This window comes from Lacinutrix cladophorae, from assembly GCF_053604645.1.
The window spans coordinates 1-115,343 of sequence record NZ_JBSHNR010000086.1 but is presented as its reverse complement, the minus strand read 5'-3'; the positions used below and the strand labels follow the sequence as shown (position 1 = coordinate 115,343).

The following is a 115,343-nucleotide window of genomic DNA, read 5'->3' as shown; positions in this document are numbered from 1 at the left end:
GAGCTGCAGTAGGAGAAGCTGTTTTAGGTAAAAAAGTTGGAAATAAAGCCATGCTTTATGGCGCTATTGCTGGAACCATTCCCGATTTAGATGTGTTTGCTTCCTTTTTTACAGATACCGTTTCTGCACTTTCCATACATAGAGGGTTTACCCATTCGATTGTATTCTCTATATTCTTTGCTCCTGTTTTTGGATGGTTGGTATCTCGCTACGAAAAATTTAAAGATTTTAAAAGTTGGTCCTGGTTATTCTTTTGGGCATTTGTAACACATCCAATTTTAGATGCACACACTACTTGGGGAACGCAATTGTTCTGGCCTATGGATATGCGATTAGCTTTTAAAACCATATTCGTTATAGATCCTCTTTATACTTTACCGTTTTTGTTTTTTTTAATATTAGCAATGCGACAAAAACGAACATCCAACAAACGTCGTTTGTATAATAACTTTGGATTGCTATTGAGTTCTTTCTATTTACTACTCACTTTTCTTTTTAAAGGCATCGCATTTAAACAATTTGAAAAAGCTTTACAAAACCAACATGTCGAATATTTACAATTGGACACTAGACCTTCTCCTTTAAACACCATTCTTTGGAGTGCTAATGTAGAAATTGAAGATGCTTATTTATTAGGAAATTATTCGTTTTTTGATAGTCAACCTATTTCTTTTGAAACCTATCCGAAGCGTCATTATTTGTTAGGTAATTTAATTAAAAACGAAAAGGTACAACGTATGATTGCAATTTCTGAAGGTTGGTATACTATATCTGAAAAAGAAGGTGTTCTTTATTTTAATGATTTACGTTTCGGATTGTTAAGCTTAAAACCAAAAGCAGATAATTTTGTATTTCAATACAAGATAGAGGTGGATACTATAGAAAATGTAAAATTTATTGAAATGCCCAAAAACAATAGAGATGGTAAACGATTACTAGCAGATTTATGGACGCGTTTAAAAGGGAATTAAAAAATGAAAAAGCATTTATAATTTCTTACAAATGCTTTTTACTAACCAACCAAAAAAAAACTGATAACCACATCAGTTAACTCTATTTACTGTTTATAAGTTGCATGACATTGCACACAATAGTTTAATGTATTTGAAAGTGCATTAAGAGAATGCTCCTTATTTCTTTTTTTAAAAATTTCGCTCATTTTATCTGCACTTTTATGAAATTCTAGTCCCATATTTTCAAACCCTTTATCACCAAAAGAAGCACACATTAACTTCATTTCTGTAGTAGACCCTAATTTAGTATATGCTACTTTAGAAGCTTCATCATACTTTTCTTGAGAAAGAAGTAAAGTAATTTGTTGCACAGCTTCTAAATGACTTCTCATATTAGAAAGTTGATGGTTTTTCTGCATTGGATTTAATTTTAGAGAAATACGACCATCATCGATACTCATTGGCTCGAATACTGTTTTTTCTTTTGTTTTATGGGCTTCCTTTTTTTGTTCATTTTGACAGGAAAAAAATCCTGAAAAAATAAAACAAATAATTACATGTACTATACTTTTCATTTTTTATATTTTGCTTTGTCTTGTTCCTCCATGACCTCCAGCAACTACTAGCATAATTTTTATGCTTAAGTATATAAACTTAAAAAACTGCAGGATAGGATTCATCATTTTAAATCTTTGATATTTTGATATTCTTTGTGTCATGATTTTGTCTTTTAAAAAATTTCTTATTCCGGAATTAACCACCAAAAAGGTTTCATTTTAGCTTTATAAATAAAAGCATAATGCAAGGCTAATTTTAACCAATGGCCTGCTAAGCCTATTTCTCCAAAGGTTTTACCTAATTGTCTTCCTTGTGTTTTAGGATATTTTTCATAATCTGGAACTATTGGATATGTAGTAATACTAACACCACTTCCCTTAGTCATTCCGTAACCAGCTGAAGCAATACAAGCTGCCCCCATATTTCCTAAACTTCCTTTATGTTCAAGCGATTGTTTACCATTTTTAATAGAATCTATAATATTATCTGCTACCAATTTTGCGGTAATACCAGAAGGCATTCCTGTTCGTGGTGGTGCAGGTGCAATTACAGTTCCATTTTTACTCGTTCTAGGTTTAGAAATAGCATGTGGAGGAGCAAATGCTATTCCTGGTGCAAATATGTTTTTATAACTAGGATTTTGATAGGTTTCTGGCCAATCTTTAACCGACCATTCTTCATAAGGTTTTGGAGTATAATCTGCATCTACTAACATAAAACCTTTAAAAAGTTTTTCTGTAATATCCTTTTCGTTTTTATCATAAGCTTTAAACCCATGCCCTGAAAACGAGGGGATTAACATGGCAAAATCATAAGATTCTGATTTGTGTTCACCATCTAAGTTTTCATAATACGCAACCCCTTCTTCAATTTTATTAACACCTGCGCCAAGTATCCATTTAATATCTCTATCCTCAAAAATCATTTCGACCATTTCATGCGATTTCATGGTCATGCTTCCATAACTTAATAGCATACCATCCATACCGAAATCACCTAATTGGTATTCATTAGAAATCCATGTAACTTCTGCCATATCACGCACATTATGGTTGCGTAATTCTTGTTCTACATTTAAAATATACTCAAAAGCAGCACCTTGACAGGTAGATTTTGCGTGACCTGTACCAATTAAAATTTTGGCTTTTTTACCCGCTTTCATTTGCTGAATTACTTCATTTAAACCTTCCCAAGCATGGTCTGCATGTGTATATGTACAAACAGAATAGGTCTTGTTTTTACCAGGAATTAAACCTTCAGTTGCTTCAAAATTCAATTTTGGCCCTGTAGCATTAATTAAATAATCATAAGTCACTTTTTCCTGTTCTCCCTTATTTTCTCCAACAACATATTCTGCTAAAACATAAGGTTTTTTTTCAGTCTTATCTCCTTCTGGGTAAAACGAAATTGCTTTAGCTTGTTTATAACCAATACCTTTCTTTTTATACAAAGGCGCTAATGGAAACAAGATTTTTTCTGATTTCATTCTTCCAATTCCAACCCAAATATTAGAAGGGACCCACTGGTAATTACTGTTAGGAGACACTACAACTACTTCGTGTTTTTTCGGCAATTTTCTGCGTAAATGTGATGCAGCTACGTGACCTGAAATTCCAGCTCCTAGAATTACAATTTTAGACATTTTATATGATTTAATTTTTGATTTACAATTATAAATTAAGATTCTATTCAACTTATACTATTTATAAGTTCATGTGCATTACACTTCTTAACTACACTATAAAGGTTGCGTTTTTAAATAAGCTACACAGTAACTTTTGTTACACAAAAAAAGCAGCTAATTAGCTGCTTTTTTGTTCATTTTATTATCTAAGTACGTAATAAACAAGAGACCTAAAATACCCCCTAAAATGGAGACCAAACAGTTTATAAAAAAAGGAAAACTATGAAATGTTTCATTATGCATAATGGACCAAGGATCAAAACCTAATCGACCAAAAGATTTAATAAAAAAGATACTTCCAAAAACACCAACTAATGTATTTCCTGTAAAACCAAAAGAATATTGTTTTTTAAAGTAAGCAAATGTATTTGCAGCTAGGATTCCTATAAAAATACTAATTAATGAGATTAATGTTCCTGTCATAACGATACTGTTTTATTAATGTTCGCCATAGCCAACATCATCCATTTTACCTTTAAAAACACGATATTGAATAACCATATAAATAGCGACTAAAACTACTGCTATTGCAAACCAATACACACCAACAGACAAACCATATTCATGGGCTGCTACATTATATAAAGTTAAATCTGGATTTATTGAATTTGTAGAAGGTAGTACTTTTGGGAAAATGGAAGCTACTGTTGACGCTAATCCTCCTGCTAAAAATAAAGAAGAAAATAAAAATCCTTTACCATGTTTTTGGAAAGATTTCACTTTAAACAACCCAAATAATCCTATAAAAGTGATTATTGGAAAAATCCATAACCAAGGTTTATCTAAAAAATTATGAAAAGGTTTAGGTTCTATAACATGCCAAACTAGAAGTGAAATAACGACTAAAGCAAACAATACAAAATTAAGGTTAAAAACGACGCGTTTTAATTTTTCATTTAAATCGGAATTCGTTTTAAAAATAATCCAATTGGCACCATGAATGGTTAAAGCTACTACTCCAACAACACCTAATAAAACGGTAAACCAATCTAGTATTCCTAATTGCTCTGCTTGTGGACTAAACGTTGGATTCCAAAGTGGCAAAAAGAAATAATGTGCTTCGTGCGTTGAAACCCCATCTACAACACCTCCCAAATTAACTCCACGTACAACATTACCTAAAGCGACACCAAAAAAGAGTGCTAATAATAAACTGGATATTCCAAAAGCTTTATCCCAAATAGTTTCCCACATTTTATTGTGAATCTGTCCTCTTAACTCTAAACCAATTGCTCTAAAAATAAGTAACCATAAAATCATCATTAAGGGCAAATAAAAACCGCTAAAAGAAGAAGCATATAAAGTTGGAAAAGCAAAAAACAACACTCCACCAGAAGCAATTAACCAAACTTCGTTTGCATCCCAGAAAGGGCCAATAGCATTAGTAATTGCTTTTTTATCTTTTTCTTTTTTAGCAAAGAATAAATGAATAATTCCTGCTCCAAAATCATAACCGTCTAAAATTACATAAACAGCTAACATTGTCATTAAAACGATATACCAAAATAATTCCATAATTAGTGTTGATTAAGTTGTGGTCCTTTATTTATAATTTTTCCTGCTAGCATTAAAAACAATAAGCCTAGTAGTAGGTATAGACCAATAAAACCAAGTAAAGTAAATAAGGTGTTCCCGGAAGAAACCGTTGGAGATGCACCATCTGCAGTACGTAATAAATTGTAAACTAACCATGGTTGTCTACCTAATTCTGCAGTATACCAACCAGTCGTATTAGCAATATATGGAAATGGAAGCATAAATAATAAGGACCATAAAATCCATTTTGTTTGGTATAGTTTTTTACGAAATAACTGCACAGATGCTAGTAACATTAAACCAATAAATATAGTACCTAAACCAACCATAATATGATACGAATAATACAAGCCTGGAACATTAGTAGGATGTACACTTTCATCAAATTCGCTTAAACCTTTAATTTGAGCATCCCATTCTTGATAGGTTAAAAAGCTTAAGATATTTGGAACTGCTATTTTATTATCTAGTTTTTTTTCTAACATATTAGGTTGCCCAATAAGAACAATTTCTGAACCACCATCTTCGGTTTCAAAAATCCCTTCCATTGCTGCAAACGTTGCTGGTTGATGTTTTACTACATTTTTTGCTACTAAATCTCCTGTTGGAAAAGCCACTAACAAACTAGAAATCAAACCGAATACAACGCCAGTTTTTACAAACAGTTTTCCAAACTCATGATGCTTATTGTTTAACAAATAGAAAGCTCCTATTGCAGCAACAACGAAAGAAGAAGTTACTAAAGATGCAGCTTGATTGTGTAAATAAGAAGGTAATAACCAAGGATTAGAAAACAAAGCACCAAAATTATTTAAAACGAATTTTCCATTTTCTAAAATCTCATAACCTACGGGATATTGCATCCAAGAGTGTGTTGCAATAATTAAATAACCACTTGCCCAAGAGCCTAAAAAAACGAGGAAACCAGTAAGAAAATGAAGTTTATGACCTAAAAGCTTTTCTCCGAATAAAAAGAGCCCTAAAAAGGACGATTCTAAAAAGAAAGAAAACATGCCTTCCATGGCTAAGGTTTGTCCTATAATACCCCCTGTAAGTTCTGAAAATTTTGCCCAATTAGTACCAAATTGAAACTCCATAGGAATACCTGTTACAACTCCCATGGCAAAATTAAGGGCGAAAATTTTCATCCAAAATTTCGCAGCATCGTTATATTTTTCCATTTTAGAGTAGAGAAATTTCCCTTTAAAATAGACTATCAATAACGATAAACCCATAGTTAATTGTGGAAATAAATAATGGAATGTGATAGTAAATGCAAATTGCATTCTATCGTAAAAGAGCATATCTTCCATAATAAAAGACTTTTTAAACAATAAATTTATTCTGTAAAGATATTTTAAATACTTTTTAAACTATGTAACATATGTAACTAAAGATTCTATAAATTATGAAAATCTGCATTTTACATTATGAGTGTGGTTTTAACATCATCTTAACGCAGTTTAGTAACATTAGTTACACTTGATACCTTTATTTTATTTTATCATTGTACATATTTTGAAAATAAAAACTTACATATCGGCAATTTTAATGATCATCTTTTTGGTAAAACTAGGAGCCATAGATGCTAACGGATTACATTTTCTTTTTTAATTGAATTTATTTTACTTTTTTAAGATTGAATCTAATACTAAATCCTTGTCTAATTTCTTCGTACAGAAGAACCAATCTTTACAATCTAAATCTTCAGTAGAACTCATACGTTCTTCGGCTACACCGCAAGATCCAGCAGGAGAAACAATAACATCATCTCCAGGATTCCAATCTGCAGGAGTTGCGACGTTAAATTTATCGGATGTTTGCATAGCAATTAAAGCTCTATACAATTCATCAAAATTACGACCTAAACTTAATGGATAATAAATAATTGCTCGAACGGTTTCATTTGGATCTACAAAAAAGACAGCTCTTACCGCTTGAGTTTTACTTTCTCCTGGTTGAATCATTCCGTATTTTTTAGCAACTTCCATAGAAATATCTTCAATCAATGGAAATTTAACTTCAATGTCTTTCATGCCATTAAATTCGATTTTATCTTTAATAGTTCTTAACCAAGCAATGTGGCTGTATAAACCATCAATAGACAAACCTATTAGGCTGCAATTTGCTTTTTCAAACTTTTCTTCTAAATGCGCAAATGTCATAAACTCGGAAGTACAAACAGGTGTAAAATCTGCTGGGTGGCTAAATAATATAGACCATTTCCCTTTATAATCGGAAGGATAATTAATATCTCCTTGTGTGGTAACCGCTGTAAATTGAGGTGCTTTATCTCCAATTCTTGGCATTGCAAATGTTTCTTGTTGTGTTGTTTCTAATGTAGTCATAATATATAGATTTTTAATTTATCAATATTGTAAAATTACTTTAGAAGCGCTTTTTTGTATGTAACAATTGTCACTTAAATCATATTAAAAGCTTATAGTATCATAAGGGTAAACGATATTGGACAAAAAAGTCTTAATTAATACTAAACATGATAAAAATCATCTTTGTTCAAAATGGTTAACCTTATTTTTGTAGCAATGAAAATATGCACATATATATTTACTTTTTTATTAACCACACTACTTCTATTTAATAGCACCAGAGTGTCATTAACCTATATATACTATAATATGGATACTGTTGGTTTTATTGAAGTTTTTTGTGTGAATAAAGACAAGCCAGAATTAGTATGTAATGGAAAATGTCATTTAAAAAAGGTTGCAAAATCACAAAACAAAGAACAAAAAACACCAGAAAGTATTATTGATTTTAAACAGCTTCTATTGTATACAAATACTTTAGAGACTATGGTGTTTTCTAAAAAACAACATGTAAAGAAAAAGCAGATAAACACCTATCAAAACCTATATTCTTTTAAAAATATAAGCGATTGTTTTCATCCTCCAAGAGTATAATTTTATTAACAAACTAGTATTATTTCATACTACAAACAATTAATAAATAATAAAATTACTACATATGAAAACATTATATGGTGTGTTATTGTGCACACTAATTACAGCTCTGTCTTATGGTCAAGAACAAAATGAATTAAAAAAAGACAGCACCCAACAAAAAATCACGATTTTAGATGAAATAATTGTAACAGGAAATTTAAAAAAAGATCCTGTTTTGACTGTTGTTTCTAATAATTACGAGAAAGACATTGTGCAACCTAAAAATGTTGCCGATTTGTTTAATAACATCAATGGATTTTCGGTAATAAAAAGAGGGAATTATGCTATAGACCCTTCTTTTAGAGCTTCACAATACGAACAATTAAACATTCAATATGATGGAGGGACAAAAGCTATGCATGCTTGCCCAAATCGAATGGATCCAATAACCACACATATAATACCCGAAGAAATTTCTAAAATTGAAATAATTAAAGGTCCGTATACTGTACGTTATGGAGCTACTTTTGGAGGTATCATCAATTTGGTAACACAAAAACCAGATTATGAAGATTATGGGTTACATGGAAAAGTTTCTGCTGGTTATGAAAGTAACGGAAACAATTTAGTAAACTTAGCGCAACTACAGTATATTCAAGAAAAATATGATATAGTTGCTAATGCTGGTTACCGAGATTTTGGTAATTATGAGGATGGAGATGGTACTGAAATACCTTCTTCTTTTAGAAGTACCGATTACGGAATTAAAATTGGATATAATTTTACAGATGACCAACGTTTACAAGCACATTGGCGACAATCTTTTGGACGAGATGTATTACATGCTGCTTTACCAATGGATACAGAATATGATGATAGCAGTATATTATCTTTAGATTATAAATTAGAAAATATAAGCGATAAGGCTAAATCATTAACAGCAAAAGCGTATTATAGTTATGTTGATCATTTAATGACTAATAACAATAGACCTTCATTTATGATGATGGAAGCTGCATCTGCTGTAGATGCTACAACTATTGGAGGAAAACTTGAACTAAACTGGAAACCATTAGAGAAACTAAATATTTTTTCTGGTGTAGATGCCATGCATATAGCTAGAGATGGAGGAAGAACTCGATTAGTAAAAGTAATGAATGGTACCATGTTACCTACACCAATAACTTTTAATGACAAAGTTTGGCAAGATTCTTACATTACAGATTTAGGTGTTTTTACGGAAGCTAAGTACAATATTCATCCTAAAACCATATTTACAGCAGGAATTCGCTATGACCATGTAACATCAAACATACAAGATCCAGAAGTAGATTTTGAAGCTATGTATGATTTAGAAAAACGTACAGAACATAATATAAGTGGTACTGTTTCTATTAAAAGTAAAGTGTCTAGTAACTTTACATTAGAAACTGCTTATGGTCGTGGTGTACGCTCTGCTAATATGATTGAGCGTTTTATAAATCACTTTACTGTAGGGCAAGATCCTTATGAATATATAGGAAACCCTAATTTAAAAGCAGAAGTAAACAATCAATTTGAAATAGGGTTTAAGGGAAAAGAAGCTTTAAAAAATGGCTTTAATAGATTTTCTTATGAAACGTCATTTTATTATTCCTATTTTGAAAACTATATTGTTGGAATCATTGATCCATCCATTTCAAGGAAATTTAATCCAACAGTAGAACCTACAAGCGTTAAAGTATTTCAAAATATAGATGAAGCGTATAAAACTGGTTTTGAAATAATGGCACAAGTAGATTTTTTAAAAGATTATTATTTCAAAACAGATTTTGCTTATGTGTATTCTAAAAACAAAGATTTAGCAGAGTCTTTACCTTTAACACCTCCTTTTACCACTAGATTATTTTTAGGATTTCAAAAAGAAAAAGTATGGGCAAATGTACAATACAATGTTGTTTCTAAGCAGGAAAACATTTCTGTAAGTTATGGAGAAACGGAAACAGAGGGTTACCAAACTGTAGATATTCGTTTCGGTATAAAACCAATAAAGAATATTACTTTAGGTGCAGCAATACTTAATGCATTAGATGAAGATTTCAATAGTCATTTAAACTTTTCGTTTACCAACCAAGCGGACTTTGGGTACAAACCAATTACAGAACCAGGGAGAAACTTTTCTGCCTTTTTACAGTATAAGTTTTAAAATATTAGAACAAAAAAAAAGGAGAACAATAAAAATTGTTCTCCTTTTTTTTATACCATAAATTATTTTTTAAAAATCATCTTTCCTTTGGTTCTTCTCCTTTATTTCTATCATTACTAGACATAGATTTCACTAAAAAAAACACAAGAGCTGCACAAACGAAAGCGAAAACAGCTATCATTATTACTCCGTTATTCCAGTTAGATAATGCAATACTTTGAGATATCATAATTTTTATTTTTAAGCTTTATATATTAATGTAAAATTACAATGGAAGAAGAAAAATAAATATGACAAATATCATAAAACAAAAAAAGCATCTTAAAAAATAAGATGCTTTGCTATTAATCAATCATATATCGTTTTATAAAAACTAATATTATACAAACTTATAGTAATCTATCGATTCTATTTGCAACTTTTGTTACACTTCTTTTCCTTTCATCATTTTATTCCAATATAAATAAGGCAATCCGTATTTTTTAAGCATCCACAATCTCCAATGTTCTTTTTCACTATTAAAAACCAGCATTTGTTTTAATTTTGGATCTGGAATAAAATTGTTATCGTAATCAAATTCTGCCAAAATCATTTTACCATATCCAGTAACTAAAGGACATGACGAATAACCATTATAAGATTTAGTTCCTTTTTTATTATGTGCTATTAATTGTAATATATTATCGGAAACAACAGGTACTTGTTTACGTATAGCTGCTCCTGTTTTTGCAGTTGGTAAAGCTGCAACATCGCCTAAACCAAAAATATTTGCATGTTTATTGTGTTGTAGTGTTTGTTTATCAACATTTAACCAACCAGCGTCATTAACTAAAGTAGAATTTTTAACAAAATCTGGAGCCCGTTGTGGTGGAGCAAGATGTAGCATATCAAAAGGCATTTCAATAATAGACTCGCCAGACATGATTTCTCTTAACGCATTATCTTCATTAATAACACATTTATTTTCACCTGTACCAACTCCCTTAAATGTTACCATTTGGTTTTCACCATCAATTTTAATTGGTGCGTAAAAGGGTTTAAAATGAATACCATATTTGCTAATAACTTGCATTAAACTTTCTCTAATTTCTTTTACTCCAAAAATAACCGAACCTGGAGTTGCAAAAACAACATTAGATTTGTTTTTAAGTCCATTTTTATTGATATAATCTGCTGCTAAATACGCTATTTTTTGAGGAGCTCCACCACATTTAATTGGTGTCGTTGGTTGTGTAAAAACAGCATTACCGCCTTTAAAATTTTTTAGAACTTCCCAAGTATGTTTTGGATCTGTATAATTGCTACAAACTACTCCTTTCCCTAAAGACTCTGTTAGCCCTTCAATTAAAGACGTATCCATAACTAAACCAGGAGAAACGATAAGATAGTCATAAGTAATATCACCATTTTCTTTTGTTGAAACCGAATTCCCTTCAGGATTAAAACCAGTAGCATAATCTTTAATCCAATCTACACCTTTTGGCATCACAGAAGCCATGCTGTGTTTGGTTTTATCAAAATCAAAAGTTCCACCTCCAACAAGTGTCCAAGCGGGTTGATAATAATGCCAATCTGCTGGCTCAATTAATCCAATGTCTAAATATTTATCTTTGGAAAGTAAATTAGCAGAAATCATAATTCCTCCTGTACCTCCACCAATGACTAAGATTTGATAGTGAGATTTCATTAAAAAAGTTTTAAGTTAGATTTTATTTGTATAAAAATAGTAGTCTAACTTATAATTTCATGTAACTAATGTTACATAAAGCGACATTTAATAAGAAATAATAAGTTTTACAGCGTAAAAATTATCACTTTCGCAAAATAAGTGCTAAAAAAATTACTTTTTAATTTTACAGGTATTTATACCCAATAATGTATATAAAGGGCAAAAACTAATTAAACTTGTAAGCACAAATATTACAGCTAATGCTAAAAGTATATAAGCTAGTGTGCCGACTAATAGTCCTTGCCAAAATAATACTGCAATAGTTATTGCTATTATTATTCTTATACCACGATCTAAACCATTCATATTTACTTTCATAATATATCTTTTTTAATTATTACTTTATTAAAAATCTTATAAGCAGATTTAGTTATTATGTTAAAAATTAAAAAATTGTTTTATTTATTTTTTAGTTACCATTATAAAAAACAACTCTTTCCCTTGTCTTTCTTTGATAGAATTATGTGCTTCTTCCATTATTTTAATTTCAAAGTACGGTTTAAAATACTCTAAATATTCAGCTTTATAACCTCCAAAAGGTGGATGTGTTTGGTTTAAAAGTGTATTAAAAAGCAAACCAACTAATTTACCATTTGTATTTGTAATTTCTGAAGCTTTTACAGCATAAGCTGGTCGCAAATCAGGTGTTATTGCACAGAAAAAGGTTTGTTCAATAATAAGATCGAAAGCCATATCGATATCAAAAAAGTCTTCTTGAATGAGATGAGAAGTTGGAAATGAAGGTACTCTGGTTTTAATATTTTGTAAAGCCGTTTTTGATAGATCTACAACATAAACATTTTCAAAACCTTTATTATGAAGATATTCAGCTTCATAACTATTTCCACCTCCTGGAATTAAAATTTTGAGGTTTTTATTTGTTAATTGGTCAATATAGGTTTTCAGTGGTGTTGAAATTTCGCCTAAATCCCAACCTGTTTTCTTTGTTTTATATCTATCCTCCCAAAACTCTTGGTTTAAATCCATTAATTGGAAGTATTGATAATATTAATGATGTCGTTTTTTTGAAGCACACCAGACTGCCTCCACACTTGTTTTCCGTTTTTAAAAAGCAACATTGTTGGTACTCCTCTAACTTGGTATTTTGCTGCTAAAGGTTGGTTTTTATCTACATCAATTTTTATAATGGTTACACCATCACCTAATGTATCTTTTACTTCTTTTAAAATAGGGCCTAAAGTTTTACATGGTCCACACCAAGTAGCAAAAAAGTCAACTAAAACTGGTGTTTCTTTATTTATTAATTCTGAAAATTTGCTCATACCTAACTTAAATTATTTATCGAAAGTAATACTCCAAATACCTCTAACTTGATTAATATTATAGCCTGTAGCTTTATCTTGAGGATATAAACTAGTAAGCTTACTTAAAGTTGGCTTATGTATATCTTGATTTGGTTTGCCGTGGCACTGTAAACACATTGCATTCGTTGTAATTGGGTAATATACATGTACTTTATTTTCTAACTGATCGACAATTGGCTTTGGCTCAATACTATTTTTAATATCCTTTTTAAAAGAATTAATATACACTAATTCTTTATCATTTGCTTGATTGTTTTGGTTTCTAGGTTTATCGGAAACACGTTTAATAGTAGCATTGTGCACAACAGACATACTATCGGTTAAAGGGTAAGCTTTTTCATTACAAAATGCTAAAGCTTCTAAAGTTCCTTTTTTTTGAATGGTTCCCATTAAATTTTTGCCTAAAACAGCTTTTGTTGTTAGTGCATATTTTAAACCACGTTCGTCATATGGCAAGTCTTTTAAGTTTGTTTCTGCTTGCTGTTTCTGCTGTGCTTGACCATTCCCTTTATACTTTCCTTTACCTTGACCATTATGTTTTCCTTTACCCAATCCCATTTCTTCATTATAATGTTTTTCAAACCATTTCGGTTGGGCAATATCAAAATCATACATATAATCAGCAATTTGCGTTATGGTTTCTTCAGGAAAAGGCTGTTTTGGCATTACTCCAAATCGTTTAACAGCACCATACATTTTGGCATCCTCTGCATTAGGGTTTTTAATCCAAGTTTGCATTTGTGTTATAAACTGTTCTTTAGTTATATTGTCTTTAATATAATGTTTTTTAATAGCAATCATTGGAGGGCCAATTCGGTCTTCCTGACTAGCTGTAGGACTATGACAAGTATAGCAATTGGTTTCCATTAGTTTTTTTCCTGGATGTTTTTTTGCTTGCATTTGCTTTTCAAAAGCTGAAAATTCTTTCTTATTGGAGTTATTACAACTCCATATAAAAATGGAAAATATAGATAGTATTATTAAATTTTTCATGTTTAATTTATTTTGAAAGTTTACCCGTAGCACAACTAACAAAAGATTTTGCTTTTGAAGTTAAAGAATTTGCATCCTCAATAGTTGGATAACCTAAAGTCTTTAATTTATCTCTAACTAGAAGTGCATCTGCTTCATTTATATGATTAAAAGTCACTTTACTATCTTCAACATCAACATTAATATCATTTATATTTTCAATTTCGGATAATTTTGTTGTGATGGTATGTGCACAACCGCCACATTTTAAATTTTGTACTATTATTGTAGTCTTCATTTTTTATATTTTTTTGAAAAGTATTTGCTTAAAAATTACAGGAATTACAAGAGTTTTACAAGTTTAGTTTCAAAACATTTTTTGCCTGCAAACTAAATCTATTCCTTTAGGTTTTTAAATGTTGTTATATTATTTGTAGTTTAAAATTCCTCCTTTTAAATCATAAATTTCTGTAAAGCCCATTGCTTCTAACTTTTTTGAAGTTTGCCTACTTCTACTTCCGCTTCTGCAATAGACATAAACAGCTTCGTTTTTATTTAGTTTATTGAATTCTATATTAAATTTTCCAGAGTAAAAATCAATATTTTTTGCTCCATTGATATGTCCCGATTTAAATTCTCCTGGAGTTCTAACATCAATTAATTGTACTACTTTGTTTTCTGTTTGGGCTTTAAATTCTTCTGAAGACAACACTTTAATAGTACTGTTTTTAGAAGTGTTAGAACCGAATAATGCTGTAAAAAAAGACATGATAATTATGTATTTCATATTTAAAATTATATCTAATAAAATTAATCAATAAATCACCAAATATTGGTAACTTTTGTTACATAAAAAAAGCATGTATACAAAAATGCAATACACGCTTTTATTAACTAAAAAAACTATTTTTTTACTTTAATGTTGAAGGACAAACATAGTCTGTTCTTGGTACAGAAGTATTTTTAATTGCTCCATAACCACCAGCAATATCAATAAAATTGTGTATTCCTCTACTTTTTAAAATAGAAGCTGCTATTACAGATCTGTAACCACCAGCACAATGTATATAGAATGGTTTATCTTCTGGAAACTCGCTTAAATGACTATTAATAGTATCTAATGCAGTATGTTTTGCTCCGTCGATATGCTCTGATAGAAATTCGCCATCTTTTCTAACATCAAAAACAACATCTTTATTATCTTCAAATCTATTAGCAAACTCTTCTGCATTAATAGATGTTAAGGTATCATAATCCATTCCTGCTTGTTTCCAAGCTTCAAAACTACCCTCTAAATACCCTATTACATTATCAAAACCAACACGAGAAAGTCTTGTTATAACTTCTTCTTCCCTTCCTTTTGGTGCAATCAATAAAATTGGTAAACTAACATCTGCTATTAATGCTCCAACCCAAGGAGCAAAACCACCATCAATTCCTATAAAAATAGAACGAGGAATATGCCCTTTAATAAAATCTGTTTGATGACGTACATCTAAAACAATAGCTTCCGTTTCATTTGCAGCTACTTCAAAAGCTTTTGGGGTTAAAGGTTTTTGTGATTTTGTCATGACTTTATCAAAGCTTTCATAACCTTGAATATTCATCATTACATTTTGTGGAAAGTATGCTGGAGGTGCTGTTAAACCATCTAATAATTCATCTATAAATTCTTCTTTAGTCATATCTGCACGTAATGCATAATTAACCTTTTTCTGATTTCCTAAAGTATCTGTGGTCTCTTTACTCATATTTTTACCACATGCAGAACCAGCGCCATGATTTGGATACACAATTAAATCATCACTTAGTGGCATAATTTTATTGCGAAGTGAATCATATAAATAACCAGCTAATTTTTCTTGTGTTAGATCTGAAGCAATTTTTTGCGCTAAATCTGGTCTACCAACATCACCAATAAATAAAGTGTCTCCAGTAACGATACCATGTTCATTACCATTTTCATCTATTAAAAGGTAGGTGGTACTTTCCATAGTATGCCCTGGTGTATGAATTACTTTTATTTTGTAATCACCAATTTCAAATATTTGACCATCTGTTGCAATTAATGCTTCGTAAGAAGGTTTTGCTGTTGGACCAAATACAATTTGTGCTCCAGACTTTTCTTTTAAATCTAAATGGCCAGAGACAAAATCTGCATGAAAATGCGTTTCAAAAATGTATTTTATTTTAGCATCATCTAGTTTTGCTCTATTGATATAAGGTTGTACTTCTCTTAATGGATCTATAATTGCTGCTTCGCCATTACTTTCTATATAATAAGCTGCATGCGCTAGGCATCCTGTATAAATTTGTTCTACCTTCATTTTTTTATTATTTAATTTTATATGAAATGTCTTTACTATGAAGATTAGACATTTTATAACTTTTAATTATTCAAATTTACTAATGTTTTTAAATTTTTAATGCAACAGTTACCTAATTAAAAAATCAATTCTTTTAAAGTAATATAGATAGACATTGCTAATACAAACCAGCCAAATCCTTTTTTTAACTTTTTACTGGATATATATTTAGAAAAATAGCCTCCTACTAAAATCCCTATAATTGTTAATGCAGAAAAAGTTAATAAAAAGAACCAATCTATTTCTAATACTTGTACATCTCCAGAGAAACCTATTAATGAGTTTATAGCTACTATTATTAAAGAAGTACCTACTGCTTTCTTCATCTCTAACCCAGCCCAAAGCACTAATGCTGGTACATATAAAAAACCACCTCCTGCTCCAATAAGACCTGTTATCACACCAATTACAACACCTTGAATAAATGTTTTATAATAGGCTTGCGTTTCCTTATTTTTTTCGTTTTTAGGTTTTGACTTTATCATAGAAAAAGCTGCCAATAACATGATTATTGCAAAAAATATCATGATTGCCATTCCTTTAGTTAGAGAGAAATCTCCAATAGTAAAAATAGTTTCAGGAATTGCTGGCACTAAAAATCTTCTAGATAAATAAACAGCCAAAAATGAAGGGAAACAAAATGCTAATCCTGTTTTAAAATCTACTAACCCTTTTTGATGCTTTTGAATTACTCCAACCAAAGATGAAGAACCAACTACAAATAACGAATAAGCGGTAGCAATTACAGGATTGTATCCTAAAAAGTAAACCAATAATGGTACTGTAAGAATAGACCCTCCTCCTCCAATTAAACCTAATATAGCCCCAATTAAAAAAGCACTTAAGTACGTAATAATTTGTTGTATATCCATATTACTACAAAGATAATTCTTCTTAATTAGTAGTTTGTAACTTAAGTTACAAATCTAAAATTTTAATACTATTTCTGTGAAGTTCTATTTTTCCTGAATTCTCTAAAGTTTTTAGTAATCTTGAAATCACTACTCTTGAAGTATGCAAATCTCTTGCTATTTCTTGATGTGTTACATGAATTACTTCATTATGATTAACCATTGCTTTATCCTTTAAATATTTAAATAAACGCTCATCCATTTTAAAAAAAGCAATGGTATCTATAGCTTCTAGCAACTCCGTCATTCTGTTATGATAACTTTGCAATACAAATTGTTGCCAGGTTTTGTATTTACCTAGCCATTCTTCCATTTTTGCAATAGGTACCATTATTAATTTAGTATCGGTTTCTGCAATTGCTCTAATTTCACTTTTAGAATTCCCTAAACAACAGGATAAGGTCATTGCACAAGTATCTCCTTGTTCTATAAAATATAAAAGGAGTTCATCGCTATCTTTATCTTCTCGCAAAATTTTAATTGCACCACTTATTAAAAGCGGCATCGATTTAATATAATCCCCTATTTCTATAAGTTTAAATCCTTCTGGAATATCTTTATAAGTACCTACATTATTAATTTCTTGAAGTAATTCTTTTTCAAACAAATACCCATAATGTTGCTGTAATTCTTCTAACATAATATAATTTTTACCTAGACAAAGTTATATAAATAACTGTATTGCAAATTATTATTTCGGTTTTATTAAAATGTAATTTGATAAAAGACTAAAAAACATGTTATTATGTCGCTTATATTTGCCTTTTATCGATTTAAGAAATAAAATAAAATGTATACTGAAGAAACATTCAAATTAATTTTATAAAATTGCATTATGATGAATAATTACTCCATTGATTGCACCCTCTTAATTGATGATGATAAAGTTATCAACTTTTACAATGAAAAAATTGTAAACAGACATGAAGATTTCGGACAAGTAACTTCTGTAAATAGCGGCCAAAATGCATTAAATTATTTAAAAGATGCTAAAAATGGTTTAATTGCTAAGCCTGATTTAATTTTTTTAGATATTAATATGCCAGCAATGAATGGGTGGGAATTTCTAGAAGAGTTTAATAAATTAGATACGGACTTCACTAAGTCTATCAAGGTAATTCTATTAACAACTTCTAACAATCCTGATGATTTTGAACGTTCAAAAACTATTGAAATAATCTCAGACTTTATTAACAAGCCATTAACTGCAGATATTTTAGACCATGTAAAACAAAATCATTATGTGCTAACTTCTTGTAAAAAAACATAAAGGTTTTATTAACTTAGCAGAAATATTTGTAAAGCAATTCGGTTTACAAATCCGTAATTTTATTCCCTAATTTATTTTGCATGTTTATGCTGCATCATTACTCTACATACTTTAATAAAAAAAAAATATTTTTCTTTTTTATATTACCCCTTAGTTTTTCATTGTTTGCACAGAATAAAGCTAAATTAACAGGTACTATTTCAGACCAATTTGGAAGCCTTCCTGGAGCAAAAATTAGCATTGAAGGCACTAATATATCAACAACTAGTGATGTTAATGGAGATTATATTTTATTAATAGATGAAGGAGATTTCATTATAAATGTAGCCTTCATTATGTACAAAACGGCAACGAAATCGGTAAGTATTAAAGCAAATGAAGAAACACTATTAGATTTTAAATTAGAAACTGGTTTTTCTATAGAACAACCTGTTTCTTTAGGATCTAGGGCAAAACCAAGTTCCCTTTTAAAAAATACAGCACCAGTAGATATTATTTCTCCGCAAGATATTACGAATTCTCCACAAATTGAATTAAGCCATATATTACATTATTTAGTTCCTTCTTTTCACTCTACAAACCAGACGATATCCGATGGTACAGACCATATAGACCCAGCAACTTTAAGAGGCCTAGGACCAGATCAAATATTAGTTTTAGTAAATGGTAAACGGAGACATAATAGTTCGCTTTTAAATGTAAACGGAACAGTTGGAAAAGGTACCGTTGGAACAGATTTTAATGCAATACCTGTTGCATCTATAGAAAGAATAGAAATATTAAGAGATGGTGCTACCTCGCAATATGGATCGGATGCCATAGCTGGAGTTATTAATATAATACTAAAAAAACAAACACAATCCATTGAAGTGCAAGGTCGTGCAGAACAAACTACTGAAGGAGATGCATTCACCACTTATTTTTCTGCAAATTTTGGTTTTGAAATAGGCAAAAAAGGATTTGTAAACATTACTGGAGAGTACAGAAATAGAGAATCCTATAATAGAGCTGGCGATTATAATGGTTTGATATATTCTAATGATCCTGAAGAAGATGCAATTTTAGTTGCCGAAAATAATTTTTATGACCATAATGATTATGCAAATAAACGCGTAATGGAAATTGGTAATGCAGCAACTCAAAATCTTGCTTTATCGTTTAATGGAGAATTACCAATATCAAACAACTCCTTATTTTATTTTCATGGAGGACGTAATTACAGAGAAGGAAAATCAAAAGGATTTTATAGATTTCCTAAAGAGATTGATCGTGTAGTATTAGAATTATTTCCAAATGGCTTTTCACCAGAAATCTTAACCGATATTCAAGATGATGCTATCTCGTTAGGCTTTAAAGGAGAAAAAAACGATTGGAAATTAGATTTTAGTCACACCATTGGTATTAACACTCTAGACTATACAGTAAACAACTCTAATAATGCATCGTTAGGTATTACCTCGCCACGTACATTTTATTCGGGTGGTTTTTCCTATAAACAAAACACATCCAATTTAGATGTATCAAGAGTTTATGATTGGTTAGAAGGTGTAAACATTGCATTTGGTGCAGAATTACGTGTAGAAAACTATAACATTATCGCTGGCGAAGAGGCTTCATTTGCTGATGGAGAAAACACGTATATTGACGGTGAAGGTAACGAACAGCAAAGTATCGCTGGAGCGCAAGTTTTTCCTGGCATACAACCAGAAAATGAATTAAGTAGATTTAGAACCAATAGTTCGGGGTATGTAGACCTAGAAGTAAACACATCAAAAGAAACCTTATTAAAAGCTACTGCTAGATATGAATCTTACAATGATTTTGGTGCACAATTTATTTGGAAACTATCCGGTAGATATAAAATTAGTGAAGATTTAAACTTTAGATTAGGTTTCTCTACAGGATTTAGAGCTCCTTCCCTACATCAGGTATATTTTCAAAATATAAGTACTCAATTTATAAATGGAGACATAGTACAAGTTGGAACTTTTAATAATGAAAGCGCTGTTGCAAAAGAAGCTTTTCAAATTGAAAACTTAAAACCAGAGCTTTCCAACCACTTTAACGCAGGTTTTTCTGGAAAATTGGCGAAAAACTTATCCTTTACTGCAGATTATTACAATATAAAAATTAAAGATAGAATTGTACTTTCTGGACGTTTTGATGAAGGATACGAAGAAACCCTAGAACCATTTAACGTTGGTGCTGCTCAATTTTTTACTAACGCAATAGACACTAAAACCATTGGCTTAGATCTAGCTGTACATTATAAAAACAAAATAGGAAATGGCGAATTAAATGCATCATTAGCAGGAAACTTAAAACAAACTGAGGTAATTAGACTCAATAAAGTTTCCGATTTTTTAGAAGGTCAAGAAAGTACATTATTTAATAGGGAAGACATCGCAAGAGTGGAGTCGGCACAGCCTAATTATAAGATCAATTCCATAATATCGTATCATTTTGATAAATATAATATTCAATTAGGAAATACCTTTTTTGGAAAAGTGGAATATGTACATCCAGATGATGGGAATCAAGAAAGTTGGATGTTAAATGAGTTTTCTGGAGAAATAGAAAGTAGAGACCAAACGTTCTCTTCTAAATTAGTAACCGATTTAGCGTTTACCTATACTTTTGAAAAAATATGCAACATAACTCTTGGAGGAACTAACATCTTTAATGTCTATCCAGATAAACACGCACATTCTGCTAATACAGAAAATGGCAACTTTATTTATAGTAGAAGGGTGCAACAATTTGGTGTTAAAGGTTCGAATTATTACATTAGAGTTTTATTAAAATTATGATAATAAATACTCCTAAATTTAGTTTAAATTCTAAATCTATATTTGCCTTTTTACTAGTTTGCTTTCTTTTTCAAATTTCCGCACAATCTCAAGAGGCTAATAATGAAGAAATTAAACGACTACAACGTAGTATTTTTATATTTAATTTTACACAACAAGTAAGTTGGTCTAATCTAGAAGCGCTTAATCAATTTAATATTGGAGTTCTTGGTCCAGACAGAACGATTATTGACCTAAAATCTCTCGCCTTAAAAAGAAGAATCTTTAATAAACCCGTAAAAGTTGTTAATTTTAATACTGTAGAAGACATAAGAAATATTCAAGTTCTATATGTTAATAATATTTACAACTATGACATTAACCACGTTTTAAACAAAATTGCCTCCAAAAACATTTTACTTATTACTGAAGATTATAAGTACCACGTATCCATGATTAACATGGTTAATGCTGGTAATTCTTTTGAATATGAAATAAACGAAAACAGTCTAGAACAAGAAGGATTTATTTTAGCAGAAAGCCTAATTAATAATGCTATAACTTCTTCCGAAAAATGGAAAATATTATATCAAGATGTCAATAAAAATTTAAATAAAACTAAAGACACATCTGCATTACAAGAAGAAATCATTAAAAATAGTGAAAAGGAAATTCTAGATAAAGAAAATGTAATCGATACTATTTCTAGCAAATTAAGCGATCAGGAAAATTGGATAAATCAATTAAACAAAGACAATCAATTACAGAATAAAAAATTAGAAGATAAAGTTGCTATTGAAAATCAACTAGAGCAAATAATAAATTCACAATTAGACACATTAAAAGCTCAAACTGAAACAATAAGAAAAAGTAACGAAAAAATTAAAATTCAAAATGATTTTCTTGCTACGCAACTTCAAGATATCGAAAAAAAGAAAGCAGTATTAAAACAAAATAATAATCAAATAAGTAAACTAAAATTATTTAACTACTTATTAGTTGCACTAGTTTTATTAGCTCTTATTGCCTGTTACAGTATTTACAGAATGTACGTTACTAATAAAAAATTCTTAAAAAGTTTAAAACAAAAAAATGCTGTAATTTATAAACAAACGCAAGAATTAGCCTCACAAAATAAAGAGCTAGAACAGTTTGCTTACATTACCAGTCATGATCTTAAAGAACCATTAAATACCATATCTGGATTAATTGTTTTGCTTTTAGAAGAATATGAAGATAAATTAGATGAAGATGGAAAAATGAGCTTAAACTTTATTAATGAATCTAGTTTAAGAATGAAAACACTAATTGATTCGCTTTTAGAATATTCTAGGTTAGGAAAAACAAAAGCTTATAATACCATAAATACTACGCATTTAATTGAAGCTATAAAAACAGATTTAGGAAGTATGATATCTAAATCTAAGGCTATAATAACAACACAAAATCTACCAACTATTATTGGTTCTGATATCGAAATACGCCTATTATTTCAAAATTTAATAAGTAATGGTATTAAATTTATAGATCCTAACACTACTCCTAACATAACCATATCTTGCATTAAGACAGAAGAAGAAGATGTACAGGAATATTGGCAATTTGCAGTAACGGATAATGGTATTGGTATTCCAGAAAACTATCAAGATAGAATCTTTGCTATTTTTCAACGCTTACATAATCGAGAAAAATATGAAGGTACAGGAATTGGGTTAGCACATTGTAAAAAGATTGTAGAATCCCATGGCGGGAAGATTTGGCTTACCTCTAAAGAAGGAATAGGAACAACTTTCTATTTTACAATCCCTGCAGCAGTTTAATTACTTGTTTGCTGAAAACATTCCGAAAGCATCCTATATAAATCTGGATGTTTTTGTTTAAAAAGTTTTGGTCTTTCAAAAAAATACTCGGAAGCAACAGCAAAAAACTCAATTTCACTTGTTCCTCCATATTTTCTAATATCGGATGTATCTTTATTAATAGCTTCCATTTCTTTATGCATTAATGCTAACCAAGGCGCAATATATTCTTTACCAATAAAAAACGCAGGAATGCCATCCGTTTCCCCATCCATTTTATCTAATAAATGTACAAACTCGTGCACTGGTGTATTGTGTTTATCGGTTTTATTATTAAAAGCCAATCGAATTGCTTTTTTAGAAAGAATCATTTGGTTTTCAAAACGGCCGGTTCCGACCATACCAAGAATTCGTTTATTTTCATCTCGATCCGAAAACTGTAAATCTGCATTAAAACTATCTGGATAAACTAGGATTCCTGATAAGTTATTATAACTCCAATTAGAAAATCCAAATACAGGAATCACACCACTAGAAGCAATTAATATTCTATCTAATTCTTCTATCTCTGTTTGCACTCCTTCTATATGTATCTCACTTAAAAAAAGCATCATTCGTTTTCTAAAAACCGCCTGTTTAGTTTGGGATAACTTTTTATAAAACAGTACATTTTGCATTAAAATAGCATGCCAATGTTTTGGTACTTTTCCTACTTTTTTAGGTTTCATTACATAAAAGGCATAGCATACAAAAATTACAAATACTATAAAAAGAAGGGTGTAGATCATGTTATTAAATTGTATTTGCAAAATATTCTATTTAATACAGAGAAAAAAATATATTCTATAACTTATCTTCGTAAAAAAAAAAAGCAACAATGCCAAAAGCAATTTTATTTGATATGGATGGTGTAATTGTAGATACAGAACCATTACATCATAAAGCCTACCACAATATGTTTAAAGATTATAATCTAGAAGTTAACACTAGTTTATATGAAAGCTTTACAGGGCAATCTACAAAAAATGTATGTAAAAAACTGTGCACACATTTTAATTTAGCTACCAATGCAAATGAACTTGTGAAAAGAAAAAGACAGCATTTTAAAACACTTTTCTTTAATGATCCTAACTTAAAATTAATAGATGGTGTTCATGATATAATTAAAGATTATCATGCCAATAAATTAACCTTAGTTCTTGCTTCTTCTGCTTCTATGCTAACCATTAATAATGTATTTACAAAGTTTGACTTAGACCAATACTTCATTGCTAAATTAAGTGGTGCAGATTTAAAAGCATCTAAACCGCATCCTGAAATATTTATCAAAGCTGCAGAGGCTTCTGGTTTTAAAAGAGAAGAATGTATGGTGATTGAAGATTCAACAAACGGTATTAAAGCAGCTTTTGATGCTGGAATTTATTGTGTTGGTTACAATAGTCTACATTCTAAAAATCAAGATTATAGTTTGGCGAATAAAGTAATTAATGATTTTAATGAAATTCGTTTTGAAAAAATTAAAGGTCTATTTTAATTACTTTCCAATACAATATTTAACTATCCTTATATCTATTAGCGTTAAGCCGTTTGGGCAACAAATAGGATACAAAAAACACATAAAAAGAGTAAATAAAGAGTAAACATCAATAAATAAAGCAACAAATATAGCATAAAAAAAACCGCTCGATTAGAGCGGTTTCCAAATAAAAACACCAAGCATTAATTAGCTGTACCAGAGCCTAAATAAATACTGTTTGATACTTGACTACCATCAGCAGTAATAAACGCCATAAATAGCTCTACCGTATCACCTGCATAAGTTGTAGGGATTGAAACAATTTGAGAACCTACTGTTCTGTCTGCTCCATTAAGTAAAGAAATAGATTCCTTTTTTGATGGATTGTAAACCAATAACATTGCCTTGTCAGTAGCATTTGCGTTACCTTCAGCAGAGTTATCATCCCACCCAAAAGTTACTTCTCCAGCAGTTGCTAAATCAGTTGTCGGGTTTAACGCACCAGATAAACCTCCGCGACTTACTAAAGCGTTTGGATAGTCAACAACAAAGTTTGGTTCTGTACCTGTAATCGCATTATTCAACACATACGACATTGCAGCATTAAATTCTGTTTTCTTAACAGCTAATCCTTTATACCCTAACTTAATAAAAGGCTTTACAGCCTGTAAAAATTCTAAAGTGGCAGTAAACTTCGTTCTTTGGTTTACTTGACCAACAGTTCTTGGATTGGCTACACTTGAGGGTTTAATTCTAATGTAATCAATTCCTTTCCAGCTTCCACCGATAACGTTTCCAACCTTACCTGAAAGCCCTCCTAAAATACCTTGGGAAATTTTACCCATAACATAAATAATTTAAATGAAACTTGTTTTTCTTCGGACTTGGTACGGACTTAACACGAAGTTGTACCTTCCGATTGAATATATAGCAAATTTTATGCTATTCGTTAGATATGGATTTTGTTGCTTTAGATTGCTTCTTTTTGCATTTTAGAAAATAAACTTTGAATGTATGATACTTTCAAATCTGCCATTTTTGAAATGACTTTTTGAAGTTCGGCTTCTTTTTTACTAATTACTGACACAATATTAATATGCTTTTGCAATTGAAATTCATTATTTATTAATGATGTAAAACTATTTTTTAGAGTATTTCTGCAATCATCTATTGAAATAAACGGAATAACACTTCCTTTTAAATAGTAAGCGTAAAAACCGCCTATTTGTAACATCATAGATAAGTGAAAAAGTGTGTGTTTTACCTCTTCTGTTGTAGTAGTGACAACGAAACAGTTAGCACAGGATTTTAAGAGTGGTTTTCCGCTGTTTAGCCCTTTGTTTAGTATAAAAAAATGAGGGTTTGAGTAAGTTTTTCCTGCTCGATGTGTTTTCAGTTTAAAAGTTGACATAGCTATCCAATTTAAAATTGCTTCGCTACGCTTCGCGCCATTATTTTTTTTGAAAAGAAAAAAGATAGCCATAGTTGTTGTGGCGTGGGTAAGGCTGTCAAGGTTTTTGGATAAAAGTTTTTTGAGTTGAATGTCTAAATCAAAAGAAAAAGGGTCTTGAAAAAAGTTTTATTCAAAACCCGTAGGGCTTGACCTTTATAGCCTTGTGCGGTTGGCAGAGGTAGCCACATATATTTGCTACCTTTTTTTATTTTAATCCTATAAATGCAAATATTACTATTATTATCAATATAACTATTGTGAAAAATTTTGTAGAATAAGAATCGTCTCCTTCAGGATTTTCGATTTTATTACCGTTTTCATCTATATCGTGAGGAAAGAATAAATCAAATAATGATTCAATCAGTTTTTTCATACATTAAATATAACTTTTCTGGGGAATTAACACTTAAAAAAATAGGTTGCATTTTGTTATTGAGTGTTGGATGAAGCGTTTGTATGGGTAGCGTTTTAAATAGTTGTTTGATAAAACAGCATTTAAACAAGCTACTTATATAGGACTTTTAGACAATAGCTTATTGCTTTTTTGAGGCACGATAAAAAGTAATGTGCTATGGCGTAATACTACATATTATAAACCTATTTTTTTATAACCGCTGACTTGGGTGGTGGGGAAAAGTGGTCTTTAATATTTGTTAACGAAATGAAACAAACAAAGACTTGAGGTAAGGAATACTTGGACTTAACGATGGTTTTGTGCAGATGAATGAGATAACTTATATACTAACCTACTTTAAATTACTACTGATTCAATATAGTGCCAAATGTGGTTTTATATTCCAATGTGAGCGTTGGAATAGCGGATATTTTACATAATAGCAGTTATAGCGACGAAAATATAATAACACGCCGTAGGCAACCTCTGAAAGGATTTTTGCTCCTATAACTTCTATTATGTAACATAGCTTGGGATTGGTTTTGTGGCGGAATAGTTGTTTTGAACGTTGGCAATAGCTCTTTGCTTTTTTATTGTACCAATTTATTAAAATGGATACTTTTAAATAAAAAAAGAAATGTGCTATTATAGCGCTGGCTACAAGTATTATGACATAAAACCAATTATGTATTGGCGTGCGGAACAACACAAAAGACAGAGGATTTTGAGGTACGAAAAAACTGGGTTTTGGGTTGTGGGGAATAAAAAAAGAGCCTTCCGAAAAAGACTCTTTCATTTTTGTTTAATGGTCGTGATTTGAATGGTCATCACTTTTTGTTTCACCTGTTTGATTCATCATCATTTCGTGGTCGTATTTACAACAACCTGGTAAACCATCATATGCTTCTTCATCACCTGCTACTTTTTCGGTATCATATCCTGAAGCTGCGATTGCTTTATGGATTGCCATTGCATCGGTTTTTGTATCATCAAAAGACACGTCAATCTTCTTTTTATCGACATCCCAATTAGCACTTGCTACACCTTCAACACCGTTAGCTGCTTTTTCGATAGTGTTTTTACACATTCCGCAATTTCCTCTTACACCAAAAGACAGGTCTGTCATTGCCATATCTTTTGACATTTCGGTAGTTGTGGTTTCTGTTTCTTTTTTGGTATCGTTTTTACAACTTGTTAAACCTAATGCTGCTATTACAGCTACACTTAAAATTACTTTCTTCATTGTTTAAAATTTAATTGTTATTACTTGATTTATTATTCTATTACTTGTTTTACTTCACCACAGGTTAGCATTGCTTCGCCAAAGTATGGATTGATTACTTTTTCTTCTTTACTCAACCAATATGCACCATTATTGTTATCTGCCATTGGACAAAATTCCACATAGACCTTTTCATTGACACCAAACAATTGAACAGCATTGATTAGATGTGATGATAAATGTTTAAAATGGTCTCTTTGAGATTTTATATCGGACGTTTCAGAAATTGAAGTTGCAGAAGATTTTATTTCGCCTTCTAATGACATCCAATGGTTATGCGCTTTATTATCTGACAACAATTTCATATCTACTTTGTTCAATTTATTTAATAATGTTGTTGCGCTTATTGAAGTACTTTTTGAATCTTCTTTTACTAAAGCATCTTTTAAATTGATATACTCATTGAAAACAGCTTTTAACTGCTCTTGAAATTTCGCTGATACTTCCAAACGCTCATCCATATTAGTGTGGTCACTTTCTTTGTTAGATGCATTGTTATCCATACCTAAATGACCTTCGTGTCCAGTCATTACTTTGCCACCATCTTTATTCATCATAGACTTTTTTCCTTGTAATTGTGCAGCTGCATCAACCGTAAATGTACCGTTAGTTACTATTTCATTTCCAGCAAATAAACCTTCTACAACTTCATATTCATTACCAATTTGATTGCCTAATTTAATTTCACGCATTTCAAAAATAGGTTGGTCTGGATTTGTTTTAAGATACACCACAGAACGCTCACCTGTCCATAACACAGAAGATGCAGGAATTGTTAATACTTCGTCATTTTTAGCTGTACTGCCTTCAATATTTGCGGTTACAAACATTCCTGGTTTAAATACATCGTCCTTATTGCTTAAAACAACACGTAAGGTTACAGTTCTTGTTTTCGTGTTTAAAACTGGGTCAATGAAATCAACTTTACCTTTAAACTCTTTATTAGGATAAGCATTGGTTGTTATCATCACTTCCTGTCCTTTTTTAAAGCGGTCAATCTGATTTTCATACACATCAAAATTTCCCCAAACTGTGTTGAGATTGGCAATTTTCAATAAGGGTTGACCTTGTTTAATGTAATCGCCTTGCTCTACCAATTTTTCTGTAACAGTACCCGAAACGGTTGCATAAACAGGAAAGTTTTCTTTCACTTTTCCTGTTTCTTCAATCTGATTGATTTGATTTTCAGAGAGCTTCCATAATTTCAATTTATTACGGACTGCTTTGTATAAAGCAGGTTGTGATTCTTTTAAAGATGCTGCTGTAATTAATTCTTGTTGTGCTGCATAGAGTTCTGGTGAATAAATGGTTGCCAATAATTGACCTTTACGAACTTCTTCACCTGTAAAACTCACATTCAAACGTTCAATTCTTCCAGCGAAATAACTTACCTGTACCGCATTGGCTTCTTCGTTTTCAGCAATTTTACCAGATAATTTGATAGTATTTCCTTCAACATTGCCTTTACCAACAATAGATGTTTCAATATTAGCTAAAGCCATAGCATTTTCGGTCAATTTAAATTGGTCTGCTAACAAACCATCATTTCCATTTTCAGCAGGAATTAAATCCATACCACAAATAGGACAATCGCCTGATTCTGGTTGCATAATTTGTGGATGCATAGAACACGTCCATAGTTGATTGGTTTCTGAAATGGCATCGTGATTATGTTCTGTATCTTTTTTTGATGAACCACCAAAAAGCAACCAACCTAATAACACACCTACTACGAGTATGCCAATATATATGACTGTTTTATTATTTTTCATTCTCTAATCGTTTTATCATTGCTTTCATTTCTTCTATTTCTTTACGTTGTGCTTTTATAATGTCTTCTGCTAATTTCTTAACTTCTGGGTCTTGAATATCTGCTCTTTCACTTGTTAAAATAGCGATAGAATGATGTGGTATCATTGCTTTCATCCAAAGGACATCACCAATAATTGGTGCTTGTGTTCTTACCAACCCTAATGCACCTACAAACAGTATAAAACTACCTGCGAGTATGGCGATATTCTTCTTTTTATCATTATACATTTTTCGCATAAAAAACCACATTATTACTGCCATTGTCGAAATCCCTAAACACGTCATATAGAATCGTGTTAAACTAAACCATACGTGGTCTATGGAATAGGTGTTTAAATACATTGTGATGTACATTGCTACAAATGAGCAAGCCAACATTATAAAGAAGGTTTTGTAATTTCCTTTGTTTGAGTGTTCTTTTGAATTTTCCATATTTTTTGATTTTATAGTTAAACTTTTACTTACTTAATTTTAATATCCTGAATGCACCTTGTATCACCAATCCAAATACAATGATTCCTATAATTAAATCTGGAATACCAGAATGCAGCCAATTGACTAAAACGCCTGCTGTAATTACGCCAAGATTTATTACAATATCGTTAGAGGTGAAAATCATACTTGCACGCATATGTGCTTCTTGACTTTTAGATTTTTGTAAGAGGTACAAGCAAATGCCATTTGCAATCAAAGCAAATATTGAAACGATAATCATTGTTGAAAATACAGGTAAAGCTTCATAACCTAAAAATCTACGTATTACCTCAACGATTCCGATAATTGCAAGTGTTATCTGAAAATAGCCTGCATATTTTGCAATACGTTTCTTTTTTAAAACTGTACCACCAACCGCTATTAAACTCAATCCATAAACAAATGAATCTGCCAACATATCTAAACTATCAGCAACTAATCCCATTGATTTTGAAATAAGTCCTGTACTCATTTCAATAATAAAAAATGCAAAATTGATGATTAGAACTGTCCACAACAGTTTGGATTGACTCCTTGTAGATTCAGTAATAATTGTGTCGGTATCTTCTGAACTGATTAAACTTTCATTTAATTTTAATTCTTTTAAGGCATTACCAATTTCATTTACATTTGAATTATGATATAGTGTTAAGATTCTTTCTTCTAAATTAAAATCAAGTTGTTTGATACCATCTATATCAGAAAGTTTCATTTTGATTAGATTTTCTTCAGAAGGACAATCCATTTTTGATATTTTGAAAACTGTTTTCTGCATATAATTAAATGTTTTTTGTTCTTAATCGTAATGCGTTACCTATTACCGAAACAGAGCTAAAACTCATTGCTAAAGCTGCTATCATTGGCGAGAGTAGTATTCCGAAGAATGGAAACAACACACCTGCTGCAATAGGTACACCTAAAGTGTTGTAGATAAGTGCAAAAAATAGGTTTTGCTTAATGTTCTTCATTACAGCATTACTCAAATTTTTTGCTTTTACAATACCGTGTAAATCGCCTTTTACTAAAGTTATCATAGCACTTTCTATCGCTACATCTGTTCCTGTTCCCATTGCAATACCTACATCACTTTTTGCCAATGCTGGTGCATCATTAATTCCATCACCTGCCATAGCAACTACTTTTCCGTTTTTTTGTAATTTCTCTACTTCTTTGAGTTTGTCTTCTGGTAGCATACTGGCTTTAAAATCTGCAAGATTTAGTTCTGATGCTACTGCTTGTGCTGTATCGTGATTATCACCTGTTAGCATTATTACATCTATCCCTTTATCTTGAAGTGCTTTAATGGCTTTAGTACTTGTTTCTTTTATCTTATCGCCTATAACTACATACCCAACAACGGTTTCATCTATTGACAAATAAGAAACTGTTTTACCTTGTTTTTGGTAAGATTTAGCTTCGTCTTTCATTTTAGAAGTAATGTCCGCTTTAGCATATTCCATCATTTTAGGATTACCTAATGCTACATTTTTTCCATCAATTTTAGCTTCAACACCTTTTCCAGTAACAGCACTAAAATCTTCGGACTTTAAAATTTCTGCGTTGTGTTCTTTGCCATATTTAACTGTCGCTTCTGCTAAAGGATGTTCGCTATTGGTATTTAATGACACGATGTATTGTAGCACTTCTTTTTCGCTTAAAGCATCGTTAAAAGCACCAACGGTTTCAACTGTTGGCTTTCCTTCGGTAATTGTTCCTGTCTTGTCAACGATAAGCGTATTTACCTTATCCATTTTTTCAAGAGCTTCAGCATTTTTAATCAATACACCATTTTGAGCACCTTTACCCACACCAACCATTACAGACATTGGCGTTGCCAAACCTAAAGCACAAGGACACGCAATGATTAGTACTGCAATTGCATTCACAAACGCATACACATAAACTGGTTCTGGTCCCCAAATAGACCATACAATAAATGTGATAATAGAAATAAGAACTACAACTGGCACAAAATAGCCTGAAACTTTATCTGCTAAATTTTGAATAGGTGCACGACTTCTACTGGCATCATTAACCATATGAATGATTTGTGATAAAAGCGTGTCACTTCCTACTTTTTCAGCTTTCATTAAAAAGGATTGATTCCCATTAATGGTTCCGCTACTTACTTTATCATTTTCAGCTTTGTTTATAGGAATAGGTTCACCTGTAATCATAGATTCGTCAATGGTTGTTTCACCTTCGATTATCACACCATCAACAGGAATTTTATCGCCTGGTTTTACTTTGAGAATATCGTTGAGTTCTATCTCGTCAATGCTGACTTCAATTTCTTCACCATCTACTATTTTTATGGCTTTATTAGGTGCTAACTTTAATAACTCTTTTACTGCCGAATTGGTTTTACTATGCGCACGAGCTTCTAACAATTGACCTAAAAGCACCAATGTTAGAATTACCGTTGCTGCTTCAAAATAGACGTGAACTGCGCCTAATTCAGTTTTAAATTGTTCAGGAAATACATCTGGAAACAACATCCCAAATACACTAAATAACCAAGCCACACCTGCACCAATTCCAATGAGTGTAAACATATTGAGATTCCACGTTTTTATGCTTCTATAAGCACGCTCAAAGAACATCCACGTAGCGTAAAAGACAACTGGAATGGATAATGCAAATTGAATCCAGTTCCAATTTTTCTGTTCCATTATATCATACAATGGATTGTTATTAAGCATTTCGCTCATAGCAATTAAGAAAATGGGTAATGTGAATACAGATGCTATCCAAAATTTCTTTAATAGCTTCTTATATGTTTTTTCTTCTGCTGAACTATCTGCTTCCATTGGCACTAAATCCATCCCACAAATAGGACACGAACCTGCTTCGTCTTTGACAATTTCTGGATGCATAGGACACGTCCATTGTTCCTTTGAAGTTGCTGATAGATTTTGTTCTTCCACCAAATCCATTCCGCAAACAGGACAATCGCCTGGTTCATCATAAGTTTTATCGCCTTCGCAATGCATAGGACAATAAAATGTGCCTGTACCTTTTCCTTTGGGTTGCTCTTTCTTTTTATCATTTGAATGTTGATGCTGTTCACCTTGTTTATGAATACTGTATCTATCACCATCCTTTTTTAAGGCTTCTTGAAACTTTTCTATAGGAATATGCGATTCCATTTCGATGGTAGCTTCTGCCTTATCTAAATCGACTGTTGCTTTTAAAACACCTTCTATTTTAGAGAGCGTTTCTTCAACGTGACTGCGACAACCGTTGCAAGTCATTCCGTGTATGTGATATGTGTGTTTCATCTGTTGTTATTTATTTTTTAATGGTCAGATGTAATTCGCTTTTTAAAATCTTGAATAGTTTTATAATAATACATCCGCTCATTTCATTATTGCTGTGTTAAATAATTAATGATTGTACTTTGCACATAGTAGGTCTTCACAGATTCTATTTGGTTCATTTGAAACTTTAGCTGCAACTCTTGAATATCCAAAACATCATTAAAATCAATCGTTCCTGTTTCATAGCTTTTGATTAAAATGTCTTCTGCATCTTTGGCTTGCAGTAGGTTTTTGGTTTGGGTAGCATAACTTATTCTTGCAGAAATGCGTTCGTTATTCGCTTTGTCTAAAAGCGTTTCCAATGAATTTAAACGTTCCTGTTTTTGAGCAGTAATTTCCTGCTGTTGCAAATCATTTTGTTTGGTCTGGGATTTATATTTCTTATTGAAAATTGGGATAGATACCGAAACCATTGGCATTACAATATCCTTTCCGTTATCGCTGAAATCCATATTTGGTCTTTCAGCAACATTGATATAATCTAATCCAAAACCAATCATTGGACTGCTTTCTTTTTGATTTAATAATTCTGATTGCTCTATGGATTGATAGAGTTTATCATATTTTAGTAATTCAGGATGTAATGCTAAATTTTCAGAAGTAATATCAAAGTCTTCTGAAGGTATCATTAAACTATCTACCACATTCACGGTAACATCATTATCTCTATTCAATAGATTATTGAAGTTAGTTTGTTCTGCTAAAAATTGTTGTTGCAATACCTCTTGTAATTGTTGCATTTCGTTTTGACGCATTTGCAAGCGCAACACATCTACAGCTGATGCTTTACCAACCTCAACAGAAGTTAATGCCAACGTCTCATAAGTTTCTAATAGTTTAATGTTTTCAGTTAAGACCTCTTGCTTTGCTTTGTTGGCGTATAGATTATAATAGGATTGTGATACCGAAGCCATTAGTTTTCGCTTTGCGATAACAATGTCCTCGTATTTAGCATCCGCTAATGAACTCACATAATTTTCCCTCGATGTAATGGTTCCGAACCACGGTAACATTTGTTTAGCAGATACTTTAAAGCGTTGTGCACCTGTCCTGGTTTCTGGTTCACTTACAAAGTAACCAACACCAAATTCGGTATTAGGAATGGTATTGACTTCGTTTACTTTTTCAGAAGCTCTTTTGTATTGTAACTCAAACTTTTGAATCTCTGGGTTGTTCGCTACTGCTTCATTGATTAACGTTTCTAATTGCTGTGCATTTGCAATGAGACCCAAGAAACAAGTACCAAGAGCCAAGACGAATTTTATTTGTATTATTCTATGTTTCATTTTATAGTTCTTTTAAGTTGAACTTCCGCTTTCCAGCTATATAATACTGGAACAACAAATAAGGTTATTAAGGCTATAAGCATTCCACCAAAACTTGGTATTGCCATTGGTATCATTATATCGCTTCCTCGTCCTGTAGAGGTTAATACTGGTAATAATGCCAAAATTGTTGTAGCTGTAGTCATTAAACAGGGTCTGATACGTTTTTCTCCTGCTTCCACTATGGATGCTCTAATTTCCTTTTTATTCTCTGGTGTATTTCTATCGAATGTTTGGGTTAAGTAAGTTGCCATAACCACACCATCATCGGTTGCAATACCGAAGAGTGCAATAAACCCAACCCAAACTGCAACACTTAAATTGATTGGGTGCATTTGGAATAAATCGCGTAGGTTTTCACCAAAGAAATTGAAGTTTAAAAACCAACCTTGACCATAGAGCCAAATCATTATAAAACCACCTGCAAACGCTACTGCGATACCTGTGAATACCATTAGTGATGTCCCTACAGAACGGAATTGGAAATACAGAATTAAGAAAATGATGGCTAATGCTAACGGTACAACAACCGATAAGGTTTTTTCTGCGCGTAACTGATTTTCATACGTTCCTGTAAATGCATAGTTGATTCCTTTTGGAACTATTAATTCACCAGAATCTATCTTTTCTTGGATTAGTGCTTGTGCATTTTCTACGACATTGACTTCTGCAAAACCATCTAATTTATCAAACAAGACATAACCTACTAAAAAAGTATCTTCACTTTTAATGACTTGTGGACCTTGTTCGTATCTTATAGTTGCCAATTCGCTTAATGGCACAGGACTACCCTTTTCAACTGGTACATAAATCTGTTGTAAGTCTGTTGGGTTTGCACGTAATTCTCTTGGGTATCGTACTCGAACACCATATCGCTCTCGACCTTCTACCGTTTGGGTTAAGACCATACCACCAACTGCTACTTTTAATACATCTTGAACATCTTGTATCGAAATGCCATAACGTGCAATTTTCTCTCTATCAATATCAATTAACAAATAGGGTTTACCAACAATACGGTCTGCAAAAACAGCTTCTTTTTTAACACCTTCAGCTTCCTTGATGATGTTTTCTAATTGCACACCAAACACTTCAATCTGCTTTAAGTCTTGACCTTTTACTTTAATTCCCATAGGTGCTCGCATTCCTGTTTGAAGCATTACCAATCGGGTTTCAATAGGTTGTAGCTTTGGTGCAGATGTAACACCTGGTAACTTTGTAACTCTTACGATTTCATTCCAAATATCGTCTGGTGATTCAATTTTTGGTCGCCAGTTACGATAGTAATCGCCATCATCATCTTCAATTAATTGAGACCTTTTTATAGTGCTAAAAATGACGTTTTCGGAATTATTAGGATTTGCAATGAAACGACCATCCTTCAATTCAAAAAAGCCATCATCATTCACTTTATAGCGTTGGCGTTGTCCGTTTTCATTCAGCATATATTCTGGTTTGTACTGAATGATATTTTCATACATTGAAAGTGGTGCTGGGTCTAAAGCTGATTCTGTTCTTCCTGCCTTACCAACTACGGTTTCAATCTCTGGAATACTGGCTACTGCCATATCTAATTGCTGTAAAACACGTTTGTTTTCTTCTACGCCAGAATGAGGCATCGAGGTTGGCATTAGTAGAAATGAGCCTTCATTTAATGATGGCATAAACTCTTTACCTGTATTTTTCATAATGAAAAAACCTGCAATGACAATAGCTGTTGGGACAGACAAAAAGAGCAACTTATTATCTAAACACCACCTTAAAATACGTGTGTAATATTTGATAAATAATGAGAAAACACCTAATAAACCAAAGCAAATAACACTCACAAAAATGAGATTCCAAAAAATGCTTTTATCAACGCCTAACGGTCTCCAATATTCGGCTAACAAGAACACAATAGCTGATACAGAAATGATAATATTAATAAGGTTAGCTTGCTTGTCTTTTATCTTACTTTGAAGATTGAGAAGTGCTGTAATCCCAAACGCAATTAAAATTAATCCTATCCAATATCCATAGACTATGGCTACGATTCCAAATGCTATTAAAACACCATTTAAAACATATTTAAAAGTGCTTTTAATGTTTTTCTTTCTGAATAAAAATGCAGCAAACGGTGGAATTAAAAATAATGCTACGATTATAGAAGCTGTTAGTGCAAAAGTTTTTGTGAAGGCTAATGGTCTGAATAGTTTTCCTTCCGCACCAATCATAGTAAATACAGGAATGAAACTGATAATAGTTGTCATAACTGCGGTTACGATTGCGCCAGACACTTCAGCTGTTGCATTATAAACTACCGTATTAATGGATTGAGTTCCATCATCTTCATCTAAATGCCGAATAATATTTTCTGATAGTATGACACCAACATCGACCATTGTACCGATAGCAATAGCAATACCTGATAAAGCGACAATGTTGGCATCTACACCAAAGAGTTTCATTGCAATAAATACCATTAAAACTGCAACAGGTAATAGTCCAGAAATTAATACGGAAGCTCGTAGATTAAACACCATAATAATTATTACTAAAATGGTAATCAATATTTCAAGAGTTAAGGCTTCGTTAAGTGTGCCTAATGTTTCTTGTATCAATTCTGTTCTGTCATAAAAAGGCACTATGGTTACTTGTGAGGTTCTACCATCCGCTAATACTTTCGAAGGTAAACCTGCGCTTAACTCGTTAATTTTCTCTTTTACATTATTAATGACTTCCATTGGATTTGCGCCATAACGAGCCACCACAACAGCACCAACAACCTCTGCACCTTCTTTATCTAATAAACCACGTCTTGTTGCAGGACCTAATGAAACTTTACCAATATCCTTTATCCTAATTGAAGTATAATCTTCTGAAGTGACTACTGCATTTTCGATGTCTGAAATGGATTTCACATAACCCAAACCACGAACTAAATATTCGGCTTGGTTAATTTCCAAAGTCTGTGCACCAATATCCTTATTACTTTCCTTAACCGCTTTTACAACGTGATGCAATCCAATATTATACTGACGCATTAGTTCTGGATTTACGTCTACTTGATACTCCTGAACATAGCCACCAATAGAAGCAACCTCTGAAACACCACTTGCAGAGGACAACGCATACTTTACATAGTAATCCTGAATACTGCGTAACTCTTGCAAATCCCAACCACCAGTTACATTTCCGTTTTTGTCACGACCTTCTAAAGTGTACCAAAATATTTGTCCTAATCCTGTTGCATCTGGACCCAAAGCAGGATTAACACCTTCGGGCAATAAACCACTTGGTAAGGAATTAAGTTTTTCGAGAATACGACTTCTACTCCAGTAAAATTCTATGTCTTCTTCAAAAATGATATAGATACTTGAAAAACCGAACATAGAGGAACTACGAATGGTTTTTACACCTGGAATACCGAGTAAAGATGTTGTGAGTGGATAGGTGATTTGGTCTTCTATATCTTGTGGTGAGCGACCATCCCATTTAGTAAAAACGATTTGTTGGTTTTCGCCTATATCTGGTATGGCATCTACAGCAACAGGATTGCTTGGTAAGAAACCTGTATCCCAATTAAAAGGTGCATTAACCGTTCCCCATCCTACAAAAAGGACGAGTAGCAGAACTGCTACGAGTTTGTTTTCTATTAAAAATTTGATGCTTTTATTGAGCATTGGCTTTGATTATTAAACAGTTAGACATTGGTGTTACGACAACACCGAATACAGCAAATTATCCTTACAACATTGCTGTCATAGGATAAAAGAGTCTATTGTTTAAAAATCAAATTAAATAAGTCTCGTCAATCTTGAAGATTTGTTTTATGACGAGTGGTGGTTTGTATTCTTCAAAAGAAGATACATTGTTATCTAAACCTTCAAAAAGGTTAATATAAGTGTAAACAAATGAAGCGACGAATACTTGTTGCTCAAACGTGATTTTGTCAACTTGCAATTGTAATTCGTCTTGACCTTCAATTGCTAATTGTTCATCATCACAACAATTTTTCTTGGTAATAGAACATCCTTCGGTTGAAGGCTTTTCCATTTCCATTCCGCACCCTTTGGCCTTATGAAAAATAGCAGTTTCTACTAAAGTATCTCCGCAATAATGCATATTCACAGTAAATGACATTGTAGAGAATAACACTACAAAAGCCATTACTAAAGACATTATTTTATGGAAAATTTGCTTCATATCTAATTGCAAATGTATAAAAATTTTACAACTATTGATTTTGTTTAACAGAAGTTTAATTGACTAATCTGCTTAATCCCAACTCATTCGTTGTAATCTAACTGCATTTAAAATTGCTAATAATGCTACTCCTACATCTGCAAAAACTGCTTCCCACATTGTAGCTAAACCACCTGCTCCTAAAATTAAGACAATAACTTTAACACCAAATGCTAAAATGATATTCTGCCAAACAATTTTACGTGTAGAACGACTTATTTTAATGGCTCTTACTACTTTTGAAGGTTGGTCTGTTTGAATGATAACATCTGCTGTTTCAATAGCTACATCGCTCCCTAAACCACCCATTGCAATACCAACGTTACTTGCTGCTAAAACTGGTGCGTCATTAATACCATCACCTATAAAAGCTACTTTGTTTACAGGATTTTTCTTTAAAATTTCAACTTCGTTTAATTTATCTTCTGGTAGCAAACCACCTTTAGCATTTTCGATGTTCAACTCTTTAGCGACTTGTTGCGTAATGGAATCTTTATCACCGGAAAGCATCATAATATTTTTAATGCCTACTTTATGTAAATTAGTAATTGTTTCTTTTGCATCTTCCTTTAATTCATCTGCTATTACTACAAAACCTGCAAATTGATTATCGATTGCTACCAACACTATCGATTCTACAATAGATTCCGTTTCCGTTGGAACATTAATATTATTCGCAGTCATTAAGGCTTTATTACCTACTAAAACTGTTTTACCATTTACAATGCCTTTTAAACCTTTACCTGCAACTTCAGAAACGTCTTGTGCTTCAAAATCTTCACCTTCAGCTTTGTACTCTAAAATGGCTTTAGCAATTGGATGCGTGGATTGTTCTTCCATCGCCATTAAGTATTGCATAAATTCGGTTTCATTCCAACCAATTGCTTTTACTTCTTTGATTTTAAAAACACCTTTGGTAACGGTTCCTGTTTTGTCCATTACCAAAGTATTTATCTTGGTCATTGCATCTAAAAATGAAGCACCTTTAAATAAGATTCCATTTTTTGAAGCTGCTCCCAATCCACCGAAATATCCTAATGGAATTGAAATCACTAACGCACAAGGACAAGATATTACCAAGAAAATTAATGCTCTGTATAACCAATCTCTAAACACATAATCATCTACAAAAAAGTAAGGTATAAAAGTAACACCAATAGCTAAAAACACTACAATTGGTGTGTAGATACGAGCAAACTGTCTGATGAATAATTCTGTTTTAGATTTACGTGCTGTTGCATTTTGAACCAAGTCTAATATTCTCGCAATAGAACTGTCTTCAAACTTATTGGTTACCTCAACTTCAATAACGCTTTCCAAATTAATACTACCTGCGTAAACCTTTGCTTCTTTTTGAATGGAATCTGGTTTGCTTTCTCCTGTTAACGCAGCTGTATTTAAAGATGCTTTTTCGGATAATAAAATGCCATCCAATGGAATTTTTTCACCTACACGAATTTGAATTTTCTCTCCAATATTGACAACTTCAGGCGAAACACTTTTATAATCTCCCTCACGAAATACATTGGCTTCTTTAGGTCTAACATCTAATAATGCTTTTATATTTCCTTTTGCACGATTTACAGCAGCACTTTGAAATAATTCGCCTACTGCATAAAATAGCATTACTGCAACACCTTCGGGATATTCACCAATAACAAATGCACCAATGGTTGCTATAGACATTAAAAAGAACTCTGTAAAAACATCACCTTTTTTAATACTAATCCAACCCTCTTTTACAACAGGAAACCCTACAGGAAGATATGCAATACCATACCAAGCAATACGAATCCAATCCTTAAAGAATGAAACATCAAAATAATCTAAACCTATACCAATGATAAGCATTGTAAAACTTATTATTGCAGGCACGTAGGTTTTGAATGCACTTCCATTACCGTGATTATGACCATCATTATGCGTGTGTTGCACTTCTGAATTTGGTTTTAAATCTCTTAAATTGACTTTCTTTTTTTTCATTTAATATCTAATAATTTTTCAATGTCATTGGGAATAGGCATTCGTTTTAATGGTGGCACGTTTGCTCCACCAGTATTACCAAGTGGAACGTGATTTATAAATGATTTCCAGCCACCCACAAGCAACCTAATTATTTGACCTATTACTTCTTTCGTATCTTTTTGTCTAAATCCAAACTTTAGCATAAGCCAATGTGAATAGGTATGTTCTATAGGATAAGATTGTCCTATTATATGACTACGTTCTAAATGATACCAAGCATTACCAAACTGCTTATTTTCTAAACAGAAACTGTATTGTTTTAATTCTTGGTTATACGCCTGTTTTAGATGTTTAGGTATTTTAGTATTAAACTTCATATCCTCTAATTTTGGATAAATGTACTTTAATAGTAAGTGCAATGGAAGTGCAATAATTAGACACTACACTTATCGCAAATACCTTTTACCACCAAATTTACATTCTCTGACACAAAACCATCTGGCACTTTTATTTGAGGTATTTTATGTTCTGTTAAGCAAATGGTTTCATTGCAATTATTACAATGGAAATGTAAGTGCAAATCGGTTTCAATTTCACAATTACATCCCTTTTCACATAATGCATATTTTGTAATCCCTGTACCATCGTCTATTTGATGCACAATAGCCTTTTCTTCAAAGGTTTTAATAGTTCTGTATAAAGTGGTTCTGTCTGCTTTTGAGAAAGCATTTTCAATATCACTTAAAGTAACAGCGACCTCTTTTTCTGTAAGAAACTTATATATAAGCAAACGCATTGCTGTAACACGAATATTTTTTGACTCTAATACTTGTTCTATTGTTTCCATAATTAATGTGCGTGTTCTGCTTCTCCTTTTTTCATTTCTGCGTTAAGATAATAAGCATTGTTATAAGCAAATTTTGTATTACTTTCTATGTTTTCAGTAAATTGAACCGATACCCAATCACCATCTTTAGTGCCTAACACAACTTCGATAGGTTTAAAGCTCCAATCGTCATTTTCTTTTTCTACTGAAAACACATAATATCTTTCGCCTTCTTTTATAATTGCACTTTCTGGTAAAGCTTTTATTTGGGTATTATCTACTTGAATTTTACCTTGAATATACATACCAGGAATTAAGTTACCTTTTTTGTTTTCTATTTCTGCGTGAACGTGGACTGCTTTTGGGTTGTCCTCAAAGGTTTTGCTTACGGAATAGATTTCTGCGATAAGCTCTGCATCTGGTATGGATTGTACCGTAAAGTTAACTTTCTGACCTTTCTGTACTTTATAAACATCTTTTTCAAAAACCATTAAATCGGCGTGAACGTGATGCGTATTTACAATTTCAAATAATTCGGTTTGTGGCTCTACATATTGACCTGTTTTTACTTCAACTTTTTGCACAAAGCCTTCTATTGGACTTCGCAATGCTATGCGCTGTGCAATTGTTCCATTGCGAACTGATGTAGTGTTAACGTTGAGTATTCTTAATTGCGCTTCTAAACCATTAACCATTGCTTTTGATGCTTGATATTCTGCTTCTGCTTTCTGGAAATTAGCACCAGAACCAACACCAGCATCGTATAATTTTTGTTGACGTTCATAATTTTTCTTTGCAAGCTCGCTATTGCTATAAGCGTTTAAATAATCCGTTTGCGCTTGTATGATATTTGGGTGCGATAGATAAGCCACAACTTGACCTTTATTAACCTTATCACCTTCAATCACTTCAATTGAAACGACATTTGCACCAACAACAGTAGTAATAGCTGCTTCGTTTTGTGGTGGTACTTCTAACGTTCCGTTTGCTTCTACATAGCCGCTCATATTACGTAATGCTAACGTATCTATTTTCATTTTCAATGCATCGAATTGCTGTTGTGAAAGCATTACTTCGTCTTCATCGTGATGCTCTTCGTTAACTTCTGTTTTTTCTTCCTCATCGTGGGAATGACCATCATTCTCGTTATGATTTTCTTTATTTCCGCAAGCTGAAACAAATATGGCTAACACCATTACGGTAAGGATTTTATATATTTTGTTTTTCATTGTCTTATTTATTAAAATATTGTAATTGAAATGTGCTTTCTAAATATTTTACTAATGCAGTCTGTGCTTCCAGTTCCGATTGAATTGCTTCTTTTATCAACTGCGTAAATGCAGTATAATCAATTTCGCCTTCTCTATATGCCAGTAATGCACCTGTTTTTTGCTCTTTTGTTAATGGTAAAACTTGGTCTTTGTAAAACTCCCAAGATGTTTTCCATTTCATATAATTTTCTTTAGCCTGAACAAACCTTGATTGTACTTCCTGTTTTTTGAACGCTACATTGGTTTCCGCTATTTCTTTATCAATTCTGGCACTTCTAACTTGTGCTTTGCTAGAACCTGATAAAAACGGAACTGAAATTCCTGCTTGATAGGTGTAAAATCCTGAATTGCCATTTACTTTTTGTAAACCACCTTGAAGATTGAACTTTGGCAAATTATCTGCTTTTGCAGCTTTATATTTAGCTTCCGCTTCATCTACAATGTTCTGCGACATACTGTACAATGGATGACTTTCAATACTGAATGTTTCCATATCACTATCTATCGCTACCTCAAATTCATCTGAAACTGTAAAAATTTCTTCTGATACCAACCACAAATTGAATTGCTGTAAGGCAATAAGATAATTACTATAGGCTTGCGCTTTTTTATTCTGAATTTGAAACGCTTGATTTTTTGCTGCCGAATATTCTAATTTAGAAATAGCTTCGACTTCATAATTTAAAGCTACTGCTTGCTCGAATTTGGAATAAATGGAATCCAATTCCTTATACAAATCATAGTTTTGTTTCATTTGATAGCAATTAGACCAAGCTTTTTTAACTTCCAATTCTAATTCCAACTCGGAAAGTTGAAAGGCTTTTTGTTCCAATTGAATGCGTTGTTCTTGTAGCTTCTTTTTAGAACCAATGCCAAATACATCGATATTTGATTGACCAATACCAATGGTTGTATAGATGCCATTTCCATTATCAATTTCTTCTCCACCTGTAAAAATTTGAGTCGTTCCGAAATCATAGGCAGTCGATTTTAATTGTTCTTGTTTTGTAATTTCCAACTGCTTTTGCTTCAATAATGGATAATTACTTTTTGCGAGTTTAACAGCTTCCTGTAATGAAATTTCGGGAATTGTATCATTCAACTCTTGTGCATTACTTTGTGGTGAAAAGCCAAATAGTAATAATACAACTGTTGTTGCTGTTACTAACTTTTTATTTGGCTTAAACGTAAAAGATTTGTTTTCTACCCAATGATATAAAATTGGTAAAACAAATAAGGTAAGCAAAGTTGAAGTTAATAATCCACCAATAACAACCGTTGCCAATGGACGTTGTACTTCTGCACCAGCTGATGATGAAATAGCCATTGGTAGAAAGCCTAATACATCTGTAAAAGCAGTTAGCATAATAGGTCTGATTCTTCGTTTAGTACCTTCAACTATTCTATCCTTTAGATTGGTTACACCTTCTTCTTTTAATTCGTTGAGTCCGCTTATCATTACCAAACCATTTAAAACTGCAACACCAAACAGCACAATAAAACCAACACCTGCCGAAATACTAAATGGCATATCACGTAACCACAACGCCACAACACCACCAATAGTTGCCATTGGAATAGCTATGTAAATCATTAAGGTCTGTGGTAAAGATTTTAATGCAAAATATATTAGTATAAATATGAGTAACAATGCAATAGGCACAACGGTTTGTAATCGGTTGCTAGCACGTTCTAAATTTTCAAATGCACCACCATAACGAATAAAATAACCTGATGGTAATTCTAATTGTGCATCTAATTTTGATTTAATTTCAGTTACTAACGATTTTACATCACGTCCTCTAACATTAACACCTACATAGGTTCTTCTATTGGTGTTATCTCTACTGATTTGCATTGGTCCTGCTTTATAGCTTACATCTGCAATTTCACGTAAAGGAATTTGAGCACCCGAAGGTAAATTGATATACAGGTTTTGAACATCTGAAATATCCTTACGGTTTTGATCGCTTAATCGTACTACTAAATCGAAGCGTTTTTCACCTTCAAAAATTACACCTGCTGTACCACCTGCAAATGCAGATTGTACGGTTTGATTAAGCGTATTTATTTGAAGACCATATTGCGCCAATTTATTCCTGTTGTAATTGATTGTCATTTGTGGCAAACCTATTGTGGCTTCCGCTTTCATATCACCAATACCTTCAGTACCTGCGATAATTTTAGATATTTCTTCGGCTTTTTGAGATAGAATATCAATGTCTTCACCATAAAGTTTTATAGCAATATCTTCACGAACACCTTCTAATAACTCGTTAAAACGCATTTCAATAGGTTGTGTAAACTCATAATTAACACCAGGAACCATTTCAACTGCTTCTTTCATTGCTTCAATCAATTCATCTTTTGATTCTATAGTAGTCCATTCACTTTTAGGTTTCAGAATTACAAAAACATCGGCAATATCCATAGGCATCGGGTCGGTTGGAATTTCGGCAACACCAATACGACTCACAATTTTATCAACTTCTGGAAATTTTGCTTTTACTATTTGTTCTATTTTGGTAGTAGTTTCAATAGTTTCTGTAAGTGAACTACCTGGTTTTAAAATAGCGTGAAATGCAATATCACCTTCATCGAGTTGCGGAATGAACTCGCCACCCATTCTTGAAAACATAAAAACGGTTATTCCGAACAACACAACTGCAATACCAATTACCCATTTCCCTTTTCGCAAGGCTCTAACCAATAAAAGTTGGTATTTATCTTCAACCCAATGCACAAATCTATCTCCATAAGATTTTTTATCGTTTTTAGGTGCTCTTAATATTAAAGCTGACATCATTGGCACATAGGTTAAACAAAGTACCATTGCACCAATCATAGCAAAAATAAAGGTCAAAGCCATTGGTTTAAACATCTTTCCTTCAATACCTTGTAAGGCTAAAATGGGTAGAAAAACGATAAGGATAATCAACTGACCGAAGAAGGCAGCATTCATCATCTTTTTTGAAGCATTAGAAGCAACTTTATCTCTTTCTTTAGATGTAAGTTGTTTCTTTTTCAAAACTTGTGATGCTATAAGAAAAACAGTGCTTTCAACAATAATTACAGCACCATCTACAATGATTCCGAAATCAATTGCTCCTAAACTCATTAGGTTTACCCAAACATCAAAAACATTCATTAAAATAAAAGCAAATAATAAGGATAATGGAATAGTAGAGGCAACTATTAAACCTCCTCGCCAATTACCTAATAAAAAGACCAACACAAAAATGACGATTAATGCACCTTCAATAAGGTTAGTTGTTACTGTAGAAGTTGTTTCGCCAATTAATTTACTTCGGTCTAATAATGGTTCAATAATTACGCCTTCTGGTAACGACTTTTCAATTTGAGTCATTCGCTCTTTTACATTGGCAATAACATCATTGGAATTAGCTCCTTTTAGCATCATTACCAATCCACCTACAACTTCTCCTTCACCATCTTGGGTTAATGCACCGTAACGAATTGCAGAGCCAAATTGTACCGTAGCAATATCGCCAATAGTGACAGGTATATTATTAATATTCTTGACAGTGATTTTTTTAATGTCCTCTAAACTTCTCACCAAGCCTTCACCACGAATAAAATTGGCTTGATGGTTCTTTTCAATATATGCACCTCCTGTATTTTGATTATTGGCTTCAAGTGCATTAAACACATCTGTAATGGTAAGGCCAATAGCATTTAAATCGTTTGGGTCAACCGCTACTTCGTATTGTTTTATTTTTCCACCAATAGCGTTTACTTCTACCACACCAGGAACCATTGCCATTTGACGCTGTACAATCCAGTCTTGCATTGAGCGTAAATCTGCAATGTTGTATTTGTCTTTAAACTCTGGTGCAACTTTTAGTGTGTATTGGTAAATCTCTCCTAAACCTGTTGAAATAGGACCCATTGTAGGTTCGCCAAATCCAGCAGGTATTTGCTCTTTGACTTTGTTTAGTTTTTCGGCTACTAATTGGCGAGGTAGATATGTTCCCATATCATCATCAAATACAATAGTAACCACAGATAAGCCAAAACGAGAAATTGACCTTATTTCCTGAACATCAGGAAGATTGCTCATTGCCACTTCAATTGGATAAGTAACAATTTGCTCAATATCTTCAGTACCTAAATTGGGGGATTGTGTTATAACCTGTACTTGGTTATTGGTAATATCTGGAACAGCATCTATTGGCACTTTGGTCATACTCCAAATACCTGTTCCGATTATGGTAAGCGTAAGCAAACCAATAATGAATTTGTTATTGATTGAAAAATCAATGATTTTATTAATCATAGAAAATGTATTAATTCAGTTAAACTATTCGATACAATTCTGATATAAGAAAATAGAATTACACAAAATGAAATGAACCCTTTAGGCTCAAAATTGGATATAGCTATCCATTAAAAAACTGAATTATGCTTTAGGTGGCTGGAAAAGTGATTCCAAATATCTGGAAGTGAAGTTTACTTTATGTAAATTATATTGTTTTTTCTCTTCAAACTTTAATCGATTGGTTAAAGCCAAATTATTGTTCGCAATAATTAATACCAAAGGGTGACAACATTGATTATGGGAATGGACTGGTGTATTCTCCTTATCTGGGTTATGATGATGCTCTTCATTTTTAGCATCGCTCTCAATGTAATCTTCAACTACATATTCAAAGAAAGAGTCTCCATAAACTTTATGGTCTTGATAATGGGTAATTACATTTGAAATTTCTTTAATTGGACCACAAAAGTCCATATCTATGCTTATCCCTTGAAAAAAGAATAAAATAGACATTGATATGGAAACAAATATTTTCATATAATTTATACAAATATACAAATTATTGAATGCAATGGTGTTGCAAATAAATTGATTGGTAAATTACAAAAACCATAGAGCATCTTTAGCATCGTCTGGAACGCCATTATTAAAACGCGGTGCTATTTGTGCTACCATTTCAGGATATTTAATTGTGATTGGTACATTTTGTTGTCGAAGTGATTTCCAATACAATCTGCTAAACTGATATACTTGTGTTAATAGTTCTAACACTACGTCTGCATCTTCAAAAGCATCTTCATCTGGACTGCTTACCTTAATTTTTATTGGAAACGGATAACCATCTGTATCTGCATATCTCTGTGAATTAGGGTAACGCGCATTATTAAACAGTAGGAATTGATTTTCGCTAATACGTATGTATGTGCCACTTACAGGCATTAACTTTTTGTTCCAATTAAGGTCGTAAGCAATAATATCTTCTGCTTCTGTTTTATTGATATTTAGAATGTAAAGCGGAATTTTTAACCCTAATGTATGCATCCCTCTAATAATTGGTTTTAGTTCCTCGTAACTCATTTCCTTATAGAAGTGAATGACTACTTTATCTGCTTCTGCAACCGATGTAAAATCTCTAATGGCTTTACATATACTTCCTGCCAATAGGTCTGTTTCGCTTTGGTAAAAATATTCGAACTTTCTAAATAAGCCATTGTTTTGAAAACTAAAGGCACTTGCTATATACCGCCTGTTTTCGCCTTGATTGGTAAATGCACCAACACCAATTACTAATTCTTTTTTATCGGTTACTGCAAGTTTCCATGGTGCACCACCTAATTTAGCGTGAATAGCCAATGCCATATTTTGTAATGAAAATTGGAAGTTGTATTGATTCTCGATATTGACCACCATTTTTTCATAATCTACCACTTGTGTAACAATGCCTTCATTTAAAAACAGTTCTTTGATTTGAATATAGATTTCGCGGTCTTCGGGATTTTGTGTGAACTTATCGAAAGGACTTAAATAAAAAGCTGCGTAAAGCACATTATCGTGGTCGAAGGTTAAACTCTCTAACTTTTCAACTATTTCTGGTATTGGGTCGTTTTCGTTGGTAAATTCAATGAAGTGTTCTTTGGATGATGATGCTTTAATGTTCACATAGGCTTCTAATCCTTTATAATAATTCTTTTCTGTATTTACACCTTCCTTTAAATTTTGATAGAAAGACAATACCGAATCTTTATGAGAAGTATGGCAAATGAAAAATATCTTGATATTTTGATTGTTTGGACGTCTGTAAGGGTTTAGGATATTCATTGCCTTTTTAGGCACTAAATGGGTTTTCTTGTTACCGTATTGGTCTTTACCAAATTCCAATAAACCTACTTGTGGGTCGATATGGTTGATACGATTGAGTGGCACATCTATAAACGTATCAGTTTTAAATGGAAATATGACTTTAAAATCTTCTTTAAACAGATAGTTGGTTGCAAAATTATTAATAAGTGCTACGTACTTTTGATATTTATTAATTGGTCTTATAGGTTCCTCAATAGGTATATCTAATGCTCGTGCTAATGACAAATTAAAAATTGGGTATGCTTGGTCAAACTGAATAGCATTGTAAAATTCTTGTTTTTCCTCTGTATCGAGGTCCATTTGGTAATTGAACGTTTTTTGACCATATACACAACGTTTTATTAACTCTGAATCCTCTATATCCTTAACCGATGTTGTAAGGACTTTTGAAGTACCATCGTATGATACAATTAACTCTGGTAAGTCTGTGAGTTTTGCAAACTGTATCTTAAATGAAAATTTATAGTAGAGGTTATAGTCTGCTGTATTCCCTTTTTTTGAAGGCATCCACACTTGTACATCACCAACGAAGTTTTTTACTACTATATAGTCTTTCGATTTAAAATAGCTTCTTAATTTATGTTTAAGGAATTGCTTATAAATTCTTAATTCTCTACCATCTACTAAATTTAGCTTAATGCTTGGTGCATCTGGTATTTCTGTTGTAAATGTTGTAAATATTTGGTCTTTGTTAGATAAGTCTGCATCTGGAAACACCTCTTTTATCTGCCTTGAAAATTTAGATTTATGGATAGGATGACTACCTTCAATATCCTCTAAAGTTAAATAAATAGTAGGCGCACTATTAGGCCATTTAAAGTTTAGTATGTTGGTTTTGAGGTGTTCTTGCATAAATGAAATTATATTGTAATTTTACATAGAAGGTTGAACTTTATTATTGTTATCAACTAATAAATCTTTGTTTAGTAGTCTATTTACAGACTGCATATCTTGGTATGTAGATTTAGCACGCTCTATTATTTTTTCAATAATTTTATCAGAAACTTCCATTTGTTTCACCAAGCCTAAACCAACCAAATAATCTAATAAAAAGGATATATACAATAGTTCAAACTGTGAAAAAATATTGTTTTTTGTTTTAGTGCGATGTATTAAATAATCTCGATGACGAACAATCTTTGATACATATGTTTTAATATCATCTTCTGGAATATTAGTTATATCGACTAATAATTGCTTTTGTTCTAATAAATCTTTGGCAAAAGATGAGTTCTTAATCTTATTACCAAATTTCAAACTATAAGCTTCGAAAGCTGTATAGGAATTTGTAAATCGCCTACTATGGCTCGTTTTAACCGAGAGTAAATTTTCGATAATAATATCAGCACAATAACCTATGCCTTCATTGTTATACCAATGCTTAATTATATTGGACAAATCATCTTTAATATTATCATAGTCAAGCGCTATAAAACCAGATATGTTTTCTTTGTTGAAATCATCCTTGTAATATAACGAAGCCCAATTACCACAGCTTAAACATTTAAAATTAAAAGCTTTAAATTGTACAGACTTACCGTATAAAAAATGAAATAATTTTTGAAATGAATTATATAAATCTATACTCTCAAGAATACTCAATTTTTTTTCTGATTTAAAATCGACATATCCAACATTGTCCATTCTAAAAAAGTTGTGGTTAGAAGTATATGATGTTGATTTTGTGATTTTAATAGATAAGTCTTCAGTAATATTCGTATTGTGGACTACGTCATCCTCTTTTTCAAGTTTGTCTTCTAAAGAATTATACCAATGCATTTTTCTAACCCAACTCACTATTGCTAAATTGTCAATTTGAAATTCATTAATTTTCAAACCTATAGGTTCAATTAAATGATATGCACAAGCAAACGTATATTTAGGCTTATAAGTTTTAGTCTCTACTATTCCATTGCTACTGTTTTTAATCTTGCAGTTTACAAAAGTTAAATAGCCTAAACCTGTAAAAACCCCATAAATTAACTCTATTTGATAGGCAGGTAATCTTTCTGACAAATTGGTCGTTATGTGTACTTCATCATTAATTAACTCTAATACACAAAAGCACTTATTATCCTCTGCAGATTTAAACCATACCTCGCCATAATATTTATTCTCTTTAAACATAAATTACTTTAAATCCTAACCCTTTTTTACAATCTTACTAATTTTTTCTTCAGCTATTTTGAGGATTTCCGTACGCTCCTTTTCATTTTTGAGCATTAGTACAATTTGTTCGGACATCCATAGCTTAATTAATTCGTTTTCGTCTTCTTTTAATGTTTTGGCAAAAGCAACTACTTGTTCGCGTCTTGCCATCCGATTTCCTCGTTCTATTTTACTTAAATAGGCAACATCCATATTTAGGTTTGCAGCCATTTCCCTTAATAGCAAATTGCGTTTTTCACGCAATGAACGTATGTACTCTCCAAACTCCATAATAGAATTATTTAGACTTGTCAAATTTTGTCTAATTTAACAAAAGGAAACCAAAGGAAAATTAAAAGATATAAACACTTATTAACAGGTAATGAGGATATTAAGGATTTGAGGAAGTCAGTTTAATCATTTCCTTAAATCCTTAAAATCCTTAATTACGTCTTTGCAGGATTTGAATAGTTATTGTGTGCTTCTCTATGTATTAAACCTGCTTCTACAAATTTGGTAATATAGCCTTCTGCGGTTTTGTGCGGGATGCTCTGTTTTGTCGCTAAATCTAAATACTCTTGCCTGCTAAATTGCTTTGGCAAACTTTCTAAAAAGCGTTCTTTTCTATTTGAACGTTTTGTGGCTTTCTGCTCTATTGGCAAGTCGTTAAACACTTTACTACTGTGTTTTACTAAAATTGAAATTATGGTTATAGCGTTTTCAAAATCTATATCCTCACATTCTTTAGTTGCGTTTACATCACCATCTTCCATAATACGGAATGCTGTGAATAGCATCATTATCCTAAATGCAATTAAGCCTAACCGCCTTATTGTTGCAATGTATTCTTCGGGTTGTAGGTTGATGTATTTGGTTTGTAAGGATTCAAAAAACGTATTGAATTGCTGTTGTTGGGTTGTGGTTAATCGTATTTCAATCTCTGGATTGTTTTTTAGCGTTTTGTACAATTCTAAAAACTCACTACCTAATTGGTTATAGTAATCATCTAAACCTACTTTATTGCTATTTTGAAACACGTTTTTCCAAGTTGGTTTAATATTCATATAGTAAAACATAAAACGACTAAACAAACCATTTTCTGCGTTGGGTATTAGAGTCGCCACTTGTTTAGGTGTACCTGATAATACTGTTGATAAACACGGTTTTTCAATATCTACATATTCTCTATCTGTTCTGCGATAATAGCTTATAGTTTCGTGATGAAAGGCTTTACGAAAACCATCGGAATAATTACCATAATCGCTTTTAAAGGCTTGTGCTAACGTATCGCCTTCGGTTTCAAAAATTAACCCTCTGCCTTTATTATCAGAAATTAATTGATATACGCCTGTTACACTATTGTTAGCAGGAATAAACAGCATTCGTTCTGGTGGCTTACTTGGTTTTTCTAAATTTTCATCTTTGCCTTTGTTCATATTGTAAGTAGCAGTTTCTGCTTGAAATTGCTGTTTTAGCACTTTGGCTTGTTCTCGTTTTAATTTGTGTACAGGCTCTACCAAATTTTTAATTTGGTTAAGCCTTCCTTTACCTGCAGATGCAGGTGCGGTTACAAATAAATATAAGTTGCTGAACACTTTACGTTGGTCATAGATTCCGAAGAGTTTAGGAAAACACGCACTAAATGCTGTTAATGCGCCTAATAACAAAATGTCCTTTTCTTCCTGTCCATTAGCAGGATTTACAACTTGTTGTAAAAACTGTGGCAAATTCTCATATACCTTTTCTGGTATCGTTGGCATTGATTCGTTAGGTATATCAACAACAGTTGCAACGCTTGTTGCAACTTCGTTGTTGTACTGTTGTTTAGTCGGTTTGACACCTGACTGATGTGCGTAATGGTAGAAGGTAGCAATTGTAATTCCGTGTCCTTTTGCGTTTAGACATTTATCAAATTGTGCATCACATTCTTTGGTATCGTAACCTACATAATTTTTACTTATTCGGTGGAAATAATCTCTTCCTGCTTCTCCGTATTCTTCTGCTAATGCAAAGCCTAAATCTCTCCAAGTGGCATAACTTCCTGTTATGTCTGTGCTTGATTGCTCGATTGCTGAAATGTAGGATTCAATGTCTGTATCAGCAACAGCAACAACATTGGTTGTTGCTGTGTTGCTTTTTGGTTGATTTTGCTCTTTAGGAACTTCTAACCAATCTTTTGGATTAAATATTTTACTCATAATGCTTGATGTCTTTTATGCAGAAAGGCCGTTGGGTCGTATGGTAAAAAACACGCTCTGGATACGTCTTTACCCGACTGGTCAACCTCAATGTTATAATTGTGTTTAATGTAATTTGCTACTGCTGTGAAATATTCTGTATGTGATACTTCTGAAATATCTATTCTGATAATCCATTTTAGGCCATCACCAGATGGTGAAATAAAGAGCATTTCGGTTTCAAAATATTCATCATTTAAGAGCTGTGTTCTTAACTCTTGTAGATTCTCTAAATGGTCAAAATCAATGGTTAATAAATTAGAATGCTTTAGCAAATTGTTATCGCTTCGTTTTTCAAATGTTCCTGAAAGTGTTACGTAATCAAAGCGATTCGCTTTGAATTTACGCGCTTCTTTTATATTGGTAATTGCTCTTAATTCTTCAGTAATCTTTTTGTATTTATTACTTGTGATTAATGCAAATACTTGATGTAATCGCAAGGTTTCCGAAGGAAACACATTGCGAACAGGTGCTTTAAAAAAGCTACAGTTGGCATACCACGTATCGTCTGGTTCATTAAGCCATTCCAATTCGTCTTTTTCCTTGACTTCTAAATTTAGATGTAGCTCTTGATTTATCTTCTGGTACAAATCTTCTTCATCGGTTATTCTAAAATGATATTGTGCAAAATCGAATACATCACCTTTAAAGGCTTCTAATTCTGTATCTCGATGTGTTGCTATAATACCATCAATATGAATCCGTAAGGTTTCTTTACCACCATTAAAAGGGTTTCGAGTTATCCCACAGTCCCTTCCTTTTACAGAAAGGACTGTTTGATTAGGATAATACTGTCTCAACACATAGGCATAGATTTTTAAACCATAATGTGTTTTGTCTAAAATTGCTTCTCTACTTATTTCCATCTTGCTTGAAATTATGGTTGTAGTAGTTGTCTTGAAGCAACTGCTCTATGTCAGCAACTTTATAGTAAAATTTACCTTTTACTTTGCTGTAAGGCAAAGTGCCATTGGTTCTTAAAGTTTGTAGCGTTCGCTTACTTATATGTAAGGTCTGCAATACATCTTGATTGTCTATCCACGTATCTTTTAATACTTCTGCTCTCGATTGTCGTAACAATTCGATACGTGCTTTAATGTCCTTTATTTCTTGAGAGAGCGTTAAGAGTAAATCGATTATTTCAGTCATAACTTCACCGCTCCTTTCTTAATTAGGTAATCGGCAGCTTGCTGTTCGATTTCGTCTCTTGAGTCCATACGGTTACGCAGTAACCAATGGTCTAACTCTTCTCGTTGGAAATAAATCTTTTTACCATTCGGTTTATAATGTGGAATGGTTCCCGTACTTGTAAGTTTATACAAGTGCGATTGGGATAATTCTAAATACTTGCAAGTTTCATTAAAGTTTAATACTTGCTTTTGCATTGCTTGTTGCTCTAACAAGAGTTTTTCAATGCGGTCTAACTTTTCGATGATATTTGTGTCCATCGTTTATTTTGTTTTAAATAAATGAGGACATCTGGCCAAATGTCATTCTTGGTTTTCAAGAACAGGACAAAGGTTGAAAAAGAGTGATTTTTAAAGTGTGAGAGTTTTATATGAGTGTGAGAATACAATGAGATTTCTATATAAACTCATTGTTTTTTATTGTATTTGTTTGAAGATATTATCAATAGTTTCCTTTTTTAGAGGTGATTTACTTTTTGAATAGAGATTTTGAGCTGTCAATGGTTTACCTAATTTCGTATAAAATAAACCTGTAGATTCAATTAATGCTGGTGATAAATTTTTAAAGTAAGGTTGCAATCTTTTTACCACATATTTAAACTCGGTTGTTTTACAATCTAAATAGATTTTCTTTTGAAAACCTTTAAAATCTTTTGCTAATAATAAACTTTGAAAATCCTTGACTTCAGTTTTGTTATCAAGTAAATCTATACTTAATTGAAGTTTGTTTAAAATCCTATATAACCAATCTGAATCCTCTTTTAAATAACCAAATGAGGTTTTTGGTTTGCTTTTCAATTTAGGTGGTTTTTTAACTACCTCTATTTTATCTGCTTCTAATTTTACATATATAGAAGCATCAAAATTCGTTTCGTTAAAATACTTTTCCGCTATTTCTTGAATTGAGAATAAGGTAGTATTTGAAAATTGACCGTATTGCTCTTGTAGTTCAGCATACAACCTAATTACAGATACTTTTAAGTAGTTTATGATATAATTGTCATCATTGTTGAAATCTGCTGTTATTCCTCTTTTATTGATATAAGTTGAAATGTCATTTAAGTACTTATCAAATTTATTAAGTAGAATGATATAGCTGTATTTATTTTCTGGTGTAGTTGCATTTTTAGGAAATTCCTTTACAAATGAAGCTATTATATTTTCAGTTTCATTAAATATTAGCTTTTGATAGTATTCTTTTTTGGCGTTTAAAGGTTTTTTAAAGGTTACTTTAAAAACTGCGTTATTGGCTTTTTGGTTCAATTTAAAATCAGACAACAAGTATTTAAAATCCTTTTCCTGTCTATTATCTCTATGTAAGCCATTGGTTATAGAAACCAAACTTGAAAATATACTTCCTTTCATTATAAATCCAGTTGAATACGGTTAGCAGCTTCTTTCTTTTTATCGTCAATTACTTTGGCATATATCTGTGTAGTGCGTAACTCTTTATGACCTAATAATTTTGATACAGTATATATGTCTGTACCCAAAGTTAATTGTAAGGTAGCGTAGGTATGACGCGCACAATGAAACGTAATAGTTTTAGTAACACCTGCCTTCATCATCCATTGTTGTAATTTTAAATTAGACCAGGCACTATAATGTAAGCCATCAAATACTTTATCGTCTGGATTACCTTTTTCTCCTAATAGATTTCTTGCTTGGTCTGATATTGGTAAGGTTTCGACACCTTTAGTTTTCTTTTGTCTAAATCGGATATAATATCCCATTTCTTTTGAGTGCTGGATTTCTGACCATATCAGTTTTTCAATATCTGACCAACGTAATCCGGTTAAAGCTGAAAAAATAAAAGCGTTCTTTAAGATAGGCAGTTCACATTCTGTATTAACTGCTTTTTGTAATTCATCAAGCGTTAAAAATTCTCGTTGAGGTTCTCCTTGTTTAAAATACTCTACACCATTTGCAGGATTTACTTTTAAAATTCCATCCTTGACCGCCTGTTTTAATGCCGCTGAAAATTTACCATAATACGAATATTTTGAATTTTGAGACAATTGCTTACCTGCTCTACCTATTGCTTCTTTATCTAAATACTCTTTGAAACGCTCAACAAACGATTTGTCTATATCTTGAAAACTAACATCTGTTGGACAAAACTTTTTTAAATGTTTTAGCATACTATTCCAATTACCATAATTGCCAAAGCTTGTATTTTTCTTTTCTGCTAAAGCTGTGATATAAGTAATAAAACTACCTTTTAGCTTTTCAATATCTTGAAAGCCATAAATACCATTTTGAATTTCTATTTGTCGCTGTGCACATATAGTTTCAGCCAATTGTTTGGTTTTCTTATTAACCTCTCTTTCAGTTTTGGTTTTAGGATTAGGTGTAAGGTATAAGCGTAAGTATTCTGTTTTACGTTTGCCTTTATGATAGTAATCTAAATACAGACTTATTTTGTCGTTCTTCTTGCGTTGTCTTAATGTTACTTTCATAATGGAATTAATTAAAAAGGTTTTCTATTTGCCATCTGGCCACAATACGCTTTCTACCAAAAGGAACTGCTTTTAAACGTCCTTGTTGAATCATTCTTTGAATGGTCCATCTACTCACGCCAATCAGTTGTGAGGCTTCTGTTACGCTTAAAAAATCTTTGTTATTTACAGCATTAGGATTGCGAACTTCAACAACTTGTTTTTGCTGTTGCATATCTTCAGTAAGAGTAGCTTGAATTTTTTCTTGACGTTTGCGTGCCTTATAAGCTCTTTTTGCACAAGTATCGCCACAGTATTTAGTAACTGTTGTACGTGCTGTAAATGCATTACCGCAATGCTTACAAGTTTTAGGAATGAATAAATTACTGCTCATAAATGGTGCGTTATGTAGCGTAATGGTGCAACGTGGTGCGTTATGGTGCATCATTTCGCCAATATCTTAGCCAACAGAAATGGGCAACAATTCTATATTTCAGGCAACAGATATACAACAAATTTAATCAAAAAAGAGCAAATAAACAACAAATAAAAGAAGACAAAACACTATAAAGCCAACAATAACAAGGGATTAACAAATAAAAGAAAGTAAGTTACTTCCCAATACAAAAATTAGCAAAAATATTACCAAGTAAATCATCGCTTGTAATTTCACCTGTAATTTCCCCAAAGTGAAATAATGCTTGTCTAATATCTATTGCTAAAAGGTCTCCAGACAAACCAGAATCTAAACCATATTTTACTTTTGTAACTTCTTCAAAAGCTTTTATTAAAGCATCATAATGCCTAGAATTAGTTACAATAGTTTCGTTATTACGCAAAGCTCCTGTATTTACAAAACCTAGTAGTTTTTCTTTTAAAGCATCTACTCCTACTCCAGATTTTGCAGATAATAAATGAAGATTATTAATAGAAATCTGTAATGCTTCTACTTCATTTTCTAAAAGCTTGTCGACTTTATTAGCTATTACTACTAATGGTTTTAAAGGGTATTTGTTTTTTATTTTTTCTATTTCAACAATAAATTTTTCACTGTTTGTTTTAAACTTTTCTGCATCAAACAAATACACAACAACTTGAGCTTGATCTATCTTTTCAAAAGTTTTTTTAATACCAATACTTTCAACAACATCTTTAGTTTCACGAATTCCTGCAGTATCGATAAAACGAAAACCTATTCCACCTATAACAATTTCATCTTCAATAGTATCTCTTGTAGTTCCTGCAATTTCACTTACAATGGCGCGCTCTTCATTTAATAAGGCATTAAGCAATGTCGATTTCCCAACATTGGGTTCGCCAACAATGGCTACAGGAATTCCGTTTTTAATAACATTACCAACTGCAAAACTGTCTATCAAACGTTTTAACACAAAAACAATTCTATCTACTAATGCTTTAAATTGTGTTCTATCTGCAAATTCTACATCTTCCTCGGCAAAATCTAATTCTAACTCAATTAAAGATGCAAAATTTAAAAGTTCTTCTCTTAGTTTAGCAATTTCAGAAGAAAAACCACCACGCATCTGTTGCATAGCAATTTGATGTGATGCTTCATTATCACTCGCAATTAAATCGGCTACAGCTTCGGCTTGACTTAAATCGAGTTTTGCGTTTAAAAATGCACGTAGCGTAAATTCTCCAGCATTAGCCATTCTGCAACCATTTCGTAAAAATAGTTGTATAATTTCTTGCTGAATGAATATAGATCCATGACAGGATATTTCTATTACATTTTCTCCAGTATACGAATTTGGGTTCTTAAAGACAGAAACTAAAACTTCATCAAGTATTTTAGTCCCTTCTATAATATGACCTAAATGAATCGTATGTGTCTTTTGCTTACTTAAATCTTTATTGTGAATCGATTTAAAAAAATTAGAACAAATACTTATAGCTTCTGGTCCTGAAAGTCTAATAACAGCAATAGCTCCAGCTCCAGAAGATGTTGCTAAAGCAATAATGGTATCCTTTAATATCATGTTGCAAAAGTAAGCAATTGTTAAAATATAACTAACATATTTACATTTTGAAAATAAATAAGTTATATCTGTTATATTTGCACAAAAAATAATTTATGCAACGTATTATATACCTTTTATGTATTTCTCTTTTTCTAACTTCTTGTACCAAAGAAAAAACAGAAGGATTTGTAGTTAACGGAACTTTAGATAATGCTAAAAACAATAGTTTAGTACAATTGATTAGAACGGAAGCTAGAAAAAATATTATTCTAGATTCTACCCGAGTTACTGAAAACTCATTTACTTTAACAGGTAAAGTAGATAAACCAGACATGTATTATATACAAATTGAAGGAGTAAGAGGAAATCTTCCTTTTATTGTGGAAAACGAATCCATTGATATAAAAATACCTACAGATAGTATTTATGCTTCTTCGATTAAAGGTGGAAAAGAAAACGACTACTACAACGAATACCAAGCTTTTATAAAAACATTGCGTTTTAAAAACAATAAATTGGCGGAAGAGTTCAAAATCGCTCAAAGAAAATCAGACACTTCTAAAATCACGAGTATACAACAAGAATTTCAAGGACTCATGAAAGAGAATGACGCTAACGATTTAGACTTTATGACTACAAATAAAGATGCGCTATTATCTGCTCTTCTTTTAGAACGTGCCATAATGACAAATAAATTAGAATATAACAAAATTAAAGAGTTATACACCAATTTTGATGAAACTATAAAAAATACAAGACCTGGTAAAAAAATAGCTACATTTATTATTGAAAACAAAAAAACTGCTATTGGTAGTGTTGTACCAGATTTTTCTGGTCCAAATCCAGAAGGAAAAACTATAGCTTTAAATGCTATAAAAGGAAAAGTTACAATTATCGACTTCTGGGCAGCTTGGTGTGGTCCTTGTAGAAAAGAAAATCCTAACGTTGTAAATGTATATGAAAAATACCACAACAAAGGTTTAGAAATTATTGGAGTTTCTCTAGATGGTACACCGCAACAAAAAGATGCAAAACAAGCTTGGATAGATGCTATTGAAAAAGACAACCTAAATTGGCATCATGTATCTAACCTACAATACTTTAATGACCCTATAGCTAAAGAGTTTAATATAAATGCAATTCCTGCAACCTTTATAATAGATGCCGAAGGTAAAATAGTAGCTAAAAACCTTAGAGGGCCTGCTCTTGAAGAAAAAATAGCAGCGCTGTTAGATTAAAATTTCTTCCTATTTTAACAATATTTATTTTGTCATTTTGAGCATTGTATAAAAAATCTATCTTTTGATTTATATACTTTGGTCAAAATGACATTTTTTTTAGCCTTGGTTTACTTTTTTTAAATCTTCCCCATTCGTTTCAAAACAAATAACAAAACAATTGGTATTGCCAATAATCCAATCATTAAAAGATTCGTTTCAAAAAGCCAAGTTGCTAATAAAAGTGTTATTAAATAACCTCCAATGGCACCACCAAAATGTGCATCGTGTCCAATATTACTAGATCTAGTTTTCATTCCATAAATAGAATATAACAAATACCCTATTCCAAAAACATAAGCAGGAATTGGTATAGGCACAAAAAACATGTACAAACTCATATCTGGACGTAATAAAATTGCAGAATATAAAATTCCCGTTACTGCTCCACTAGCACCAACAGCACTATAATGATATTCGTTTTTATGAAAATACAAGGATAACAAACTCCCCAAAATTAAACTACCAACATAAACAAGTACAAAACTTAATGTACCTAAATCTTGTATTACTATATCTGCAAAAAAGTATAATGTTAACATATTAAACAACAAATGTTGTGTGTCTACATGTAAAAAACCAGAGCTAAACATTCTAAATTGCTCTCCTCGTTTTATCCCTCCAACATTAAACTTATATTTTTCGAAAAAATTAAAATCATTAAACCCCTTGTAAGAGATTAATACATTTGCTACAATCACTACAATTGTTACAATACTTAAATTGCCCATAAATTTGAAACGTTTAAATCAAATATAACATATATTTGTTCTTGCAAATCTAAAATTATTTCATGCAATTTCTTGCTTACATTTTAATTTATCCACTTTTATGGATTATTTCTATACTTCCGTTTAGATTATTATACATTATCTCGGATGTTTTATATGTTCTGGTATACTATATAATTGGTTACCGAAAAAAAACAGTCAAGTATAATTTAGAACTTGTTTTTCCCGATAAATCGGAAAAAGAAATTCAAGCACTTTCTAAAAAATTCTTTCATCATTTATGTGATATGATTTTAGAATCGGTAAAATCATTAACGGTCTCTGAAGCTGAAATGATTAAACGTTTTAAATTAATTGGTTTAGAAGAAGTACATAAATTAGAAAATGAAAATAGAAATATTGTTCTAATGTGCGCACATTATGCAAATTTTGAGTGGATTTTTATAGCACAAAGATTTATTAAAATGAAAGGCTTTGGGGTATATAAACGCTTAAACAACAAATATTTTGATCGTTTAATAAAACGAAAAAGAGCAAAGTATAACACAACACTTATTACAACAAAAGAAACCATTTCTGTTTTAATGAACTCGATTAAAAAAGGAGAACAATCTATTAGTGGTTTTGTTTCCGACCAATCCCCAAAACCCAATAAAGCTTTTCATTGGAATGATTTTATGGGAATAAAAGTTCCTGTGCATACAGGAGCCGAAATGCTTGCAAAAAAACTAGACACATCTGTAGTTTTCTTTGGAGTAAAAAAAGTAAAACGTGGTTATTATGAAACTACTTTTAAAACCATAGCAATTAATGCAAAAGATTATAAAAATTACGAAATTACAGATATGTTTCTAAAACTAGTAGAAAAACAAATCTATGAAGCTCCAGAATATTATTTATGGACCCATAAACGTTGGAAACATAAAGATAAAGTTCCTGCTAAATTTCAATAACAATTAAACAAAAAAAATCCTCGAAGTCATTTCGAGGATTTTTTTTGTTTTATATTCCAGCTATTTCTTTTAATTCTTTTATAAATCTATCTGCTAGAGTATTTGCTGTTTCTTGCGATTTTGCTTCTGTATAAATTCTAATAATTGGCTCTGTATTACTCTTACGTAGATGTACCCAATTTTCAGCAAAATCAATTTTTACTCCATCAACGGTAGTAATATCTTCATTTGCATAACGAGATTGCATCGTATTTAAAATAGCATCTACATCTATTTGAGGTGTAAGCTGAATTTTCTTTTTACTCATAAAATAGCTAGTATACGTTTTACGTAATGCACTAACTTGCATATCTTTTTCTGCTAAAAGACTTAAAAATAAAGCAACACCAACTAAAGAATCTCTACCATAATGACTTGCAGGATAAATAATACCTCCATTACCTTCACCACCAATTACAGCATGGTTCTTTTTCATTAACTCCACGACATTAACTTCTCCTACTGCACTGGCCTCATAGGTTCCACCATGTTTTTCTGTAACATCACGTAATGCCCTAGATGAGCTCATATTACTTACAGTATTTCCGGGTGTTTTACTCAATACATGATCTGCACAAGCTACCAAGGTATATTCTTCACCAAACATTTCCCCACTTTCATCCATAAATGCAAGTCTATCTACATCTGGATCTACAACAATTCCAAAATCGGCTCTTTCTTTAACAACCATTTCAGACAGGTCTGTTAAATGCTCTTTAAGAGGTTCTGGATTGTGTGGAAAATGTCCATTAGGCTCACAATATAGTTTTACTGGATGTACGCCTAAACGTTCTAACAACTCAGGAATTGCAATACCTCCTGTTGAGTTCACACCATCTACAACCACTTTAAAATTAGCATCTTTAATGGCTTTTACATTTACCAAATCTAGTGCTAAAACGGCATCAATATGCAAATCTATATATGCTTGATTTTTGGTTATTTTACCTAGGTAATCTACTTCTGCAAATTGCATCGTATCTGCCTCTGCAATCTTTAAAATTTTCTCTCCTTCTACTCCATTTAAAAATTCGCCTTTCGCATTTAAAAGTTTTAAAGCATTCCATTGTTTAGGGTTATGGCTTGCTGTTAAAATAATCCCTCCATCTGCATGCTCCATTGGAACAGCAATTTCAACTGTTGGCGTTGTAGACAAACCTACATCCACCACATGAATTCCAAGACCTACCAAAGTATTCATCACTAAATTTTGAATCATTTCACCAGAAATTCTAGCATCTCTACCAACCACAACTTTATAGTTTTCTTTATTGCGTTGTTCTTTTAACCATGTACCATAAGCTGCTGCAAATTTTACTGCATCAATTGGTGTTAAATTGTCGCCAACTTGGCCTCCAATGGTTCCTCGTATTCCAGAAATTGATTTTATTAAAGTCATAAATAATGTAATGTTTTTACAAATATAATATTTCAAAACGGGAATCTTACATTATGAATTTGTAAATTCACAGAATGAATTTTCTAGCCCATATTTATCTCTCTGGTAGTAACGAATTTATAACAATTGGTAATTTTATTGCTGATGGTATTCGTGGAAAAAAATATCAAAAATTCAACAAAGAAATACAAACAGGAATACTATTACATCGACAAATTGATTCCTTTACAGATGCCCATAAAACAGTTAGAGAAAGCACCAAACGTTTACATAAAAATTACGGCCATTATTCTGGTGTTATCGTCGATATTTTATACGATCATTTTTTAGCAAAAAACTGGAGTAATTATTCCGATATTCCTTTAGATAAATATGTAGATGATTTTTATATTGTATTACAAGATAATTTTGAAATTCTCCCTAGCCGAATTCAAAAAATGATGCCATATATGATTGCAGATAATTGGCTACTAAGTTATGCATCTATAGATGGAATTGCCAAAGTTTTAGAAGGAATGAATCGAAGAACCAAAAATCGCTCAAAAATGAATTTGGCCGTAAATGAATTACAAGAGTTTTATAACGAATTTGAAGATGAGTTTACTCGATTTTTTGAAGAATTGATTTCATTTTCTAATGAAAAATTAATAGAAATACAATCCAAACAATAAATCGAATTATCATTAAAAGCTACTATTATATCTGATAAAACGAATACACTATGAAAAAACACATTTTAGTAATACTTTTAAGCATTCTAGTTTTTACTTGTAAAAAAGAAACAAAAAATAATAGACAAGGTTTAGTTACAAAACATGCCATGGTCGTTTCTGCTCGCGAAGAAGCTTCCAAAATAGGAAGTGTTATTATGAAACAAGGCGGAAATGCTTTCGATGCTATGCTTGCAACAGATTTAGCTTTAGCAGTTGCCTACCCTTATGCTGGAAACCTTGGTGGAGGCGGTTTTATGGTTTATCGTTTAGAAAATGGAGAAATTGGCGCCCTAGACTATAGAGAAAAAGCACCTCTAGCGGCTAGTAAAAATATGTATTTAGATTCATTAGGTAATGTAATTCCTAACCTAAGCACTCGTGGCGCTCTAGCTGTTGGCGTTCCTGGTACAGTTGCCGGAACTTTCGAAGCACATAAACGCTTTGGTAAATTACCCATAGAAACAATTATGAAACCAGTAATTGAGCTTGCAAAAAAAGGTGTAAAAGTTACCCAAAAACAAGAATTACGTATTGCAGAAAAACAAGAAGATTTTATAATAGCAAATAAAGAACCTATATTATTTAATAGAGCTTGGAAAGAAAACGATACAATTAAGTACAACAACCTTGCTGAAACTTTAACAAGAATCATGAAAAATGGTCCTGACGAATTCTACAAAGGAAAAACAGCTAGAATATTAGCAAAACATATTCAAGAAAATGGTGGAATTATAACAGAAGAAGATTTAGCAAGTTATAAACCAAAATGGCGTAAACCAATTACATTTACTTATGATGATTTAAACATTATTTCCATGTCGCCTCCTTCCAGTGGTGGGATTTGTTTGGCACAAATAATGAAAATGATTGAACCATATGATTTACATGAATTAGGACATAACTCAGAAAAAGCAATCCAAATAATTACTGAAGCAGAACGCCGTGCATACGCAGACAGAAGCTTTTACTTAGGCGATCCCGATTTTGTAAATATACCTCAAGAACAATTAATTACTAATAGTTACTTGCAAGATAGAATGAAGGATTTTTCGTTTGAAAAAGCTACTAAATCTGAAGCACTCGCTCACGGAAAAGTGGAAATAATAGAAAGTAATGAAACCACACACTACTCTATTGTTGACGCATTTGGTAATGCAGTTGCAGTAACAACAACTTTAAATTCCGGATTTGGTTCCAAATTATTTTGCGAAGAGCTTGGCTTCTTTTTAAACAATGAAATGGACGATTTTTCTAGTAAACCTGGAGTCCCAAATGTATACGGATTAGTTGGTGCAGAAGCAAATAGTATTCTTCCTCAAAAACGTATGCTAAGTTCTATGACTCCAACTATTATAGAAAAAAATGGAAAACTGCACATGGTGGTTGGTTCTCCTGGAGGTTCTACCATAATCACTTCGGTTATGCAAACCATTTTAAATGTGCATGAATACAATAGCAGCATGCAAGAAGCTGTAAATCTTCCTCGTTTTCATCACCAATGGTTACCAGATGAAATTAGAATGGAACCGTATTCTTTTTCTTCAAAAATGATACATAATTTAGAACAAAAAGGGTATCTCATTAATGAAAAAGATTCTCCAATCATTGGAAAAGTGGACGCTATCTTAGTTTTAGAGGATGGTTCATTAGAAGGTGGAGCAGATAGACGTGGTGATGATGAAGCATCTGGATTTTAATTATGGATTTTATTACACAATTAGACAAAAGTTTTAGAGCAAATTCAAATTCGGAATTTGCAGCACAAATGAAATCTTATTTAAAAGATAGATTTGAATTATATGGCATAAAATCGAAATTACGAAGAGATTTACTAAAACCATTGGCCAAAAACAATGCATTAGAAATTAGAGATACTATACGAACTTTAGCTTTTAATTTATACGATTTTAAACAAAGAGAAATGCATTTATGCGCTATTGAATTGTTTGAAAAACAATTACGTAAATCGTATAAAAAAGAAGATATTAATTCTATTGAAAAATTAATTAGTGTTAATTCTTGGTGGGATTCAGTAGACTTTATTGCAAAACAAATACTTGGTAAATATCTTATTATACATCCAAACGAAACAGAAAAAATAATTACAAATTTTTCGAACTCTGAAAACTTATGGTTAAACAGAAGTAGCATTATTTTTCAATTGGGTTATAAAGAAAACACAAACAAAGAATTGCTATTCCATCAATGTTTAGAACATAAAAAATCTAATGAATTTTTTATTCAAAAAGCAATTGGTTGGGCACTTCGAGAATATGGCACGTATAATCCAAAAGATGTACTTACCTTTGTAAAAAATAGTAACTTAAAACCTTTAAGCAAAAGAGAAGCTATTAGAAAATTACTTTAATGCTTTTGTATTTTACATAGCAATCCAAGCATAAAAAAACAAACAAGTGGCAAAACAAACAAGCGCAAAAAAAATAGCAAAAATAATTGCAGGAGTAATCATTTTCTTCACCTTACCTACTTTCCTTTTCTTCGGGTTTTTATATTTTAAATATAACGAAGAAATACCTTTAGGAATTGTAGATAAACAAGCGGACGCTTTAGCTTACAAAATGCTAGACGCATTAAACCATAAAAAATATGAAGCAACAGATTATTTAGAATGGACCTTTAAAAAGAGACATCACTTTAAATGGAATAAAAAAGAAGGAAAGTGCCAAGTTTTTTGGAAAAACTATGTGGTGTTTTTAGATTTTAAGGATAGCTCAAAAAATAAAGTATATGCTTCTAATTTAGAAATAAAAGAAAAACAAGAAGCCGAAAAATTAATTAGAAAAGCTACAAAATATTTTAACAACGATTCGTTTTGGTTAGTTGCTCCTTATAAGGTTTTTGACACTGGTACCAAAAGAAGTTTAGTTACTCTAGATAATGGAGAACATGCACTTTTAATTACTTACACTTCTGGTGGGTCTACTCCTGGAGATTCGTATTTATGGTTATTAGACGATACAGGAAAACCAACAGGTTTTAAAATGTGGACCTCTATTTTACCTATTGACGGTTTACTAGCTACTTGGAGTGATTGGATTACTACAGAAACTGGAGCGATGCTTCCAACGTTTCATAAGTTGTTGGTATTAGGATTGGAAATTGAAGATATTAAAAGTTCACAGTCTCAGGAATAAAATAATAAGAATATTATAAACAAAGACTGTAAACTTTAATTAAAATTGTAAGATAGAATCACTTACTTTTTTGCCCTACGAACTGCTGGTCTTTAATTTTAAAAAGCACATTGAATGTAGTTAAACTCCCATAAATACGCGTAATGTATTGTTGCAAATCTATTTTTTCTTGTTCTTCCAAATTACTAGAATTCACCTTTTGCTCCATCACCCGAAGTCTATCTCTAACCATAGTTATTTTATGAAAAAAGTCTTCCACTTTAATTTCTTTTGGTTTTAAATTAATATCTTCTGGTTGTAGAATAAGTTTCCCCCCTTTCCATTTATCTCCTATTGGCACAATCTCAGTTACATCACTCCATTTTTTTAAAATTTGAACCAAACTACTTTCTACATCAAACAAGCTAACGGTATCTACTTCATCCTCTGCAACTTCAATCACTTCAAATGCATCCGTTAAACCAATTGTTTCAAGACCGTTTTCAATAAAAGTTACCCAATAGTGTTTGGATGTAACATTGGTTACTACTCCTTTACCAAATTCACTATGGTTTATTCTAGAACCTATTCCTAATATTTTCATACGTACAACTTTTAAATTACTAATTATTTCTAGTTAAAAATTACATGATTTTATAATAAAAATCAAGACACTAAAATATAAAATTTAACAATGTATTCCTTAGCCATTGGAATTTATATATTAAATTTGATAAACTATAAAACGCTATTATAATGATTAAAAACTACTTATTTTTTTTATTACTTCTTCCAATTATAGGTTTCTCTCAAGAGAATTCTTTTTGGCAAAAAGTAAAAAATACAAATATTAAACAAGAACAATTACTAGAAAGAAAAGCAACTCCTTCTGTATATGATGTATATACTTTAGATGTAGATGGTTTAAAACAATTATTAGCTTCTGCTCCAGATAGAGGATTAAATGTAAATTCTGAAGTTATTGTACAATTCCCAGTTACCGATGGTAAAATGGAAAATTTTCAAATATTTAATGCTTCTGTTATGGATTCCGAATTAGCTGCAAACCATCCAGAAATTCAATCTTATGTTGGTGTAAGCAAAGAAAAATCGGGAACAATAATTCGTTTCTCAACAACTGTCTTTGGTTTACATGCATCTATTCAAACCATTGGAAAAACATTATACATAGATCCTTTAACAAAAGATCTAAACTCTTATGTAATTTATGCAAAGCAAGATCTGTACTCCAAACTAGAAGAAAGAATAGGATGTCTTTTAGAAGATACTATTGAAAAAAGCGAAAATACCGACGTTGATTTTACTCAAAGAAATGCAAATGACGGTGTCTTAAGAACCTTTCGTTTAGCATTAGCTTGTACACAAGAATATGCAAATTACCACATCAATGCTGCTGGCCAAGCTGCAGCTACAGATGCTGTAAAAAGAGCTACAGTATTAGCAGCTATGAATGTAACAATGACAAGAGTGAACAGTATTTTTGAAAGAGACTTGTCTTTAACAATGTCATTAATAGACAATACTAGTATTATATTTTTAGCAGAAAATGACGGTTTTACAGATGATGATGCGACACTATTGATCAATGAAAACCAAACCATTATTGACACCAATATAGGAACTGCAAACTATGATATTGGCCATGTGTTTACTACTGGAGGAGGTGGCTTAGCTGCTCGTGGAGGTATTTGCTATAGCAATGCAAAAGCTAGAGGTGTTACTGGTTCTCCAAACCCAGTTGGAGATCCTTTCGATGTCGATTTTGTAGCTCACGAAATGGGACATCAATTTGGAGCAAACCATACTTTTAATGGTGGACAAGGCTCTTGTTCTGGAGGAAACAGAAGTTCTACAACTGCTGTAGAACCAGGAAGCGGAACAACAATTATGGCTTATGCTGGTATTTGTGGGTCTGATAATGTACAAGGTAATAGTGATGATCATTTTCACGCAATTAGTATTGCCGAAATGTGGACACGTATTACACCTCCTGGAGAACCAACTTGTTCTACCGATACAGCAAATGGAAATACTGCTCCTACAGTAAATGCAGGAGGAGACTACACCATTCCTTATGGAACAGCATTTACTCTTACAGGAACTGCTAATGATGTTAATGGAACGACACTATCTTACTGCTGGGAACAAACAGACGTAGGTGTTAGTACAAATATACCATCTACAACAAGCACTACAGATCCTCAATTTAGATCTTACTCTCCAATGGCTACTGGAGATCGTACATTCCCACAATTAAGTGATATATTAAATAATGACTTAACCCCGGCTTGGGAGGTAATGCCAAACGTTGCTAGAACTATGGATTTTGCGTTAACAGTTAGAGACAACGGCACTCCTAATGGATCACAAACCAATAGAGATGATATGACAGTAACCCTTGCAAATACAGGTCCATTTACTATTACTGCTCCAAACACAACAAATGAAAGCTTCAGTACTGGAGCTTCAACAACTATTACTTGGGATGTAGCTGGAACGACTGCTAATGGTATTAATACTGCAAATGTAAATATCCTATTATCTACAGATGGAGGACAAACCTTTACTACAACCTTAGCTGCAAATACTCCTAATGATGGTTCAGAATCTATTACATTCCCATCTGGACAAGGAGAGCCTTATTGTAGAATAAAAATTGAAGCAGTTGGTAATATCTTTTTTGCTATATCTAAATCTTTTTCTATTGGCGCAACTGTTATAACTTCTACACAATGTAATAACTACACTACAGGTGCTATAGCAACTGCTATTCCAGATGGTGGTGGTGCTAATGTGCAAGGTAATCCTGTATTTATTCCTTTAACGGTTACAGAAAGTACACCAATTACTGATATTAGAGTAAGTGCAGATGTTACTCACTCTTATATTGGAGATTTAATTATGCAATTACAAGCACCAAACGGAGGAGGTTTCTCTAATATTTGGGCCAGAACTTGCAATGATGCACAATACGGAAATATAGATATTACATTTAAAGATGGTGAATCCGCAATTGCTTGTGCTTCGCCAACAACTGGAACCTATGCTCCTGCGAGTTCAATGACTGGATTTACTGGGAATGATCCTTCGGGAACGTGGAATCTTGTATTTGTTGATTTCTATAATGGAGATTCAGGAGTTGTAAATGAATGGTCTATTGAACTTTGTACTACCACAACACAAGTTACTTTGGGTACAGAAAATCAAGAATTAAGCAACTTTGCATTATATCCAAATCCTAATAAAGGAAACTTCTCTCTTGCATTTGATTCAAATTCTGGAAAAAACATTAATGTTGCAGTATATGATATGTCTGGTAGATTAGTTTTTAATAAAGAATACGATGCTACCTCAAGATTTAATGAAAACATCTCACTAAACAATGCCAGCTCTGGAATGTATATTATGACGGTAATTGATAATGGTAAAAGAATTACTAAAAAATTAATTATTGAATAATTCACAATAAACCCAATATTTTTAAAACTCCTAAATATATATTTAGGAGTTTTTTATTTTATTGAATTATAAAATAGAAAAAATTGCACCATTTTTTATAAAGACTTAAACTAAGGTTCTTTTCAATAATAATAATAACAAAAATCGTATCTTTGCACCTTTGCAAATTTATGGCCAAATTCGAAGAAAATATAGAAGTTCAAGGTGCACGTGTTCACAATTTAAAGAATATAGATGTTACCATTCCAAGAGAAAAACTAGTAGTTATTACTGGCTTGTCAGGTAGCGGAAAATCTTCGCTAGCTTTCGACACCATTTATGCAGAAGGACAGAGACGCTATATCGAAACATTCTCTGCATATGCCCGACAATTTCTTGGTGGATTAGAACGACCAGATGTAGATAAAATTGATGGTCTTTCACCTGTAATTGCAATCGAACAAAAAACGACAAGTAAGTCACCACGTTCTACAGTTGGGACTATTACAGAGATTTATGATTTTTTACGCTTACTATTTGCTAGAGCTAGCGATGCGTACAGTTATAATACTGGCGAAAAAATGGTGAGCTACAGTGATGAGCAAATAAAGGCTTTAATTATAGAAAGTTTTTCTGGTAAACGTATAAATATTCTTGCTCCTGTTGTTCGCTCACGTAAAGGACATTACAGAGAATTGTTTGAGCAAATTGCAAAACAAGGTTTTGTGAAAGTTAGAACAGATGGTGAAATAAAAGACCTTGTAAAAGGTATGAAACTGGACAGATACAAAAATCATGATATTGAAATAGTAATCGATAGATTGAAAATTGATGCATCTGTAGATAATGATAAACGCTTAACCGAAACCATAAACACCGCAATGTATCATGGCAATGATGTGCTAATGGTTTTAGATCAAGATTCTAACGAAACACGTTTTTTTAGCAGAAGCTTAATGTGTCCTAGTTCAGGAATTTCATATCCTAATCCAGAACCTAATAATTTTTCATTTAATTCTCCAAAAGGCGCTTGTCCTAAATGTAATGGGATTGGTACATTGTATGAAGTAAATAAAGATAAAATCGTTCCAGACGATTCCCTTTCCATTAAAAATGGTGCACTTGCACCGCATGGACCAGAAAAAAATTCATGGATTTTTAAGCAGTTAGAATTAATTGCACAGCGTTTCAATTTTAAATTGAGTGATGCTTATAAAGATATTCCTAAAGAAGCGAAACAAATTATTCTCTATGGTGGAAACGAAAAATTTACAGTAGACAGCAAAACTCTTGGTATAAAGAGAGATTATAAAATAGATTTTGAAGGGGTTGCCAACTTTATTGAAAGCCAATATGCAAACGCAGATTCTACTTCGCTAAAACGTTGGGCAAAAGAATATATGGATAAAGTAGCTTGTGGTACTTGTCATGGAGCTCGACTACGTCAAGAATCGCTTTACTTTAAAATAAACAATCAAAACATAGCCGAATTAGCGAATAAAGATATTATTGATTTGGCTGAATGGTTTACAGATTTACATAAAAGCCTTTCTAAAACCCAATTACAGATTGCGGAAGAAATCATCAAAGAAATTAGAACTAGATTACAATTTTTATTAGATGTAGGTTTAAATTACTTATCGTTAAACAGAAGTTCTAAAACCCTTTCTGGTGGCGAAGCGCAACGAATTCGTTTAGCAACTCAAATAGGATCTCAATTAGTTGGCGTACTATACATATTAGATGAACCTAGTATAGGCTTACACCAACGAGATAACGAAAAATTAATAAACTCGTTAGTTGCATTACGTGATGTTGGTAATTCGGTAATTGTTGTAGAACACGATAAAGACATGATAGAACGTGCAGATCATGTGATCGATATTGGCCCACATGCAGGAAAACATGGTGGTGAAATTATTAGTCAAGGTACCCCAACAGAACTTTTAAAACACCATACGCTAACCGCAGATTACCTTAATGGCACCAAACAAATTGAAGTACCAAAAACACGTAGAGAAGGTAATGGAAAATTCATGGAGCTTAAAGGCTGTACAGGAAATAACTTAAAAAATATTTCGGTAAAATTTCCTTTAGGAAAAATGATAGGTGTAACTGGTGTTTCTGGTAGCGGTAAATCTACCTTGATAAATGAAACCCTATATCCTATTCTTAATGCATACTATTTTAATGGTGTTAAAAAACCAATGCCATACAAAAGCATAAAGGGCTTAGAACATATAGATAAGGTAATCGATATTAACCAATCGCCAATTGGTAGAACACCACGAAGTAACCCTGCAACTTATACAGGTACTTTTAGTGAAGTTCGTAGTCTTTTTGCAAAAATACCAGAAGCTATGATTCGTGGTTATAAACCAGGAAGATTTAGCTTTAACGTTAAAGGAGGACGTTGCGAAACCTGTCAAGGTGGTGGCTTACGTGTTATTGAAATGAATTTCCTTCCAGATGTATATGTAGAATGTGAAACTTGTCAAGGAAAACGTTTTAATCGCGAAACTTTAGAAATTCGTTATAAAGGAAAAAACATTAGTGATGTATTAAATATGACCATAAATGAAGCTGTTGACTTCTTTGAGCATATTCCAAAAATTAATCGAAAATTAAAAACAATAAAAGATGTTGGCTTAGGATATATTACATTAGGGCAACAAAGTACAACACTTTCTGGTGGTGAAGCACAACGCATTAAACTTGCAACAGAGCTTAGCAAGCGGGATACAGGAAATACTTTTTATATTCTAGATGAACCTACAACAGGATTACATTTTGAAGACATTAGAGTATTAATGATTGTACTAAACAAACTAGCTAATAAAGGTAATACGGTCTTAATTATTGAACATAATTTAGATGTTATTAAAACGGTAGACCATGTTATTGATATAGGTTATGAAGGTGGAAAAAATGGTGGCGAAATTCTTGTAGAAGGCACTCCTGAAAAAGTTGCAAAACATAAAACCAGCTATACCGCAAAATTTTTAAAGAAAGAATTAAAATAAAATAATAGTATTTAGTTTTGTCGAACGGCTAAAAAAAGAAGTAAATTAGCTAGTTGCAAAAAAAATAAAATACTAAAAATTAATAGTAAAATATATGAGAAAAGAACAACATCCAAAAGGTTGGAATGAAAAGAAAACGAATGATTCTTGGGCGATTTTTAAAATCATGGGAGAATTTGTTAATGGTTATGAAAAATTAAGTAGAATTGGACCTTGTGTATCTATTTTTGGATCTGCTAGAACAAAACCAGAAGATAAATATTATAAGTTAACAGAAAAAGTTGCACATAAAATTGTAGATCATGGTTATGGTGTAATTACTGGTGGAGGACCAGGAATTATGGAAGCTGGTAACAAAGGAGCACATCTAGGCGGAGGAACATCTGTTGGTTTAAATATTGAATTACCTTTCGAACAACATGATAATCCATATATCGATCATGATAAAAGTTTAGATTTCGATTACTTTTTTGTACGAAAAGTAATGTTTGTGAAATATTCACAAGGCTTTGTTGTAATGCCTGGAGGATTCGGAACATTAGATGAGTTATTTGAAGCGATTACATTAATTCAAACCAATAAAATTGAAAAATTCCCAATTATTCTTGTTGGAACTGAATTTTGGGAAGGTTTATTTGATTGGGTAAAAGCTACGTTATTAGATAAATTTGGAAATATTAGTGCGAAAGATTTAGATTTAATTCACCTTGTAGATACCGAAGATGAAGTAATAGAAATCTTAGATGCTTTTTATAAAGAATATGGCTTTAGCCCTAACTTCTAAAAAATTATAACCTATAAAACATTTCCATTTTCGCGGAAAGTAAACATGAAAAAAAACATACTAATCGTTTTTATAAGTTTAATTAGCATTAAAAGTGTTTTAGCACAAGACACTTTTAATGCTATGTTTTATAACTTATTAAACTTTCCAACACAAACAAATCCTGTTAATAGAATAGACCATTTAAGTATTATTTTAAATGAATACAAACCAGACATATTTATGGTTTGTGAATTAAATAATGAAACAGGTGCTAATAGCATTATTAATATGATGCAACAAGAAATTAACCCTAATTATGCTATGGCTAATTTTGAGTTAAATACTTCGGATGATACTATAGGAAATCAAAACGATTTACAAAACCTATTGTTTTTTAATAACACAAAATTTAGCTTAGAAAATCAAACTATAATTACAACAATATATAGGGATTTTAACCACTACAAACTAAAGCTAAATACAGAAGAAATAAATACAAACCCTATTTATCTAGATGTAATTGTTGGCCATTTAAAAGCTTCTAATGGCGTTGAAAACCAATCTTTGCGTTTGCAAATGGTACAAGACTTAGAAACTTATTTAAATACTATACCGCAAGAAAATCATATCCTATTAGCCGGAGATTTCAACTTATATACTAGCTCTGAAGAGGCTTTTCAAAAATTAATAAATTCCGAAAACCACATTACCTTTGTTGATCCAGCAAACAAAATAGGTTCTTGGCATAACAATACTGATTTTATAGAAGTTTTTACACAGTCCACAAGAACCACTACTGGTTTTGGTGGAGCCACTGGAGGCTTTGATGATCGATTTGATTTTATTTTAACTTCCGAAAGCTTAGACAATTCGACAAATATTAATACCGATTTATTTTTTGTTGAAGATTCTTATCAAGTTATTGGTAATAACGCGAATGTAAATTGTTTTAATCAAGAAATAACATCGACAAGTTGTGCTGAAGATGGAGATGCCTCTACAGCAGATTTTTCTCAAGCAATTAGAGATGCACTTTATAATTTTAGTGATCATCTACCAGTTTCTTTACAAATGCAAACAAATCAGCAATTTTTAAGCATCCCAGAATACATAACATCTAATTATTATGAAATAATTGGGAAAAACTTTGTTTCTAATACTTTAAATTTACGAACCAACAACCAAACATTCACCAACAAAAAACTAAACATTTTTAACACTTTAGGTCAATTAGTAAAAATAATTCCTTTAAATAATGACGAAATTCATAGCATAGACGTTTCTAATTTATCTAATGGTTTATATTACATTACAACACCTAATTTTAATGTAGAACCTTTAAAGTTTGTGAAAGTATATTGAGAAATTGCAACCTACTTTTTATCGTATTCACCTTTGTGAGTTTTTTTAGCTTTAGTCAAAACACCATTGACCTTAAGGCTACTTTTGATGTGGCTGAAAAAAAAATTAAAATAGCTCAAACAATTCAATACCAAAATACAACAAACAATACTTTAGATTACATTTATTTAACCGATTGGAGCAATAGTTATTCCACAAAAAGTACACCGTTAGCTAAACGTTTTGCTGAAGAATATAAAAACGATTTTCATTTCGCAAAAAATGAAGACAGAGGCTATACGGTTATAACCTCTTTACAACAAGACTACAAAGAAGTATCCCACGAAAGACTGAAAGAGCAACTAGATATTATTAAAGTAAAACTAAACACTCCATTAGCTCCTAACGAAACCTACACACTACAATTAAACTATATAGTTCAAATACCTAATGCAAAGTTTACAAGACAAGGTATTTATAAAGACAACAATATTACATTACGATATTGGTATATCACTCCTGCAGTTTATGATGGTGAATGGCATTACTTTAGTAATAAAGATTTAGAAGATGCTTATATTCCTAAAGCAAATCACAACTTTGAAATAACGTATCCTGAGCGTTATATTTTAACTTCAGAACTTAACGAAACCGGAAGCACCAAAAGCAATAACACAATTACAACTACTTTAGAAGGGAAAGATAGAATTAACTCAAAATTATTTTTATTACAAGAACCCCAATTTAATACAGTAGAAACCGATTATTTCAATGTGGTATCTAGTATTGATGACGAAAATCTAGCACAAATTGAAAGAGTACTACTAACAGACAAAATTGCTGGATTTATCACTAAAAATCTTGGCGATTATCCACATGAACGCTTATTAGTTTCTAATACAGATTACAGAAAAAAACCAATATACGGACTTAATTTACTTCCAGATTTCTTCCGTCCTTTTCCAGATAGTTTTCAATATGAATTAAAACTATTAAAAACCGTATTATATAATTACCTAGAAAACACACTTCTAATAAATCCACGAAAAGACCAATGGTTAATAGATGGTTTTCAAATTTATTATTTAAAAAAGTATGTAGAAGAAAATTATCCAGAAATGAAAATTTTTGGAAGCCTTTCTAATATTTGGGGAATAAAATCCTTTTATGCTGCACAGCTTAATTTTAATGATCAATACAGTCTTTTGTTTATGAATATGGCCAGAGGTAACCAAGACCAGCCACTAACTATGCAAAAAGATTCTTTGTTAAAATTCAACAAAAATATTGCAAACCCAAACAAAGCCGCTATTGGTTTAGAGTACTTAAATAGTTATGATGAAAACCTAGATATAGAAAAATCTATTCTTGAATTTGTTTCTAATCAAAAATTAAAAGCAACCAATACTAAAGACTTTGAAAATTTTATAAAACCCAAAGCAAGCAAAGAAATTAATTGGTTTTTTGACGAATATCTAAAAACAACTAAAAAGATAGATTACAAAATTAAAACCATAGAAAAAAATAAAGATTCTATTACAGTAGTTGTAAAAAACAAAAGTAAAACAAACATGCCTTCTTCGTTATTTGCTTTACAAAAAGATAGCATCATCAATAAAACATGGCTAAAAAGCAATAAAAAATTAGATACTATTAAAATAGAAAAAAACGAGGCAACAAAACTAGTAATTAATCAAGATAAAATAACACCAGAATTAAATAATAGAAATAACACAAAAGCATTAACAGCTTCATTATTAAATAAACCCTTACAAATTAGACTTATAAAAGATGTAGAAGACACTAGATACAATCAAGTATTAATCATGCCCATTTTAGAGTTTAATAATATATATGATGGCATCGTTGTAGGTACAAAAGCATATAATAAAACCATGCTTAAAAAAAATCTGACATACAAAATAGCTCCACAATATGGTCTAAAATCGAATGCAATAACAGGCTCTGGAAATGTTGTATATGATCAGTTTAATACCACAAATAGAAACTTATTAAAAATTCAATATGTTTTAACTGGAAGTTATGATAGCTATGCTCCTGGCCTATTTGTAACCTCCATTAAACCATCTATAACACTTCATTTTAGAGACACAAAAAACTTACGCGCCAATAAAAGAGGGTATTTAAACCTTAGATATGTTAGTATTCATAGAGACGAAGATGTAAATAATATTCTCTTAGACGAAGCTGCACCAAACTACAACATACTTAATCTTAGATACATTAATAAAAATCCAGGATTAATAGAATTTTCAAGCTGGTTTGCAGATTTTCAAGCATCCCAAAATTTTAGTAAAGTATCCTTTAATTACGAATACAGAAAACTGTACCAAAACAATAGACAATTAAATGTACGTTTCTTCGCTGGTGCATTCTTAAAAAACAAAAACGATATTAACAGTAATTACTTTAATTTTGCTTTGGACAGACCAACTGATTACTTGTTTGATTACAGTTATTTGGGGAGATCTGAAAGTACTGGATTATTTAGTCAAGAATTAATTATTGCAGAAGGAGGTTTTAAATCTAAATTAGAAACCCCCTTTGCTAACCAATGGATGGCAACAACAAACATAAGCACATCAATTTGGCAATATATTCATGCCTATGGAGATTTAGGAACTTTAAAAAACAAACACCAAAACGCCAAGTTTGTATATGATTCGGGTGTTCGAATTAATTTAGTTGAAGATTATTTTGAAATATATTTCCCTGTATATTCTAATCTTGGTTGGGAAATAGCGCAACCACAATACAACCAAAAAATACGCTTTAAATTCACAGCAGACATACAATCACTTCTAGGGTTGTTTAGAAGACGTTGGTATTAATTGGATACCTTTTTCTGAAAATACTTTACATATAAAAGCTATAAAGAAATCATCGCTGTAAAGCTAATTCTTATATGTGCATTTGAAACACTTTTAATTCTTTTTGAAATTATCCGACTTACCAACAAACAATAAGAATGTTTTTACAATTTACATCTAATTCTTTCCTACTAAAGTGCTATAAACTTTTTTAAAAACAGAACTTTTTCTCAGTTTAAAAATTCTCAATAAAAAATTAATAAACTGAAAATACATTAAAAAATATTCAACAAAAATGCTAATAATTGCATTATTTTTAATTTTTAATAAAATCACGCTTTAAACAATATTGATTTCGCAATTTTTTAAGATTTTCAAAATTGCAAAAACGCTTTATTTTTCGTAAATTTGCAATATATGAAAGCATCAAAAATGACATCTAATCCAGACGAAATAGAAGACATTTCTTATAACGATTTTAAAGCGGAAGTTTTAAAAGACTATACCATCGCTGTAACTTCTAGAGAGTGCAGTTTACTTGGTAGACGTGAAGTGCTTACAGGTAAAGCAAAATTTGGAATTTTTGGAGATGGTAAAGAAATACCACAACTAGCTTGGGCTAAAGCTTTTAAAAATGGAGATTTTAGATCTGGCTACTATCGCGATCAAACTTTCATGATGGCTATAGGCGAATTAACCATTGAGCAATTTTTTGCAGGCCTATATGCACATACCGATATTAAACATGATCCAATGTCTGCTGGTAGACAAATGGGTGGGCATTTTGCAACCCATAGTTTAGACGAAAAAGGAAATTGGAACGACCTTACAAAACAAAAAAACTCAAGTGCCGACATTTCACCAACTGCGGGGCAAATGCCACGTTTACTGGGCTTAGCGCAAGCTTCAAAAATGTATAGAAATATAAATGAAATGGATGCTACTAAGTTTTCGAATAATGGAAATGAAGTAGCTTGGGGAACTATAGGTAATGCAAGTACTAGTGAAGGTTTATTTTTTGAAACCATTAATGCAGCTGGTGTTTTACAAGTACCAATGGTAATGAGTGTTTGGGATGACGAATACGGCATTTCTGTACACGCAAAACACCAAACGACAAAAGAAAACATTTCCGAAATATTAAAAGGTTTTCAACGAGAAGAGAATACCAATGGATACGAAATCTTAAGAGTTCAAGGTTGGGATTATCCAGCTTTAGTAGATACCTACCAAAAAGCATCCAAAATAGCAAGAACACATCATATCCCTGTTTTAATTCATGTTAATGAGTTAACACAACCACAAGGTCATTCTACTTCTGGTTCTCACGAACGTTACAAAAATACGGAACGTCTTAATTGGGAAGCAGCTCACGATTGTAACCTTAAAATGCGCGAATGGATTATTGCCAATAACTTTGCTACTAAAGAAGAACTTAGAACCATTGAGAAAGATATAAAAAAACAAGTTCGTGAAGGTAAAAAAGCTGCTTGGTCTGCTTATAACACTCCAATTCTTCAAGAACGTGAAACGTTAGTTACTCTCCTTGAAAACCTTTCTAAAACGAGTGCTAACAAAGTTTTTATAACAAAATTAATTAATAACTTAACTGCAATTGTAGAACCTATTAGAAAAGATAATATTTCTACTGCTAGAAAAGTGTTACGTTATGTATTAAACGAAGATTCTTCAGAAAAAACACAACTTATAAACTGGATTAATAGTTATATAAACCTAATCCAACCTAAATATAGCTCCCATTTACATAGTCACTCTAAACTTTCCGCTTTACATGTAAAAGAGGTAAAACCAACTTATGATGACGATGCTAAATTAGTAGATGCTCGTTTAGTTATTAGAGATAATTTTGATACGCTCTTTGCAAAACATCCAGAAGTATTAATTTTTGGTGAGGATGCAGGACATATTGGAGATGTAAACCAAGGCCTAGAAGGTATGCAAGAAAAGTATGGTGAATTGCGGGTCTCAGATACTGGAATTCGTGAAGCCACTATTATAGGTCAAGGAATTGGAATGGCAATGCGTGGTTTAAGACCAATTGCCGAAATTCAATACCTAGATTATATCTTGTACGCTTTGCAAATAATGAGCGACGATTTAGCAACCTTGCATTATAGAACTCATGGTAGACAAAAAGCACCATTAATTATTCGTACACGTGGACACCGACTAGAAGGTATTTGGCATTCTGGTTCGCAAATGGGAGGTGTTATTAATCTTGTTAGAGGTATACATGTTTTAGTACCTAGAAATATGACAAAAGCCGCTGGTTTTTACAATACCCTATTAGAAAGTGACGAACCTGCTTTAGTAGTAGAATGTTTAAATGGATACCGTCTAAAAGAAAAAATGCCAAACAATATTGGTGCATTTAAAACACCATTAGGAGTCGTAGAAACCATTAAAGAAGGAAGCGATATTACTTTAGTTTCTTACGGTTCTACTTTAAATATGGTAGCTCAAGCAGCAAAAGAATTGATTGAAGTGGGTATTGATGTAGAGGTTATAGATATTCAATCCCTTTTACCTTTTGATATTAATCATGATATTGTAAAAAGTATAGCTAAAACCAACCGTCTTATGGTTATAGATGAAGATGTTCCTGGTGGTGCTTCTGCTTATATTTTAAATGAAATATTAAACACACAAAACGCATACGAGCATTTAGATAGTAAACCGCAAACCTTAACTGCCAAAAGCCATCGTCCTGCTTATGGTACAGATGGTGATTATTTTTCTAAACCTTCATTAGAAGATATTTTTGAAGCTGTTTACCAAGTTATGCACGAAGCAAATCCTAGCGATTTTCCAAAATTGAGATAACAATTTTTTAAATATGAATTTAAAAGCCTTTCAATACATACTTGAAAGGTTTTTTTTATATTTATAGAAATCAATAAAAGCAAATGCTTACCAAAAAAGACAAAGAACAACTTCGAGGAACTATTTTTAAACATTTAGATGGTATTGCTACAGCAACGACAGCATATTCTCTTTACAAAAAAGGGGTTTTAGATTTTTTATTGGAACAAAAAAAAACAACCACTGAAGAAATTACTACAAGTTTTAAAGCTAACGAAGGCTACTTAAACATTGCATTACGCATTTTAGCTTCACAAGGTTGGCTGCAGCAACATGTAGATAACGTTTCTAACAAAGTAACTTATCAAATAAATGGAAATAGCAAAGCGGCTTTTCATCTTGCAAGCCATTATGAAGATGCTGTTAAGCTGCTCTCCTATTCGGTTACATTCCCAGAAAACCATATAAGTGCAGATACTTTTATTGTTTTAGAGCAGATTTTTAAAAACTATCAAAACAATTTTGGCTTACAAGCAAAAACAGAAATAGAACAACAAGTTTTAAAACATATCGAAGGCTGTATCGTAGCTCCAATAATTGTGATGCTAGGTGTAAATGGCTTGTTTCATAAATACTTCATGGAAGCTTCTTTTACAGCAGAAGAATATCATAAAGATCCAGAAAGTTTTAAAAAAATTCTAGACTTCTTTTCGTTTTTAGGATGGTTTGTCAAAAAGAAAAACACCTACCAATTTACAGATCAAGGGTTATTTTTTGCAAAAAGAGCTAGTGCCTATGGGGTAACTGTTTCTTATTTACCAACTTTTTTACAATTAGACGAATTGCTTTTTGGAAATCCTTTAGTATTAAAAACAAACTCACCTCAAGAAACGGAAAAGCATGTACATCGAGAAATGAATGTTTGGGGAAGTGGTGGTGCGCATTCAACATATTTTAAAGTAATAGATCAAGTAATTATTAAACTCTTTAATAAACCAATTAATGAACAACCTAAAGGGATTCTAGATATGGGTTGTGGTAATGGCGCTTTTATAAATCATATTTTTGATGTCATTGAACACCAAACTATTCGTGGTAAAATGCTGGAAGAACACCCGTTATTATTGGTTGGTGCAGATTTTAATCAGGCTGCACTAAAAGTAACCAGAGCAAATTTAATAAAAGCAGATATCTGGGCTAAAGTAATTTGGGGCGATATTGGTAGACCCGATTTATTAGCTAAAGACCTTAAAGAAGATTATAATATAGCACTTAAAGATTTACTTAATGTTCGTACCTTTTTAGATCATAACCGAATTTGGGAAACACCAGAAGTGATTAGTAATAAAGTAAGCACTTCTACTGGAGCATATGCAAATCAAGGAAAACGTTTGCCTAATAATTTAGTAGAAGACTCCTTACGAGAACATTTATTAAAATGGAAACCTTATGTGGAGCAATTTGGTTTATTAATTATCGAGTTACACACCATTAACCCAAAACTTATTGCACAAAATATTGGAAAAACTGCAGCAACTGCCTACGATGCTACACATGGTTATAGCGACCAATTTATTTTAGAAGTTGACGTATTTAACAAAATAGCTACCGAAGTAGGCTTGCAACCAGATGCAAATTATTTTTCGAAATTTCCAGATAACGACTTAGCAACAGTAAGTGTAAATTTATTAAAAGGATAAAGTAAAAATGACAGAACCAGATACATTAACTACAAGGGATTGGCTCGCAATAGAAAGAACTAAGCTAGCAAACGAACGTACTTTTTTAGCTTATTTTAGAACTTTTTTAGTAATACTTGGTACAGGGTTAGCTATTTTAAAACTAGACCTTTTTTCCGAACTTAAAACCTTTGGGGTAACGCTATTAGCTATTTCTCCTGTTATTTTATTAATAGGTTTATATCGATTATTTCGAGTGAAAAAAACGATTAATAAACACTACAAAACATCGCAGTAAACAAAACTGTTGATTTTAAAAATAAACTGGCCATAAAAACTATACTTGAAAAAGAGTAGTTAAAAAAATCACACAATAAAATCGTTACTATTATTATATTTGAATGTATTGAAATTCATTCCAGCTTTATTATTTAGCTTTTCTTTTACATAAGAATAAAGTTTATAATCATATGCATTGTATTTCAAAATTTTACTTTTTAAAGCATCATCTAGAAACATTTCATATTCAATAGGTGTCCTTTTTCTTATCGTAATATGCTTCTTTAATTTTACGGATGTTAATTCTTGAAATTGGTGCAAAAATTGACTGTAATTTTCTGTTAGACCGCAATGAATAGAAAGAGTTTCAATACTATCAATGATTTTCTGATAGTCGCTGGCTGTTATGGGTTTTGGATCAGCTATTTTTCGACCTAGTAGAAATTTAATTTGATAATTATGTGTGTGCGGGAATTTAATATATTCTTTTAATGAATTAGGCAGTGGCCTAAGTTTAGAAATAATAGCAGCGTTTGTATTACCATCTTTTCCGTTAAGCATATGATATTGAAATGTAAACTCCGAAACAATTCTGTCTACTGGATGCCTAATAAGCATAAATATTAAAAATTTATCCTTAAAATTTAAATGTAAAGACTTATCAAAGATTTCGGGAGATTGAAAATAACGGTGTTTAGTACTAAAATCTATATGACTAATTTTAACATTGCCAATTTGGTCGATAATATGGGAAGGTAATTTATAATCTTCTTTTGTAATTTTAATAGAATCCTTTAATAACCCTACAAATGTAGACCCTCCAGTTTTAGGGATGTGTAAAAAAATAGCATTTTTTTTTGATATATTCTTTCTTTGAAATAATTTGATCATATAAATATTTTAAGAACGTAATACTTCTACCACTAATCCGAGAACTTCATTTGAATTATTGATAACCGTATGACAATAGTTTATTGGAATAAAAACAATATCGTTTGGAGATTGTATACATTCATAAACCTTATCTACCTTAGCAGGAAGTTTAGCGTACTCCTTTTTAAACCAATCTTTAGCATGAGTGCCAGGAGGATATTTTTTATGAGTCTTCATCATTAATGAATAACCATTTGGTGCTATAATCCTATCGGCATCATACATAACCCAACGTTTCTCTCCTTCCCGAAGAATATTAAAGGCATCTCTATGAATGTGAGGCAAAGTACCAGCGTCTTTAACAGAATGATAAAAGAAAAACCGATGTATATTCTTCTTTGAAAAAAACATATTAGGAAATTTTATTCCCTTCAAAAAAAAAGGCTCCTTTTTTCGATCATACCCCTCCAATGTTAAAGTACTCTTATTTTTATGCGTGTTGAAGTAATTTTTTAGCGTCGTTTTATCTTTAGAATAGGCAGGCCTTGAATCACTAATTACGGTACATAAGTAATCCCCATTTTTTTCGGAAATATAATCTTTGGTCCACAACTTAATTAATGGCCAATCATGAGCTCCATTTTTTATAATTAAAGGCACTCTTGGATTCAAATACTTAGTTAAGAAAGTATTTTTATCTAGTTCTGAATATAAAACTTCATCAATTTTTAGTACAGAAGAAGAGTTTGGTTTAAAAAAATTTAATATTCCCATAGTATATTAAAATAAAACATTTTTATAAAGCAATTTAATAAAAAAACAACCAAATAATAACTTAGTTATAATCATATCTATTTTTAATAGTTGCATTATTATTTTTTAAACGATAAAAACTAATTTATACTTTTATTAAAATCCTACATTAACAAAATAAATATAATGATAAAGATAGATAGGGCAAACTCGAAAACAACAGTATGATTTACTAGATTATTTTAAGTAAATAAGCATTATAAAATATAGTAATATAAAACCTTCTAAGCTTAGTTTTCGTATTTTGCAACTAGAATTAGAAAACAAAAATAGTTTTATAAAAAACATATTATTTATGCTACTCCTTTTAGCGTGAATACATTTTGGACAGAAAATAACAAAAGACAAACTTTTATTTGATTGCAAAGCAATGGCTATTTTCGATTTTAAGCATCTAAACGTGAAAAAGCTTTAATCCCTTTTTCGTAGTGAAAAAGAGTATAAAGATTGTGTTAACTAAAAATATTTCCTCTTTCGAGGTAAGTAAATATGAAAACAGCTACTGTAAAACAACTTAAAGACGAACTAAAACATAACTCTACCGAAGAATTAATGAATCTTTGTTTGCGTTTATCTCGCTTTAAAAAGGAAAATAAAGAACTGCTTACTTATTTGCTTTTTGAAGCACATGATGAAGCAGAATATATTGAAAACGTAAAACAGGAAATAGATACTCAGTTTGAAACCATAAATACAGATAGTTATTTTTATATTAAAAAGAGTGTGCGTAAAATATTAAGACTCATAAAAAAATTTAGTCGCTATTCTTTAAAAAAAGAAACCGAAGTAGAGCTACTACTCTACTTTTGCCAAAAACTTAAAGCCTTTAAACCATCTATAAAAAGAAACGTTACGCTTACCAATATTTATGACAGACAAATAAATTCTATAAAAAAAATAATTTCGGGTTTACATGAAGACTTACAATACGATTACACAATGGCTTTAGAGGATTTAGAAAATTAATACATTTAGCTATTAAAACGGGTAGTTTAAAGCTCTATACTTTCACCAATATCTAAAAGCATCAAATCTTTATCCTTATTAAAAAATTCTTTTTTAGCAGCTTCATGGTCAATTTCTATATAGCCAAAAGTATCAAAATGATATCCTAAGACCTTATCACATTGCACAAAATCACTTGCAAGAATAGCATCAGCTATTCCCATAGTAAAATTGTCACCAATTGGTAAAATAGCTAAATCTAACTTCGTTTGCAGCGGTATTAATTTCATATCATACGTTAAAGCAGTATCTCCTGCTATATATATATTTTTATGTTCACCTTCTAAAACAAAACCTCCTGGTTGTCCTCCATATTTACCATCAGGAAAAGAGGAAGTGTGTATCGCATTAACATATTTAAGGCTTCCAAATTCAAAATCCCAAGTTCCGCCATGATTCATTGGATGCCCTTCTAATCCTAAATTTTGAAAATGTGTTACGATTTCATAATTAGAAATAATTACTGCATCTGTACGTTTTGCTATTGCTTCCACATCTAAAATATGATCTTGATGTGCATGTGTTAGTAATATATAATCTGCTTGTAAAGTTTCTATATTAATATGTGAAGCTTTTGGGTTTCCTGTAATAAATGGGTCGACAAGAATATGTACATCTTCAATTTGAATACCTAAACTTGCATGCCCGAAAAATGTGATTTTCATAATTATTTTTTAGAAAAGAAAATTACAAAAAAAACTCAGACATATTGAAGAATTTGTCTGAGTTTTTCAATCCCCAAAATTGAAGTTCATACTTTAGTATACCATAAAGCATCAACAAAATAAATATACGCATAATTATTTGATTTACAAATACTTATAGTCAAAATTAATAGCGAAAATAATTATTATAAGAAATGTATTACAACAAATGACCAATAGCTAACAGAATGGCTAATAAAAAAGTGGTAAGTGCTAATTTTTTAAGCTCTGGATCGAGATGCACAGGATTGGTATTGTTCTTAACGTTTTTTAAGTGTATAAACAAAGGGATATATGCAATAAGGAATAGCAAATTAAATATAGAGGTATAATATAAAATTCCAAAAACAAAGGATAAAATTATGGCTGAAATAATTAAAAAGTAATGATACTTTTTTGCTTTACTGCTTCCTAATTTAACTACTAGAGTATTTTTATTCGCTTTTCTATCCGATTCAATATCTCTCATATTATTTAAATTAAGCACTGCTGCACTTAAAAAACCTAGAACACAAGCAGGTAAAAAAGTAACATGATCAATTTGTTTACTATATAAAACATAACTTCCTATCACACTTACTAAACCAAAAAACAAAAAAACAAAAACATCTCCTAAACCTCTATAACCATAAGCATTATTTCCCATAGTATATCTAATTGCAGCATAGATAGATGATAAACCTATAACAAAAAATGCTAATGCATATAATAAGTGTTTAGAGCCAAATGCGGAATAGATTAAGCTAAAAGATAAAATAATACAAATAAGAATGTTTTTTTTAATTACTTCCAGCATTGCTTCTGCTGAAATGTTTCCACTTTGTAATGCTCGTTGTGGACCAATTCTATCTTCATTATCTGTTCCTTTTACACCATCGCCATAATCGTTTGCAAAATTTGAAAGTACTTGAAGGCTAATAGTTGTTAATATTGCTAATGTAAAAACTTGCCAATCAAAAAAACCATTATATGCAGCCAAAGCGGTACCTACTATTATTCCGGAAATAGAAAGTGGTAAAGTTCTTAATCTTGCAGCTTGTACCCAATATTTAAGTGTACTCATAAATTATGGAATCCACTTTTTAGGAAAGTTTGGTTTACGTTTTTCAAGAAAAGCATCACGTCCTTCTTTTGCTTCATCTGTCATATAAGCTAATCGAGTAGCTTCACCAGCAAAAACTTGCTGACCAACCATACCGTCATCTGTTAAATTCATTGCAAACTTTAGCATCTTAATAGATGTTGGCGATTTTTCTAGTATTTCTTGCGCCCAATTATAAGCTGTTTCTTCTAATTCAGCATGGGGAATTACTGCATTTACCATACCCATATCGAAAGCTTCTTGAGCAGTATAATTTCTTCCTAAGAAAAAGATTTCACGTGCTTTTTTCTGCCCAACCATTTTAGCTAAATAAGCAGAACCATAACCTCCATCGAAACTAGTTACATCTGCATCTGTTTGTTTAAAAATGGCGTGTTCTTTACTTGCTAATGTTAAATCGCAAACCACATGTAAACTATGACCTCCACCAACAGCCCAACCTGGAACTACAGCGATTACTGCTTTTGGCATAAAACGAATTAAACGTTGTACCTCAAGAATATTTAACCGGTGGTAACCATCTTCACCAACATACCCTTGATGACCTCTTGCTTTTTGATCTCCTCCAGAACAAAAACTCCAAATACCATCTTTGGTAGACGGTCCTTCTGCAGATAATAATACTACACCAATACTAGTGTCTTCTCCTGCATCATAAAAAGCATCATATAATTCTTTAGTCGTTTTTGGTCTAAATGCATTTCTAATATCTGGTCTGTTAAAAGCTATTCTAGCAACCCCATTACACTTTTTGTATGTAATGTCTTCGTATTCTTTTGCTGTTATCCAATTTGTTTGACTCATCGTTTTTTTTTGGAGAGTAAAAATACTTCTTTTTTCAAACTACTACAACTAATAATTGACGTAAAGCTTCAAAACAAAACTTAAACTACTGTTTAACAGATAGTTCAAAATCATTCGGTTTTCTAGATTGATGTTTTTTCTTACACAGACAATGTATTTTGTCGATGTTTATTGATTTTAATCGTTAAAATTGATTTTGTAAATAAGAATGATACATATAAAAGTAATCCCGTCTAATTTTGCTTCGAAACTGAAAGCAAAGGAATGAAATTAATTGATTCTAAATATGTTACACTAAAACATACCGCAATAAAAACAAATTTTGGTATGGTATACTGTTTTAAACATTTTATTGTTACAGAAGTAAATGAAGCTGTTATATATGATTCAAAATGTTCAAAGGAATTAACAGAATTAATATTTAATCATTATGGAAAAAACACCTGTTTACATGTAATTTCAAATAGAGTAAACAATTACTCTGTAGTGCCTACATATTGGTTTGATTTCTATAAAAATGAAAATGCTAAAAACCTAAAAAGTGTTTCCTTTGTTTATTATAATGCATTGGCATATTCTAATGCAAAATTAGAACAAACGTTTATAAAATGTAAAACAGAATGTTTTAAAGATTTGCAAGATGCTATACATAGTTTTTCAAATATTATTGATAAAAGGACCGCTTAAGTAAGGTAGATTAAAAACCCTAAAAAACGGATTAAATAGCACCTAAAAACTAATTTAATCTACCTTAAGCCTCCTATAACTTTTTTGCTCCAAACACTACCTACAAAACTACTTATTTAGGCAAGTATTTTTTATTAAAGCTATTAAACACCTAATAGTACCATTAATTTTTAATTAGAAGTTAATGGTACTTCATGTACTAAATGAAAATTATTGAAACTAATTTAAACAATTTTATAGAAGATACTCACACTTCTAAAAATGGTACCTTCTATTTTTTTAAAGATTTTATTGTATCTGAAATTAACCAAGGCGCTATAATAAACTGGGAGACTGCACAAGAGATTATAAATATGGCTACCGATTATTATGGAGAAAACCCTCAAATTTGCTACATATCTAATAGAATAAATCCATACTCTATTAATCCGATTGATTGGAATATTTTTTTTAAGTCTGGAAAGCGTTTAAATGGTTACGCAATAGTTTCTTATACAGAAAATGGCTGGTTAAATGCTTTAATAGAAAAATTGTTTTATAATTCTAAAATTGCTCGATTTAAGAATCTTTTTGAAGCGATTAGTTGGGTAAAAGAAATAAATTATAATGCAACAAAAAATAACACTTAATATCTAAACTTGATGAATTCCGTCTTCTTTAATTTCAATAAGTTTTTGCTTGTATAAAGACCCTACAGCTTTTTTAAAGCTCTTTTTACTCATTTGGAGTAATTCTTTAATCACTTCTGGATTTGATTTGTCTGTTAAGTTTAAAAAACCGTTATTATCTTGAAGATGATTCATTATTTTTTCTGCATTGGGTTCAATATTTCGATAACCTACTTGCCCTAAAATAATATCTATTTTATTTCCTGGTCTAATTTTTTTAACAACTCCTTTCAACTTATCGCCTACACTAATATCTTGAAAAATATTATCGGTATAAATTAAACCAGAGTGTTTTTTATTTATAATAACATTCCAACCAATATCACTTTTATGGGATGCTATTAAATCTACTGCATCAAATTCTGCAACACTCAGTTCGTTATTATCTAAAAACTGATTCGTCTTACTTGAAGCCACTAACCTATTCGTTTCTTCGTCTAAAAAACAATATACCAAATACCAGCCTCCTTTTTTCATTTCGTAGGCTTGTTCTTTAAATGGGCAAAACAATTCTTTTACCATTCCCCAATCTAAAAAAGCTCCAAATTTAGTAGTTTCATTACAGCGCAATAAAGCAAATTCATTACGTTGTATATATGGTTTATCGGTTACTGCAACTAAACGTTCCTGATTATCTAAATAAACAAATACTTCTAACTTGTCCCAAATTTTAAATGTTTCTGGTACATATCTATTGGGTAGTAAGACTTCATTATCTTCTTCATCACTCAAGAATAATCCTGGTTCAGTTTCACGTATAATAGAAAGCGTATTGTATTTTCCTAAATGTATCATGCTGCAAAAGTAAGGATATTAAAAGTTAAAAATGTTATTTTTTAATTACGAAATTAACAGAAAACAAAAAAGCACTACATTGCTGTAGCGCTTTTTATAAATTTTGTAATTAAAGGTCTATTTGTAAACAGACTCTTTTTTGAAATGTTGTGTTAATAAGTAATATACAACTGCTCTATATTTACTTCTGTTAGATTTACCATATTTTTCCATTACAGAATCTATAGCTTTATCTAAATCTGCACTGTCTGCTAAGCCTAATTTTTTTATTAAAAAATTGTTTTTTACTGTTGCAAGTTCAGATGCATCAGATCCTGAAACTGTTGCAGCATCTGCATTGTAAATAGATGGTCCACAACCAATTGTTACTTTAGTTAATAAATCCATATCTGGAGTTACACCAATTTTGTCTTTTAAATCTGCAGCATACTTTACAATTAAATCATCTCTTTTACTCATTCTTATTATATTTTATTGTTATTGATTGTTTTAAGTATTCTAAAGATACGCTATTTAAATATTTTCTAATAAGAAAAAAATATTAAAGACTTTATTTTATCGACTAAACAACAGTATTTAACGACAAACTACCTTATCGCCTTAAAATAATTTAATAATACCGTGTCATTAGCAGTTCTAGGTGTAAAGACTTCTAAAATTTTTGGATTTTCTCCTTCAGAATAAAATGAAGGTAAAACAGACTGTAGCTCTTCTAAATTAGTAGCACTTTCATAAGTAAAACCATACATTGTACTTAAATGTTTAGCAGAAAGATGGTGTTTGGTTTCAAAAAAGGTATCAAAATTTTCAGAGTTCTTATCTCCTGGAAGTATTCTAAAAATCCCTCCTCCTTCATTATTTATAACAATAATTCTAAAATTAATAGGTATATAATTATTCCAAAGCGCATTACTATCGTAAAAGAAGCTTAAATCTCCTGTTATAAAAATAGTTTGTTTTGTGTTTGCTACAGCACAACCAACAGCCGTACTTGTACTTCCATCGATTCCGCTAGTTCCTCGATTACAATAAACTTCTAATGTTTTATTAATATTAAATAGCTGCGCATACCTAATGGTAGAACTGTTACTTAATTGTAAAACGGTATGATCTGGAATTGACTTTAAAATAGATTTAAAGGCTTTTAAATCGGAAAATGCTATATTTTCAAAATAAGCTGTATGCTTCTTTTTTCGTTCTTTTTTTACAGCCTTCCAATAATCTTGATAATCGCTTTTAGTTAGGTGCTTAACTTCATTTAAAAACTGTTCAAAAAATAGATTTGGTGCCATTTTTATAGAATGTTCTAAACAGAAAAAAGTATCGTTTGCTTTTTCTGTTCCTATGTGCCAATGTTGTTTTGGTTTATAAGTTCGTAAAAAGGCCTTAACTTTCTTAGACACTATTAATCCACCAAAAGTTATTAGAATATCTGGTTGTAAAGCTTTAAAGCCTTCTACATCTAAGGGAGCTATTATCTTGTCTATGCTGTTAAAAAAGTGAGGATGATGTATATTTGAAGTTGTTTCTGTGAAAACCACAACACTCTCGTCATCTGCAAGCTCATCCAACCATTTTTGGGCTATACTATTTGGTTTATTTACACCAACGACTACCATTTTCCTTTTAGCATCATACCAATCGGAAACTAATTTTGATACAAGTAAATCTTCCATTTTATTGGGTTTTAAAGTAACCTCAACGACTTTTGGTTTTACTGTTAAAGTATCTACAGTTTCATACAAAGGTTCATCAAACGGGATATTAATATGTACTGGACCACTTTTATAGATTGCAATGTTTAAAGCTTCATTTATTTCTTTTTCATTTTGCAATTGAATACCTTGCTGTAAGCCTAAAAATTTTTCTAATTTATTTTCAAGATTCTTAAAAATTGGTAATTCTTCATTTTGAACAAAACTATTTTCTTCTTTAATATCTTGTTTTAAATTTGCCGAATACAAGATGTGATTTTCGTACACATTTTCTTGATTAATGGTTTGTCCATCTCCAATTCCAATTAAATGCTTTGGTCTGTCCGCAGATAAAACTACTAATGGTATATTGCTGTAAAAAGCTTCAGCTATTGCAGGATAATAATTTAACAATGCACTACCAGATGAACAAACAACTGCAACGGGTTTTTGTATTTGTTGCGCAATTCCTAAAGCAAAAAATGCAGCACAACGTTCATCTACAATACTGTAACATGTAAAAAAATCATCGTGAGTAAATCCAATGGTTAATGGTGCATTTCTACTTCCTGGAGAAATAACAATATGCTTTATATTCTTTGTTTTACAAAGCTGAATAACGGTTTGTGCTAAAGGAATTTTTGGGTATTTCATCTAACAACCAAAGATACAAAACAGAATTAAAATTTAATCTAAAACTGCCTGGATAGTTTGCGTTTTATTAACGGTTTCTTGCCACTCATTTTCGGCCACAGAATCTTTAGTAATTCCGCCTCCAACATAAACTAAGGCCGCTTTATTTTTAAGTTGCATACAACGTAAATTTACAAACAAATTAGAAACGGTTTTTACTGTTGCATACACGTTATTTTCAACATTGCGTCTGTTTCTATTTCTAGTTTTGTTCTCTTTAAGATTTAACTCTCCTAAAAATCCAGCATAGAACTCGCGATTATAACTTTCATTATGTACAATGAATTGTTTAGCCATTTCTTTAGGAAAACCACAAACAGCTGGGGTTGGATGCAAATTTGTTAGCAATGCTTTAAAGTCTAAATTTTTAAAATCTAAAGTACCAGAAATTGCCGTTTTAAGATGCAATAAGTTTCCTGCCATTACTGTTTCTACTTCCGAAATTTTTATTGTACTAACACTATCTTTTAAACTGTTTACTACAAATGCTGTTACAATTTGTTGTTCGTCTTTTTCTTTGTCTTGCCAAACTACATCTTTAGCTTGATTGTACATTTGTGTTCCTGCTAAAGCCATCGTATTAAATCTATTGCCTTCCACTTTTAATAAGGTTTCTGGGGTTGCTCCCAACCATAATCCTACTTTAGGATGGTACCAACAATACACAAATGCTGAAACGTATTTTTCTAATAAACGTTTAAAAATTTTTAATGGATTTTCTTCGGAAATATGTTGTTCTTCCTTTCGCGATAAAACTACCTTTTGTATGGGGCCCTTACGAATAGCATCAATTCCTTTTTGTACCAATTGTATGTGTTCTTCCTTACTTTTTAAAGAAGAAACCTTATGAATAGTAGCTGCTTTAAATTCGCTTGAAATATCATAATTTGAAGATATTTTTTTAGAACTATTAAAAGGTAAAAGTATTGCATCGTCTTTATTATCAAAAGGAGAGAAAACAAAGCCGCTTTCTGTATAATCTTTAATTACATGTAATTCGTCTGCTTTTTGAAGCAATGCATGCACCTCAAAATCATTCGGTTTTCTATACACAACAAATGGCAGTGCATTACTAAAATGCTGTTGTAATTCTTCAAAAAAAGCGGTAGATAGCATTATTACTTCTTTGGTAATGAAATCGTAGATAATCTACAAATGGAAACTACATTATCGTTATCATCTGTAACTCTAATATCTAATAATTGTGTAGTTCTTCCTTTATGTAAAAAAGTTGCCTTTGCATAAACATATCCTTCGGTTACACTTTTTAAATGGTTTGCAGTAATCTCTAAACCACGAATAAATTTATTTTCGGTATCCATAAAAACATGAGACGCAAAACTACCAACACTTTCTGCCAAAGCAGCTGTTGCACCACCATGCAATACACCATCTGGTTGATAAACTCTAGAATCTACAGGCATTCTTGCTACTAAAAAATCTTCTCCATAATCTACCATTTCAATATTTAAAGTCTCCATTAAGGTGTTTTTGCTAGCCGCATTTGCTTTTGCTAAGATAGTTTCTTTAGATAATTGCATATAAATAATGTATTTTTATTGTCGGATTGTAAAAGTACAAAATGAATTTAGAAGAAAAAGAAATTTCATACACAACTACCAATAGTTATGCTACTTTAAATTCACTGACCAATAAAACTAAAAATGTTTGGTTTGTTTGTCACGGAATGGGCTATTTAAGTAGATATTTTTTAAGATATTTTGAAGGATTAAACAAAGATGAAAACTATGTTATTGCTCCTCAAGCACAAAGCAAATATTATAGCACACCAAAATTTAAACATGTTGGAGCTAGTTGGTTAACTAAAGAAAATACAGCTACAGAAACCGAAAATGTAATGCGGAATTTTGATGCTATTTTAACTGCTGAAACTTTACCCAAAAACATAAACCTCATCGTTTTAGGTTACTCTCAAGGCGTTAGTGTTGCCACACGATATGTTGCAAAGCGTAAATTACCATGCGCTCAATTGGTTTTACATTCTGGAAGTATTCCTAAGGAATTAGAAATAGAAGATTTCACATTTTTAAAAGCCAAAGTAACTATGATTTATGGTACTGAAGATGAATACTTAAACCAAGAAAGAATTACATACGAAACCAATAAAGCTAAAGAATTATTTGGTAGCAATTTGCATATTGTTCCTTTTAATGGCAAACATGTGGTTAATGTAGAATTGATAAAAAAATTGGTATAAATGAATACACCCCAGCTTGAAAATGAACACGTAAAACTCACGCTTTTAGACTTAAGTAACTACAAACATTTAGCAATAATTGCAGAAGAAAAGGATTTAGTCTATTACTCTCCTAGTGCTATTTCTCCATCTGAAAAACTAAAAGAATATGTACAACGAGCTGTAGATCGATACTACCACAAAACTGCAATTCCTTTTATTATTTACGATAAGAAGAAACAAGCTTACGCTGGAAGCACAAGATTTGCACTTATAAACTGGAAAAACAAAGTATTGCATATTGGCTGGACTTGGATTGGAAAAGAATTTCAAGGCTCTGGACTAAATACGCAAATGAAATTTTTAATGCTGCAATATGCTTTTGAAACACTTCTATTTGACAAAGTAGAATTTCGTGTTGACGAAAGAAATATAAAATCTAGAAAAGCCATTGAAAAACTTGGAGCAACTTTTGAAGGTCTTTTACGTAAAGACACACTCATGCTAGACGGTTTTAAACGCAGTACGTGTTGTTATGGCATTTTAAAAGAAGAATGGACAGAAATTAAGAAAAGTATTTTTGAAAATTTTAAATAAAAAAACCCTTGAAATTCATCAAGGGCTTTTAGAATATATAAATAAAAACGGTTTACATTTTCTTTCCTGTTATTTCTCTACCACCTTGTAAAAGGGTTACACTCTCTACTTCTCCTGCTTCATTTTTATTAAAAGTTAATTGTGCAGTAACAACTTTTAAATAAAATACGGTTTCCGATTTTGCAAAAATATCTGCTGCTGGTTGTCCTGTTGCTTGCGCTTTTAATTGATTTCCTTCTTTTATTATTTTTATACTAAATTCTGGCATTAGTTGATAGGTACCAACATAGCTTTCAAGAATTTCTTCTGCAACCACAACTTCTTTTTCTAAGTCTGTAACATCTACACCTAATTTTTTTAATTGCGTTATTCCGTTTTGATTATTTGGATTTAATTCTACCGATTTTTTATAATTTACAATGGCTTGTTCTTTGTTACCTTTTGTCATTAAAGCTTCAGCATAACTATCATATACATTAAAAGAATTTGGAAATGCATCTACATTAAGTTTAAAAATAGTTATTGCATCGTCCACTTTTTCAGCTTGTAATAATCTGTAGCCAATGCTATTCATATCCTTTTCATTTAGATCATAATCTTCCGAAGATTTAATAATGTTATACTGTTTTAAAGCAGTATCCATTCCATTAGCTGTTATTTCTTCATAAATAATATTAGCAACAGATTTTTTAGGGAAGCTATATGGCTTATCATATATAATACCACGAATTGCTTTAGCCATATCCCCTAATGGAGCGCCTCCTGTATTATTTAATAACACGATTAAAGACTGATCTGATGGTGCTCTAGAAATTAAAGTATTAAAACCATTAATTCCGCCTCCATGACTTATAGTTTCTATACTTTCTTTTGAATCACCAATAGTTTCGCTACCAATAAACCATCCATAGCCATAATGTTCGTTCCCAGCTTTTATATGATTGCCAAAAAATAAATCCATAGATGCTTTTGAAAGCAATGTATTAGTATATAATGCTTGATCCCATAGGTACAAATCTTCTGGAGTCGCGTACAAAGATCCTGCTGCATATGGAATAGACATATCTAAATAACTAGAGTTTATAAAATCTCCTCCTTGTTTTTCGTAACCTGTTGCTCTATTTTTCAATATCGTTGCATGATGATCGAATCCAGAATCGTTCATTTTTAATGGTGTGAAAATCTTTTCCTGTAACATCTTCTCATATGTTTTACCAGAAATTTTCTCAATTAAAACACCTAAAAGAAAATACCCAGAATTACTATAACTAAACCTTTCTCCAGGTGTAAATTCTAATTCTTTTTCTGAAAATTTAGATATAAATTCTAAAGGTGTGTACGGGTTTCTACTTTCGTTTTTAAAAAAATCTGGAAACGAAGTGTAATTAGGTATACCTGAAGAATGAGTTAATAAATGATGTGTTGTAATAATATCTCCTGTAGCTTTAGGGTACTCAGGCAAATATTTAGTAATTGGTGCTTGCAGATCTAGTTTACCTGCTTCTGCTAATTGTAAAATTAACATCCCAGTAAATTGCTTACTAATAGAACCTAGTCTATGTTTGGTATTTGCTGCGTTTGGAATATCCCATTCCATATTGGCAAAGCCAAAGCCTTTTTTGTAAATAATTTTACCTTCTTGAGCTACTAGAACAGAGCCGTTAAAGGCCTTATAGTCTGTATAGGTATTAATCAACTTGGTTAATTGCGCTTCTTTTACTTGTCCGAAAGTCAAGTGCGCAAAAAATAATAAAGCAAAGAAAAGTATTGCTTTTGTTTTACTAAAATAAAATGTGAAATGCTGTTTCATAAGGTTTGTTTTGATTGATGAAAATATATGACGACTAATAGTGCCTATAAGTTACAACAAAAACGAAACTTTTTTTGAAACGAGAATCTATCTTAAAAAAAGACGCAAAAGGGTATACTACAAATTTAATGTGTCAAGTTCTTTACTATCTCAATAGTAGGTAAAATCTCTTTAGTATATTCAATGCTAGGTCCAGCTACCCAAACGGTTTTATAAGTAGCTTTTGTCGCTGCGTTTTCTGCTGCTTTCATACCAATAGAAAAACGAACCATTTTAACCCATTTTTTTAACTTCTTATTTTTATTTAAAACAGTTTCTAACCATGTTTGCTTAGTTCCTATTTTCTGCACATAAGGTGTATTTATTACAGTACAAGGTGTTCCTGAAATACGCTCTGTCATTACTATATCTTTTTCACCATAATCTACACATGCTTGCTTATATTCTTCGGTTACTCCTGCTTCAAAAGAAGCTATAAACGGGCTACCAACAGAAACACCTTCTGCTCCATAGCTTAACATCTTATCTATATCTGCTTTACAGCCTACTCCTCCTGCAGAAATTACGGGAATTGTCAAGGCTTTACTTAATTGATTAGTCAATTCTTCAGGAGAAAGGTTTCCTCTATGTCCACCAGCTTGATTATTTACTGCTATAGCAGCATCTGCGCCTAAACTTTCTACCTTTTTAGCAAAACGTAAATCTGTAACATCACAAAAAACCTTAATACCAGCTTTATGCGCTTGGTTTATAGTTTCTTCTGGACTACCTAGTGAGGTAATAATAAAATCACACCCCTCTTCACATAGTACCCGTAATTGCTCTTTGTATTTTATATTGGATTTATTTACAATTAAATTAAAACCAAAAGAACCACCTACTACTTTATTGGCTTTAAGTTCTTTTATTGCAGCTTTTAACTCCTCTAAAGTTCTATAATTAAGTGCTGGAATACAACCAGCAATTCCTCCTTTCATAGCTTCTGTTACCATAGCAACATTAGAAACCAAAAACATTGGCGCTTGAATAATTGGATATTTAATATTTAAAAGTTGGGTTATTTTAGTTTCCATAGGTAGTAATCATTCTTGTTTAAAAAAGAATATTTTAATTAAAAAGTAAATTTTTGTTTAGGCAAAATTAAAAAACAAATATAAGGATAAATTTATTATGCATGCATAGCTTATTGTAATTTATACAAAACAATAATAATCTACTAAACAAATAGTAAAAACTTTTAAGTAGCTCACTATTGAATATTTATATATTCACAAAAAGGATGTTAAAAAGCCACATAAAAACAACCATATATCGAACTTTTACTATGAATATTTACAAACAAAACTACTTCTATTATGATTTCAAAAAAAAAAAAATATTATATTTATAAATTATTACTTTAAACACACAAATATTTATGAAAAAAACTACTATCAAAATTTTGTGTTTAATGCTTTTAGCGATTACCTATTCGGGTTTTGCTCAAACATTAAATCAAAATGCATCGTGGCCAAATACATCATGGGCACTAACAGGAACTTATAACTCAGACCCACTAGCGCTCGAGTCGGACCCAACTATATCTGCAAATTTTGCTTTCGATGATGATGATGCTGGAAATGGAAGTGATGACGATATTGCTGCAGAGTCTCCAGTAATCGATTTAACTGCAGCACATACTGCTGGAGAAACATGGATTTCAATTTCAGGAAATTTAGTTTACAATTATAATAACGATGATATTTTACAATTCGAATACTGGGATGCAGATGCAAGTACTTGGACTATAATTGGGCTTCCTATTAATGCAGATACAGCATCACCTCCAACCGATAATTTTTGTTCTGGAACTGCAGAAGCATATACCTCTGAAGTTCTTAATATTGCCGGATTTACTGCTACACAATTATCTGGGTTTAGATACAGAATTTATTTTGATGATTTAGTAGGTGGAGCAGGTTACGAATGGGGATTTTGCTTTGATTCTCCTACAATAACTTCTGCAACACCACCAACATGCCCAGATCCATCTTCTTTAATGGCATCTAATATGACAGATACAACTGTAGATCTATCTTGGGTAGACAGCGGTTCTGCAACAAATGGCGATATAGAAATTATAAGAGCTGGTCTTACACCAACTGGAACTGCTACTGCAACTAATGTTTCAAATCCATATACAGCAACAGGACTTACTGAAAATACAGAATATGACTTTTATGTAAGAGCAAACTGTGGTGTGGATGGAACTTCTACATGGGTAGGACCTTTTACTTTTAGAACATTATGTGCAGCAATAGCAGCACCATATACTGAAAATTTTGAAACATTTACTACCGCTGGAACTGCTTTTGTATATGAAAATTGCTGGAGTGCAACTGGAGGCTCATACTATTGGGAATCTGCTCCAGGAACAGACACGGGATCTGGAGGAACAGGGCCTAACCCATCCATAACTACAGGTAATTATTTCTATGTAGAAGCTTCTGCTGGAGTTACGGGAGACATTACTGATTTAGTATCTCCTTTAGTAAATTTAAGTGCGCTTACCGCACCTGCCTTAATGTTTAACTACCATATGTTTGGTGGACAAATAGGTACTTTAGAAATTCTAGTTAATGGTTCTACTAGTATATGGTCTTTATCTGGACAACAACAAACATCTGATACAGCACCTTGGGAACTTGCCATTGTAGATTTAGCAGCATATGCTGGACAATCAGTATCGATTACATTTAGAGCAACAAGCGTTGGTACTTTTGAAGGGGATATTGCTATTGATAATGCAATATTTGGTGAGTTACCTTCTTGTTCTGTTCCAAATGCCTTAACTGCTACTAATATTGATGGCTTTTCTGCCGATATAGGTTGGACAGAAAACGGTACAGCTACTTCATGGAATATTGAATTAGTTGATATCACTGCCGCTGGTAATGCAACAGGTAATGCAACAGAAACAGGTGTTACTAACCCACATGCTTTAAGCGGATTAGTACCTTCTAATGATTATGAATTTTATGTACAAGCAGATTGTGGAGTAGATGGAACTTCTTCTTGGGCTGGACCATTTTCATTCACTACTACAGTAGCCTGCCCAGAACCTACAGCATATACAGCTACAAATATTACAACTACAACTGCTGATTTAGGTTGGACAGAAGCAGGATCTGCAACTTTATATGATATTGAAATTTTAAGAAACGGATTAACTGCTACAGGAACAGCTACCGCAACTGGTGTAGCTAACCCTTATCCAGCTACTGGACTTACTGAAGATACACTTTATGATTTTTATGTAAGAGCAGATTGCGGCGGTAATGGTACTTCTGCTTGGGCTGGACCATTTACATTTAGAACAGCTTGTTCTGCTATCGCAGCAACATATATTGAAGATTTTGAATCTTTTACAACTGGTGGTTCTGCTTTCGAAGCTGAAAATTGTTGGTCTGCCACTGGAGGTTCATACTATTGGGAATCTGCTCCCGGAACTGACACTGGATCTGGAGGAACAGGGCCTGCACCGTCCATTACTACTGGAAATTATTTCTATGTAGAAGCTTCTGCTGGGGTTACAGGAGACATTACTGATTTAACATCACCTTTGGTCGATTTAACATCACTTACCAATCCTGCTTTATTGTTTAACTATCATATGTTTGGTGCACAAATTGGAACTCTTGATGTATTAGTTAATGGTACAACAAATGTATGGTCATTATCTGGGCAACAGCAAACAGCGGAAACAACTCCTTGGGAAACTGCTGTTATAGACTTGGCTGCATATGCCGGTCAAACAATATCTATTACATTTAGAGCTACTAGCGTTGGTACATTTGAAGGGGATATTGCTATTGATAGCGTATCCTTTACCGAGCTTCCTGCTTGTCCAATACCAAATGCTTTAACCGCTACAACAGTAACTGATGTAACTGCAGAGTTAGGTTGGACTGAAAACGGAACAAGTACTTCTTGGGATATTGAAATAGTTGATATTACTGCTGCTGGGACTCCAACTGGAACTCCAACGATGTCTGGAGTTACAAATCCTTATACTGCTATGGGACTTACTGAAAACAACGATTACACTTTTTATGTGAGATCCGATTGTGGAGCTAGTACTTATTCTACTTGGGCTGGACCTTTTGCTTTTACCACATTAGAAACTTGTCCTGCGCCTTCAGCGCTAACAGTTACTAATGTTACAACTAATAGTGCCGATTTAGGTTGGACAGAAAATGGAACTTCTACTTCTTGGAATATTGAATTAGTTGATATTTCCGCAGGAGCTACTGCAACAGGAACTGCAACAGCAACGGGTGTTACAAATCCTTATACCGTATCTGGTTTAGTTGCAGATAACACTTATGAATATTATGTTCAAACAGACTGTGGTGTAGACGGAAATTCTGCATGGATAGGACCACTTGCATTTGCAACAGTTTATGTGGCGGTGCCACCAACATGTACTAGTGGTAATTTCTTAGATTCTGGTGGAACATCCAGCGATTATAGTTCAAATGAAAGTACTACATATACTATTATGCCAGATGTTGTAGGAGATGCTGTAACAGTAGAATTCACAGCATTTAGTACTGAAAATAATAGCACAACAGCTTGTTACGATGGTTTAACAGTTTACGATGGACCAGATGCAACAGCTACTACAATAGATCCTCCAGGAGGTGGAACAATTTGGTGTTGGGATGAAAATGATCTTCCTGCTGTTGGAACTGGAGATTTAGAAGGTATGGTTATAACATCTACCCACCCATCTGGAGCTTTAACATTTGTATTTTCATCGGATGGATCAGTTACAAGAGAAGGATGGGAAGCAATAATTACATGTAATCCACTATCTACACAAGATTTTGATAATGGTTCAGCATTTACTTATTTTCCAAATCCAGTAAATGATAATTTAGTTATTAAATCTCAAAAAGATATTGAAAACGTAACTGTTTATAACATGTTAGGTCAAGAAGTACTTCGTACGGCACCTAATACAGTTAATGCAGATATAAACATGTCTTCCTTACAAAATGGTGCTTACTTTGTTAAAGTAACAATTGGTAATGCTACTGAAATGATAAGAGTTATTAAAAACTAATAAAAATTTTAATATTAAAAAAGGGCTGTCTTTAAAGACAGCCCTTTTTTTTATTCGTTTACTTATAAAAGCTTAATACTAAATTATTTTTTCAATACTTTAATAACTTCAGAATTAGTATTTGAGTTTAATTTAACAATATAATATCCAGGGCGAAAGTTAGATAAATCCACAGTAACATTTAAAGCATTAGGTGTACTATTTAATACTTGCTTTCCTATTACATTATACACAACAATATTTGTAATTTCCTTTTTTGCATTTATATTTAAAACATCATTAACTGGATTAGGATATACTGTAAATACATTCTCTACAAGATCTTGTGTAGAAAGTGTATTACCGCTAATTATGATTTCATATTCTCCACAATTTGCTCCTCGACAAGGTTCTGGAAATGTAAAAAGTTGCACAAAATAAGTTTCTCCTTCAGTTAAGGATTGTACAACGATATTATTTGTAGAGTTAGCGGAACAAAAAACTTCATTAGTACCAGTACAATCTGTAAAAACAGCAAATCCTACACTAGAAGTTATAGCTACTTCTCCTGAAGCTCCTGCAATAAAAGAATACCAATAATCTCCAAAAAAAGAGGAACACGAAGACGTAATCCCTGAATTTGAAGCTGTATTTAAAGATCCTGTTTGTGCTACATTTGGTTCTAATGGATAAGCACCACTACAATTACCGTTTGACTGAGCATATACGCCAGAAAAACAAATGGATAATAACAATAAAAAAGTAATTTTTTTCATAAATGAGGGTTTTTGTAAGATTAATCGGCTAATTTATAAATATATATAATTAAGTCTATAATAAACCTTCTATATTTTAAACTAAAAAAACGCAACCAAATGAATGATTGCGTTTTTTAATTTATTTAGATTCTTTATAAAGATCCCAAATAAATTTGGGATAAACGGTTCACACAATTTTGTAAAAAACAAAATTGGTTCTCTGCTTACTTCACTTCTTCGAAATCTACATCTTCTACATCGCTTCCTTCGGTTGCATCTGCTCCAGCATTTGCGTCTGGTCCTGCTTCTGCTCCACCTTGTGCTTCTGCTTGTGCTTTATACATTTCTTCACTAGCAACTTTCCAAGCTTCGTTAATTTTATCTAAAGCAGGAGTAATTACTTCTAAATCTTTAGTTTCGTATGCTTTTTTAAGTTCTTCTAAAGCTGCTTCAACTGGTTGCTTTTTATCTTCCGATAATTTATCCCCAAATTCTTTTAATTGCTTTTCCGTTTGGAAAATCATAGAATCCGCTTCATTTAATTTCTGAGCACTTTCTGCTGCTTTTGCATCTGCTTCCGCATTTGCTTCTGCATCCGCTTTCATCTTTTGAATTTCGTCTTCTGTTAATCCTGAAGAAGCTTCAATACGAATATCCTGTGTCTTATTAGTTGCTTTATCTGTTGCCGAAACTTTAATAATTCCGTTGGCATCAATATCGAAAGTTACTTCAATTTGAGGAGTACCACGTTGTGCTGGTGGAATTCCATCTAAATGAAAACGTCCAATCGTTTTATTGTCTGCTGCCATAGAACGTTCTCCTTGTAAAACATGAATTTCTACTGAAGGTTGATTATCTGCTGCTGTAGAGAATACTTGACTTTTCTTTGTTGGAATAGTTGTATTTGCTTCAATAAGTTTTGTCATTACATTACCCATTGTTTCAATACCAAGAGATAAAGGCGTTACATCTAAAAGTAATACGTCTTTAACATCTCCTGTTAAAACACCACCTTGAATTCCTGCTCCTAAAGAAACAACCTCATCCGGGTTTACACCTTTACTTGGTGCTTTACCAAAGAATTTTTCTACTGCTTCTTGTACTGCTGGAATACGTGTTGAACCACCAACTAAGATAACTTCATCAATATCAGATTTTGTTAAACCAGCTGCTTTTAATGCCGTTTGGCATGGCTCGATAGTACGTTTTACTAAATCGTCAATTAATTGCTCAAATTTAGCTTTAGTTAAAGTACGCACTAAGTGTTTTGGTCCGCTAGCAGTAGCTGTAACGTATGGTAAATTAATTTCTGTTTGCGCAGAAGAGGATAATTCAATCTTTGCTTTCTCAGCTGCTTCTTTAATACGTTGTAAAGCCATTGGGTCTTTACGTAAGTCAATCCCTTCTTCTGTATTAAATTCATCTGCTAACCAGTCGATAATTTTTTGATCTACATCATCACCACCTAAGTGTGTATCTCCATCTGTAGAAAGTACTTCAAATACACCATCTCCTAATTCTAGGATAGATACATCATGTGTTCCTCCACCAAAATCAAATACTACTATTTTTTGGTCTGTTCCTTTTTTGTCCATACCATAAGCTAATGCTGCTGCAGTTGGCTCATTAATAATACGACGTACTTTTAAACCAGCAATTTCACCAGCTTCTTTCGTTGCTTGACGTTGCGCATCGTTAAAATATGCAGGAACAGTAATTACTGCTTCGCTTACATCTTGTCCTAAATAATCTTCAGCCGTTTTCTTCATCTTTTGAAGCACCATTGCTGATAATTCTTGAGGTGTGTATAAACGACCATCAATATCTACTCTAGGAGTGTCATTATCTCCTTTTACTACTTTATATGGTACACGTTCTGCTTCTTTTTTAGATTCAGAATATTTATTACCCATAAAACGTTTAATAGAATAAACAGTTTTTGTTGGGTTTGTCACTGCTTGACGCTTAGCTGGATCACCAACTTTAATTTCGCCTCCTTCTACAAAAGCAATTACAGATGGTGTTGTACGTTTACCTTCTGCGTTTGGGATTACAACTGGTTCGTTACCTTCCATTACAGAAACGCAAGAGTTGGTTGTTCCTAAATCGATTCCAATAATCTTACTCATAATTATATTTTTATTGTGTTGAAATTTATTTTTTTGTTCGATTACTATAAGTCAATGATTATGCCAATACAAAATGACTGACACCTTGTCATAAAACAAATATTAAATTAAATTATAATTTTTTAACAATTTATTTTGAAAGTGATTTGTAACTTTAAACAAAAAAAGAAATTATGAAAAGAATCTTATCTACCTTATTTGTATTTGCATTATTATTAACTTCTTGTCAAGGTGAAGACGGCATTGATGGTCAAGATGGAGGCATTTTTGTTGCTAGTGCATTTGAAATTGAAATAGACTTTAATGCAGGGAATGCATATGAATACTTTGAAGATTATGGCTTTCAAGTATATCCTTCAGACGTTACATTAGTATATATTTTATGGGAAACAGCAGACGGACAAGATGTTTGGAGGTTAATGCCACAACAGGTTGTTTTTGATGAAGACACTGCTAATGAAAGTGTATTAACTTACAATTATGATTTTACACAAACGGATGTAAGATTCTTTTTAGATGGCACTGTAGATTTTAGTGCTATAGGTACAGAATGGACACAAAATCAAACATTTAGAGTTGTTGTAGTTCCTGCTGATAATATAGATGCTGTGGACACATCAAGTATTGAAGATGTTATGGAAGTTGGAAGAATACAAGCTTTTGAAAAAAAGTAAAATACTTTCATTACAAAATGTATATTTGAGCCAATAATAAAACGTTTTCGTAAATGGAATGTATTTCGGTTTTTGATATGCTTAAAATTGGTGTTGGCCCTTCTAGCTCTCATACTTTAGGTCCTTGGCGTGCAGCAGAACGCTGGATTAAAGAACTAAAAACAAATAATACCTTTGATAAGGTAGAAGGTATTCAAGTAGATCTTTATGGTTCTTTATCCCTTACAGGAAAAGGACATGCTACAGATTATGCTGTTATGCTTGGTTTATGTGGAAGTGATCCTGAATATATACCTACAGAAACAATTTCTACTATTATTTCGAATATCAAAAACACAAATACACTAGCTTTTAATAACGAAAAAAAAATTCCTTTTCATCCTTCTAAAGATATCACCTTTAACAGAAAATTTTTACCATTTCATTCTAACGGAATATCCTTTACGGCAAGTATAAATGGTAAAAAAAAGAAATCTACCTTCTACTCTATTGGTGGCGGGTTTGTAGTAAAAGAGGAACGTAAAAACTCGAGACGCAATTTTGAAATAAAATGCTCTTTTCCATATCCTATAGATAAAGGAACAGAGCTTTTACAATTTTGTAAAAACTTAGATTTACCAATATCTAAAGTGGTTTTAGAAAATGAGAAATCTATTCGTGAAGAAACAGAAATAAACTCAGAGTTACAACGTATTTGGGACACCATGCTTGAATGTATGTATATTGGTTGTCATACGGAAGGAAATCTACCTGGAGGATTAAATGTAAGACGTCGTGCTTATGACATGCATAAAACCCTGAAAGGAGAAACACAATATACTACTCCTGTAGAATGGTTATACTCTATTAGGAATACCGAAGTAAAATTTAGACAAATTTTAAAATGGGTTAGCTGTTTTGCTTTAGCCGTAAATGAAGTGAATGCATCTTTAGGCCGTGTTGTTACAGCACCAACTAATGGAAGTGCTGGTGTTATTCCATCTGTTTTAATGTACTATTTAGTGATTGAAAACCATGATGGTAACTTTGAAGACATTAAAAAATTCTTACTAGTAGCAGGTGAAATAGGAAGTATTTTTAAAAAAGGGGCTACTATTAGTGCAGCAATGGGAGGATGTCAGGCTGAAATTGGTGTAAGCTCTGCAATGGCTGCTGGTGCATTAACCGAGTTACTTGGTGGTACACCAGAACAAGTTTTAATAGCTGCCGAAATTGCTATGGAACACCATCTTGGTCTTACTTGCGATCCTATTGGTGGCTTAGTACAAATTCCATGTATAGAAAGGAATGCCATGGGAGCCATTAAAGCTATTAACGCTGCAGAACTAGCTTTAGATACAGATCCAAAAAACGTAAAAGTGCCTTTAGATAAGGTAGTAAACACAATGTGGGAAACAGCAAAAGATATGAACACCAAATATAAAGAAACTAGTGAAGGTGGCTTGGCTGTTGGTGTTAATATGGCAGATTGTTAAATCATTCTTCACAATCTGCTGTACGACGAGTATCTATAATGTAGAAAATTTTCCATTGCATATTTTCTTTTATTAGCTGAAAAGAATTTACGCCACAATGCGTTACATTGCCATCAAACCAAAATGTATATTCTGTCCATACATGCGCCATAGTATCGTTAAAATCGATTTTGTAGCTATGTATTTTTTCTTCAAAATTTTGATCTTTTGGAATAGAAACAATCGCCTTTAAAAAATTAGAAAAAACATCCGTTTTTATCATATTTCCTTCTGGAATACTAGGACGTATTCCCTGCAACACGATATCTTTGTGAACAACACTATTTATAAGTATGGTATCCTTTTGATTAAGCCCTTTAAAAAAGGTTTCTACCGTTTTTTTTACTTCCTCATGTTCGGTGTTTTGCTGTGCAATAATATTTCCTGTTATTAACAGTAATAAAAAAAGTATTACTCTTGCCATATTCTTAAATTTTAGACTAAAATAATTGAAGATTAGTATTTTAAGACCTCTTTAAAGAAAAGTTTAACAGTATACACATAATTTAGTACTTTTACATTCTATCAAATTATATAAAATCAAATGTCTGTAGCAAAAAAAGAGTACAAAAGAGTAACCGTTAAATCTCTAGTAGAAATGAAATCTAATGGAGAAAAAATTTCTATGTTAACTGCCTACGATTATACCATGGCTAAGATAGTAGATGGAGCAGGAATAGATGTTATTCTTGTTGGTGATTCTGCAAGTAATGTAATGGCTGGTCATGAAACAACTTTACCTATTACTTTAGATCAAATGATTTATCATGCTTCTTCAGTTGTACGTGCTATACATCGTGCTTTAGTGGTTGTAGACCTTCCTTTTGGAAGCTACCAAAGTGACCCAAAAGAAGCGTTACGTTCTGCTATTAGAATTATGAAAGAATCTGGTGGACATGCAGTAAAAATGGAAGGTGGTAAAGAAGTAAAAGATTCTATAAAAAGAATTTTACATGCAGGAATTCCTGTTATGGGACACTTAGGATTAACACCACAATCTATATATAAATTTGGTACTTATACAGTTCGAGCTAAAGAAGAACAAGAAGCCCAACAATTAAAAGAGGATGCATTGATGCTGGAAAGAGCTGGATGTTTTGGTATTGTTTTAGAAAAAATACCTGCTAAATTAGCACAAGAAGTTGCTAAGAGTGTTTCTATTCCAGTAATTGGTATTGGTGCTGGAAATGGTGTCGATGGTCAAGTACTTGTTACACATGATATGATTGGAATGACACATGAATTTAATCCGCGTTTCTTAAGAAGATATATGAATTTATATGAAGAAATGACCAATGCATTTTCAAAATATGGTGAAGATGTAAAACGTGGGGATTTCCCTAACGATGACGAGCAGTATTAACTAATTGTTAGTTTAACAAAAAACTTGTATTTGTGGCAAAGCCCTCCAAAAAAATCTTATCTAATAAAGAAAATCTTCAAGTTATTTATGAAGACAATCATATTATTATAGTAAACAAACGTGCTGGAGATATAGTACAAGGAGATAAAACTGGAGATAGACCACTAAGTGATGTGGTTAAAGAATATATTAAAGAAACATATAACAAACCCGGAAATGTATATTTAGGTACAGTACATAGACTAGATAGACCAACTACTGGCTTAGTAATTTTTGCAAAAACTAGTAAAGCGCTACCTAGACTAAATAAGCTTTTTGTTTCTAAAGATATTAGTAAAACGTATTGGGCTGTTGTTAAAAATGAACCTCCAAAAACGGAAGACACTTTAATTCACTGGTTAAAAAAGAATCCAAAAAACAATAAATCTACTGCTTATATTAAAGAAGTTAAGGATAGTAAAAAAGCAATACTTCATTATAAAATATTAAAAAAGCTCGACAATTATTTTTTATTAGAAGTGAACCTTGAAACAGGAAGACATCATCAAATACGATCTCAACTCTCTAGTATTGGTTGTGCTATTAAAGGGGATTTAAAATATGGTTTCGACAGAAGTAATAAAGACGCTAGCATACATTTACATGCAAGACAAATAGTATTTATACATCCCGTTTCTAATACGAAAATTAATATTATAGCACCTTTACCAAACGATGTTATTTGGAAAGCTTGTAGCTAAAAAAAAAAGGAATTCATTATTGATTTAAAGGGTAGTTTATTGTTAATGTTACCCCCTTATTTATTTCTGAACTTAAATTAAATGTTGCTTTAATAAGTGCTGCTCTACTTTTCATGTTTAAAAGTCCAGAACCTTTCTCGGCAGTTTCAACATTAAATCCTTTTCCATCATCACTAGCTTGAATCATTAAATTATTGTTCTCATAATCTAAAAGTACTTTAAGGTTTTTTGCTTCCGAGTATTTCACCGAATTAGATAAAAACTCTTGTAAAATCCTAAACATTATAATTTCATGCTTTTTGTTTACAATGGCAATAGTATTTCCTTTTACATGTAATTCTGCTGTTGTAAATTTCATTCGTTTCAATCTATCTAATTCATTTGTTATAGATTTTTCAAAACCAATATTTAATATTACTTCATTATTTAACGATTTAGATAAAGATCTTACTTCCTTTAAACTTGCTCTTACTATATCTGTTGTTTCTTTAATATTATCTTTAATATCAGAATTTACCTGTGTACCTAGTACACTTAGTTGCATACTAGCAACCGATAAAAGTTGCCCAACATTATCATGCAATTCCCACCCTATATTCTTTAAAGTTTGTTCTTGTATTTCGGTTTGGGTTCTTGAAATTTCTTCGTCAAATATTTTTTGTTGCTTCATTTTATCTAATAAAAGTTTGTTTTTCCTCTTTTGAAAAACAATAAAAAATAAAATAATTAAAGTACAAACAATAAGTAGTACTCCTAGCATATATACTAGCAAATAACGCTCTGCAGCTGTAGAAACTGGACTTTGTGCTTGCAATACTATATAAAAACTATTAATCATATTCTGGTTTTGAAACTATTAAACCTATAGCAAATGTGGTGTACATAAAACCAATAGCACCTAACATTATAAATGTTTTTAAATGAACATATTCTTGATCTTGTATTGTGTAATATTTTGAAAAAAATATTAATGGTGTATTAACCAACCAAAATATTAAAATAGATGCACTTATGTAAAAGTTTAATGTTTTATAAAACATTAATACTTTATCGCTTTGCAATATCTCGAAAAAATAAAAAAAAGCACATTGCATAATGATTATAGATCCTAAAATACTTATTGCAGGAAAAGTACCTGTAAAAAAACGAGATACATCTGAAATAATAAAAACCAATGAAATGCCTAAAAATGAAAAGGTAGACCACTTAAGAATTTTAATAAAAGTCTTATTCTTAAGAATTTTTTGATAATAAAATGAAAAAACCTTAACACCTCCTATTGACCAACATAAAGTGTACCACCATCTATTTTTTTCAAAAACTGTTCCTTTTAAAAACACTTTAATAGACTTTAAAAATTCATATTTATTTACATAAATAGTGTAAGCACCTATTAGTTCTATTACAGCAACATAAATAAGAATATATATAAAGTATTTGGCTGCTGTATTTTTATACTTTTTAAAATAAAGTATTCCAATTACAGCAGCCATTATTTCAAATCCTTTTATTAAAAAACTCTTATTATCTAATAAGAACTCTTTCATAAAAAAAATTATTGTGGATAATTAGCTGATGGTGGATCGCCATTTTCCCCTCCATTTAATCCATTACCACCAGGAACATCTCCATTTCCAGGAGGTGCAGACATTACTTTTCCTTCTGATAAAGATGGGGTACCCGTTGGTACCATAAACATAGTAGTATAACCTGCTTCCCTACTAGTTCTTTCATGAGCTCCAAGATATACACGTATACCATTCATGTCGTAACCTAAATCTGTGCTTTGTGATTTTGCAAGTTTAATAAAGCTTTCTATATCTTCTATAGACCACCAAGCAGAGCGGTTATCTGGTCTACCTACGATAGAGTCGCTTATTAGTTGATGTCTAGAGTTAAAAGCTTCATCTAATGCTTTTGCTTCTTCTGGGGTAATAATTCCATTTGGTGTTGTCATATGTATTTCGTTTTGTGGATTACAGTAATAAAAATAGGAAATCAAAAAACCAATAACAATACCCAATAATAGTAATAGTAATTTCTTCATAAAAGTTATTTATTAATTAGTAGCTCTTAAAGTTAATAAAAATATTATCCTAACCAACCTTCTCGATCTAAACTTCTATATTGAATGGCCTCACTAATATGAGAACCATTAATTTTTTCCTGGTTTTCAAGGTCTGCAATCGTTCTTGACACTTTTAAAATTCTGTCGTACGCTCTGGCGGAAAGATTTAAACGTTCCATTGCTGTTTTAAGTAATGCTTTAGAAGCTTCGTCTAAAACACAATGTTTTCGTATTTGTTTGGTGTTCATTTGGGCATTATAATGTACTGTTTCTGATGCTTCAAAACGAATAGTTTGAAGTTCTCTAGCTTTGGTTACACGTTTTCTTATTTCTACAGAAGCTTCTCCTTTTTGTTCTTCTGAAAGTTTTTCAAAAGGAACAGGAGTTACTTCAATATGAATATCAATCCTATCTAGTAAAGGTCCTGATACTTTACTTAAATAACGTTGCATTTCTGCTGGAGAAGATGTTACCGGAGCATCTGGATCGTTAAAATAACCACTAGGACTAGGATTCATACTTGCAACTAACATAAAAGACGATGGATAAGTAACCGTAAACTTTGCTCTAGATATGGTTACTTCTCTATCTTCTAATGGTTGCCGCATTACTTCTAAAACTTCCCTTTTAAATTCTGGTAATTCGTCTAAAAATAAAACCCCATTATGGGATAAGGATATTTCTCCAGGTTGTGGATAACTTCCTCCTCCTACTAGAGCTACATTTGTTACTTTATCAAATGTGGCGGTCTTTAGAATGCCAATATTATCAAAGGTTAAGCAATTATTTTTTATTTTCAATTACTTCTTTTAGTATTTCGGAAAGCAATTCAGTTTTTTTCATTTGAAGGAAATTACTAACAGCACTATCTATTTTTTTATTCAATTCATTTATATTTTCAATAGTCATAATTAAAATAAAGTATTTAATGCATCATAATGAAATGGTTGAATAGCTTGTAAATTATTGCTTTGCTTATGTGAGTTCATTACATCTTTAGTAACCGGATAAGCTTCAAACTCATTAGAAGTAAATGTAAACAATAATTCGCTTATTTGGTTTTCGGTTAAAGATTCATCTAACCAATCAAACTCGTTAGACTCGTCTAATATTAAAGGCATTCTATAATCCCCTTGCGTACTTGGTTGGTTGTGTATCCCTTTAAAAAAAGGATTTGCAATTGTTGTAATTATCGAAGCTGTATAAAGGTCATCATCTAATTCGGAATAAATCCCCGCATAAGTAAACAAGTCCTTGTTTTTATATCTTATATAGTGAGGAAACGACTCGTTATTTCTTTTATGTGGCTCGAAAAACCCATCAGCTAAGATTAAGCATCTTTGCCTTTTAATATGCTGTTTAAATAGTGATGATGTGAATAGGTTTTCACTTCTTGCATTTAGTGTATTGGTTTTATTTAGAAACTGTTTCCGCTCGCTAATCTCCAAGTTTTCGGGTAGTAATCCCCAGTATGATGGTGTGAATCTGTTTGGTTCGTTCTGTTTAATAATATAAATAAAACCATTACTAAAACCATTTCGATGGAAATAAGGTTTATAAACTTCTGAATACTCCGAAGCAACCTTAAAACGTTCTTCAAGTTTCCTTTCTTCTTTGGTAAGTGAGGTATGAAAGCACATTATATATAATTTTTCAATATTGTGATTAAAGCATTCTTCAAAAATGCTAATAACCTTTAGTATATTCTAAGAATTTAAATTTAGTAGTTTTCGGGTTATTTTCAAATTTAATTCTATAATTACCATAGCAAATAATATTACAATCAACATACCGTACTTGTTCAATCTCTAAAGTGTCAATTAAATTCTCATGCTATTCTTGGTTGTACTCTAAATTTTGGGTTGTAACAGTTTCAAAATATCATAAAGGTATTTATTTAAGTTAAATAGTATATATGGAAATGAAAGAATTCAAATGAATATCTAGCATGAAAACAACAATTTAATTAAAATTTGCAACTCTTTATGCTTAAAATAATTATAACTTTGATTACACTATTTATTTAACAAATGGGTAAAACAAATTAAAATTAAGGAAATCACCATCCATTTTATGGGATATGGTGGTTAATCGTTACTATATAACCAGTTATGCACAAGGCGAAAAACTCACTCTAAAGAATGCTAAAGAAATCCGAAATTGAAAAAATAATAACCAATGATTTGGTTTCGGTTTTGAATACGAAAATAGTTTATCAATTTTCAAGTTACGAAATCGCACTTGAGGAAATCATTCTAAAACAATCACTGAAATTTTCAAATCCAGAAACTTTCAACGACCCTTTTGATTGTAACGAAAAATTATTAAAAGTAAATATTGACAAGAAAAATATTGCTAATGCTTTTGCCGAAATCCAAGAAAAATATTCTCGACAGAAACGCCGTGAAATGGCGAAAAAACTTAATGACCCAAATACATTGTCAAAACTATTAAAGAGCAAGAAAAAAGATTATAAACTATCTTGTTTTTCAAAAATATACAACGAAGTTTTAATGTGGTCGCACTATGCGAATAAACACAACGGAATTTGTGTTGGATTTGATTTTCCTCATTTATATCCTGAAAAGTTCATTCTTTGTCCTGTAAAGTATTTAAACGAAATAAAATTGTTAGACGGAGAAACTAATACGAATAGAATTTTACTTTATTGGTTAACAACAAAGTCGGAAAGATGGATTTATGAGCAAGAGATTAGGGCAATTGCTCAATCCAAAAATAATGAGGATTCCGAATTTATAAACTATGACAAAGACAGAATAAAAGAAATTATATTTGGTTGTAATGTCAAAAAAAACGAAATTGATAACGCAATGAGCCGAATAAAAAAAAGTGAGTTGCCTTACGATAAAATAACTTTTAAGAGAATGATAGTTGATTCAGAAACTTTCTTACTTAAAGATGAAATAATAAAGCCCAGTGCATAACACCGTATAAAAATAATTGCGGTTTAGTGCTTAATCAAAGGTCGTTGCGTGTTTGTAACGTCTGATTTTCCTTCGGAAAATCCTCGCATACAAACCCGCAACTATTCTTATACATAAACGTTAGCAACAACTTTGACCAAACCAACAAATGAAGGAACACAAATATTTACTTTTAAGTGACAAACCTAGAGTTGGAAC

The 115,343-nt window shown here is 31.7% G+C and carries 101 protein-coding genes and 1 pseudogene (1 of these 102 running past the window's edge); 32 read left to right on the top strand and 70 right to left on the bottom strand.

From position 1 onward, the window contains the following. Positions 1-971 carry the 3' portion of a metal-dependent hydrolase gene (locus tag ACVC3Y_RS04015; protein WP_303424681.1) on the top strand. It extends 28 nt beyond the left edge of the window, so 971 of the gene's 999 nt are visible here — the last part of the coding sequence; the start codon falls outside the window, past its left edge; the stop codon is at positions 969-971. A gap of 86 nt (positions 972-1,057) precedes the next feature. On the opposite strand, the gene ACVC3Y_RS04010 is transcribed toward ACVC3Y_RS04015, so the two are convergent. The 7 genes from ACVC3Y_RS04010 to ACVC3Y_RS03980 form a co-directional block, all read right to left on the bottom strand. Beyond that, a complete protein-coding gene (locus tag ACVC3Y_RS04010; protein ID WP_452226179.1) occupies positions 1,058-1,528 on the bottom strand; it encodes a hypothetical protein in 471 nt (156 codons plus the stop codon). Between the two features lie 3 nt (positions 1,529-1,531). Further along, complete coding sequence (locus tag ACVC3Y_RS04005; protein WP_303424353.1) at positions 1,532-1,672, bottom strand: hypothetical protein; 141 nt, start codon at positions 1,670-1,672, stop codon at positions 1,532-1,534. A gap of 23 nt (positions 1,673-1,695) precedes the next feature. Then, positions 1,696-3,153, bottom strand: coding sequence for an NAD(P)/FAD-dependent oxidoreductase (locus ACVC3Y_RS04000; RefSeq protein ID WP_303424351.1), 1,458 nt, complete (start codon positions 3,151-3,153; stop codon positions 1,696-1,698). A 156-nt stretch (positions 3,154-3,309) separates the two neighbouring features. Beyond that, positions 3,310-3,618, bottom strand: a complete 309-nt coding sequence (locus ACVC3Y_RS03995; protein WP_452226178.1) for a hypothetical protein — start codon at positions 3,616-3,618, stop codon at positions 3,310-3,312. A 15-nt stretch (positions 3,619-3,633) separates the two neighbouring features. Then, complete coding sequence (cydB, locus tag ACVC3Y_RS03990; protein WP_452226177.1) at positions 3,634-4,710, bottom strand: cytochrome d ubiquinol oxidase subunit II; 1,077 nt, start codon at positions 4,708-4,710, stop codon at positions 3,634-3,636. A gap of 2 nt (positions 4,711-4,712) precedes the next feature. Then, a complete protein-coding gene (locus tag ACVC3Y_RS03985) occupies positions 4,713-6,044 on the bottom strand; it encodes a cytochrome ubiquinol oxidase subunit I (RefSeq protein WP_303424348.1) in 1,332 nt (443 codons plus the stop codon). 312 nt (positions 6,045-6,356) lie between these two features. Beyond that, a complete protein-coding gene (locus tag ACVC3Y_RS03980) occupies positions 6,357-7,079 on the bottom strand; it encodes a peroxiredoxin (RefSeq protein ID WP_303424346.1) in 723 nt (240 codons plus the stop codon). 198 nt (positions 7,080-7,277) lie between these two features. On the opposite strand from ACVC3Y_RS03980, the gene ACVC3Y_RS03975 reads away from it, so the two are divergent. After that, positions 7,278-7,655: a hypothetical protein gene (locus tag ACVC3Y_RS03975; RefSeq protein WP_452226176.1), complete on the top strand. Its 378-nt coding sequence runs from the start codon at positions 7,278-7,280 to the stop codon at positions 7,653-7,655. Between the two features lie 64 nt (positions 7,656-7,719). Next, positions 7,720-9,822 (top strand): TonB-dependent receptor domain-containing protein, encoded by a 2,103-nt coding sequence (locus ACVC3Y_RS03970; protein WP_452226175.1) that lies wholly within the window; start codon positions 7,720-7,722, stop codon positions 9,820-9,822. 76 nt (positions 9,823-9,898) lie between these two features. Here the strand turns inward: ACVC3Y_RS03970 and ACVC3Y_RS03965 are convergent, their stop codons facing one another. The 11 genes from ACVC3Y_RS03965 to ACVC3Y_RS03915 form a co-directional block, all read right to left on the bottom strand. Next, positions 9,899-10,051, bottom strand: a complete 153-nt coding sequence (locus ACVC3Y_RS03965) for a hypothetical protein (protein WP_303424342.1) — start codon at positions 10,049-10,051, stop codon at positions 9,899-9,901. A 195-nt stretch (positions 10,052-10,246) separates the two neighbouring features. Then, positions 10,247-11,509, bottom strand: coding sequence for an NAD(P)/FAD-dependent oxidoreductase (locus ACVC3Y_RS03960; RefSeq protein WP_452226174.1), 1,263 nt, complete (start codon positions 11,507-11,509; stop codon positions 10,247-10,249). Positions 11,510-11,662: 153 nt separating this feature from the next. Then, positions 11,663-11,869, bottom strand: a complete 207-nt coding sequence (locus ACVC3Y_RS03955) for a YgaP family membrane protein (protein ID WP_303424338.1) — start codon at positions 11,867-11,869, stop codon at positions 11,663-11,665. Positions 11,870-11,953: 84 nt separating this feature from the next. Further along, complete coding sequence (locus ACVC3Y_RS03950) at positions 11,954-12,538, bottom strand: methyltransferase domain-containing protein (RefSeq protein WP_303424336.1); 585 nt, start codon at positions 12,536-12,538, stop codon at positions 11,954-11,956. After that, positions 12,538-12,834: a thioredoxin gene (trxA, locus tag ACVC3Y_RS03945; protein WP_303424335.1), complete on the bottom strand. Its 297-nt coding sequence runs from the start codon at positions 12,832-12,834 to the stop codon at positions 12,538-12,540. Before trxA ends, ACVC3Y_RS03950 begins: the two co-directional genes overlap by 1 nt. 12 nt (positions 12,835-12,846) lie before the next feature. After that, entirely contained in the window at positions 12,847-13,869 is a 1,023-nt protein-coding gene (locus ACVC3Y_RS03940) for a Tll0287-like domain-containing protein (RefSeq protein WP_452226173.1), read from the bottom strand. Positions 13,870-13,876: 7 nt separating this feature from the next. Further along, positions 13,877-14,146, bottom strand: a complete 270-nt coding sequence (locus tag ACVC3Y_RS03935; RefSeq protein ID WP_303424332.1) for a heavy-metal-associated domain-containing protein — start codon at positions 14,144-14,146, stop codon at positions 13,877-13,879. A 129-nt stretch (positions 14,147-14,275) separates the two neighbouring features. Next, positions 14,276-14,635: a rhodanese-like domain-containing protein gene (locus ACVC3Y_RS03930; RefSeq protein ID WP_303424330.1), complete on the bottom strand. Its 360-nt coding sequence runs from the start codon at positions 14,633-14,635 to the stop codon at positions 14,276-14,278. A 124-nt stretch (positions 14,636-14,759) separates the two neighbouring features. Further along, positions 14,760-16,175, bottom strand: a complete 1,416-nt coding sequence (locus tag ACVC3Y_RS03925; protein ID WP_452226172.1) for an MBL fold metallo-hydrolase — start codon at positions 16,173-16,175, stop codon at positions 14,760-14,762. 116 nt (positions 16,176-16,291) lie between these two features. Beyond that, positions 16,292-17,086, bottom strand: coding sequence for a sulfite exporter TauE/SafE family protein (locus ACVC3Y_RS03920; protein WP_303424327.1), 795 nt, complete (start codon positions 17,084-17,086; stop codon positions 16,292-16,294). A gap of 46 nt (positions 17,087-17,132) precedes the next feature. Next, the gene (locus tag ACVC3Y_RS03915) at positions 17,133-17,765 is read right to left on the bottom strand and encodes a Crp/Fnr family transcriptional regulator (protein ID WP_303424326.1); all 633 of its coding nucleotides are present in this window, start codon (positions 17,763-17,765) and stop codon (positions 17,133-17,135) included. A gap of 195 nt (positions 17,766-17,960) precedes the next feature. Between ACVC3Y_RS03915 and ACVC3Y_RS03910 the strand changes: the two genes are divergently transcribed. The 3 genes from ACVC3Y_RS03910 (at position 17,961) to ACVC3Y_RS03900 (ending at position 23,004) form a co-directional block, all read left to right on the top strand. Then, complete coding sequence (locus ACVC3Y_RS03910) at positions 17,961-18,395, top strand: response regulator (protein ID WP_303424325.1); 435 nt, start codon at positions 17,961-17,963, stop codon at positions 18,393-18,395. A 161-nt stretch (positions 18,396-18,556) separates the two neighbouring features. Continuing rightward, positions 18,557-21,205, top strand: coding sequence for a TonB-dependent receptor (locus ACVC3Y_RS03905; protein WP_452226171.1), 2,649 nt, complete (start codon positions 18,557-18,559; stop codon positions 21,203-21,205). Beyond that, positions 21,202-23,004 carry a YfiR/HmsC family protein gene (locus tag ACVC3Y_RS03900; protein WP_303424322.1) on the top strand — a complete coding sequence of 601 codons (1,803 nt, stop codon included), beginning with the start codon at positions 21,202-21,204 and terminating at the stop codon, positions 23,002-23,004. The genes ACVC3Y_RS03905 and ACVC3Y_RS03900 overlap by 4 nt, the downstream gene beginning before the upstream one ends. On the opposite strand, the gene ACVC3Y_RS03895 is transcribed toward ACVC3Y_RS03900, so the two are convergent. Next, a complete protein-coding gene (locus ACVC3Y_RS03895) occupies positions 23,001-23,771 on the bottom strand; it encodes a M90 family metallopeptidase (protein WP_452226170.1) in 771 nt (256 codons plus the stop codon). The genes ACVC3Y_RS03900 and ACVC3Y_RS03895 overlap by 4 nt on opposite strands. Positions 23,772-23,860: 89 nt before the next feature. Here ACVC3Y_RS03895 and ACVC3Y_RS03890 point away from each other — a divergent pair, with 89 nt between their 5' ends. Then, complete coding sequence (locus ACVC3Y_RS03890) at positions 23,861-24,517, top strand: HAD family hydrolase (protein WP_452226169.1); 657 nt, start codon at positions 23,861-23,863, stop codon at positions 24,515-24,517. Between the two features lie 185 nt (positions 24,518-24,702). Here the strand turns inward: ACVC3Y_RS03890 and ACVC3Y_RS03885 are convergent, their stop codons facing one another. The 28 genes from ACVC3Y_RS03885 to mnmE form a co-directional block, all read right to left on the bottom strand. After that, the gene (locus ACVC3Y_RS03885) at positions 24,703-25,344 is read right to left on the bottom strand and encodes a DUF6266 family protein (RefSeq protein ID WP_226696421.1); all 642 of its coding nucleotides are present in this window, start codon (positions 25,342-25,344) and stop codon (positions 24,703-24,705) included. A 125-nt stretch (positions 25,345-25,469) separates the two neighbouring features. After that, positions 25,470-25,982 carry a DUF6943 family protein gene (locus ACVC3Y_RS03880; protein WP_226696420.1) on the bottom strand — a complete coding sequence of 171 codons (513 nt, stop codon included), beginning with the start codon at positions 25,980-25,982 and terminating at the stop codon, positions 25,470-25,472. 175 nt (positions 25,983-26,157) lie between these two features. Next, entirely contained in the window at positions 26,158-26,325 is a 168-nt protein-coding gene (locus ACVC3Y_RS03875) for a hypothetical protein (RefSeq protein ID WP_226696419.1), read from the bottom strand. Positions 26,326-27,148: 823 nt separating this feature from the next. Continuing rightward, positions 27,149-27,589 carry a heavy-metal-associated domain-containing protein gene (locus ACVC3Y_RS03870; RefSeq protein ID WP_452226168.1) on the bottom strand — a complete coding sequence of 147 codons (441 nt, stop codon included), beginning with the start codon at positions 27,587-27,589 and terminating at the stop codon, positions 27,149-27,151. 32 nt (positions 27,590-27,621) lie between these two features. After that, on the bottom strand, positions 27,622-29,400 hold the full coding sequence (locus ACVC3Y_RS03865) for an efflux RND transporter periplasmic adaptor subunit (RefSeq protein WP_452226167.1): 1,779 nt from the start codon (positions 29,398-29,400) through the stop codon (positions 27,622-27,624). Then, positions 29,390-29,872: a DUF305 domain-containing protein gene (locus ACVC3Y_RS03860; RefSeq protein WP_178984908.1), complete on the bottom strand. Its 483-nt coding sequence runs from the start codon at positions 29,870-29,872 to the stop codon at positions 29,390-29,392. The genes ACVC3Y_RS03865 and ACVC3Y_RS03860 overlap by 11 nt, the downstream gene beginning before the upstream one ends. A 25-nt stretch (positions 29,873-29,897) precedes the next feature. Beyond that, the gene (locus ACVC3Y_RS03855) at positions 29,898-30,689 is read right to left on the bottom strand and encodes a cation transporter (protein WP_452226166.1); all 792 of its coding nucleotides are present in this window, start codon (positions 30,687-30,689) and stop codon (positions 29,898-29,900) included. Positions 30,690-30,693: 4 nt separating this feature from the next. Next, positions 30,694-33,195, bottom strand: a complete 2,502-nt coding sequence (locus ACVC3Y_RS03850; RefSeq protein WP_452226165.1) for a heavy metal translocating P-type ATPase — start codon at positions 33,193-33,195, stop codon at positions 30,694-30,696. Between the two features lie 86 nt (positions 33,196-33,281). After that, positions 33,282-34,520, bottom strand: a complete 1,239-nt coding sequence (locus ACVC3Y_RS03845; RefSeq protein ID WP_452226164.1) for a TolC family protein — start codon at positions 34,518-34,520, stop codon at positions 33,282-33,284. Continuing rightward, a complete protein-coding gene (locus ACVC3Y_RS03840; protein ID WP_452226163.1) occupies positions 34,517-38,224 on the bottom strand; it encodes an efflux RND transporter permease subunit in 3,708 nt (1,235 codons plus the stop codon). The genes ACVC3Y_RS03845 and ACVC3Y_RS03840 overlap by 4 nt, the downstream gene beginning before the upstream one ends. A 109-nt stretch (positions 38,225-38,333) precedes the next feature. Then, positions 38,334-38,747 (bottom strand): HYC_CC_PP family protein, encoded by a 414-nt coding sequence (locus tag ACVC3Y_RS03835; protein WP_226696413.1) that lies wholly within the window; start codon positions 38,745-38,747, stop codon positions 38,334-38,336. Positions 38,748-38,819: 72 nt separating this feature from the next. Next, positions 38,820-40,769, bottom strand: coding sequence for a heavy metal translocating P-type ATPase (locus ACVC3Y_RS03830; protein ID WP_226696412.1), 1,950 nt, complete (start codon positions 40,767-40,769; stop codon positions 38,820-38,822). Next, the gene (locus tag ACVC3Y_RS03825; protein ID WP_013622781.1) at positions 40,766-41,128 is read right to left on the bottom strand and encodes a DUF3703 domain-containing protein; all 363 of its coding nucleotides are present in this window, start codon (positions 41,126-41,128) and stop codon (positions 40,766-40,768) included. Before ACVC3Y_RS03825 ends, ACVC3Y_RS03830 begins: the two co-directional genes overlap by 4 nt. Before the next feature lie 56 nt (positions 41,129-41,184). After that, positions 41,185-41,598, bottom strand: coding sequence for a Fur family transcriptional regulator (locus tag ACVC3Y_RS03820; RefSeq protein WP_054851361.1), 414 nt, complete (start codon positions 41,596-41,598; stop codon positions 41,185-41,187). A gap of 2 nt (positions 41,599-41,600) precedes the next feature. Then, positions 41,601-42,806, bottom strand: a complete 1,206-nt coding sequence (locus ACVC3Y_RS03815) for an efflux RND transporter periplasmic adaptor subunit (RefSeq protein WP_452226162.1) — start codon at positions 42,804-42,806, stop codon at positions 41,601-41,603. Positions 42,807-42,810: 4 nt separating this feature from the next. Then, positions 42,811-47,145, bottom strand: coding sequence for a CusA/CzcA family heavy metal efflux RND transporter (locus ACVC3Y_RS03810; RefSeq protein WP_452226161.1), 4,335 nt, complete (start codon positions 47,143-47,145; stop codon positions 42,811-42,813). Between the two features lie 123 nt (positions 47,146-47,268). Further along, positions 47,269-47,601 (bottom strand): hypothetical protein, encoded by a 333-nt coding sequence (locus tag ACVC3Y_RS03805; protein ID WP_452226160.1) that lies wholly within the window; start codon positions 47,599-47,601, stop codon positions 47,269-47,271. Positions 47,602-47,727: 126 nt separating this feature from the next. After that, entirely contained in the window at positions 47,728-49,839 is a 2,112-nt protein-coding gene (locus tag ACVC3Y_RS03800) for a Piwi domain-containing protein (RefSeq protein WP_452226159.1), read from the bottom strand. Between the two features lie 21 nt (positions 49,840-49,860). Then, positions 49,861-51,114, bottom strand: coding sequence for an ApeA N-terminal domain 1-containing protein (locus tag ACVC3Y_RS03795; RefSeq protein ID WP_452226158.1), 1,254 nt, complete (start codon positions 51,112-51,114; stop codon positions 49,861-49,863). Between the two features lie 15 nt (positions 51,115-51,129). After that, positions 51,130-51,426, bottom strand: coding sequence for a helix-turn-helix domain-containing protein (locus tag ACVC3Y_RS03790; protein WP_038507003.1), 297 nt, complete (start codon positions 51,424-51,426; stop codon positions 51,130-51,132). A 155-nt stretch (positions 51,427-51,581) separates the two neighbouring features. Next, positions 51,582-53,333: a DUF3987 domain-containing protein gene (locus ACVC3Y_RS03785; RefSeq protein WP_452226157.1), complete on the bottom strand. Its 1,752-nt coding sequence runs from the start codon at positions 53,331-53,333 to the stop codon at positions 51,582-51,584. Then, a complete protein-coding gene (locus tag ACVC3Y_RS03780) occupies positions 53,330-54,238 on the bottom strand; it encodes a BT4734/BF3469 family protein (RefSeq protein ID WP_452226156.1) in 909 nt (302 codons plus the stop codon). The genes ACVC3Y_RS03785 and ACVC3Y_RS03780 overlap by 4 nt, the downstream gene beginning before the upstream one ends. Further along, a complete protein-coding gene (locus tag ACVC3Y_RS03775; protein WP_013622771.1) occupies positions 54,225-54,521 on the bottom strand; it encodes a helix-turn-helix domain-containing protein in 297 nt (98 codons plus the stop codon). The genes ACVC3Y_RS03780 and ACVC3Y_RS03775 overlap by 14 nt, the downstream gene beginning before the upstream one ends. Continuing rightward, positions 54,518-54,757: a helix-turn-helix domain-containing protein gene (locus tag ACVC3Y_RS03770; protein WP_452226155.1), complete on the bottom strand. Its 240-nt coding sequence runs from the start codon at positions 54,755-54,757 to the stop codon at positions 54,518-54,520. Before ACVC3Y_RS03770 ends, ACVC3Y_RS03775 begins: the two co-directional genes overlap by 4 nt. Positions 54,758-54,976: 219 nt before the next feature. Then, positions 54,977-55,924, bottom strand: a complete 948-nt coding sequence (locus ACVC3Y_RS03765) for a DUF6617 family protein (protein WP_452226154.1) — start codon at positions 55,922-55,924, stop codon at positions 54,977-54,979. Then, on the bottom strand, positions 55,924-57,018 hold the full coding sequence (locus ACVC3Y_RS03760; protein ID WP_452226153.1) for a phage integrase SAM-like domain-containing protein: 1,095 nt from the start codon (positions 57,016-57,018) through the stop codon (positions 55,924-55,926). Before ACVC3Y_RS03760 ends, ACVC3Y_RS03765 begins: the two co-directional genes overlap by 1 nt. 7 nt (positions 57,019-57,025) lie before the next feature. Then, positions 57,026-57,445: a helix-turn-helix domain-containing protein gene (locus ACVC3Y_RS03755; RefSeq protein WP_245738299.1), complete on the bottom strand. Its 420-nt coding sequence runs from the start codon at positions 57,443-57,445 to the stop codon at positions 57,026-57,028. 163 nt (positions 57,446-57,608) lie between these two features. After that, positions 57,609-58,997 carry a tRNA uridine-5-carboxymethylaminomethyl(34) synthesis GTPase MnmE gene (gene mnmE, locus ACVC3Y_RS03750; protein ID WP_452226152.1) on the bottom strand — a complete coding sequence of 463 codons (1,389 nt, stop codon included), beginning with the start codon at positions 58,995-58,997 and terminating at the stop codon, positions 57,609-57,611. Between the two features lie 95 nt (positions 58,998-59,092). Here mnmE and ACVC3Y_RS03745 point away from each other — a divergent pair, with 95 nt between their 5' ends. Then, positions 59,093-60,217: a TlpA disulfide reductase family protein gene (locus ACVC3Y_RS03745; protein WP_303424272.1), complete on the top strand. Its 1,125-nt coding sequence runs from the start codon at positions 59,093-59,095 to the stop codon at positions 60,215-60,217. 119 nt (positions 60,218-60,336) lie between these two features. Here ACVC3Y_RS03745 and ACVC3Y_RS03740 read toward each other — a convergent pair whose 3' ends face one another. Further along, positions 60,337-60,987 carry a rhomboid family intramembrane serine protease gene (locus ACVC3Y_RS03740; protein ID WP_303424271.1) on the bottom strand — a complete coding sequence of 217 codons (651 nt, stop codon included), beginning with the start codon at positions 60,985-60,987 and terminating at the stop codon, positions 60,337-60,339. A 62-nt stretch (positions 60,988-61,049) separates the two neighbouring features. On the opposite strand from ACVC3Y_RS03740, the gene ACVC3Y_RS03735 reads away from it, so the two are divergent. Beyond that, a complete protein-coding gene (locus tag ACVC3Y_RS03735) occupies positions 61,050-61,940 on the top strand; it encodes a lysophospholipid acyltransferase family protein (RefSeq protein ID WP_303424269.1) in 891 nt (296 codons plus the stop codon). Between the two features lie 49 nt (positions 61,941-61,989). Here the strand turns inward: ACVC3Y_RS03735 and glmM are convergent, their stop codons facing one another. Further along, positions 61,990-63,378 (bottom strand): phosphoglucosamine mutase, encoded by a 1,389-nt coding sequence (glmM, locus tag ACVC3Y_RS03730; protein ID WP_303424268.1) that lies wholly within the window; start codon positions 63,376-63,378, stop codon positions 61,990-61,992. 74 nt (positions 63,379-63,452) lie between these two features. Between glmM and ACVC3Y_RS03725 the strand changes: the two genes are divergently transcribed. From ACVC3Y_RS03725 to ACVC3Y_RS03710, 4 genes are read left to right on the top strand one after another with little or no spacing between them, the layout of a single operon-like run. Continuing rightward, the gene (locus tag ACVC3Y_RS03725; protein ID WP_303424266.1) at positions 63,453-64,049 is read left to right on the top strand and encodes an acyl carrier protein phosphodiesterase; all 597 of its coding nucleotides are present in this window, start codon (positions 63,453-63,455) and stop codon (positions 64,047-64,049) included. A 50-nt stretch (positions 64,050-64,099) separates the two neighbouring features. Beyond that, entirely contained in the window at positions 64,100-65,788 is a 1,689-nt protein-coding gene (gene ggt, locus ACVC3Y_RS03720; protein WP_452226151.1) for a gamma-glutamyltransferase, read from the top strand. A gap of 2 nt (positions 65,789-65,790) precedes the next feature. After that, on the top strand, positions 65,791-66,459 hold the full coding sequence (locus ACVC3Y_RS03715) for a DNA alkylation repair protein (RefSeq protein WP_452226150.1): 669 nt from the start codon (positions 65,791-65,793) through the stop codon (positions 66,457-66,459). Positions 66,460-66,505: 46 nt separating this feature from the next. Continuing rightward, positions 66,506-67,246: a hypothetical protein gene (locus ACVC3Y_RS03710; protein WP_303424261.1), complete on the top strand. Its 741-nt coding sequence runs from the start codon at positions 66,506-66,508 to the stop codon at positions 67,244-67,246. 58 nt (positions 67,247-67,304) lie between these two features. On the opposite strand, the gene ACVC3Y_RS03705 is transcribed toward ACVC3Y_RS03710, so the two are convergent. Further along, the gene (locus tag ACVC3Y_RS03705) at positions 67,305-67,829 is read right to left on the bottom strand and encodes a hypothetical protein (protein WP_452226149.1); all 525 of its coding nucleotides are present in this window, start codon (positions 67,827-67,829) and stop codon (positions 67,305-67,307) included. 152 nt (positions 67,830-67,981) lie between these two features. Between ACVC3Y_RS03705 and ACVC3Y_RS03700 the strand changes: the two genes are divergently transcribed. The 8 genes from ACVC3Y_RS03700 to ACVC3Y_RS03665 all read left to right on the top strand — a co-directional run bounded on the left by ACVC3Y_RS03700 (position 67,982) and on the right by ACVC3Y_RS03665 (position 83,445). After that, the gene (locus tag ACVC3Y_RS03700) at positions 67,982-70,705 is read left to right on the top strand and encodes a reprolysin-like metallopeptidase (protein WP_452226148.1); all 2,724 of its coding nucleotides are present in this window, start codon (positions 67,982-67,984) and stop codon (positions 70,703-70,705) included. Positions 70,706-70,875: 170 nt separating this feature from the next. Further along, complete coding sequence (gene uvrA / locus ACVC3Y_RS03695) at positions 70,876-73,707, top strand: excinuclease ABC subunit UvrA (RefSeq protein WP_452226147.1); 2,832 nt, start codon at positions 70,876-70,878, stop codon at positions 73,705-73,707. A 94-nt stretch (positions 73,708-73,801) separates the two neighbouring features. Then, the gene (locus ACVC3Y_RS03690; RefSeq protein WP_303424255.1) at positions 73,802-74,491 is read left to right on the top strand and encodes an LOG family protein; all 690 of its coding nucleotides are present in this window, start codon (positions 73,802-73,804) and stop codon (positions 74,489-74,491) included. Between the two features lie 45 nt (positions 74,492-74,536). Next, positions 74,537-75,835: an endonuclease/exonuclease/phosphatase family protein gene (locus tag ACVC3Y_RS03685; RefSeq protein ID WP_452226146.1), complete on the top strand. Its 1,299-nt coding sequence runs from the start codon at positions 74,537-74,539 to the stop codon at positions 75,833-75,835. Positions 75,836-75,924: 89 nt separating this feature from the next. Further along, positions 75,925-78,666 (top strand): metalloprotease, encoded by a 2,742-nt coding sequence (locus tag ACVC3Y_RS03680; protein WP_452226145.1) that lies wholly within the window; start codon positions 75,925-75,927, stop codon positions 78,664-78,666. A 411-nt stretch (positions 78,667-79,077) separates the two neighbouring features. Then, positions 79,078-81,489 (top strand): alpha-ketoacid dehydrogenase subunit alpha/beta, encoded by a 2,412-nt coding sequence (locus tag ACVC3Y_RS03675; protein WP_452226250.1) that lies wholly within the window; start codon positions 79,078-79,080, stop codon positions 81,487-81,489. An 83-nt stretch (positions 81,490-81,572) separates the two neighbouring features. Then, positions 81,573-83,168: a class I SAM-dependent methyltransferase gene (locus tag ACVC3Y_RS03670; RefSeq protein WP_452226144.1), complete on the top strand. Its 1,596-nt coding sequence runs from the start codon at positions 81,573-81,575 to the stop codon at positions 83,166-83,168. Positions 83,169-83,175: 7 nt separating this feature from the next. Further along, positions 83,176-83,445, top strand: coding sequence for a DUF202 domain-containing protein (locus ACVC3Y_RS03665; RefSeq protein ID WP_452226143.1), 270 nt, complete (start codon positions 83,176-83,178; stop codon positions 83,443-83,445). Positions 83,446-83,513: 68 nt separating this feature from the next. On the opposite strand, the gene ACVC3Y_RS03660 is transcribed toward ACVC3Y_RS03665, so the two are convergent. Both ACVC3Y_RS03660 and ACVC3Y_RS03655 read right to left on the bottom strand, forming a co-directional pair. Next, positions 83,514-84,317 carry a sulfotransferase family 2 domain-containing protein gene (locus ACVC3Y_RS03660; RefSeq protein ID WP_452226142.1) on the bottom strand — a complete coding sequence of 268 codons (804 nt, stop codon included), beginning with the start codon at positions 84,315-84,317 and terminating at the stop codon, positions 83,514-83,516. 9 nt (positions 84,318-84,326) lie between these two features. Further along, complete coding sequence (locus ACVC3Y_RS03655; protein ID WP_452226141.1) at positions 84,327-85,073, bottom strand: hypothetical protein; 747 nt, start codon at positions 85,071-85,073, stop codon at positions 84,327-84,329. Positions 85,074-85,601: 528 nt separating this feature from the next. Between ACVC3Y_RS03655 and ACVC3Y_RS03650 the strand changes: the two genes are divergently transcribed. Continuing rightward, a complete protein-coding gene (locus ACVC3Y_RS03650; RefSeq protein ID WP_303424245.1) occupies positions 85,602-86,078 on the top strand; it encodes a hypothetical protein in 477 nt (158 codons plus the stop codon). 26 nt (positions 86,079-86,104) lie between these two features. Here ACVC3Y_RS03650 and ACVC3Y_RS03645 read toward each other — a convergent pair whose 3' ends face one another. From ACVC3Y_RS03645 to ACVC3Y_RS03635, 3 genes are all read right to left on the bottom strand, one after another. Beyond that, entirely contained in the window at positions 86,105-86,782 is a 678-nt protein-coding gene (locus ACVC3Y_RS03645) for a metal-dependent hydrolase (protein WP_303424244.1), read from the bottom strand. A 199-nt stretch (positions 86,783-86,981) separates the two neighbouring features. Further along, entirely contained in the window at positions 86,982-87,884 is a 903-nt protein-coding gene (gene menA, locus ACVC3Y_RS03640) for a 1,4-dihydroxy-2-naphthoate octaprenyltransferase (RefSeq protein ID WP_452226140.1), read from the bottom strand. Between the two features lie 3 nt (positions 87,885-87,887). Further along, entirely contained in the window at positions 87,888-88,727 is an 840-nt protein-coding gene (locus ACVC3Y_RS03635; RefSeq protein WP_303424242.1) for a 1,4-dihydroxy-2-naphthoyl-CoA synthase, read from the bottom strand. 264 nt (positions 88,728-88,991) lie between these two features. Between ACVC3Y_RS03635 and ACVC3Y_RS03630 the strand changes: the two genes are divergently transcribed. Both ACVC3Y_RS03630 and ACVC3Y_RS03625 read left to right on the top strand, forming a co-directional pair. Next, positions 88,992-89,414 (top strand): hypothetical protein, encoded by a 423-nt coding sequence (locus ACVC3Y_RS03630; RefSeq protein WP_452226139.1) that lies wholly within the window; start codon positions 88,992-88,994, stop codon positions 89,412-89,414. A 203-nt stretch (positions 89,415-89,617) separates the two neighbouring features. Continuing rightward, on the top strand, positions 89,618-90,043 hold the full coding sequence (locus tag ACVC3Y_RS03625; RefSeq protein ID WP_452226138.1) for a hypothetical protein: 426 nt from the start codon (positions 89,618-89,620) through the stop codon (positions 90,041-90,043). Positions 90,044-90,046: 3 nt separating this feature from the next. Here ACVC3Y_RS03625 and ACVC3Y_RS03620 read toward each other — a convergent pair whose 3' ends face one another. The 5 genes from ACVC3Y_RS03620 to ACVC3Y_RS03600 form a co-directional block, all read right to left on the bottom strand. Beyond that, positions 90,047-90,877 carry a CvfB family protein gene (locus ACVC3Y_RS03620; RefSeq protein WP_303424239.1) on the bottom strand — a complete coding sequence of 277 codons (831 nt, stop codon included), beginning with the start codon at positions 90,875-90,877 and terminating at the stop codon, positions 90,047-90,049. Positions 90,878-90,994: 117 nt separating this feature from the next. After that, positions 90,995-91,336, bottom strand: coding sequence for a DUF2853 family protein (locus tag ACVC3Y_RS03615; protein WP_203459243.1), 342 nt, complete (start codon positions 91,334-91,336; stop codon positions 90,995-90,997). A gap of 128 nt (positions 91,337-91,464) precedes the next feature. Continuing rightward, the gene (gene menD / locus ACVC3Y_RS03610; RefSeq protein ID WP_452226137.1) at positions 91,465-93,225 is read right to left on the bottom strand and encodes a 2-succinyl-5-enolpyruvyl-6-hydroxy-3-cyclohexene-1-carboxylic-acid synthase; all 1,761 of its coding nucleotides are present in this window, start codon (positions 93,223-93,225) and stop codon (positions 91,465-91,467) included. A gap of 33 nt (positions 93,226-93,258) precedes the next feature. Next, positions 93,259-94,380: a chorismate-binding protein gene (locus ACVC3Y_RS03605; RefSeq protein ID WP_452226136.1), complete on the bottom strand. Its 1,122-nt coding sequence runs from the start codon at positions 94,378-94,380 to the stop codon at positions 93,259-93,261. Positions 94,381-94,382: 2 nt separating this feature from the next. Continuing rightward, positions 94,383-94,805, bottom strand: a complete 423-nt coding sequence (locus ACVC3Y_RS03600) for a PaaI family thioesterase (protein ID WP_303424236.1) — start codon at positions 94,803-94,805, stop codon at positions 94,383-94,385. Positions 94,806-94,846: 41 nt separating this feature from the next. Between ACVC3Y_RS03600 and ACVC3Y_RS03595 the strand changes: the two genes are divergently transcribed. Then, positions 94,847-95,482 carry an alpha/beta hydrolase gene (locus tag ACVC3Y_RS03595; protein ID WP_303424235.1) on the top strand — a complete coding sequence of 212 codons (636 nt, stop codon included), beginning with the start codon at positions 94,847-94,849 and terminating at the stop codon, positions 95,480-95,482. After that, the gene (locus ACVC3Y_RS03590) at positions 95,483-96,058 is read left to right on the top strand and encodes a GNAT family N-acetyltransferase (RefSeq protein ID WP_303424234.1); all 576 of its coding nucleotides are present in this window, start codon (positions 95,483-95,485) and stop codon (positions 96,056-96,058) included. It abuts the gene before it with no gap. A 52-nt stretch (positions 96,059-96,110) separates the two neighbouring features. Here the strand turns inward: ACVC3Y_RS03590 and ACVC3Y_RS03585 are convergent, their stop codons facing one another. Continuing rightward, positions 96,111-97,868 (bottom strand): serine hydrolase, encoded by a 1,758-nt coding sequence (locus ACVC3Y_RS03585; RefSeq protein WP_452226135.1) that lies wholly within the window; start codon positions 97,866-97,868, stop codon positions 96,111-96,113. Between the two features lie 125 nt (positions 97,869-97,993). Beyond that, entirely contained in the window at positions 97,994-98,941 is a 948-nt protein-coding gene (locus tag ACVC3Y_RS03580) for an NAD(P)H-dependent flavin oxidoreductase (RefSeq protein WP_452226134.1), read from the bottom strand. Positions 98,942-99,285: 344 nt separating this feature from the next. Between ACVC3Y_RS03580 and ACVC3Y_RS03575 the strand changes: the two genes are divergently transcribed. Beyond that, complete coding sequence (locus tag ACVC3Y_RS03575) at positions 99,286-102,975, top strand: fibronectin type III domain-containing protein (RefSeq protein WP_452226133.1); 3,690 nt, start codon at positions 99,286-99,288, stop codon at positions 102,973-102,975. Between the two features lie 83 nt (positions 102,976-103,058). Here the strand turns inward: ACVC3Y_RS03575 and ACVC3Y_RS03570 are convergent, their stop codons facing one another. Together ACVC3Y_RS03570 and dnaK are read right to left on the bottom strand one after the other, a co-directional pair. Beyond that, a complete protein-coding gene (locus tag ACVC3Y_RS03570; RefSeq protein WP_452226132.1) occupies positions 103,059-103,730 on the bottom strand; it encodes a T9SS type A sorting domain-containing protein in 672 nt (223 codons plus the stop codon). Positions 103,731-103,936: 206 nt separating this feature from the next. Continuing rightward, positions 103,937-105,841: a molecular chaperone DnaK gene (gene dnaK / locus ACVC3Y_RS03565; protein ID WP_303424229.1), complete on the bottom strand. Its 1,905-nt coding sequence runs from the start codon at positions 105,839-105,841 to the stop codon at positions 103,937-103,939. Positions 105,842-106,014: 173 nt separating this feature from the next. On the opposite strand from dnaK, the gene ACVC3Y_RS03560 reads away from it, so the two are divergent. Then, positions 106,015-106,515 carry a hypothetical protein gene (locus ACVC3Y_RS03560; RefSeq protein ID WP_452226131.1) on the top strand — a complete coding sequence of 167 codons (501 nt, stop codon included), beginning with the start codon at positions 106,015-106,017 and terminating at the stop codon, positions 106,513-106,515. A gap of 53 nt (positions 106,516-106,568) precedes the next feature. Beyond that, positions 106,569-107,990 (top strand): L-serine ammonia-lyase, encoded by a 1,422-nt coding sequence (locus ACVC3Y_RS03555; protein WP_303424227.1) that lies wholly within the window; start codon positions 106,569-106,571, stop codon positions 107,988-107,990. Between the two features lies 1 nt (position 107,991). Here the strand turns inward: ACVC3Y_RS03555 and ACVC3Y_RS03550 are convergent, their stop codons facing one another. After that, complete coding sequence (locus tag ACVC3Y_RS03550) at positions 107,992-108,453, bottom strand: nuclear transport factor 2 family protein (protein ID WP_452226130.1); 462 nt, start codon at positions 108,451-108,453, stop codon at positions 107,992-107,994. A 120-nt stretch (positions 108,454-108,573) separates the two neighbouring features. On the opposite strand from ACVC3Y_RS03550, the gene panB reads away from it, so the two are divergent. Beyond that, positions 108,574-109,392: a 3-methyl-2-oxobutanoate hydroxymethyltransferase gene (gene panB, locus ACVC3Y_RS03545; RefSeq protein WP_303424225.1), complete on the top strand. Its 819-nt coding sequence runs from the start codon at positions 108,574-108,576 to the stop codon at positions 109,390-109,392. 32 nt (positions 109,393-109,424) lie between these two features. Next, entirely contained in the window at positions 109,425-110,132 is a 708-nt protein-coding gene (locus tag ACVC3Y_RS03540) for an RluA family pseudouridine synthase (protein ID WP_452226129.1), read from the top strand. A gap of 16 nt (positions 110,133-110,148) precedes the next feature. Here the strand turns inward: ACVC3Y_RS03540 and ACVC3Y_RS03535 are convergent, their stop codons facing one another. The 5 genes and pseudogenes from ACVC3Y_RS03535 to ACVC3Y_RS03515 all read right to left on the bottom strand — a co-directional run bounded on the left by ACVC3Y_RS03535 (position 110,149) and on the right by ACVC3Y_RS03515 (position 113,840). Continuing rightward, complete coding sequence (locus tag ACVC3Y_RS03535; protein WP_303424223.1) at positions 110,149-110,970, bottom strand: sensor histidine kinase; 822 nt, start codon at positions 110,968-110,970, stop codon at positions 110,149-110,151. Then, entirely contained in the window at positions 110,963-111,679 is a 717-nt protein-coding gene (locus ACVC3Y_RS03530; protein ID WP_452226128.1) for a hypothetical protein, read from the bottom strand. Before ACVC3Y_RS03530 ends, ACVC3Y_RS03535 begins: the two co-directional genes overlap by 8 nt. Positions 111,680-111,687: 8 nt before the next feature. Beyond that, entirely contained in the window at positions 111,688-112,179 is a 492-nt protein-coding gene (locus tag ACVC3Y_RS03525) for a hypothetical protein (protein WP_452226127.1), read from the bottom strand. A 44-nt stretch (positions 112,180-112,223) separates the two neighbouring features. Beyond that, positions 112,224-112,928 (bottom strand): annotated as a pseudogene (locus ACVC3Y_RS03520) (YifB family Mg chelatase-like AAA ATPase); the annotation flags it as partial. Between the two features lie 183 nt (positions 112,929-113,111). Further along, positions 113,112-113,840 carry an SOS response-associated peptidase gene (locus ACVC3Y_RS03515; protein WP_452226126.1) on the bottom strand — a complete coding sequence of 243 codons (729 nt, stop codon included), beginning with the start codon at positions 113,838-113,840 and terminating at the stop codon, positions 113,112-113,114. 501 nt (positions 113,841-114,341) lie between these two features. Between ACVC3Y_RS03515 and ACVC3Y_RS03510 the strand changes: the two genes are divergently transcribed. Further along, positions 114,342-115,145: a DUF2971 domain-containing protein gene (locus ACVC3Y_RS03510; RefSeq protein ID WP_452226125.1), complete on the top strand. Its 804-nt coding sequence runs from the start codon at positions 114,342-114,344 to the stop codon at positions 115,143-115,145. The last annotated feature ends 198 nt before the right edge of the window (positions 115,146-115,343 follow it).

Excerpts from the sequence above, each read along its gene's own strand:
- ACVC3Y_RS03825 (WP_013622781.1), bottom strand. The coding sequence starts at position 41,128 with ATGAAGTTTAATACTAAAATACCTAAACATCTAAAACAGGCGTATAAC.
- ACVC3Y_RS03585 (WP_452226135.1), bottom strand. The coding sequence starts at position 97,868 with ATGAAACAGCATTTCACATTTTATTTTAGTAAAACAAAAGCAATACTT.
- ACVC3Y_RS03820 (WP_054851361.1), bottom strand. The coding sequence starts at position 41,598 with ATGGAAACAATAGAACAAGTATTAGAGTCAAAAAATATTCGTGTTACA.
- ACVC3Y_RS03740 (WP_303424271.1), bottom strand. The coding sequence starts at position 60,987 with ATGGGCAATTTAAGTATTGTAACAATTGTAGTGATTGTAGCAAATGTA.
- ACVC3Y_RS03530 (WP_452226128.1), bottom strand. The coding sequence starts at position 111,679 with ATGAAAGAGTTCTTATTAGATAATAAGAGTTTTTTAATAAAAGGATTT.
- ACVC3Y_RS03800 (WP_452226159.1), bottom strand. The coding sequence starts at position 49,839 with ATGCAAGAACACCTCAAAACCAACATACTAAACTTTAAATGGCCTAAT.
- cydB (WP_452226177.1), bottom strand. The coding sequence starts at position 4,710 with ATGGAATTATTTTGGTATATCGTTTTAATGACAATGTTAGCTGTTTAT.
- ACVC3Y_RS03995 (WP_452226178.1), bottom strand. The coding sequence starts at position 3,618 with ATGACAGGAACATTAATCTCATTAATTAGTATTTTTATAGGAATCCTA.
- ACVC3Y_RS03975 (WP_452226176.1), top strand. The coding sequence starts at position 7,278 with ATGAAAATATGCACATATATATTTACTTTTTTATTAACCACACTACTT.
- ACVC3Y_RS03665 (WP_452226143.1), top strand. The coding sequence starts at position 83,176 with ATGACAGAACCAGATACATTAACTACAAGGGATTGGCTCGCAATAGAA.
- ACVC3Y_RS03725 (WP_303424266.1), top strand. The coding sequence starts at position 63,453 with ATGAATTTTCTAGCCCATATTTATCTCTCTGGTAGTAACGAATTTATA.
- ACVC3Y_RS03590 (WP_303424234.1), top strand. The coding sequence starts at position 95,483 with ATGAATACACCCCAGCTTGAAAATGAACACGTAAAACTCACGCTTTTA.
- ACVC3Y_RS03925 (WP_452226172.1), bottom strand. The coding sequence starts at position 16,175 with ATGAAGGTAGAACAAATTTATACAGGATGCCTAGCGCATGCAGCTTAT.
- ACVC3Y_RS03810 (WP_452226161.1), bottom strand. The coding sequence starts at position 47,145 with ATGATTAATAAAATCATTGATTTTTCAATCAATAACAAATTCATTATT.
- ACVC3Y_RS03700 (WP_452226148.1), top strand. The coding sequence starts at position 67,982 with ATGATTAAAAACTACTTATTTTTTTTATTACTTCTTCCAATTATAGGT.
- glmM (WP_303424268.1), bottom strand. The coding sequence starts at position 63,378 with ATGACTTTAATAAAATCAATTTCTGGAATACGAGGAACCATTGGAGGC.
- ACVC3Y_RS03855 (WP_452226166.1), bottom strand. The coding sequence starts at position 30,689 with ATGCAGAAAACAGTTTTCAAAATATCAAAAATGGATTGTCCTTCTGAA.
- ACVC3Y_RS03985 (WP_303424348.1), bottom strand. The coding sequence starts at position 6,044 with ATGGAAGATATGCTCTTTTACGATAGAATGCAATTTGCATTTACTATC.
- menD (WP_452226137.1), bottom strand. The coding sequence starts at position 93,225 with ATGAAATACCCAAAAATTCCTTTAGCACAAACCGTTATTCAGCTTTGT.
- ACVC3Y_RS03845 (WP_452226164.1), bottom strand. The coding sequence starts at position 34,520 with ATGAAACATAGAATAATACAAATAAAATTCGTCTTGGCTCTTGGTACT.
- ACVC3Y_RS03780 (WP_452226156.1), bottom strand. The coding sequence starts at position 54,238 with ATGGAAATAAGTAGAGAAGCAATTTTAGACAAAACACATTATGGTTTA.
- ACVC3Y_RS03690 (WP_303424255.1), top strand. The coding sequence starts at position 73,802 with ATGAGAAAAGAACAACATCCAAAAGGTTGGAATGAAAAGAAAACGAAT.
- ACVC3Y_RS03950 (WP_303424336.1), bottom strand. The coding sequence starts at position 12,538 with ATGGATTTAAACCAAGAGTTTTGGGAGGATAGATATAAAACAAAGAAA.
- ACVC3Y_RS03655 (WP_452226141.1), bottom strand. The coding sequence starts at position 85,073 with ATGGGAATATTAAATTTTTTTAAACCAAACTCTTCTTCTGTACTAAAA.
- ACVC3Y_RS03910 (WP_303424325.1), top strand. The coding sequence starts at position 17,961 with ATGATGAATAATTACTCCATTGATTGCACCCTCTTAATTGATGATGAT.
- ACVC3Y_RS03970 (WP_452226175.1), top strand. The coding sequence starts at position 7,720 with ATGAAAACATTATATGGTGTGTTATTGTGCACACTAATTACAGCTCTG.
- ACVC3Y_RS03660 (WP_452226142.1), bottom strand. The coding sequence starts at position 84,317 with ATGATCAAATTATTTCAAAGAAAGAATATATCAAAAAAAAATGCTATT.
- ACVC3Y_RS03860 (WP_178984908.1), bottom strand. The coding sequence starts at position 29,872 with ATGGAAAATTCAAAAGAACACTCAAACAAAGGAAATTACAAAACCTTC.
- ACVC3Y_RS03595 (WP_303424235.1), top strand. The coding sequence starts at position 94,847 with ATGAATTTAGAAGAAAAAGAAATTTCATACACAACTACCAATAGTTAT.
- uvrA (WP_452226147.1), top strand. The coding sequence starts at position 70,876 with ATGGCCAAATTCGAAGAAAATATAGAAGTTCAAGGTGCACGTGTTCAC.
- ACVC3Y_RS03615 (WP_203459243.1), bottom strand. The coding sequence starts at position 91,336 with ATGAGTAAAAGAGATGATTTAATTGTAAAGTATGCTGCAGATTTAAAA.
- ACVC3Y_RS04005 (WP_303424353.1), bottom strand. The coding sequence starts at position 1,672 with ATGACACAAAGAATATCAAAATATCAAAGATTTAAAATGATGAATCCT.
- dnaK (WP_303424229.1), bottom strand. The coding sequence starts at position 105,841 with ATGAGTAAGATTATTGGAATCGATTTAGGAACAACCAACTCTTGCGTT.
- ACVC3Y_RS03850 (WP_452226165.1), bottom strand. The coding sequence starts at position 33,195 with ATGAAACACACATATCACATACACGGAATGACTTGCAACGGTTGTCGC.
- ACVC3Y_RS03880 (WP_226696420.1), bottom strand. The coding sequence starts at position 25,982 with ATGGCTATCTTTTTTCTTTTCAAAAAAAATAATGGCGCGAAGCGTAGC.
- ACVC3Y_RS03550 (WP_452226130.1), bottom strand. The coding sequence starts at position 108,453 with ATGGCAAGAGTAATACTTTTTTTATTACTGTTAATAACAGGAAATATT.
- ACVC3Y_RS03770 (WP_452226155.1), bottom strand. The coding sequence starts at position 54,757 with ATGCAAAAGCAAGTATTAAACTTTAATGAAACTTGCAAGTATTTAGAA.
- ggt (WP_452226151.1), top strand. The coding sequence starts at position 64,100 with ATGAAAAAACACATTTTAGTAATACTTTTAAGCATTCTAGTTTTTACT.
- ACVC3Y_RS03875 (WP_226696419.1), bottom strand. The coding sequence starts at position 26,325 with ATGAAAAAACTGATTGAATCATTATTTGATTTATTCTTTCCTCACGAT.
- ACVC3Y_RS03835 (WP_226696413.1), bottom strand. The coding sequence starts at position 38,747 with ATGAAGCAAATTTTCCATAAAATAATGTCTTTAGTAATGGCTTTTGTA.
- ACVC3Y_RS03535 (WP_303424223.1), bottom strand. The coding sequence starts at position 110,970 with ATGATTAATAGTTTTTATATAGTATTGCAAGCACAAAGTCCAGTTTCT.
- ACVC3Y_RS03675 (WP_452226250.1), top strand. The coding sequence starts at position 79,078 with ATGACATCTAATCCAGACGAAATAGAAGACATTTCTTATAACGATTTT.
- ACVC3Y_RS03955 (WP_303424338.1), bottom strand. The coding sequence starts at position 11,869 with ATGAAAGTAAATATGAATGGTTTAGATCGTGGTATAAGAATAATAATA.
- ACVC3Y_RS03805 (WP_452226160.1), bottom strand. The coding sequence starts at position 47,601 with ATGGACTTTTGTGGTCCAATTAAAGAAATTTCAAATGTAATTACCCAT.
- ACVC3Y_RS03890 (WP_452226169.1), top strand. The coding sequence starts at position 23,861 with ATGCCAAAAGCAATTTTATTTGATATGGATGGTGTAATTGTAGATACA.
- ACVC3Y_RS03525 (WP_452226127.1), bottom strand. The coding sequence starts at position 112,179 with ATGAAGAAATTACTATTACTATTATTGGGTATTGTTATTGGTTTTTTG.
- ACVC3Y_RS03930 (WP_303424330.1), bottom strand. The coding sequence starts at position 14,635 with ATGAAATACATAATTATCATGTCTTTTTTTACAGCATTATTCGGTTCT.
- ACVC3Y_RS03600 (WP_303424236.1), bottom strand. The coding sequence starts at position 94,805 with ATGCAATTATCTAAAGAAACTATCTTAGCAAAAGCAAATGCGGCTAGC.
- ACVC3Y_RS03830 (WP_226696412.1), bottom strand. The coding sequence starts at position 40,769 with ATGAAAAAAAAGAAAGTCAATTTAAGAGATTTAAAACCAAATTCAGAA.
- ACVC3Y_RS03515 (WP_452226126.1), bottom strand. The coding sequence starts at position 113,840 with ATGTGCTTTCATACCTCACTTACCAAAGAAGAAAGGAAACTTGAAGAA.
- ACVC3Y_RS03570 (WP_452226132.1), bottom strand. The coding sequence starts at position 103,730 with ATGAAAAAAATTACTTTTTTATTGTTATTATCCATTTGTTTTTCTGGC.
- ACVC3Y_RS03865 (WP_452226167.1), bottom strand. The coding sequence starts at position 29,400 with ATGAAAAATAATAAAACAGTCATATATATTGGCATACTCGTAGTAGGT.
- ACVC3Y_RS03920 (WP_303424327.1), bottom strand. The coding sequence starts at position 17,086 with ATGGATATACAACAAATTATTACGTACTTAAGTGCTTTTTTAATTGGG.
- ACVC3Y_RS03715 (WP_452226150.1), top strand. The coding sequence starts at position 65,791 with ATGGATTTTATTACACAATTAGACAAAAGTTTTAGAGCAAATTCAAAT.
- ACVC3Y_RS03790 (WP_038507003.1), bottom strand. The coding sequence starts at position 51,426 with ATGGAGTTTGGAGAGTACATACGTTCATTGCGTGAAAAACGCAATTTG.
- ACVC3Y_RS03935 (WP_303424332.1), bottom strand. The coding sequence starts at position 14,146 with ATGAAGACTACAATAATAGTACAAAATTTAAAATGTGGCGGTTGTGCA.
- ACVC3Y_RS03870 (WP_452226168.1), bottom strand. The coding sequence starts at position 27,589 with ATGAAGAAAGTAATTTTAAGTGTAGCTGTAATAGCAGCATTAGGTTTA.
- ACVC3Y_RS03900 (WP_303424322.1), top strand. The coding sequence starts at position 21,202 with ATGATAATAAATACTCCTAAATTTAGTTTAAATTCTAAATCTATATTT.
- ACVC3Y_RS03965 (WP_303424342.1), bottom strand. The coding sequence starts at position 10,051 with ATGATATCTCAAAGTATTGCATTATCTAACTGGAATAACGGAGTAATA.
- ACVC3Y_RS03605 (WP_452226136.1), bottom strand. The coding sequence starts at position 94,380 with ATGCTATCTACCGCTTTTTTTGAAGAATTACAACAGCATTTTAGTAAT.
- ACVC3Y_RS03885 (WP_226696421.1), bottom strand. The coding sequence starts at position 25,344 with ATGGGTAAAATTTCCCAAGGTATTTTAGGAGGGCTTTCAGGTAAGGTT.
- menA (WP_452226140.1), bottom strand. The coding sequence starts at position 87,884 with ATGAGTACACTTAAATATTGGGTACAAGCTGCAAGATTAAGAACTTTA.
- ACVC3Y_RS03895 (WP_452226170.1), bottom strand. The coding sequence starts at position 23,771 with ATGATCTACACCCTTCTTTTTATAGTATTTGTAATTTTTGTATGCTAT.
- ACVC3Y_RS03960 (WP_452226174.1), bottom strand. The coding sequence starts at position 11,509 with ATGAAATCTCACTATCAAATCTTAGTCATTGGTGGAGGTACAGGAGGA.
- ACVC3Y_RS03625 (WP_452226138.1), top strand. The coding sequence starts at position 89,618 with ATGAAAATTATTGAAACTAATTTAAACAATTTTATAGAAGATACTCAC.
- ACVC3Y_RS03650 (WP_303424245.1), top strand. The coding sequence starts at position 85,602 with ATGAAAACAGCTACTGTAAAACAACTTAAAGACGAACTAAAACATAAC.
- ACVC3Y_RS03915 (WP_303424326.1), bottom strand. The coding sequence starts at position 17,765 with ATGTTAGAAGAATTACAGCAACATTATGGGTATTTGTTTGAAAAAGAA.
- ACVC3Y_RS03630 (WP_452226139.1), top strand. The coding sequence starts at position 88,992 with ATGAAATTAATTGATTCTAAATATGTTACACTAAAACATACCGCAATA.
- ACVC3Y_RS03645 (WP_303424244.1), bottom strand. The coding sequence starts at position 86,782 with ATGAAAATCACATTTTTCGGGCATGCAAGTTTAGGTATTCAAATTGAA.
- mnmE (WP_452226152.1), bottom strand. The coding sequence starts at position 58,997 with ATGATATTAAAGGATACCATTATTGCTTTAGCAACATCTTCTGGAGCT.
- ACVC3Y_RS03840 (WP_452226163.1), bottom strand. The coding sequence starts at position 38,224 with ATGCTCAATAAAAGCATCAAATTTTTAATAGAAAACAAACTCGTAGCA.
- trxA (WP_303424335.1), bottom strand. The coding sequence starts at position 12,834 with ATGAGCAAATTTTCAGAATTAATAAATAAAGAAACACCAGTTTTAGTT.
- ACVC3Y_RS03745 (WP_303424272.1), top strand. The coding sequence starts at position 59,093 with ATGCAACGTATTATATACCTTTTATGTATTTCTCTTTTTCTAACTTCT.
- ACVC3Y_RS03705 (WP_452226149.1), bottom strand. The coding sequence starts at position 67,829 with ATGAAAATATTAGGAATAGGTTCTAGAATAAACCATAGTGAATTTGGT.
- ACVC3Y_RS03635 (WP_303424242.1), bottom strand. The coding sequence starts at position 88,727 with ATGAGTCAAACAAATTGGATAACAGCAAAAGAATACGAAGACATTACA.
- ACVC3Y_RS03755 (WP_245738299.1), bottom strand. The coding sequence starts at position 57,445 with ATGATGCACCATAACGCACCACGTTGCACCATTACGCTACATAACGCA.
- ACVC3Y_RS03575 (WP_452226133.1), top strand. The coding sequence starts at position 99,286 with ATGAAAAAAACTACTATCAAAATTTTGTGTTTAATGCTTTTAGCGATT.
- ACVC3Y_RS03775 (WP_013622771.1), bottom strand. The coding sequence starts at position 54,521 with ATGACTGAAATAATCGATTTACTCTTAACGCTCTCTCAAGAAATAAAG.
- ACVC3Y_RS03580 (WP_452226134.1), bottom strand. The coding sequence starts at position 98,941 with ATGGAAACTAAAATAACCCAACTTTTAAATATTAAATATCCAATTATT.
- ACVC3Y_RS03760 (WP_452226153.1), bottom strand. The coding sequence starts at position 57,018 with ATGAAAGTAACATTAAGACAACGCAAGAAGAACGACAAAATAAGTCTG.
- ACVC3Y_RS03555 (WP_303424227.1), top strand. The coding sequence starts at position 106,569 with ATGGAATGTATTTCGGTTTTTGATATGCTTAAAATTGGTGTTGGCCCT.
- panB (WP_303424225.1), top strand. The coding sequence starts at position 108,574 with ATGTCTGTAGCAAAAAAAGAGTACAAAAGAGTAACCGTTAAATCTCTA.
- ACVC3Y_RS03510 (WP_452226125.1), top strand. The coding sequence starts at position 114,342 with ATGCTAAAGAAATCCGAAATTGAAAAAATAATAACCAATGATTTGGTT.
- ACVC3Y_RS03560 (WP_452226131.1), top strand. The coding sequence starts at position 106,015 with ATGAAAAGAATCTTATCTACCTTATTTGTATTTGCATTATTATTAACT.
- ACVC3Y_RS03735 (WP_303424269.1), top strand. The coding sequence starts at position 61,050 with ATGCAATTTCTTGCTTACATTTTAATTTATCCACTTTTATGGATTATT.
- ACVC3Y_RS03795 (WP_452226158.1), bottom strand. The coding sequence starts at position 51,114 with ATGTTTAAAGAGAATAAATATTATGGCGAGGTATGGTTTAAATCTGCA.
- ACVC3Y_RS03765 (WP_452226154.1), bottom strand. The coding sequence starts at position 55,924 with ATGAAAGGAAGTATATTTTCAAGTTTGGTTTCTATAACCAATGGCTTA.
- ACVC3Y_RS03620 (WP_303424239.1), bottom strand. The coding sequence starts at position 90,877 with ATGATACATTTAGGAAAATACAATACGCTTTCTATTATACGTGAAACT.
- ACVC3Y_RS03670 (WP_452226144.1), top strand. The coding sequence starts at position 81,573 with ATGCTTACCAAAAAAGACAAAGAACAACTTCGAGGAACTATTTTTAAA.
- ACVC3Y_RS03815 (WP_452226162.1), bottom strand. The coding sequence starts at position 42,806 with ATGAAAAACAAAATATATAAAATCCTTACCGTAATGGTGTTAGCCATA.
- ACVC3Y_RS04000 (WP_303424351.1), bottom strand. The coding sequence starts at position 3,153 with ATGTCTAAAATTGTAATTCTAGGAGCTGGAATTTCAGGTCACGTAGCT.
- ACVC3Y_RS03940 (WP_452226173.1), bottom strand. The coding sequence starts at position 13,869 with ATGAAAAATTTAATAATACTATCTATATTTTCCATTTTTATATGGAGT.
- ACVC3Y_RS03685 (WP_452226146.1), top strand. The coding sequence starts at position 74,537 with ATGAAAAAAAACATACTAATCGTTTTTATAAGTTTAATTAGCATTAAA.
- ACVC3Y_RS03980 (WP_303424346.1), bottom strand. The coding sequence starts at position 7,079 with ATGACTACATTAGAAACAACACAACAAGAAACATTTGCAATGCCAAGA.
- ACVC3Y_RS03785 (WP_452226157.1), bottom strand. The coding sequence starts at position 53,333 with ATGAGTAAAATATTTAATCCAAAAGATTGGTTAGAAGTTCCTAAAGAG.
- ACVC3Y_RS04010 (WP_452226179.1), bottom strand. The coding sequence starts at position 1,528 with ATGAAAAGTATAGTACATGTAATTATTTGTTTTATTTTTTCAGGATTT.